The organism is Saccharibacillus endophyticus (genome assembly GCF_013185185.1).
GTDB lineage: Bacteria > Bacillota > Bacilli > Paenibacillales > Paenibacillaceae > Saccharibacillus > Saccharibacillus endophyticus.
On the sequence record NZ_JAAZWE010000007.1, the window covers coordinates 1 to 115343 of the forward strand.

Annotated in this window: 82 protein-coding genes, 2 CRISPR repeat arrays and 1 riboswitch (1 of these 85 running past the window's edge); of the genes, 68 read left to right on the top strand and 14 right to left on the bottom strand. The window is 55.3% G+C overall.

Annotation, left to right across the window (positions count from 1 at the left end):
• Positions 1–1596: 1596 nt before the first annotated feature.
• Entirely contained in the window at positions 1597–1839 is a 243-nt protein-coding gene (locus tag HRQ63_RS21900) for a hypothetical protein (protein ID WP_172247297.1), read from the bottom strand.
• A gap of 20 nt (positions 1840–1859) precedes the next feature.
• Between HRQ63_RS21900 and HRQ63_RS21905 the strand changes: the two genes are divergently transcribed.
• From HRQ63_RS21905 to purD, 19 genes are all read left to right on the top strand, one after another.
• Complete coding sequence (locus tag HRQ63_RS21905; protein ID WP_172247515.1) at positions 1860–2870, top strand: right-handed parallel beta-helix repeat-containing protein; 1011 nt, start codon at positions 1860–1862, stop codon at positions 2868–2870.
• Positions 2871–3190: 320 nt separating this feature from the next.
• A complete protein-coding gene (locus tag HRQ63_RS21910; protein WP_172247298.1) occupies positions 3191–3952 on the top strand; it encodes an RNA polymerase sigma factor in 762 nt (253 codons plus the stop codon).
• Between the two features lie 120 nt (positions 3953–4072).
• Positions 4073–4666 carry an ATP-dependent Clp endopeptidase proteolytic subunit ClpP gene (clpP, locus tag HRQ63_RS21915; RefSeq protein WP_172247299.1) on the top strand — a complete coding sequence of 198 codons (594 nt, stop codon included), beginning with the start codon at positions 4073–4075 and terminating at the stop codon, positions 4664–4666.
• A 214-nt stretch (positions 4667–4880) separates the two neighbouring features.
• Positions 4881–6062 (top strand): GNAT family N-acetyltransferase, encoded by a 1182-nt coding sequence (locus HRQ63_RS21920; RefSeq protein ID WP_172247300.1) that lies wholly within the window; start codon positions 4881–4883, stop codon positions 6060–6062.
• A 210-nt stretch (positions 6063–6272) separates the two neighbouring features.
• Positions 6273–6569 (top strand): DUF1294 domain-containing protein, encoded by a 297-nt coding sequence (locus HRQ63_RS21925; protein ID WP_172247301.1) that lies wholly within the window; start codon positions 6273–6275, stop codon positions 6567–6569.
• Between the two features lie 146 nt (positions 6570–6715).
• The gene (locus HRQ63_RS21930; RefSeq protein WP_037284827.1) at positions 6716–7150 is read left to right on the top strand and encodes a universal stress protein; all 435 of its coding nucleotides are present in this window, start codon (positions 6716–6718) and stop codon (positions 7148–7150) included.
• Between the two features lie 374 nt (positions 7151–7524).
• Positions 7525–7626: riboswitch (purine riboswitch) on the top strand.
• Positions 7627–7916: 290 nt separating this feature from the next.
• Positions 7917–8399 carry a 5-(carboxyamino)imidazole ribonucleotide mutase gene (gene purE / locus HRQ63_RS21935; protein ID WP_172247302.1) on the top strand — a complete coding sequence of 161 codons (483 nt, stop codon included), beginning with the start codon at positions 7917–7919 and terminating at the stop codon, positions 8397–8399.
• The gene (gene purK / locus HRQ63_RS21940; RefSeq protein ID WP_172247303.1) at positions 8396–9604 is read left to right on the top strand and encodes a 5-(carboxyamino)imidazole ribonucleotide synthase; all 1209 of its coding nucleotides are present in this window, start codon (positions 8396–8398) and stop codon (positions 9602–9604) included. Before purE ends, purK begins: the two co-directional genes overlap by 4 nt.
• 136 nt (positions 9605–9740) lie before the next feature.
• Positions 9741–11039 carry an adenylosuccinate lyase gene (gene purB / locus HRQ63_RS21945; RefSeq protein ID WP_172247304.1) on the top strand — a complete coding sequence of 433 codons (1299 nt, stop codon included), beginning with the start codon at positions 9741–9743 and terminating at the stop codon, positions 11037–11039.
• Between the two features lie 39 nt (positions 11040–11078).
• The gene (locus HRQ63_RS21950; protein ID WP_172247305.1) at positions 11079–11984 is read left to right on the top strand and encodes a phosphoribosylaminoimidazolesuccinocarboxamide synthase; all 906 of its coding nucleotides are present in this window, start codon (positions 11079–11081) and stop codon (positions 11982–11984) included.
• Between the two features lie 148 nt (positions 11985–12132).
• Positions 12133–12375 (top strand): phosphoribosylformylglycinamidine synthase subunit PurS, encoded by a 243-nt coding sequence (gene purS, locus HRQ63_RS21955; RefSeq protein WP_037284817.1) that lies wholly within the window; start codon positions 12133–12135, stop codon positions 12373–12375.
• Positions 12376–12380: 5 nt separating this feature from the next.
• The gene (gene purQ / locus HRQ63_RS21960; protein ID WP_037284816.1) at positions 12381–13070 is read left to right on the top strand and encodes a phosphoribosylformylglycinamidine synthase subunit PurQ; all 690 of its coding nucleotides are present in this window, start codon (positions 12381–12383) and stop codon (positions 13068–13070) included.
• Positions 13048–15309: a phosphoribosylformylglycinamidine synthase subunit PurL gene (purL, locus tag HRQ63_RS21965; protein ID WP_280529332.1), complete on the top strand. Its 2262-nt coding sequence runs from the start codon at positions 13048–13050 to the stop codon at positions 15307–15309. The genes purQ and purL overlap by 23 nt, the downstream gene beginning before the upstream one ends.
• Positions 15294–16769, top strand: coding sequence for an amidophosphoribosyltransferase (gene purF, locus HRQ63_RS21970; protein WP_172247306.1), 1476 nt, complete (start codon positions 15294–15296; stop codon positions 16767–16769). The genes purL and purF overlap by 16 nt, the downstream gene beginning before the upstream one ends.
• Before the next feature lie 594 nt (positions 16770–17363).
• The gene (purM, locus tag HRQ63_RS21975) at positions 17364–18404 is read left to right on the top strand and encodes a phosphoribosylformylglycinamidine cyclo-ligase (RefSeq protein WP_172247307.1); all 1041 of its coding nucleotides are present in this window, start codon (positions 17364–17366) and stop codon (positions 18402–18404) included.
• 473 nt (positions 18405–18877) lie between these two features.
• Positions 18878–19429 carry a phosphoribosylglycinamide formyltransferase gene (gene purN / locus HRQ63_RS26390; protein WP_229714164.1) on the top strand — a complete coding sequence of 184 codons (552 nt, stop codon included), beginning with the start codon at positions 18878–18880 and terminating at the stop codon, positions 19427–19429.
• Positions 19429–19827: an NUDIX domain-containing protein gene (locus HRQ63_RS21985; RefSeq protein WP_172247308.1), complete on the top strand. Its 399-nt coding sequence runs from the start codon at positions 19429–19431 to the stop codon at positions 19825–19827. The genes purN and HRQ63_RS21985 overlap by 1 nt, the downstream gene beginning before the upstream one ends.
• A 40-nt stretch (positions 19828–19867) precedes the next feature.
• Complete coding sequence (purH, locus tag HRQ63_RS21990) at positions 19868–21415, top strand: bifunctional phosphoribosylaminoimidazolecarboxamide formyltransferase/IMP cyclohydrolase (RefSeq protein ID WP_172247309.1); 1548 nt, start codon at positions 19868–19870, stop codon at positions 21413–21415.
• A 151-nt stretch (positions 21416–21566) separates the two neighbouring features.
• The gene (gene purD / locus HRQ63_RS21995) at positions 21567–22847 is read left to right on the top strand and encodes a phosphoribosylamine--glycine ligase (RefSeq protein WP_172247310.1); all 1281 of its coding nucleotides are present in this window, start codon (positions 21567–21569) and stop codon (positions 22845–22847) included.
• 244 nt (positions 22848–23091) lie between these two features.
• On the opposite strand, the gene HRQ63_RS22000 is transcribed toward purD, so the two are convergent.
• The gene (locus HRQ63_RS22000; protein WP_172247311.1) at positions 23092–23988 is read right to left on the bottom strand and encodes an AraC family transcriptional regulator; all 897 of its coding nucleotides are present in this window, start codon (positions 23986–23988) and stop codon (positions 23092–23094) included.
• Between the two features lie 268 nt (positions 23989–24256).
• Here HRQ63_RS22000 and ilvA point away from each other — a divergent pair, with 268 nt between their 5' ends.
• The 3 genes from ilvA to HRQ63_RS22015 all read left to right on the top strand — a co-directional run bounded on the left by ilvA (position 24257) and on the right by HRQ63_RS22015 (position 28897).
• Positions 24257–25546, top strand: a complete 1290-nt coding sequence (ilvA, locus tag HRQ63_RS22005) for a threonine ammonia-lyase IlvA (protein ID WP_172247312.1) — start codon at positions 24257–24259, stop codon at positions 25544–25546.
• Positions 25547–25718: 172 nt separating this feature from the next.
• A complete protein-coding gene (locus tag HRQ63_RS22010) occupies positions 25719–26759 on the top strand; it encodes a S66 family peptidase (protein ID WP_172247518.1) in 1041 nt (346 codons plus the stop codon).
• Between the two features lie 140 nt (positions 26760–26899).
• Positions 26900–28897: an S-layer homology domain-containing protein gene (locus HRQ63_RS22015; protein ID WP_172247313.1), complete on the top strand. Its 1998-nt coding sequence runs from the start codon at positions 26900–26902 to the stop codon at positions 28895–28897.
• 181 nt (positions 28898–29078) lie between these two features.
• On the opposite strand, the gene HRQ63_RS22020 is transcribed toward HRQ63_RS22015, so the two are convergent.
• From HRQ63_RS22020 to HRQ63_RS22030, 3 genes are all read right to left on the bottom strand, one after another.
• Positions 29079–30494: an ABC transporter substrate-binding protein gene (locus tag HRQ63_RS22020; protein ID WP_172247314.1), complete on the bottom strand. Its 1416-nt coding sequence runs from the start codon at positions 30492–30494 to the stop codon at positions 29079–29081.
• A 426-nt stretch (positions 30495–30920) separates the two neighbouring features.
• The gene (locus HRQ63_RS22025; RefSeq protein ID WP_172247315.1) at positions 30921–31745 is read right to left on the bottom strand and encodes a carbohydrate ABC transporter permease; all 825 of its coding nucleotides are present in this window, start codon (positions 31743–31745) and stop codon (positions 30921–30923) included.
• On the bottom strand, positions 31742–32713 hold the full coding sequence (locus tag HRQ63_RS22030) for a carbohydrate ABC transporter permease (RefSeq protein ID WP_172247316.1): 972 nt from the start codon (positions 32711–32713) through the stop codon (positions 31742–31744). Before HRQ63_RS22030 ends, HRQ63_RS22025 begins: the two co-directional genes overlap by 4 nt.
• A gap of 248 nt (positions 32714–32961) precedes the next feature.
• Here HRQ63_RS22030 and HRQ63_RS22035 point away from each other — a divergent pair, with 248 nt between their 5' ends.
• Positions 32962–33777 (top strand): glycerophosphodiester phosphodiesterase, encoded by an 816-nt coding sequence (locus tag HRQ63_RS22035; protein ID WP_172247317.1) that lies wholly within the window; start codon positions 32962–32964, stop codon positions 33775–33777.
• Between the two features lie 185 nt (positions 33778–33962).
• Positions 33963–35534: a Ppx/GppA phosphatase family protein gene (locus HRQ63_RS22040; protein WP_172247318.1), complete on the top strand. Its 1572-nt coding sequence runs from the start codon at positions 33963–33965 to the stop codon at positions 35532–35534.
• 403 nt (positions 35535–35937) lie between these two features.
• Here the strand turns inward: HRQ63_RS22040 and ppk1 are convergent, their stop codons facing one another.
• Positions 35938–38046, bottom strand: coding sequence for a polyphosphate kinase 1 (gene ppk1 / locus HRQ63_RS22045; RefSeq protein WP_172247319.1), 2109 nt, complete (start codon positions 38044–38046; stop codon positions 35938–35940).
• 541 nt (positions 38047–38587) lie between these two features.
• On the opposite strand from ppk1, the gene HRQ63_RS22050 reads away from it, so the two are divergent.
• From HRQ63_RS22050 to HRQ63_RS22065, 4 genes are all read left to right on the top strand, one after another.
• Positions 38588–40651, top strand: coding sequence for a beta-galactosidase (locus HRQ63_RS22050; protein WP_172247320.1), 2064 nt, complete (start codon positions 38588–38590; stop codon positions 40649–40651).
• 179 nt (positions 40652–40830) lie between these two features.
• A complete protein-coding gene (locus HRQ63_RS22055) occupies positions 40831–42471 on the top strand; it encodes a helix-turn-helix domain-containing protein (RefSeq protein ID WP_172247321.1) in 1641 nt (546 codons plus the stop codon).
• A 118-nt stretch (positions 42472–42589) separates the two neighbouring features.
• Complete coding sequence (locus tag HRQ63_RS22060; RefSeq protein WP_172247322.1) at positions 42590–43585, top strand: ABC transporter substrate-binding protein; 996 nt, start codon at positions 42590–42592, stop codon at positions 43583–43585.
• A 322-nt stretch (positions 43586–43907) separates the two neighbouring features.
• On the top strand, positions 43908–44798 hold the full coding sequence (locus HRQ63_RS22065) for a hypothetical protein (protein WP_172247323.1): 891 nt from the start codon (positions 43908–43910) through the stop codon (positions 44796–44798).
• 286 nt (positions 44799–45084) lie between these two features.
• A CRISPR array of direct repeats spans positions 45085–47572; the repeat unit is 29 nt; unit sequence GTTTTATCTGAACGTAGTGGGATATGAAG.
• 279 nt (positions 47573–47851) lie between these two features.
• Here the strand turns inward: HRQ63_RS22065 and HRQ63_RS22070 are convergent.
• Positions 47852–48187 (bottom strand): hypothetical protein, encoded by a 336-nt coding sequence (locus HRQ63_RS22070; protein WP_229714144.1) that lies wholly within the window; start codon positions 48185–48187, stop codon positions 47852–47854.
• Positions 48188–48452: 265 nt separating this feature from the next.
• Between HRQ63_RS22070 and cas6 the strand changes: the two genes are divergently transcribed.
• From cas6 to HRQ63_RS22160, 18 genes are all read left to right on the top strand, one after another.
• The gene (cas6, locus tag HRQ63_RS22075; RefSeq protein WP_172247324.1) at positions 48453–49193 is read left to right on the top strand and encodes a CRISPR-associated endoribonuclease Cas6; all 741 of its coding nucleotides are present in this window, start codon (positions 48453–48455) and stop codon (positions 49191–49193) included.
• A 3-nt stretch (positions 49194–49196) separates the two neighbouring features.
• Positions 49197–51125 (top strand): type I-B CRISPR-associated protein Cas8b1/Cst1, encoded by a 1929-nt coding sequence (gene cas8a1, locus HRQ63_RS22080; RefSeq protein WP_172247325.1) that lies wholly within the window; start codon positions 49197–49199, stop codon positions 51123–51125.
• Positions 51118–52026, top strand: coding sequence for a type I-B CRISPR-associated protein Cas7/Cst2/DevR (gene cas7i / locus HRQ63_RS22085; protein WP_172247326.1), 909 nt, complete (start codon positions 51118–51120; stop codon positions 52024–52026). Before cas8a1 ends, cas7i begins: the two co-directional genes overlap by 8 nt.
• Positions 52023–52739, top strand: a complete 717-nt coding sequence (cas5b, locus tag HRQ63_RS22090; RefSeq protein WP_172247327.1) for a type I-B CRISPR-associated protein Cas5b — start codon at positions 52023–52025, stop codon at positions 52737–52739. The genes cas7i and cas5b overlap by 4 nt, the downstream gene beginning before the upstream one ends.
• 80 nt (positions 52740–52819) lie before the next feature.
• Entirely contained in the window at positions 52820–55180 is a 2361-nt protein-coding gene (cas3, locus tag HRQ63_RS22095; protein ID WP_172247328.1) for a CRISPR-associated helicase Cas3', read from the top strand.
• Between the two features lie 30 nt (positions 55181–55210).
• Positions 55211–55723, top strand: a complete 513-nt coding sequence (gene cas4 / locus HRQ63_RS22100) for a CRISPR-associated protein Cas4 (protein ID WP_229714143.1) — start codon at positions 55211–55213, stop codon at positions 55721–55723.
• On the top strand, positions 55720–56712 hold the full coding sequence (gene cas1b / locus HRQ63_RS22105) for a type I-B CRISPR-associated endonuclease Cas1b (RefSeq protein ID WP_172247330.1): 993 nt from the start codon (positions 55720–55722) through the stop codon (positions 56710–56712). Before cas4 ends, cas1b begins: the two co-directional genes overlap by 4 nt.
• Before the next feature lies 1 nt (position 56713).
• Positions 56714–56974, top strand: coding sequence for a CRISPR-associated endonuclease Cas2 (gene cas2, locus HRQ63_RS22110; protein ID WP_172247331.1), 261 nt, complete (start codon positions 56714–56716; stop codon positions 56972–56974).
• 193 nt (positions 56975–57167) lie between these two features.
• Positions 57168–60187: a CRISPR direct-repeat array (repeat unit 29 nt; unit sequence GTTTTATCTGAACGTAGTGGGATATGAAG).
• A gap of 265 nt (positions 60188–60452) precedes the next feature.
• Positions 60453–62090 (top strand): helix-turn-helix domain-containing protein, encoded by a 1638-nt coding sequence (locus tag HRQ63_RS22115; protein WP_172247332.1) that lies wholly within the window; start codon positions 60453–60455, stop codon positions 62088–62090.
• Positions 62091–62209: 119 nt separating this feature from the next.
• A complete protein-coding gene (locus tag HRQ63_RS22120; RefSeq protein WP_229714142.1) occupies positions 62210–63298 on the top strand; it encodes an ABC transporter substrate-binding protein in 1089 nt (362 codons plus the stop codon).
• On the top strand, positions 63299–64174 hold the full coding sequence (locus HRQ63_RS22125) for a (2Fe-2S)-binding protein (protein ID WP_172247333.1): 876 nt from the start codon (positions 63299–63301) through the stop codon (positions 64172–64174). It begins immediately after the preceding gene.
• Positions 64175–64516: 342 nt separating this feature from the next.
• On the top strand, positions 64517–64807 hold the full coding sequence (locus tag HRQ63_RS22130; RefSeq protein WP_172247334.1) for a putative quinol monooxygenase: 291 nt from the start codon (positions 64517–64519) through the stop codon (positions 64805–64807).
• A gap of 31 nt (positions 64808–64838) precedes the next feature.
• A complete protein-coding gene (locus HRQ63_RS22135) occupies positions 64839–65489 on the top strand; it encodes a histidine phosphatase family protein (RefSeq protein ID WP_172247335.1) in 651 nt (216 codons plus the stop codon).
• Between the two features lie 163 nt (positions 65490–65652).
• Positions 65653–67998 (top strand): helix-turn-helix domain-containing protein, encoded by a 2346-nt coding sequence (locus HRQ63_RS22140; RefSeq protein WP_172247336.1) that lies wholly within the window; start codon positions 65653–65655, stop codon positions 67996–67998.
• A gap of 136 nt (positions 67999–68134) precedes the next feature.
• The gene (locus HRQ63_RS22145; protein WP_172247337.1) at positions 68135–69784 is read left to right on the top strand and encodes a type 2 periplasmic-binding domain-containing protein; all 1650 of its coding nucleotides are present in this window, start codon (positions 68135–68137) and stop codon (positions 69782–69784) included.
• 44 nt (positions 69785–69828) lie between these two features.
• A complete protein-coding gene (locus tag HRQ63_RS22150; protein ID WP_172247338.1) occupies positions 69829–70776 on the top strand; it encodes an ABC transporter permease in 948 nt (315 codons plus the stop codon).
• Between the two features lie 43 nt (positions 70777–70819).
• Positions 70820–71764, top strand: coding sequence for a carbohydrate ABC transporter permease (locus HRQ63_RS22155; protein WP_172247339.1), 945 nt, complete (start codon positions 70820–70822; stop codon positions 71762–71764).
• A 5-nt stretch (positions 71765–71769) separates the two neighbouring features.
• Entirely contained in the window at positions 71770–73665 is a 1896-nt protein-coding gene (locus tag HRQ63_RS22160) for a hypothetical protein (protein ID WP_172247340.1), read from the top strand.
• A gap of 116 nt (positions 73666–73781) precedes the next feature.
• On the opposite strand, the gene fucU is transcribed toward HRQ63_RS22160, so the two are convergent.
• The 4 genes from fucU to HRQ63_RS22180 all read right to left on the bottom strand — a co-directional run bounded on the left by fucU (position 73782) and on the right by HRQ63_RS22180 (position 78525).
• Positions 73782–74204, bottom strand: a complete 423-nt coding sequence (gene fucU / locus HRQ63_RS22165; RefSeq protein WP_172247341.1) for an L-fucose mutarotase — start codon at positions 74202–74204, stop codon at positions 73782–73784.
• A gap of 18 nt (positions 74205–74222) precedes the next feature.
• Positions 74223–74900 carry a class II aldolase/adducin family protein gene (locus HRQ63_RS22170; RefSeq protein WP_172247342.1) on the bottom strand — a complete coding sequence of 226 codons (678 nt, stop codon included), beginning with the start codon at positions 74898–74900 and terminating at the stop codon, positions 74223–74225.
• 326 nt (positions 74901–75226) lie between these two features.
• Positions 75227–76723 (bottom strand): rhamnulokinase, encoded by a 1497-nt coding sequence (locus HRQ63_RS22175; RefSeq protein WP_172247343.1) that lies wholly within the window; start codon positions 76721–76723, stop codon positions 75227–75229.
• 23 nt (positions 76724–76746) lie between these two features.
• Positions 76747–78525: an L-fucose isomerase gene (locus tag HRQ63_RS22180; protein WP_172247344.1), complete on the bottom strand. Its 1779-nt coding sequence runs from the start codon at positions 78523–78525 to the stop codon at positions 76747–76749.
• Between the two features lie 319 nt (positions 78526–78844).
• Here HRQ63_RS22180 and HRQ63_RS22185 point away from each other — a divergent pair, with 319 nt between their 5' ends.
• The 12 genes from HRQ63_RS22185 (at position 78845) to HRQ63_RS22240 (ending at position 102464) form a co-directional block, all read left to right on the top strand.
• Positions 78845–79618, top strand: a complete 774-nt coding sequence (locus tag HRQ63_RS22185; RefSeq protein ID WP_172247345.1) for a DeoR/GlpR family DNA-binding transcription regulator — start codon at positions 78845–78847, stop codon at positions 79616–79618.
• A 243-nt stretch (positions 79619–79861) separates the two neighbouring features.
• Positions 79862–80983 (top strand): beta-galactosidase BglB, encoded by a 1122-nt coding sequence (bglB, locus tag HRQ63_RS22190; RefSeq protein ID WP_172247346.1) that lies wholly within the window; start codon positions 79862–79864, stop codon positions 80981–80983.
• A complete protein-coding gene (locus HRQ63_RS22195; protein WP_172247347.1) occupies positions 80976–82118 on the top strand; it encodes a GDSL-type esterase/lipase family protein in 1143 nt (380 codons plus the stop codon). Before bglB ends, HRQ63_RS22195 begins: the two co-directional genes overlap by 8 nt.
• A 209-nt stretch (positions 82119–82327) precedes the next feature.
• The gene (locus tag HRQ63_RS22200; RefSeq protein WP_172247348.1) at positions 82328–83293 is read left to right on the top strand and encodes an ABC transporter permease; all 966 of its coding nucleotides are present in this window, start codon (positions 82328–82330) and stop codon (positions 83291–83293) included.
• A gap of 28 nt (positions 83294–83321) precedes the next feature.
• The gene (locus tag HRQ63_RS22205; protein WP_172247349.1) at positions 83322–84197 is read left to right on the top strand and encodes a carbohydrate ABC transporter permease; all 876 of its coding nucleotides are present in this window, start codon (positions 83322–83324) and stop codon (positions 84195–84197) included.
• Between the two features lie 73 nt (positions 84198–84270).
• Positions 84271–85950: an extracellular solute-binding protein gene (locus HRQ63_RS22210; protein WP_172247350.1), complete on the top strand. Its 1680-nt coding sequence runs from the start codon at positions 84271–84273 to the stop codon at positions 85948–85950.
• Between the two features lie 24 nt (positions 85951–85974).
• The gene (locus tag HRQ63_RS22215) at positions 85975–87915 is read left to right on the top strand and encodes a hypothetical protein (RefSeq protein ID WP_172247351.1); all 1941 of its coding nucleotides are present in this window, start codon (positions 85975–85977) and stop codon (positions 87913–87915) included.
• Between the two features lie 98 nt (positions 87916–88013).
• Complete coding sequence (locus HRQ63_RS22220) at positions 88014–92375, top strand: Ig-like domain-containing protein (protein WP_172247352.1); 4362 nt, start codon at positions 88014–88016, stop codon at positions 92373–92375.
• 147 nt (positions 92376–92522) lie between these two features.
• Entirely contained in the window at positions 92523–94796 is a 2274-nt protein-coding gene (locus HRQ63_RS22225; RefSeq protein ID WP_172247353.1) for a helix-turn-helix transcriptional regulator, read from the top strand.
• A 12-nt stretch (positions 94797–94808) separates the two neighbouring features.
• Positions 94809–95495 (top strand): hypothetical protein, encoded by a 687-nt coding sequence (locus HRQ63_RS22230; protein ID WP_172247354.1) that lies wholly within the window; start codon positions 94809–94811, stop codon positions 95493–95495.
• A gap of 4 nt (positions 95496–95499) precedes the next feature.
• Positions 95500–99939, top strand: coding sequence for a glycoside hydrolase family 2 protein (locus HRQ63_RS22235; protein ID WP_229714141.1), 4440 nt, complete (start codon positions 95500–95502; stop codon positions 99937–99939).
• An 89-nt stretch (positions 99940–100028) separates the two neighbouring features.
• Complete coding sequence (locus HRQ63_RS22240; protein ID WP_172247355.1) at positions 100029–102464, top strand: GH36-type glycosyl hydrolase domain-containing protein; 2436 nt, start codon at positions 100029–100031, stop codon at positions 102462–102464.
• 90 nt (positions 102465–102554) lie between these two features.
• Here the strand turns inward: HRQ63_RS22240 and HRQ63_RS22245 are convergent, their stop codons facing one another.
• The gene (locus tag HRQ63_RS22245; protein ID WP_172247356.1) at positions 102555–103196 is read right to left on the bottom strand and encodes a DUF1129 family protein; all 642 of its coding nucleotides are present in this window, start codon (positions 103194–103196) and stop codon (positions 102555–102557) included.
• Between the two features lie 37 nt (positions 103197–103233).
• Complete coding sequence (locus tag HRQ63_RS22250) at positions 103234–103881, bottom strand: YukJ family protein (RefSeq protein ID WP_172247357.1); 648 nt, start codon at positions 103879–103881, stop codon at positions 103234–103236.
• Positions 103882–104089: 208 nt separating this feature from the next.
• Between HRQ63_RS22250 and HRQ63_RS22255 the strand changes: the two genes are divergently transcribed.
• From HRQ63_RS22255 to HRQ63_RS22280, 6 genes are all read left to right on the top strand, one after another.
• Entirely contained in the window at positions 104090–104905 is an 816-nt protein-coding gene (locus tag HRQ63_RS22255) for an alpha/beta hydrolase (protein WP_172247358.1), read from the top strand.
• A 493-nt stretch (positions 104906–105398) separates the two neighbouring features.
• Positions 105399–106013, top strand: coding sequence for a DUF47 domain-containing protein (locus HRQ63_RS22260; RefSeq protein ID WP_172247359.1), 615 nt, complete (start codon positions 105399–105401; stop codon positions 106011–106013).
• 175 nt (positions 106014–106188) lie between these two features.
• Positions 106189–107178 (top strand): inorganic phosphate transporter, encoded by a 990-nt coding sequence (locus HRQ63_RS22265; RefSeq protein WP_172247360.1) that lies wholly within the window; start codon positions 106189–106191, stop codon positions 107176–107178.
• Between the two features lie 201 nt (positions 107179–107379).
• Positions 107380–108303, top strand: coding sequence for a hypothetical protein (locus HRQ63_RS22270; RefSeq protein ID WP_172247361.1), 924 nt, complete (start codon positions 107380–107382; stop codon positions 108301–108303).
• Between the two features lie 89 nt (positions 108304–108392).
• Positions 108393–109319 carry a hypothetical protein gene (locus tag HRQ63_RS22275; RefSeq protein WP_172247362.1) on the top strand — a complete coding sequence of 309 codons (927 nt, stop codon included), beginning with the start codon at positions 108393–108395 and terminating at the stop codon, positions 109317–109319.
• A 213-nt stretch (positions 109320–109532) separates the two neighbouring features.
• On the top strand, positions 109533–110777 hold the full coding sequence (locus HRQ63_RS22280; protein WP_172247521.1) for an AGE family epimerase/isomerase: 1245 nt from the start codon (positions 109533–109535) through the stop codon (positions 110775–110777).
• Between the two features lie 398 nt (positions 110778–111175).
• Here the strand turns inward: HRQ63_RS22280 and HRQ63_RS22285 are convergent, their stop codons facing one another.
• Positions 111176–112261: a LacI family DNA-binding transcriptional regulator gene (locus HRQ63_RS22285; protein WP_172247363.1), complete on the bottom strand. Its 1086-nt coding sequence runs from the start codon at positions 112259–112261 to the stop codon at positions 111176–111178.
• Between the two features lie 235 nt (positions 112262–112496).
• On the opposite strand from HRQ63_RS22285, the gene corA reads away from it, so the two are divergent.
• The 4 genes from corA to HRQ63_RS22305 form a co-directional block, all read left to right on the top strand.
• Positions 112497–113453: a magnesium/cobalt transporter CorA gene (gene corA, locus HRQ63_RS22290; RefSeq protein ID WP_172247364.1), complete on the top strand. Its 957-nt coding sequence runs from the start codon at positions 112497–112499 to the stop codon at positions 113451–113453.
• Positions 113454–113755: 302 nt separating this feature from the next.
• Positions 113756–114046 carry a YerC/YecD family TrpR-related protein gene (locus HRQ63_RS22295; RefSeq protein ID WP_037284734.1) on the top strand — a complete coding sequence of 97 codons (291 nt, stop codon included), beginning with the start codon at positions 113756–113758 and terminating at the stop codon, positions 114044–114046.
• A gap of 6 nt (positions 114047–114052) precedes the next feature.
• Positions 114053–114835: a sirohydrochlorin chelatase gene (locus tag HRQ63_RS22300; RefSeq protein ID WP_172247365.1), complete on the top strand. Its 783-nt coding sequence runs from the start codon at positions 114053–114055 to the stop codon at positions 114833–114835.
• A 140-nt stretch (positions 114836–114975) separates the two neighbouring features.
• Positions 114976–115343 carry the start of a diacylglycerol kinase gene (locus HRQ63_RS22305; RefSeq protein WP_172247366.1) on the top strand. The gene runs 514 nt beyond the window's last position, so only the first 368 of its 882 coding nucleotides appear in the window; it begins with the start codon at positions 114976–114978; its stop codon lies off the right edge, out of view.

A 115343-nucleotide genomic window follows, 5' to 3' on the forward strand; every position in this document is an offset into this window, starting at 1 on the left:
AACACGACCGTTAAGCCCTCTAACGCCGATGGTACTTGGACCGCAGGGTCCCGGGAGAGTAGGAAGCTGCCAAGCCAGTGAGCAAGAGCCTTTACCGGCATATCCGGTAAAGGCTCTTTTTCTGTTCTTTTCTTAAAAGAATCCGATTTACCCTGGTAAAAAGTTATCCCCAAACTATACAGGTGTCCAATAAAACGTTAAAATTTCGAAAATGAAAACTGTTGAAATCTTCTTTTTGTTCACATCTTCTCCACAGTGGTGGTATAAACTCCTGCTTATCCTCAGGGTTCCTACTCTAATTGAAAAATCTTATTCACAATTTGACTATTAGTGTGGAAAAGTTCAATAGAAAGCCTCACCTGTTTCTCCTATAGATATCCACGGCTTGTCCCCAAACCGCGCAATCTTGAAAATACGCAGCTTCATTCGCATATATATACAATTGTGAACAGGAATAATGTCTCCTTTTCACCTGATTGTCTTCCTACTTTTTATATTCTCCAGGTCATTTTTCTGCTTCCAAAGACGTATTTGTGTTTTTCTTCACATCTCAAAAATTTCCAATTTGATTGTTTTAATTTTTACGAACAAACTTTCGTTGAATTTTGAACGAAAGTTTTTTAAGCAAGCAAAAGTATCCATTTTATTTATGATTATAGGCATATATGGAATTTATCTGGGTAGAATCGCAGGGGAGTACTATTTAAATCCCGGGATTTTCTGTGCATTCAGTTGGGGTTTTTTCCAGAAATGTGGGCCTTTCGATTCGTTAAATAACACTGCTGTAACTTCCTGAAAATTATCGTCGATATAAAGAACATAAGCACACCGCTTCAGGGCGAAACAGTCAAGCGAAAATGAATATACATGCATATTCATTTCGAAACGCCGCAGTTGAAGCAGTCACAACTATCTAATAATCGTTGTCGCACTTAAGCGATCATCATAGCAAAGACCGGTTTTGAGCCCAAGGGCGGAGGAGAAGCCGGATTGTCATCCTGTCACTGTTCACTTTTCAGTATTTAACATCATTGGAGGGATACATCTTGAAAAGAAACAAGATCATTATCGCGATTGCAGCACTTTCATTGGGACTGGGTAGCGGGTTCGGAGCCTTAGGACAAGCACATGCCGCTTCTTCGGAAACATACAAAGCTTCTCCGGACTTTAGCAAAACCGTACAAGGTCTGCAAGGCTGGTATTATCAACAAGCAGCAGGTACCGCATACTCGGATCTCGCCTATGATGGAAATCAAAAAGTATGGAGCACGGCATCGGGTTTCCCTTGGATAGCAGCCAGCTCTCAGTATCCGAGCGACGCAGCGGACGCGGTTCGCAAGTGGGTAGCTCCTGGCCCGGGAACAATCGAGATTACTGGAGTTGTAAAGAAGAGCGGCAATAAAGGAGACGGCATCGTTGCAAGCATCGTAAAAGACGATACAGTACTTTGGAGCGCATTGATCAAAACGAAGACCGGCGAAAAGCCGCAGAATGTCGGAGCGATTCCTGTACAAGCCGGAACGGCTATCTACTTCACGGTCAATAAGAACGGCACAACCGAAGATGACGAGACATTGTGGAACCCGAACATTTCCTTTACTCCCGGAGAAGTAGCACCGACAACACCAGCACCAACGACGCCAGAACCAACAACGCCAGCACCAACAACACCAGCGCCAACAACGCCAGCGCCAACAACACCAGCGCCAACAACGCCAGCACCAACAACACCAGCGCCAACAACGCCAGCGCCAACAACGCCAGCGCCAACAACGCCAGCGCCAACGACGCCAGCGCCAACAACGCCAACAACGCCAGCGCCAACGACGCCAGCACCAACGACACCAGCGCCTGCAGGCCTGTCAGTTACCGATTTCGGAGCAGTTGCTAATGACGGAAAAGACGATTATGCAGCGTTTGCAGCAGCAGCCAAGGCAGCTAAAGAACAAAAGAAAACATTATATGTACCTGCCGGCGAATTCACGTTGAGCAAAATCCTGACGATCGACAGCATCCGTCTTGAAGGCGCGGGCAAAGAGTCTACTGTACTGGTATCTACGAATCCAGACGGCGGTTCGATCGATCTGAAAGGTGACGGCGTACAACTTCGTAACCTCAAGCATGCCTACCAAACAACGATTCCAAGAGGTAACGGCGCGCATGACAAAAACAACATCACGGTTCGCAGCGCAACAAACTTCGTCATCGATAACGTATATGTAAGCAAATCCAGCACTGCAGGGATCATGATGGCCTACGGATCGAACAACGGCGTCGTATCCAATAACGTAGTCGAAAATACGGGCGCGGACGGCATTCACATGACGACGGAAAGCCATCATATTACGGTTGAAAACAACACGGTGACGGGTGTAGGAGATGACGGTATCGCGGTTGTCAGCTACGGAACAAGCCCGACGCCTGTCAATAACATCACGGTTCGCGGAAATAACATCGGTAACTTCTCGAAAGCTCGCGGGATTTCGGTTGTAGGCGGAGTAGACGTGCTGATCGAAAACAACAAAGTGGCAGACACGATGATGGCGGGGATCTACATCTCGGTCGAGGGTTCTTATAACACGCTGAACGTGGATCGCGTCAAAGTCGTCAACAATACCATTCACCACACCGGTATCCAAGAACCGCAAAATCATCCGAACGTTCTGGTTTACGGCGGCAAAGGTACAATAGACAACGTGGAATTCATCGGTAACACCATCACCGACGGCGCGCATCGCGGAATCGGCGTATGGGGCGACGGCACAATCAAGAAAGTGAAATTCGAGCGTAATACGCTGGTAAACAAAAACGGCGCAGCTACAACTTTCAAGAACGGGATTATCACGCTTGTTGATAACATCGGCTTCTAATATTTTTCAAATCCGCGTAATGCCGATCTGAGAAATACTACTGTTCCAAATCTTCTCTCACAAAGATTTGTTTTCGCAGGGACCAGCTGCAACTGGTTCCTGTTTTTTTATGCCGATTTTATCCCGTTATTCAAAGTTATAAACTGCACCGCTTGTCCGAAATGGGGTTTCGGATTGTTTAAAAACGTCTATGTAGAGTTATAACCATGATAAAGAAAGATGAAACACTTATCAAAAAAATTTAAAATAAAAAAAGAATCGGAGTATCGTTTCGATTCGTTGATTCGTTTAAGCTAATGAATCCTGACGGAGAGGAGGAGATGAACAGAATGGAACGCAGTCTGACAAAAGAAACAAAGCGACATGACGAATTTGCGGAACTGATTGCAGAGCATGACGACGCACTGGGAAGATACTGTCGATTTCTAACAGGTTCGGTAGCGGACGGGCAGGATCTTTTACAGGAGACATGGCTGAAAGCGTGGGCGGCATTTCGTGAACACGGGGGAGCAAGAAATCGAACCTATTTGCGCAGCATCGCGTACCGCGCCTGGATTGATCGCATGCGCAAAGGAAGAGATGAGGCTATATCCGATCCGATCAACGAGGAAGGCGCGGCCTGCGCGACGACTGATCCCCTGCGACTATGGCCGGCAGCAGAGCGTCTTGTTCGCGTGCTAACGCCGGATCAACGAACCGTGTATTTGCTAATGGAGTATTTACGCTTTACGGCGGCGGAAACGGCTGAGCTGCTCGGCACAACGGAAGGCGGAGTCAAAGCTTCCCTGCACCGGGCGAGAAAGAAGCTGGATAAGCGGCGTCAATACGAGCAGGAATGGACGGAGCCTTTGGCGGAAACGAAAGATTCGGACGAACAAGCGGTTTTTGCTTATATGCAGGCGATTCAACTTCAGGACGTTCGCGCGCTGATGGTGCTGTGGAACGGCGGCAGCGGAGAAGAAGCTTCACTAGCGGTTCGCTGCTCGATACCTGCGCGCGTTAACCGGGCTCGAATGGAAACAATGCAGCTGCGCAGAAAACCTACGGTCCGTTCTTCCGTTCGTCTCCAACTAGTAGCTTGACCAACCTTAATCATAGGTTTACGTTCGGCCGGGTGTAACCTTACTTCGTTAGCGGTCAACGTGCTAGTGGCTGCCCGACACGGATATCATCCTTTTTATAATCTGAAGGAGGCAAAGCCGGTGAGTACATTCATTCCTTACGTCGTGGAACAAACCAGCCGCGGCGAACGATCTTACGATATTTATTCCAGATTGCTGAAAGATCGGATTGTCTTTTTGGGTTCGGCGATCGATGATCAGGTAGCCAATAGTATTACTGCGCAATTGTTGTTGCTTGAAGCGGAAGATCCGGAGAAAGACGTCTATTTTTACATTAACAGCCCTGGAGGCGCGACTACGTCAGGGTTTGCCATTTACGATGCGATGCGGCATATTAAACCCGACGTGCATACGATTTGTACGGGGATGGCGGCGTCGTTTGCGGCGATTTTGCTGTTGTCCGGAGCTCCGGGAAAACGCGGAGCGCTGCCGAATAGCGAAATCATGATTCACCAGCCGCACGGAGGCGCGCAAGGTCAAGCCAGCGATATTGCAATCAGCGCCAAGCGAATTATCCGGACCCGCGAACGTCTGAACGAGATTGCAGCTCTGCATACCGGTCAGCCGCTCGAACGGATCGCGCGAGATATGGATCGGGATTACTTTATGTCGTCGGAAGAAGCTTTGGAGTACGGCGTCATTGATCGGATTATCGACCGCTCGCAGAACACGTAATACCATGACCGATCACAATGTTAGGTAACGCTCCTCCAAAACTCGCTTGAAGCATGCGTGTTTCCGATGGACGCAAACCTTAAATTGAATATCGATGATTCAGACCCTTCGCGAATCGCGATCGGGTCTTTTTTGATCTTTTCACGCAGGAACTTGCTTGTACGCGGAGAAAGAAGTAAGGCCGAGATTTTGAACCGAGAGGAGATTCACGAAGATGGAAATCAGACGCCTGACCGATCAGGATTTCGATGCAAATATCGCGTTGGCCGAATATGCGTTTTTGTATACATTGAGCGAGCAGCAGAAGGAAGAACGCCGTAAGCGATTCGGAGACGAAGCCGTGTGGGGTGCCTTTGACGGGCCAGAGCTGTGCGCGAAGCTGGCTCTTATGCCGCTTGAAGTCTATGTCCATGGCAAAAAGATCAAAATGGGCGGCATCGGAGGCGTTGCGACGTGGCCGGAAAAGCGTCGACAAGGCATGGTGTCCCAACTGCTGCGCCGCTCGCTGGAAGAAATGAAAAAAGAGGGTCAACTTTTATCGTATCTGCATCCGTTCTCCGTGGCCTTTTACCGGAAATATGGTTGGGAGTTGTTCACCGATAATAAAAATTACACGATTCCTGTTGAAAAGCTGCCTGTACGCAAAAGCGTGCCGGGACGCGTGGTACGTGAAGTGCGGGATATCGATACGTTGAAGTCGGTGTATGACCGTGCCGTTATTCGTTACAACGGACCTGTGGTGCGCACTCTCAAATGGTGGGAGCAGCGGGTAATGAACGGCATTCCGTATACGGCAGTCTATTATAACGAAGCAGATGAGCCGGAAGCGTATGTTTTATATGCGATAGAAGAGCGGAAATGGATCACGGAAGAGATTTTTTGGATCAACGATACGGCTAGGCAGGGGTTATGGAATTTTATTATCAACCATGATTCCAAGCTGAAAGAAGTTCAAATGAAGCTGCCTGTGGATGATCCGTTGTCGCTGTTGCTGCCTGACCCGATGGTTAAGCAGGAGATCGAACCGTTCTTTATGGCGAGAATCGTGGATGCGGTTAAGTTTGTTGAAGCGTACCCATTTGCCGAGTCTGCCCTAGACCATCGCTTTGTTCTTCATATCGAGGATCAGGATGCGCCGTGGAACGAAGGGGATCGGGAATGGAAAATTTCAGGATCGGGAGTAGGCGGATTGGAAAAGGTCAATTCTGCTGAAGGATTGCGTGCGGACGCGGCGAACATTCGCATCTCGATCGGAATCCTGACGGCGATGCTGCTCGGCTATCGCCGTCCGTCGGAGCTTCAGCGTATCGGCTTGCTGGAGGCTTCCGAGGAAACCGCGCATCTTTTGGATACATCGATTCCGGCACGGATTCCCTACATGGCGGATTACTTCTGAACAGATTGCGCACAGACGCAGTCCTAATGAATTGTCCACATGTGGATAAATCGAAAAGTCTTCAAGTCTAACAGACGGGAAATCGACCTGAAGCTTACGTTATAATAAAAAGACCGATAGATGCGCCGGGTGGCTGCGAATCGGAATGAAGGCCGTGTTTGATTGAAGACGATAATGTCTCGAACCGGATTGGAGAAATGGGGAAAAGAAATGACATTGACGATCCCGGTGGGCGTTCTTGTGCTGGCAGGCTGGTTGCTCGTGCTAAACATCATCGCGTATGCGGTCATGGCCTCCGACAAGCGCCGGGCCAAACGGAGCAAGCGCAGAGTGCCGGAACGAACGTTGTTTACATGGGCGGCTGTCGGCGGAGCGCTCGGGATTTGGATTGCGATGAGGTCGAAGCGGCACAAAACCCAACACAATTCGTTTCGTTTCGGCGTGCCTGCGTTGCTTTTGTTGAATATCGCGGTGTACGGGGCACTGTTCTATGCATTCCTGCGTTAGAGCCTGGGCGAAAAAGGAAAAGCAAGCAAGGTGTTTGATTCTCCTTTTCCAAAGGGTAATAATGAATATGAACGGACAACGGGTTCTTGCCAGGCAAAGAGTCGGTTGGAGTCCGAATTCGAAAGGAAAGAAAGAGGTGCTTGAATATGCTGTTCTCTAAAGTTCTGGTGGCCTATGACGGCTCGAAAGCTTCTAATAAAGCGCTCGATCGTGCGGCTGCGCTAGTCAAAGCTTCGCCGGACGCCGTATTGGAAGTGCTGCATATTTACGATTATCCGCGCTTTTTCGTCGGAGACGGTATTGCACCGGTTCCGGGCAGCGTGAATAAAGAGTTTTTCGATCTGGCGGAGCAAACGGTTGAAGAAGCGCGTCGTCGCCTTCAAGAAGCCGGCGTGGACGCTCGGATCGAGATGCGCCAAGGAGCACCGGCCGTACTGATTCTTGAATATGCCAAAGAGTTGAATGCCGATCTGATCGTCATCGGCAGCCGCGGCTTGGGCGCGATTCGCGAGTTCGTGCTCGGCAGCGTCAGCCATAACGTGGTTCAGCAGGCGCAAATTCCGGTACTGGTCGTCAAATAAGCGGATGCTCGTACCATGACCGCGTAAGAGGTTAGGTTACGTCCATCGAAAACCTGAAATGGAATGCGGTCAAGCTGCTATGCAGGAACGTTCGATAAAAAGAGCGGTTTGAAGGTTTTGGATCATGCAAATGAATTGAAGGTTCGGAAGCGCGCTGCGCTTTCGGACCTTTTTTATATCCGCAATTTTTACAATTCGAGCGGTATTTAGTGAAGGAATCGCAGGATCAGCGGATATTTCGCTTGCTGCTTGTGTAAAAACGAACATTCGGATTTTACGATTTTAAAATGTTCGGTTTTTAATTTGACACGGCATGTACGGAATTGTTAAACTGGAACTGAAGTCGGGCGTGTGGCAACCGCGCTTTCGACATATAACCGAATTGAACATCGTACCGTATAAAGCTGGGGATAAGGCCCGGCAGTATCTACCCGGGAACCGTAAATACCCGGACTACGGAAGCAACGAAGGGTCCGACGGCTGTAGCTTGTCCGTTTAAGCTGGGGTTACGATCGGATTCGGCGCAGGTCTGACCTGCCGCCGATCCCGCACGCTCTGTCTCGGACGAGAATCCGTCTTTCCGCCATAGGTTCTTTCATTTGGAAGCCCGACGGTTGGCGACGCGTGTTTTCGTCTTTGCGCGCCCGTGCCTGATAACCCGCCGTTTCTTTCCGAGTCCGGATTCCCGAGAGATCATTGAGATTTTGCGGCGATTCCGGATTTTTTTGATTTTTTACCGAAAAACGATGGATATGGAGCGTGAATTATGTCTTTGCAGGTAGCAGTCATTATGGGCAGTACGTCTGATTGGGAAACGATGCAGCATGCTTGTCGGATTCTCGAAGAGCTTCAGGTTCCTTACGAAAAAAAGGTCGTCTCGGCTCACCGTACGCCGGACTTGATGTTCGAATATGCGGAGCAAGCGCGCGAACGCGGCTTTAAGGCTATTATTGCGGGAGCAGGTGGCGCGGCGCATTTGCCGGGTATGGTTGCGGCGAAAACGCCGCTTCCCGTGATCGGGGTGCCGGTTCAATCGGCTGCGCTGAACGGGCTGGATTCGCTGCTGTCGATCGTGCAGATGCCGGGCGGCATTCCGGTGGCGACGGTCGCTATCGGTAAGGCAGGCGCAATCAACGCGGGATTGCTGGCGGCGCAAATCGTAGGAACCGCTGACGACGCGGTGCTGGATCGCGTCGCGGCCCGTCGAGCGAGAATCGAGCGCGAAGTGCTGGAAGCGGAGCTGCCATGACGGAAGGAACGAACGGCATGGGACAAAACGCAAGCAGCGGCAAGCGCGAAACGCGCGTGATCGAGCCGGGCAAGACGATCGGCGTGCTCGGCGGCGGGCAATTGGGCCGCATGATGGCGCTGGCGGGAGCGCCGCTGGGGTATCGCTTCGTGGCGCTGGACCCGGTAGCGGACGGGCCTTGCGGCCAGGTGTCGGCGCAGATCGTCGCCGCGTACTCGGACAAGGAAGCGGCGGCTGAACTGGCCGCGCGGACGGACGTGATCACGTACGAGTTCGAGAACGTGGATGCGGAAGTGGCTGCTCTGCTGGAAGAGCGGTCGTACGTGCCGCAAGGCAGCCGGCTGCTGTACACGACCCAGCACCGCCTGCGCGAGAAGGCGGCGCTGGAAGCGGCGGGCGCGACGGTTGCGCCTTACGCGGCTGTGTCAAGCGAAGCGGACTTGGACGCGGCGGTCGAGCGTCTGGGCACGCCGTGCGTGCTGAAGACGGCGACCGGAGGCTATGACGGCAAAGGGCAGTTCGTTATTCGCGACCGCAGCGAGGTCGCAGCGGCTTACGCGGAGCTTGCGGCGTCGGGAGCGGAGCTGGTGTTGGAGCAATTTATCGCGTTTCAATGCGAGATTTCGGTGATCGCGGCGCGCAGCTCGGCGGGCGAAACGAGTACGTTCCCTCCCGCGGAAAACATTCATCGCGGCGGCATCCTGCATGCTTCGATCGTTCCGGCACGCGTTCCGGCACGTATTCTGGCCGAAGCCGAGCAATTGGCGGCACAGATCGTCGAGTCGTTCGATGCGGTCGGGCTGCTGGCCGTCGAGATGTTTTACGGCAAGGACGGCAAGCTGTACGTGAACGAAGTCGCACCAAGGCCGCATAACTCGGGCCATTACACGATGGAAGCTTGCATCACTTCGCAGTTCGAGCAGCATGTGCGCGCGATCTGCGGATTGCCGCTCGGCAGTCCCGACCTGCGCACGCCCGTGGTGATGGTCAACGTGCTGGGCGAGCATTTGGACGGGGTGAACAAGCTGATCCTGTCGCCGGAGAGCGTCGGAACGGACCTCGTGCGGCCGAAGTTCCATCTGTACGGCAAAGCCGAAGGAAAGACCGGGCGGAAGATGGGGCATATCAACTTGCTTTGCGGCGATACTGCCGATGCGCTGGCCTGGATCGACAACGCCGGCATCTGGCCGGTTGAGGGCGCTTGAGTCCAATCCGCTACCCCGTCTCCCTGTGACACCTTATATAATGAAAGAAGGCGCGTCGAACCTGCCGTTTGCGATCCATGATCCATCGGCATGTCGGCGCGAACCTCAAATTTACTTTTTGGAGGCTATACCCCTTATGATCGAACGTTACAGCAGACCGGAAATGCGCAGTATCTGGAGCGAGGAAAACAAATTCAAAGCATGGCTGGAAGTCGAAATTTGCGCTTGCGAAGCGTGGGTGGAACTGGGCGTGATTCCGGCGGAAGACGTGCAAAAAATCCGCGATAACGCGACTTTCGATATCGACCGCATTTACGAGATCGAGCAGGAAACGCGCCACGACGTGATCGCGTTCACACGCGCGGTATCCGAAAGCCTCGGCGAAGAGCGCAAATGGGTCCATTACGGCCTGACTTCGACAGACGTAGTGGATACGGCAATGGGCTATCTGCTGCTGCAAGCCAATACGATTCTGGAGCGGGACATCTTGAATTTCATCGAAATTCTGAAGGACAAGGCGATCGCTTACAAGAGCACGCCGATGATGGGCCGTACTCACGGCGTACACGCGGAGCCGACGACGTTCGGTCTGAAAATGGCGCTGTGGCACGAAGAGATGAAGCGTAACCTGGAGCGTTTCCGTCATGCGGCGGACGGCGTGCAATACGGCAAAATGTCCGGCGCTGTCGGCACTTACGCCAATATCGATCCGCGCGTCGAAGAAATCGTCTGCGGCAAGCTCGGCACGAAAGCCGCTCCGATCTCGACGCAGACGCTGCAGCGCGACCGTCACGCGGAATACATGGCTTCGCTCGCGCTGATCGCGACGTCGCTCGACAAGTTCGCAACCGAAGTTCGCGCCCTGCAAAAGAGCGAATTCCGCGAAGTCGAAGAAGCCTTCGCGAAAGGTCAAAAAGGTTCGTCGGCGATGCCGCACAAACGCAACCCGATCGGCAGCGAAAACATTTCCGGCCTGTCCCGCGTCATTCGCGGTCACATGCTGACGGCATACGAGAACGTCGGACTGTGGCACGAACGCGACATCTCGCACTCCTCGGCGGAACGCGTCATCCTGCCGGACGCGACGATGCTGCTCAACTACATGCTGAACCGCTTCGGCAACATCGTGAAAAACCTGACGGTGTTCCCGGAAAACATGAAGCGCAACATGGAGCGTACTTACGGCGTGCCGTTCTCCGGCCGCATCCTGACCAAGCTGATCGACTCCGGCATGAGCCGCGAAACGGCGTACGACACCGTGCAGCCGCGCGCGATGCAAGCTTGGGAAGAACAACGCAGCTTCAAGGATATCGTATTGGCAAGCCCTGCGATTACGGACGTGCTGAGCGCGGAAGAGATCGAAGACGCGTTCAACCCGGCATGGCACTTGAAGCATGTCGATACGATCTTCGCGAAACTGGGCTTGAACGAGTAGACAGGATCAAGCTTTTCATCGTTAAGGAGGATAACAACCATGTTCGTATCTTCGCAGGCTCTCTCCACCGCCGAACATCTGGTGGACGCGCCGCTGCTGTATAAAGGAAAAGTACGCGAGCTTTACGATCTCGGCGAGTATTACCTGATCGTCGTGACCGACCGAATCTCCGCGTTCGACTACGTGCTCGATCCTGCTATCCCGTATAAAGGCGACGTGCTGAACCGTCTGAGCGCGTACTGGTTTCAGCAAACGGCCGATCTGCTGCAAAACCATGTCGTTCATACGGACGTGCTGAAGCTCGGCGCGGTCGCCAAAGATCCGCTGGCGCTGAAAAACCGCATCATGGTCACCCGCAAAGCGGAACGCATCGATATCGAATGCGTCGTACGCGGTTATATCACGGGCGGCGGCTGGCGGCAGTATCAAACGGGCGGCAGCATCAACGGCATCGAACTTCCGGAAGGCCTCCGCAAAAACGAAGCATTCCCGGAACCGATCTTCACGCCCGCCGCGAAAAACGACGTGGGCCACGACGAAGATATCCCGTTCGAAAAAATGGAAGAACTCGTCGGAGCCGGACTGGCTGCGGAATTGCGGGATAAAAGCCTCGCCTTGTACGAATTCGCCCGCAAAGCTTGTGCCGAAAAAGGCATCATCCTCGCCGACTGCAAATTCGAGTTCGGCCTGGTCGACGGTCAAGTCATACTGATCGACGAGATTTTCACGCCGGACTCTTCCCGCTTCTGGGCGGAAGACAAGTACGCGCTCGACGTCGAGATCGACAGCATGGACAAAGAACCCGTGCGCGCGTACCTGTCCGGAACGGATTGGGACAAAAACAGCGCGCCCGACCCGCTTCCGGCGGAAGTCGTGGAAGAAACGACGAAGCGTTACCTCGGCATCTACGAGCGATTGACCGGCAAAAGCCTGCTCGGCCTGTAAATTTTCGCACCGCCGTCCAAGCGTGTCCCGTCAGGGACGAAAGCGGCCTGCCGCACAACCAACCACTATCAAACAGCCGACTTCCCGATTCTGCCTTCTTTTCAAACAGGCGAAAAGATTCGGGAAGGGCTTATCCAGGAGGACATTCATGAAAGCCAAAGTCTATGTGACCATCAAGCAAAGCGTACTCGATCCGCAGGGCGTTGCCGTTCAAGGCGCGCTGCACTCCCTCGGCTTCAACGAAGTGGAAAGCCTGCGCGTCGGCAAATACATGGAGCTCGAACTCGGCGACGTGAGCAAGGAAGCTGCCGGAGACCGCGTGAAGGAAATGTGCGAAAAGCTGCTGGCCAACACGGTCGTCGAAGACTACCGCTACGAACTGGAGGGTTAAACACCATGAAATTTGCAGTCCTCGTATTTCCCGGTTCCAACTGCGATATCGACTGTTACAAAGCGGTAGAAAATGTTCTGGGCGAGCCGGTCGATTACGTCTGGCACACCGCGACCGACCTCTCCGCCTATGATTGCATCCTCGTGCCGGGCGGTTTCTCGTACGGCGACTATCTGCGCTGCGGCGCGATCTCGCGTTTCGCTCCGGTCATGAACGAAGTGGCGAAGGCTGCCGAAGAAGGCAAGTTCGTGCTCGGCATCTGCAACGGTTTCCAGATCCTGACCGAAGCCGGACTGCTCCCTGGTGCACTCCGCCGCAATATGTCGATGAAATTCGCATGTCGCGACACGGTGCTGAAAGTGGAAAACAATGCAACCCCGTTTACCCGAGATTACGCGGCCGGCGAAGAGATCGTGATTCCGATCGCGCACGGCGAAGGCAACTACTACTGCGACGAAGAGACGTTGGAGGAACTGCGCGCCAACAATCAGATCGCTTTCCGGTATAAAAGCAATCCGAACGGTTCGGTGGACGATATCGCGGGCATCACGAACAAAGCCGGCAACGTGCTCGGCATGATGCCTCACCCGGAACGCGCGGTCAACGAAATTCTCGGCACGACAGACGGCAAGAAGATGTTCACATCGATTATTAACGCTTGGAGGGAACAACATGACGCAGCAAATGTCCGTTAAGGAACCGACGGCGGAGCAAATCGCGGATCAGCAAATTTACAAACAGATGGGTGTATCGGACAGCGAGTTCGAGCTCATCTGCGGTTTTCTCGGCCGTAAGCCAAACTACACGGAAATCGGCGTTTTCAGCGTAATGTGGTCCGAGCACTGCGCCTACAAAAATTCGAAGCCGCTGCTGCGCAAATTCCCGGTCACGGGTCCCCGCGTCCTGATGGGACCGGGCGAAGGCGCGGGCATCGTCGATATCGGCGATAACCAGGCGGTCGTGTTCAAGATCGAAAGCCATAACCACCCTTCGGCGGTCGAGCCTTTCCAAGGCGCGGCAACGGGCGTGGGCGGCATCATCCGCGATATTTTCTCGATGGGCGCTCGCCCGATCGCGTCGCTGAACTCGCTGCGTTTCGGACGGCTTGAAAGCGACCGTGTCAAATACCTGTTCGAACATGTCGTCAGCGGCATCGCGGGATACGGCAACTGTATCGGGATCCCGACGGTCGGCGGCGAAGTCGTGTTCGACGAAAGCTACGAAGGCAACCCGCTCGTCAACGCGATGTGCGTCGGCCTGATCGATCACGACAAGATCCAGCGCGGCGTGGCGAAAGGCATCGGCAACCCGGTCTTCTACGTCGGTCCTCCGACGGGACGAGACGGCATCCACGGCGCGACGTTCGCATCCGAAGAACTGACGGAAGAATCGCAAGAGCGTAAGACAGCGGTTCAGGTCGGCGATCCGTTTATGGAAAAGCTGGTTATGGAATCTTGCCTGGAACTGATCGACAGCGGCATCGTGGTCGGCATTCAGGATATGGGCGCAGCGGGTCTGACGTGCTCCAGTTCGGAAATGGCGAGCAAAGCGGGCAACGGCCTGGAACTGTACCTCGACCAAGTGCCGCAGCGCGAAGAAGGCATGACGGCATACGAAATGATGCTGTCCGAGTCCCAAGAGCGCATGCTGTTCGTCGTCGAACCGAAAGACGAAGCGCAGGCGATGGAAATCTTCGAGCGTTGGGGCGTCATTTGCGCGAAGGTGGGTAAAGTAACGGACGACGGACGTTTGAAATTGCTGCATCACGGCGAAGTTGTCGGCGACATGCCGGTGCACGCGCTGGTCGACGAATGCCCGATCTACGACAAGCCTTCGAGCGAACCGGCTTACTACGCGCAGAACGCGACCGTCGACACGACGGCTTACAACGAAGTAACGGATCTGGGCGGCGCTTTGAAAAAAGTGCTGGGTTCGCCGAGCGTGGCGAGCAAAGCCTGGGTGTACGAGCAGTACGACTACATGGTACGCACGAACACGGCGGTACGTCCGGGCTCGGACGCGGCGGTCGTGACGATCGACGGCACGCGCAAAGCGTTGGCGATGACGACGGACTGCAGCGGACGTTTCGTGTATCTGGACCCTGAAGTGGGCGGACGCATCGCAGTCAGCGAAGCGGCGCGCAACATCGTCTGCTCCGGCGCGGAGCCGCTGGCGATCACGGACAACCTGAACTTCGGCAGCCCGGAAAAGCCGGAAATCTTCTGGCAGATGGAAAAAGCGGTCGACGGCATGGCCGAAGCTTGCCGCGAGTTGGATACGCCGGTTATCGGCGGCAATGTCAGCTTGTACAACGAAAACGCCAAAGGCTCGATCTACCCGACTCCGGTCGTGGGCATGGTCGGTCTGGTGCACGACGTGGATCATATCACGACGCAGCATTTCAAAGGCGAAGGCGATATCCTGATCCTGACCGGCGTTACGCGTGCGGAGCTTGGCGGAACCGAATTCCAGCAGGTGGTTCACGGCGTAACGGAAGGACGTCCTCCGCAGCTCGATCTGGCAGTCGAAAAGAAACTGCTGGGCGGCGTGCTGGAAGCGATCCAAAGCGGTCTTGTGCGTTCGGCGCACGACTTGTCGGACGGCGGTCTTGCGGTTGCCGTAGCGGAAAGCTGCATCGGCGGCGGTCTGGGCGCTCAGGTCAGCATCCATACGGAAGAGATCGGCGAAGCCGGCCTTCGTCCCGATTTCGCTTTGTTCAGCGAAAGCCAATCGCGAATCCTGCTGTCGGCAACGCCGGAAAACGCGGATGCGCTGTTGAGCGGACTTGCGGCGCACGGCGTTCCGGCCGCGAAGATCGGACGCGTATCGGGACTGCAGCTCCATATCACGGTAGACGGAAAAGAAGTGCTCAGCGAAGAGATTCATACACTCAAACAGGTCTGGGAGGATGCGATTCCATGTCTGATGAAGTAAAGCAGCCGTTGTGGACGGGGGACTACTACAACGAGGGAATGGATCAGATCGATCCGTTCGACACCCTGCGCGAAGAATGCGGCGTGTTCGGGGTCTACGGACATCCGGACGCCGCGTCCCTGTCCTATTACGGTTTGCATGCACTTCAGCACCGGGGAGAGGAAAGCGCGGGGATTTGCGTCAGCGACGAAGATCACTTCAATTATCATCGCGGTTTGGGTCTGGTCAAAGAGGTTTTTGACAAAGACACGCTCGCCGGACTTCAAGGAAAGCACTCGATCGGCCACGTCCGTTATTCGACAAGCGGCGGCGGAGGGTTGACCAACGCCCAACCGCTGGTGTTCAAATACAAAGGCGGCGACCTCGCGGTCGCCACCAACGGCAATATCGTCAACGCGCCGCAAATTCGGCGCGAGCTGGAAGAAAGCGGTTCGATTTTCCAGACGACGAGCGACACGGAAGTCGTGGCTCACTTGATCGCCCGTTCGCCGAAAGACTTCGTCGAAGCGGCGAAAGACGCCATGAACCGGATCGTCGGCGGCTATGCGTTCATGCTGCTCACGCACGACAAGCTGCTCGTCACCTGCGACCCGAACGGACTGCGCCCGCTCACGATGGGCCGTCTCGGCGACGCGTACATCTTCACGTCGGAGACCTGCGCGCTCGAAGTCATCGGCGCGGAAAGTATCCGCGACGTCCGTCCGGGCGAAATGCTGGTGCTCGACCGCGAAGGCCTGCACGAAGAGCGCTTCACCGAAGGACAGCGCAAAGCGCTGTGCGCGATGGAGTACATCTACTTCGCGCGTCCCGACAGCGACATGAACGGCTCGAACCTGCACTCCGCCCGCAAACGGATGGGCAGCGTGCTGGCGCGGGAAAAATTCGTCGACGCCGATCTGGTAACCGGCGTGCCGGACTCCAGCATCTCCGCCGCGATCGGCTACGCCGAGCAGACGGGCATCCCGTACGAACTCGGCCTGATCAAAAACAAATACACCGGCCGGACCTTTATCCAGCCGAGCCAGGAACTGCGCGAGCAAGGCGTCAAAATGAAACTGAGCGCCGTGCGCCGCGTCGTCGAAGGCAAACGCGTCGTCATGATCGACGACTCGATCGTGCGCGGCACCACGTCCCGCCGCATCGTGAACCTGCTTCGCGAAGCAGGCGCGACCGAGGTCCATGTCTGCATCACCTCGCCGCCGTTCAAAAACCCGTGCTTCTACGGCATCGACACCCCGGACAGCCGCGAACTGATCGCGTCTTCCCGCACCGTCGAAGAGATCCGCGAAGAAATCGGCGCGGATTCGCTCGCTTTCCTGAGCTACGAAGGCTTGATCGAAGCCGTGGACGGCGAGGACCGGGAAGCTTATAAAGGCGGTTTGTGCATGGCCTGCTTCGACAACGATTATCCGACCCAGGTGGATTTCGGGGGAGAAGAAAAACTCGGATGCGGATGTTGAAAAGGGAAGGGTGAGGTGGGGGAGGCGCTGCGGGTGGAGGGGCCTTCCGATCGCTGTTTCAATCCGATTCCTTCATTAGATAACTTATTTAGAGGTAGGAATCGTATTTCAAAGGCGACCACTTCGTTTCTTCAGGCTCCCTCCACCCTCCGCTGACTCCGACGCGCACGCATCCCTTTTTTGTGGGTAGGGTAGAGGGCAGTGCTGCTTTTTCTTTTGGGAGAAAAAGCGCTTGGGGTAAATGTATATAATTTCTTAGAAGAGCGTTCGAAGTTCGAGCGAGTCCAACGGCAAAGCAGGATATAAATCATAAAGCTTTCCTTTTCGAATGTAATCGAAAAGATCTTTAACCTAACTTAATTTCCAGATACAAGCGACGCTTGCATCTGGAAATTAAAATGCATGTTCGGAAGCTGTTAAGCGGAGGGAGAAATTCAGTGAAAGGCGCCTTTGAGCCCGGAGATTTAAGCTTGAAATGTACATTTCAAGCTTAAATCTCCGGGCGAGACAGCGCCTTGAACGAATTTCTCCCGCAGCGCCCTTCAGCTTCCCCACGAACAGGAATTTAATTTGAAGATAAAGGATGTGTCGGTTGTGTCTGAAGCCTACAAAAATGCCGGAGTCGACATCGCGGCGGGCAACGAAGCGGTCGAACGGATGAAAAAGCACGTCAAAAAAACGTTCCGTCCGGAAGTCATGACGGATTTGGGCGGGTTCGGCGCGTTGTTCGGCCTGAACAAAGACGCTTATGAAGAGCCGGTGCTCGTCTCCGGAACGGACGGCGTCGGCACGAAGCTGAAAATCGCGTTCGCGATGGACAAGCACGACACGATCGGCATCGACGCCGTCGCCATGTGCGTGAACGATATTATCGTGCAGGGCGCGGAGCCGCTCTTTTTCCTCGACTATCTGGCGACGGGCAAAGTCGTGCCGGAGAAAATCGAAGACATCGTCGCGGGCATCGCGGACGGCTGCCTGCAATCCGGCTGCGCGCTGATCGGCGGCGAAACGGCGGAAATGCCGGACATGTACACCGAAGGCGAGTACGATATCGCGGGCTTCACGGTCGGTATCGTCGATAAAAAGAAAATCATCAACGGCCAGTCGATCTCGGCGGGCGACGCGGTAATCGGACTGGCTTCGAGCGGCGTGCACAGCAACGGCTTTTCGCTCGTGCGCAAACTGCTGCTCGAGCAGCACGGCTACCAACTCACGGACGAAGTGGCTGAACTCGGCGGCACGCTCGGCGCGACGCTGCTGGAACCGACCAAAATTTACGTGAAACCGGTACTGCGGCTGCTGAAAAGCATCGAAGTCAAAGGCATGGCGCATATCACGGGCGGCGGCTTTATCGAGAATATCCCGCGGATGCTGCCGGAAGGCGTGAACGTCGAGATCCAGCACGGCACGTGGCCGGTACTGCCGATCTTCAAGCTGATGCAGGAAAAAGGCGGCATCACGGACAGCGATATGTACACGACGTTCAATATGGGCATCGGATTGGTTCTGATCGTGGCCGAGGCGGACAAGGAAGAAGCGCTTCGCCAATTGAAAGAAGCGGGCGAAGAGGCTTACCTGATCGGCAGCGTGACGGCAGGCGAGAAAGTCGTGACGTTCCAAGGTAACGCGCAATGAGTGGGATCGAAGGCAAAGACATTCGGGAGGAGAACACTCGGCTGAGCGAGGAAGAAGTGCCGCTCAAGCCGGGCCCGATGCCCGGACTGCCGAACGAGCCGGACCCGGCCGTTCCGACGACTCCGGACGCGCCCGATCCGTCCCGCGAGCCTGCGATTCCCGTGCCGATTCCTGCCGTTCCGAGCACGCCGGAGCCTTCTACTGTTCCGACAACGCCTGTCCCGCAGCCGGTCACTCCCGACGGCGAACCGGTTCCGCAGCCTGCGACGCCCGGAGCCGAACCTAAGCCGCTGACCATGCCGGGAATTCCGGCCGTCGCGGACCCGGACGAAGCCGACGATTTTGCCGAAAACGAAGGCGATCCCGCTGCGCAGCTTCGCGAGCTGGAACAAGCGCTGCCCGACGGCGAAGGTCCGAATAAGCCTTACCGCATCGCGGTATTCGCGTCCGGCTCCGGAAGCAACTTCCAGGCTATGCTCGATACGGCCCGCGCGGGACAACTCGGCGCGCAGATTGCGCTGCTCGTTTCCGACAAGCCGCAGTCGAAAGCCGTTGAACGCGCCCGCGCAGCGGGCGTTCCGGTATTCGTGTTTACGCCGAAAGAGTACGAATCGCGCGAAGCGTACGAGCGTATCATTTTGGAAGAATTGGCGAAAGCCAAGATCGACCTGATCGCGCTCGCCGGATACATGCGTCTTTTGACGAGCGTTCTGGTCGAACCGTACATGGGGCGGATGATCAATATCCACCCGTCGCTGCTGCCGTCGTTCCCCGGCAAAGACGCCGCGGGACAAGCGGTTTCGCACGGCGTAAGAGTCAGCGGCGCAACCGTGCATTTCGTCGACGGAGGGATGGACACGGGGCCGATCATCGCCCAGCGCGCCGTTGAAGTGCTGCCTGAGGATTCGGCGGTCGAGCTTCAGCTTCGTATTCAGGAGCAGGAGCGTTTGCTGTATCCCGAAGTGGTATCGTGGTTCGCGGCGGGCCGGGTCAAGCTGGACGGTCGCCAAGTTCGGTTGTTCTGATGGCAATCATAGTCGGAACCGGAGCGGTCATTCAAAACGACGAAGGCCAGGTATTGCTGGTGCTTCGCAAGAAAGACCCCGAGATTCATAAATGGAGCATTCCCGGCGGAAAGGTCGATCCTTTCGAAACGTTGGAGCATACGATCGTGCGGGAAGTCGAGGAAGAAACGGGCCTGGTCGTCGAGGTCGAACGTCTTCTGTGCACGGACGAGACCATTCAACCGGAACAGGATCGCCATCTGCTGTCGCTGATCTACAAAGTCCGTTACACCGGCGGCGAACCGCAAAACCGCGAGCCGCAGAAACATGCGGAGCTTCGCTGGTTTTCGTTGAACGAGCTGCCGCCGGAGACGGACATCGCAACGTTTTCCCGAGAAGCATTGAGATTGATCCAATAAGCCTATCCCAATCCCGTAACCCCAAGGAGGACTTTTCATCGTGAGTATCAAAAGAGCGCTGGTCAGCGTATCGGACAAAACAGGCATCGTCGAATTCTGCCGCGAGCTGTCGCAGCTCGGCGTCGAAATCATCTCCACCGGAGGCACGAAAAACCTGCTGGCGCAGGAAGGCGTTCCGGTCATCGGAATCTCCGACGTCACGGGCTTCCCGGAAATCATGGACGGCCGCGTCAAAACGCTGCATCCTGCCGTACATAGCGGACTTCTCGCCGTGCGCGACAACGAGGAGCACACGCGTCAAATGAAGGAACTGGGCCTGGATTACATCGACCTCGTGGTCGTCAACCTGTACCCGTTCCAAGAGACGATCGCCAAGCCGGACGTGGCTTACGAAGACGCGATCGAAAACATCGATATCGGTGGTCCGACGATGCTGCGTTCCGCGGCGAAAAATCATGCGTTCGTCAGTGTGGTCGTGGACAGCGCGGATTACGGCAAAGTGATCGAAGAAGTGCGCGCCGAAGGCGACACGACGCTCGATACCCGTAAAAAACTCGCTGCGAAAGTGTTCCGTCATACCGCCTCCTACGACGCTCTGATCGCCGACTACCTCGCGAAGCAAACGGGCGACCCGCTTCCGGAGCGCTACACAGTGACTTACGAGAAGATTCAAGACCTCCGTTACGGGGAAAACCCTCACCAAGCGGCTGCTTTTTACCGCGCGCCGTTGGCGCCGGCAGGCACGCTGACGACTGCCGAACAGCTGCACGGCAAAGAATTGTCCTACAACAACATTAACGACGCTAACGCGGCGCTCCAGATTGTCAAAGAATTCAGCGAGCCTGCTGTTGTAGCCGTTAAGCATATGAATCCTTGCGGCGTAGGCGTAGGATCGACGATCGCGGAAGCTTACAGCAAAGCGTACAGCGCCGATCCCGTGTCCATCTTCGGCGGAATCGTGGCGGCTAACCGTACGATTGACGCCGAGACGGCGCAGCCTTTGAGCGAGATTTTCCTGGAGATCGTGCTGGCTCCGGACTTCACCCCGGAAGCGCTCGAAATCCTCACGAAAAAGAAAAACATCCGTCTCCTCAAAATGGGCGAACTGACTTCGGCGGAAGGACGCGCATCCGTGCATGTCGTGACTTCAATCGAAGGCGGCATGGTCGTGCAGGAAAGCGACGTTCACTCGCTGAGCGACGCCGACCTCAAAGTCGTGACCAAGCGTCAACCTACGGAAGACGAGCTGAAGCAGCTGCTGTTCGGTTGGAAAGTCGTGAAGCACGTCAAGTCGAACGCGATCGTGCTGGCGGCTGATAACATGACGATCGGCGTCGGCGCGGGTCAGATGAACCGTGTCGGTTCGGCCAAGATCGCGCTGGAGCAAGCCGGAGACAAAACGCAGGGCGCGATTCTCGCTTCCGACGCGTTCTTCCCGATGGGCGATACCGTTGAACTCGCAGCCAAACACGGCATAAAAGCGATCATTCAGCCGGGCGGCTCGATCAAGGACGAAGAATCGATCCAAGCAGCCGACGAAGCCGGAATCGCGATGATCTTCACGGGCGTTCGCCACTTCAAGCACTAAGATCAAGTTCAAAGCCTTCACATCGACGCGCGTCGCGCCGGCGGATCGGGTCTGCGTCAGGCGGACGGGTCCACGGACGACGCGCGTTTTTTTATAAGGAATAACCGTTATGGGAAAAGGAACACACGATGAAGCGAGAGGGGACGTTGGAATGGATATTTTGGTTGTAGGAGGCGGCGGTCGCGAACACGCGATCTGCCGATCGCTGTCGCAGTCGCAGCGAGCCGGGAAGATTTACTGCGCGCCGGGGAATGCGGGAATCGCGAATGTTGCGGAATGCGTGGATATCGGCGTATTCGATTTCGAAGCATTGACGGCATTCGCGCTGGAGAAGAAAGTCGGCCTCGTCGTGGTCGGCCCGGACGATCCGCTTGCGGCAGGCATCGTGGATGCTTTTGAAGAGAAAAATATTCCGGTCTTCGGACCTCGCCGGAACGCGGCCGAGATCGAAGGAAGCAAAGCCTTCATGAAGGATCTGCTCAAAAAGTATGCGATTCCGACAGCCGCTTACGAGACGTTCGACGACTACGAGACGGCTCTGGCTTATCTGCGTTCGCAGCAAGCGCCGATCGTCGTCAAAACCGACGGTCTGGCCGCGGGCAAGGGCGTAACGGTAGCGCAAACGATCGAAGAAGCCGAGAAGGCTCTGCATGATGCCATGGTCGGCGGTTCGTTCGGAGCGGCGGGCAGCAAAGTCGTGATCGAAGAATTCATGGCGGGCGAAGAAATGTCGATCTTGGCTTTCGTGGACGGCGAGACCGTTCGCGCGATGCCCGCTGCACAGGATCATAAGCCTGTTTTTGACGGCGATAAAGGTCCGAATACCGGAGGCATGGGCACGTACTCGCCTCTGCCGCATATCGATCCCGCGATCATCGAGCGCTCGATCGAAGAAATCATCAAGCCGACGGCTAAAGCGCTGGTCAGCGAAGGACGTCCGTTTACCGGCGTGTTGTTCGCTGGCTTGATGATCGAAGCAGACGGTACGCCGCGTACGGTGGAATTCAACGCGCGCTTCGGCGATCCGGAGACGCAGGTGGTACTGCCTCGTCTGAAAAGCGATCTGCTGGACATCTTCCTGGCGGCTGTCAACGGAACGCTGGCCGATATCGAGATCCAATGGAGCGAAGACGCGGCAGTGTGCGTCGTGCTGGCCTCGGAAGGCTATCCGGCTTCGTATCCGAAGGGTCGCGTCATTACGGGCATTGAAGCGGCCGAAGCAGGCGGAGGATTGGTCTTCCATGCAGGTACGGCTCGTAATGAATCCGGTGAACTTGTTACGGCAGGCGGCCGCGTGCTGGGCGTAGTCGGACTTGGGACGGGCATCGCCGAAGCCCGCGAGGCTGCTTATGCGGCGACGGAACGCGTTGCATTCGACGGCGCGCATAAGCGCAGCGACATTGCGGCGAAGGCGTTGACGCCGCGCGCGTAAGCATCAAAATCGGGAAGTGTAGAAAACGAAACGTAATTTCCGAAGCGGCCCATTTTGGGGCCGCTTCGTTTTTTACGGGAGATTGTGGGCTAACGGGTAACGGGCAAAAGTCGCGACGTGACCCTTATCAATCGTAACGCGCAGCGCATAGACGCAAAGAAGCCCGAACCGTGAAAGGCTCGGACTTCTTGCCAAGATTGAATGCTTTTTCGCGAGTATAGTTCGCTTTCATGCTGTTCCTAGCCTACTCTTGTTTCTCTACCGGAACATACAGATCCATCTGCAAGTCCTTATCCCCGCTGCTGCGCTCGTCGTACAGTTCGAAGTCTACGCCGTTCTTGGCATACGCATAACCCGAGCTCGGGAACCACTCGTTGTAGACGTAAGTGGTCATTCCCTGGATCGCGTCGGTGAAGGCTCCGTTCGCGCGATCCGCTTTTGGTGAAGTGAACACGGCATAGGTCGAAGCCGGGATCACCGCTTGATGCGTGCCTTCCGGAGCGTTATCGAAGTTCTCCACTTCAAAGCCGATCACGTACAAGAAGTGTTCCGGTTTGTCGGGAAGCATAATGCAGGCACCGTATTCGGCATCTTTGACGGGTTTGATCTGTTGATACAGCTTATGACCCCACTGTTCTTCGATGTACCGGTTCCAAAAGGCCGGAATCTCCGTGAAGTTCTCGCCGTTCATTCGGGTCTCCAGGGCATAACCTACCAGCTTAATTTCGGGCTTGCTTACGATCTTCGGTCTCATCATCATTCCTCCGCTCATGTTATAATCGGCCAGCTTCGCAAGGTCCACCCGCTCGGGAACGCGGCCGGTGGCGTGGATGCGATACTGTTCCGGGGTGAGTCCGTATGTTTTGCGAAAAGCTTTGGTGAAGCCTGCGTGCGTCTCGAAGCCGTAATCGAGGGCGATCTCCAGCAGGTTGCGGCGTCCGGCCATGTCCGCTGCGGCATGGGCCAGTCGTCGGCGCCTAATATAGTCCATGATCGGCAGACCCGTTCTCGAATGAAACACTTTATAGAAGTGATACTGCGAGAATCCGGCTTGCCGAGCCAGGTCTTCGGCGCTCAGCCGTTCCTTGAGATGATCCTCGATGTAGTCCAGCGTGCGCTGGATACATGCGGTATGATCCATATTTTTCGTTCCCTCCCGATCGGTACATTCATCTTAACAGAAGGATGATGCGAACGTTTGTCCGTTTTTGCGATCTTGATCTTCTTTTGGAAACGGACGATATATGAAGGTAAACCGTCGCTATCCCGCCTTGTACCGATTCGACGCCGAAGGCATGGATTCCCATGCGAAGCTTGAATTTTTCGCGAAATCGCGTTACCTTTAAATTTAATTCGATGATATGACGGATGGTACACATGGAAACAATATCAGGAGCGAGGAGAACAACATGAAAACCGAACCTACTGTGGAAGTTGACGATACAAAAAACGACGATCTGGTCACGATGGAAGACATCGTCCGGGCGCATCACAGGCTGCGCGAAGCGATCGTGCGCACGCCGCTGCATCGCGATGCGACATTGTCGGCCAAATACGAATGCGACGTTTACTTGAAACGCGAAGACCAGCAGGTGGTGCGTTCGTTCAAGATCCGCGGCTCTTACAACAAAATCCGCAGCCTCAGCGAAGAGGAACGCGAACGCGGCATCGTTTGCGCGAGCGCGGGCAACCATGCGCAGGGCGTCGCTTTTTCCTGCCACGCATTGGGCATTCACGGAAAAATCTATATGCCGAGCACGACGCCGAACCAAAAGGTGAAAATGGTACGCAAATTCGGCGGACAAAGCGTCGAAGTCATTTTGACCGGCGATACGTTCGACGATGCGTATGCGGAAGCGATGAAAGCGTGCACGGAGCTGGAATTGACCTTTATCCATCCGTTCGACGACCCGATGATCATCGCGGGCAACGGCACGGTCGGCATGGAGATCATGGAGAGCCTGGAACAACCGGCCGACTATGTGTTCCTGACGATCGGCGGGGGCGGCTTGGCTGCGGGAGTGTCCCAATATATCAAGACGATGAGCCCGTCCACGCGCATGATCGGGGTCGAACCGCTGGGTGCGGCTTCGATGAGCGAAGCGATGGCGCGCGGACAAGTCGTGACGCTCGACGAGATCGACAAATTCGTCGACGGCGCGGCCGTGAAAAGAGTCGGACAGCATACCTACGACATCTGCAAGCGGATGCTCGACGAGGTCGTGAAGGTACCGGAAGGAAAGGTCTGCACGACGATCCTCGACCTGTACAACGAGAATGCGATCGTGGCCGAGCCTGCAGGAGCGATTCCGGTAGCAGCACTGGACCTGTACCGCGACGAGATCAAAGGCAAAACGATCGTCTGCGTCATCAGCGGCGGCAACAACGATATCGACCGCATGCAGGAGATCAAGGAGCGTTCGCTCATTTTCGAAGGGCTGAAGCATTATTTCCTGATCAACTTCCCCCAAAGAGCAGGCGCGCTCCGCGAGTTTCTGGAAAAAGCGCTCGGTCCGAACGACGATATCGCGCGCTTTGAATATACGAAGAAGAATGACAAAGAAAACGGTCCGGCCCTGGTAGGCATCGAGCTGACGGCGCGCGAAGACTACGAACCGCTGATCGCCCGAATGGACGAGCAGGGCATCAACTACACCGAACTGAATCGCGATCCGAGCCTGTTCAGTCTGTTGATCTGAGGGTTAGATCGCATTTGCATCGATTCTTTTCCATTCCTGAAAATAAGCCTGTCCCAACCCGGAATTCCGGAGCTTGGACAGGCTTTTGACTTTGGCGGCTTGAAATATTTTGTCAGAGGGCATAGATTTGGATAACATGAAATGGATACCGATCAACAAAGGAGAGAACCCCATGATTCGTTACCCGTTATTGAAAGAAGGCGCGACGGTCGGCGTCACGGCTCCGTCCTCGGGGGTTGAGCCCTCCATGCATGACCTTTTGAAGCAGGCGATCCGACGGATGGAAAAGGAAGGCTTCGCGGTATCGGGCGGCGATACGATCTGGACGCAGCACAAAGCCAAATCCGCTCCCGCCCGCCTTCGTGCAGACGAGTTGAACCGGATGCTGAAGGATGATCGAATCGGTCTTGTACTGCCGCCCTGGGGCGGGGAACTGCTGGTTGAAGTATTGGAGTACATCGACTACGAGCAGATCGGCGAAAAGTGGCTGCTGGGCTACTCGGATATCAGCCTGCTGCTGCTTGCGGTCACGCTGAATACGGGCCTTGCCACCGCGCACGGCACCAATTTGGTCGATCTGCGCGGAAGCATCGACGACGAGACGACCGCCAAGTGGCGCGAAGCGCTGACGACACCTGCAGGCGGATCGTTCGAGCAGCGTTCTTCCGAGCGATATCAGGTCGAATGGAAGCACCGGGCAGAAAATGCCGAACAGGACAGCTCGGACGACAGCGTGTTCAACCTGACCGAACCGACCGTCTGGCGCAGCATTTCCGGCAGCGACGTCGGTCTGAAGGGACGTCTGCTCGGAGGCTGTATCGACGTAATCCGCCATCTGATCGGTACGCCTTACGGCGACGTGCGAGCTTTCCGCGAGAAGCATATGCCCGGCGAGCCTGTACTCTGGTATTTGGAAAACTGCGAAATGAACACCGCCGACCTGCGCCGCTCGCTGGTCCAGATGAAGTTGGCGGGATGGTTCGAGAACTGTTCCGGCCTGATGTTCGGACGCAGCCCCGCCAACACGCCGGTCGGCGGTTACACGGCCGAAGACGTCTACCGCGACCTGTCCGAGGAACTGGGAGTACCTGTGCTGTACGATATCGACTGCGGCCATATGCCGCCGCAGCTGACGCTGATCAACGGCGCGATGGCCCAGGTCGAGTTCTCCGAAGAAAAAGGTACGGCGAGCGTGTTGCAGATTTTCAAGTAAGTTCGGGGTGCATGGCATTTTGAGCAGCGACAATTTTGGGTACAATTTTATTTTCTTCAAGCTCTAAACTTTTCCCTCGGTTTCCCGATATAATTCGAGTGATTTTATACATCTAAGAGAAACCTGAGGGGGAAATTTTTTTGATCGCTACAAAGAAAGTATTGGCATCTTTATTGGTTGCGGCAAGTATGATGGGTTCCTTTGCAGCTCAAGCTGAAAGCGTTCCAGCATTCAAAGACTTGAATCAAGCTTCTTCTTGGGCCCGCGATTCTATCACCCAAGCGCAACTTCTCAATCTTTTCTCAGGAGATGCCAACGGTAATTTCCGCCCGAACGGTCAGATTACCCGCGAAGAAATGGCGAAAGTTATCGTCGAACTGCTTAAGCTTCCGTTAGATTCCGAAGCGGCGACGACGTTCAAAGACGTTCCCGAAAATCAATGGAGCGTTCCTTATATCGAAGCCGTTAAAAAAGCGGGAATTATGCTGGGCGGCGGAAATGGCACTTTCAGTCCCAAACAAACGCTGACTCGCGAGCAATTGGCGATTGTGATCGTCAAAGCTCTTAATCTTCCTATTGAATCGGACGCCAGCGCCTTGTCTCAATTCCAAGATGCTGATTCTATTCATGACTGGGCTTCCCGTTATGTGGCAAGTGCGGTCAAATCCGGCTTGATGAACGGCAGCGGCGGCAAATTCAATCCCACTGCCGTCAGTAATCGACAAGAAGCCGCGATGGTAGCCGTTCGGACGTATAAGGTCAAAGAACAAGCTGCCGTGCCTGCGCCGATCCCGTCGCCTGTACCCCCAATGCCGATCCCGGCACCGCAACCGATTCCCGCACCTGCGCCGATCCCGGTTGCGCCGCCCGCGCCGACACCTATTCAGACGACGCCTTCTCCGACTCCGTCACCGGCTAATCAGGCGCCTTCGGTTTCGAAAGTTCAAATCATCGGCAGTGCAATGGCGGGAGAGACTTTGACCGGCAGCTATGAGTACTACGATGCGGATGGTGACGCCGAGAAGAATACAACGATGAATTGGCATCTGGTGAACGAAGACGGCTCGTACATTCCGATTCCTCAAGCTACGGGGAATACGTATACGATCACTTCCGAAGATATCGGCAAAAAACTCGTCTTCGCCGTGATTCCGCGAGATGCTCGAGGAACATCGGGCATAGCGACCTATTCGAAGCCGACTGCAATCGTCCTTCGAGGTGCCGATCATAAACCGGAAGCCGTCGACGTTACGGTCATCGGAACTCCGGAAGTCGGCAAGCAACTTTCGGGAAGCTATTTTTTCAAAGATATCGACGGCGACACAGAAGAAGGATCGACTTACGAGTGGTACCGCTTAGCGGAAAATCACTCGCCCGAACTCATCGAAGGAGCGAACGCTCCCGTATATACGCTGACGAATCGCGATATCGACTATACAATCGTCTTCATCGTCACTCCCAAAGATTCAAGCGGCAAAATTGGCAATGCCGGCATGTCGGCGCCGACTGCTCCGGTCAAAGCGGTTAATCAAGCCCCGACCGTTTCCGAAGTCAAGATTATTGGAACTCCGGAGGTCGGCAAGGAGTTGACGGGAAGTTATGTATTCTCTGATGCCGACGGAGATAGCGAAGCGGGTACGACGTATGCATGGTCGCGTACAGGAGACGATGAAACAACGCAACCGATCGTCGGAGCGAACGGAATATCCTATACGCCGACGTCTGACGATATCGGTAAGATCTTGATATTCCGAGTAACGCCCAAAGACTCGAAAGGCCAGACGGGTATCCAGCAGATGGGGCTTTCTTCCGTCGTTAAAGCTGCCAATCAAGCTCCGACTGCTTCTAACGTTAAGATCGAGAGCAATAGCGGCTTTTTCGAAATCGGCGAGACCTTAGGCGGCAGCTACGACTTCAGCGATCCGGACGGAAATACTGAAGGCGAATCGACGTACCAGTGGTACCGTCTTGAAAGCGATAATTCGATGGTGCCGATCGATGGCGCCACTAGTAAGACGTATAAGCTGACAAGCAGCGATGCAAACCATAGAGTTTATTTTGAAGTCATCACGAAAGATCAGTACGGATTGGCCGGAACGCCTAAATTATCGAAGGTCAGTCCTCCGATACTGAATTGACATCATTAAAAGATCTGCTTGAATATAGGTTCGAAAAACTGGTACGATCCGATGCATGGAAGAACAAAAGAAAAAGCGAATAAAAAGAACGGCCTGGTAGGATTAAAAACCGGGCCGTTCTTTTTATTTCCTTATAAATAAGCGAAAAGCGAATTTCTCCCGCAGCGCACCGAGCTTATTCTCACTGAGCTACCGTACTGTTATACTCCTGAATCTTCTGCGTAATCTCAGCCGAAGCGCGATCCAGCGCGTCCTGAGGCGATGCCGCGCCCGTGAGCGCTTCTTCGATCGCCGTTTCCGTCAACTGGCGGGCTTCCGGGAATACGCCCATGACGGCGCCTTGAGTAGCTGGCGTCAGTTCCGTATTGTGCAGTTGGTCAATGGCTGTCTGGAATTGAGGATACTTTTCCAGGTTTTCTTTGACCAGATCTTCGTTGTACGCTTCTTTGGTAATCGGGAAGTAGCCCGTGTTTACGTGCCAGTAAGCTTGCGTAGCCGGTTCGGCCAGGAACTTGATGAACTGCCAAGCCGCTTGCTGCTCTTCTTCCGGGCGGTCGTTCAGCATCCAGAGGCTTGCGCCGCCGACGATCACGCCGCCTTTGCCCGCATCGGCTTCGGTCGGTTTCGGCAGGGCGGCCGTTCCGACTTCGAACTTGCCTTCGGCAGCCTGCACGATGCCGCGCAGGGAAGCCGTGCTGTCGAGGGTCATCGCGATTTGTCCGGCTGCGAAAGCTTTCTTGGTATCGTCCGTTTTGCGGCCGAGGTTCAGCATGGAGCCTTCGTCGACCATCTTTTTCCACCATTCGAGCGTGCTGACGGCGGCAGGAGCACCCAGTTGTGCTTGATCGGCCATTCCTTCGCGACCATTGCTGTTGTTGAGCAGTTCCGCGCCCTGATTGGCAAGCAATTGCTCCATGAACCAGCCGTAGATCGCGAACGATCCGCCCGTCATGCCGTCTTTGGTCAGCGTTTTGGCCGCTTCTTCGACTTCCGCGTACGTCTTCGGCGGGTTCTCCGGGTCGAGTCCGGCTGCTTTGAACGCGTCTTTGTTATAGTAGAGAATCGGGTTCGACGTGTTGAACGGCATCGAGTAGAGGCGGTCGTCGAACGTGTAGTAGCCGAGAATGTTTTCTTCCAGATGCGACACGTCATAGCTTTCCTTGTCGATAAACTGCTGCATCGGCGTGATCGCGCCGGAATCGATCATAAAACGGCTGCCGATCTCATAGGTCTGAATCATAGTCGGTCCCGTGCCGGAGCCCATCGCGGTCTTCAGCTTGTTCAGGCTCTCGTCGTATGTACCCTGGAACACGGCTTCGACTTGCACGTCGTCCTGGGATTCGTTGAACTGCTTCACCAACTCGTCAACGACCGTACCCAGTTCACCGCTCATTGCGTGCCACCAGACGACTTTAACCGGATCGCCGCCGCTTTCCGTCGTATCCGTGCTGCCCGAGGTACTTCCCGAAGCATTGCTTGAAGCGGCCTCGGCCGTTCCCGTTCCGGTTGCAGTCTGATTACCGCCGCCTCCGCATGCAGTCAGAACCACCATCAACATGCATAGGCAGGCAAACATCCACTTTCGGCTGCTTTTCATCGAAAATTCCCACTCCCTCTTCTTTGTAGTCGTTGCATGAAGCGTACGTATTGCCTATAAAGAGTTGCATTGATGCCCGTAAAAAAGGACCCGGAGGAAGGCGGAGTCGCAGAGCTGTCCGCGTGTCCGTCCGGGCTATATGGAGATCCGGGGCACTCCGCACAAGGTAGGGGGAGGCAGAGGCGGTGCCGGACTCCACGAGAACCGCGCTTCGCCGATGGCACGGCGCGGACCGTTTCGGTTGCACCGCAGCGAGCGGTGCGTTCAAGTCTGAGAGGGACCCGGCGGGGGCCGGGTCGGGATTCGGACGGCTATGCGCCGTCTCCGCTTTTGTCGCGAATGTTTGCGTATTCGTGAGAAAAGCGGAAACGGCGATCCGAAAGAACGAACCCTATATTCGTTGAGCATGGTATTCTTCGGCAATCGTTATCCTTTCAAAGCACCCGCCGTCAGTCCGCCGACCAATCGGCCGAGGCCGAGCGCCAGCATGATCAACGACGGCAGCAGGACCAGCACCAGTCCTGCCATAACCAGGTTCCAAGCGGTCATTTCCGAGAATTGCAGCATGCTGACCCCGATCTGCACGGTGCGCATCTTTTCGCTGCTCGTCACCAAAAGAGGCCAGAGATACATATTCCAATGATTCAGGAACGAATACACGCCGAGCGTGGCGAGTCCGGGCATCGACAATGGAACGGCCAAGCGCAGGAAGATGCGAATATGTCCGCAGCCGTCGATCCGCGCAGCCTCCATCAGTTCTTTCGGAAGCTGGAGGAAGAACTGCCGCATCAGGAACACGCCGAACGCGGTCGCAAGAAACGGAACCGTCAATCCCGCGTAGCTGTCGAGCCAGCCCCAACTGCGTACGGTCAAGTAGTTCGGAATCACCGCGACTTCCCACGGAATCATCATCGTGGACAGGAACAGCGCGAAGATGATTTTTTTGCCGGGAAAACGCAGAAAAGCGAACGCGTAAGCGGCCATGCACGACGTTACCAGACAGCCGATCGTAATCACGCTGCTCACGATAAAACTGTTCAAAATAAACCGCACGATCGGAATCGAAGCCAACACGCCGGAGAAATTGTCCAGATGAAGCCCGGTCGGCCACAGCTTCGGCGGATAGGCAGCCGATTCGGCTTCAGTCATAAAAGCATTGGATAGCGTAATCCAAAACGGAAACAGGATGAATACCGCCGCGACGGCCGATAGCAGGTAAGCCAGTGTACGGGACACCGAGAGTCGTTTCACTGGTAATGCACCTTCCTTTCGGCGAACACGAATTGAATAACGGTAATGAGCAGCACGATTGCGAACAGCACAAGCGCTTGAGCGCTGCCGACTCCGAAGCGGAAGTTGACGAACGCATCTTCATAGAGACTGAAGACAAGCACGTCGGTACTGTTGACGGGGCCGCCTTTGGTCAGAATGTTGATCTGTCCGAAGGCTTGGAACGCCCCGATGACCGATGTAACAGAGGCGAAGAACAAGGTCGGCGAGACGAGCGGCAGCGTCAGCGTCCAGAAGGTGCGCATCGGGCCGGAGCCGTCGATCCTGGCGCTCTCGTAGATTTCTTCCGGAATTCCCTGCATCCCGCCGAGCAGCAGGATGAACAGGAAACCGACATTCATCCAGACGGTCATGAGGGAGATCGACAGCAGCGCCATATTGGGATCGGTCAGCCACTGGACGGGAGCGAGCCCCATTTTGCCGAGAAAATAATTCAGGCTTCCGAGCGTGGGATGAAAAAGAACCATCCACATGATCGAGCCCGTGCTGACGGATACGGCGATCGGCAACGCGAACACGAAGCGGAAGATGCGCATGCCCCGAATCTTGCTGCGGCAGACGGCGGCGAAGGCGAGCGCAAGCGCCAAGCTGGCCGGAACCGTGAACAAAATGAATTTCAACGTTACGACGAGGCTGTTCGGAAATCCCGACGAAGCGAAAAGATTACGGAAATTGGTCAAGCCTACGAAGTTTGCGACCTGTCCGCGAGGATTCGTCGAGTGCAGGCTCAGGTAGACGGATTGAATCAAGGGATAGAACAGAAAAATGCCGAATAGCAGTAAGGCCGGAGCAATGAACAGCGCGGCCAGCGCGGCTTCGCGGAATCGGCCGAGATTGGCGGCGCGCGAAGGATCGCCGCTGACGCTTGCGCCTGCTGCTTTGCGTTTTTTATCGAGCGAAACCGAAGCGGTCTTGTCCATGTTTTCCATGCGCGGGGCCAAGCCTCCTTATGTATGCCTGAAATGCCGAGTGTCGGGTAAACCCTGGCTCTCCCGACCAAGCACGTTAAGCCTACCAATACTTTGTTAAATAAAACCCCCCTGTTGTGTAAAAAATCCATTTTACGGTAAATTCGTTCTTTTAACATGGGATTTACGTAGAATGGGTATACTAAGGGGAAAGAGGAACAGACTATATAAGAGCGGCCGAAGGCCGATCGGGAGAAGAGGCGATAGTTATGAATGAATGGATTCGAAGTACGGATACCCTTCAAACCAAGCAACGTTCGGCGGCAGGCAAGCCCGGTGCGCCGATCATTTTTGCGCATCGAGGGGCTTCGGGGACGCGGCCCGAAAACACGATGGCAGCTTTTCGACGGGCGGTAGAGCTTGGAGCAACGGGAATCGAGACGGATGTGCAGCTTAGCGCCGACGGAGAACCGGTGCTGATTCACGATGAGACGCTGTCCCGCACGGCCGGAGCATCGGGCTGGGTAGGCGATAAGACATACGCGGAGCTTCGCAGTCTCGACGCCGGAAGCTGGTACCATCCCGAGTTTATGGGCGAGCCGATTCCGCATTTGACCGAGTTGTTACAATTGGGGAAGGATACGGGAATCGTTTTGAATATTGAGCTTAAAAATACGATTCGCGCTTATTCGGGCCTGGAAGAGAAAGTGGTTCGGGCGGTTCGGGAGTACGGATTGGAGAGTCGCACGATCCTTTCGAGCTTCAACCATTATTCGCTCGCTTTATGTAAAAAGTTGGCGCCGGAGATCCGTACGGGCGTGTTATATATGGAAGGGTTATATCGGCCGTGGGATTACGCAAAGACGCTTGGCGCCGATGCGCTGCATGCGTACGACCCTGCGGTTACGGCGGAGCGGGTGCGGGAAGCGCTGGAAGCCGGCGGCGTTGATTATCATCCGTTTACCGTCAATGACGAAGCGCGTTTGAATGCCTTGATCGAGATGGGGACGGCGGGGATTATTACCGACCACCCGGACCGGGCGTTACGGTTATTGATGCAGCGTCGGATGGATTCAGGGCTTTAAAGGCCGATTTTGAGGCAGGCGCGGCAAAGAAAAGTAAAATCAATGTAAAAAACAAGGGCAGCGCGCATTGCGCCGCCCTGTTTGGTTTGCTAAGGTTAAGTCTAATGAAAAGGTAAACAAACCGGCATTAATTATTGTCCGGCAGTCCGCGTGCGGACGCCGGGGACAAGGAGCTATCCAACGCTATGACTACCCTACCTGAAACGACCCGCCCCGAGGCGGAGCAAACCAGCCTTCGGGCCGGCATTATCGATATCGGTTCCAACTCGATCCGGCTCGTCGTGTACGAGAGCGAGAGCGGCGGCTCATACCGCGTCTTGACAGAGTCGCGCGAAGCGGCCCGGCTCAGCGCGTTGGTTACTGCGGACGGTATCATGCCGTCGCCCGCCATCCATTCCGTCGTGCCCGTGCTGCGACAGTTCATCGAGATCTGCAAAGCCTACGGGGCCGCGAAAATCCGCGCGGTCGCTACGGCAGCGATCCGAAACGCTTCCAATTCCGATCAGATCATCGAGATTCTGAATCGCGAGACCGGGTTGGACATCGAGCTGCTGCCCGGCGAAATGGAAGGCCATTACGGATTTATCGGCGTCGTCAACAAGATCGATATCGCCGAAGGCTTCATTATCGATATCGGCGGCGGCAGTACCGAGATCACGTTATTCCAGGAGCGTCGGCGCGTGTCGAGCTTCTCGTTCCCGTTCGGCGCGGTCAACATGAACGTGCGTTTCGGCGGAAGCGGAAGCTGGACGGAAGAACGCGTCGGCGAATTGGAAGATTTCGTGCTGGCCGAAGCCCGCAAGCATCCGTGGATGTCGGAACATCCCGGACTCGACCTCGTCGGTCTGGGCGGTACCATCCGCGGACTCGGCAAAATGGATCAGCGCCGGCGCAATTACTCGCTGCCGCATACGCATAATTACGCGATGCAGGGCGAAGACGTCGATTATTTCTACCATTCGCTTCCGGGCATGGACAACAACCGCCGCAAACGCGTGCCGGGTTTGTCGAAGAACCGGATCGATATCATCGTGCCGGGCATGATTATTTTGCGTACCCTGTTCCGTCATATGAAAGCTGCCCGTTATGTCGTCAGCGCGACAGGCCTGCGCGAAGGGCTGTTTTTCGAGCTGCTGCGTCCCGAACAGGCCGTGCACGAGAACGTCCTCGAATTCGAGCTTCGCGCGCTGCTCGCGAATGCGCCGAAGCCGCGTCAGCTTCACCTTCGCCAAACGGAGCGCTTCGCGCGCATCCTGTACGAAGCACTGAGCGAAGGCGGCGAAGACGAATGGAACCGCAAGCTGCTTCGCGTGGCGGCCTGGACGTATCAGACCGGAACGGAGATCGGCTATATCGATTATGAAGAGCATACGCAGTATCTGTTGACCAAGCGGCCGCTGGCCGGACTGACGCATCGGGAAATCATCCTGACCGCGCTGATCGCCGGGCTCGCCGCGAAGTTCAAATGGCGCAAAAGCGCTACGGCGCAGACGTATAAAGACATTCTGCTTCCGAAAGACGAAGAACGCACCCGCCGCCTGGGAGCCGTACTTCAAATGGCGGCCGCGCTGGACTCCAGCGAGACGCAGGCCGTAACGGATCTGAAAGCGAAACGAAGCGGCGATCACTTCGAAATGGAGCTGACCTGCCGCACGGAAGCTTTTATGGAGATCCGTGACCTGAAGCTGGCTTCGAAGGAATTCGAAAAGGAATGGAACGTGCGGATCGAATTGAAGATCCGTTCGGCGAGCAAATAAAATAGGTTCGTCAGTTAAAATTTCGGCGTAGGTATTTCCTCAAAGCAGAAACAGAGCGTTATCATGGCGCAGCAATCGAGCAATCTGGTCAAAAAGCTAGGTGTTGGCGAAATTGAGCGCACTTTGCCCGAATGTTGACGTTTTGCATACATTTTAAAATGATTCTGCTTGACGATCGGCCATTAATCCACAAAACAAAACACGCAAACCAAAAACCGGTTGCCCGTCGTCAATGACGGGCAGCCGGTTTTTTTAATCAACATTTGTACAGTAAAGCTCGTGATTGAATTCATAATCAAACCCGCTGCAAACTTTCGCACGATTCGCACGATTCGCACGATTCGCACGATTCGCATTATCGTCGAACGGCGCAAAAGGTTAATCTCGGCCCATTGCCATTTGTCTAAACCAGCGTGGACTTCCATGTCCGAATATCTTCGGCGCGGAATTGGCTGCGGAAGTCTTCTTCGCCGTTTTCGAACGGTTCGTAGCTGCCTCTTGAAGTCAAAATGCGAGCCTTCACATTATCCTTCAGGTACAGCTTGACGATGTTAAGCAGCGTATCTTTGCAACCGGCATCGCGGATCGGGCACATCAGCTCGACGCGGCGCGTCAAGTTGCGGGTCATCCAGTCTGCGCTGGCCAGGAAGATTTCGGAATCTTCGCCGCCGCCGTTTTCGAAGTAGAAGATCCGGGAATGTTCCAGATAACGGTCGACGATGCTGCGCACCGTAATATTTTCGCTCAATCCTTCGACGCCCGGGCGCAAGCAGCAGACGCCGCGCACGATCAGGTCGATCTTGACGCCGGCCTTCGAAGCTTCGTACAGTTCGTCGATGATCTGCTGATTGGAGAGCGAGTTGAACTTGGCGATGATGCGGGAAGGACGGCCAGCCTTCGCATGATCGGCTTCGCGGCGAATATTGGTCACGAACGTGCCCATCATCGTATCCGGCGCGACCGAAATCTCTTGCCAATCCGGGTGGCGCGAGTAACCGGTGATATGGTTGAACAGCTCCGACGCGTCTTCGCCGATCGAAGCGTTGGAAGTCATCAGACCGACGTCCGTATACAGGCGCGCGGTCGTATCGTTGTAGTTGCCCGTGCCGACATGGACGTAGCGGCGCAAGCCGTCTTCCTCGCGCCGAACGACGAGGATCGCTTTGGCGTGCGTCTTTAACCCGACCAGACCGTATACGACGTGGCATCCGGCTTTTTCCAGTTCGCGAGCCCAAGTGATGTTACGTTCTTCGTCGAAGCGGGCTTTCAGTTCGACGACGACAGTGACCTGTTTGCCTGCTTCGGCCGCTTCGGCGAGCGAGCGAATGATCGGCGATTTGCTGCTGACCCGGTATAACGTCATCTTGATCGCCATCACGCCAGGATCTTCGGCGGCCTGCTCGACAAAGTCGCTTACGGCGTCGAACGATTCGAACGGATGGTGCAAGAGCACGTCGCGTTCTTTCAATGTTGCGAAGAAATCGGTGTCCTCGCCGTCCGCGAATTCCGGCGGGTAAACGGAGCGTGCCGTCGGATAACGCAGGTGATCCCGGTTTTTGATCGAGCCCGCGAACGACGTCATGAAGCCGAGGTCGATCGGACCGTCGATTTCGTAGACGGCATCGTTGATTTCGAATTCTTCCAGCAGCAGTTGCAGGGCGTAGGGATGGAAGTCTTTCTCTACTTCGAGACGTACAGGCGCGCCGCGGCGGCGTTTGCGCAGCTTGTTCTCGATCTCTTCGAGCAGGTCTTCCGCTTCTTCTTCGTTGATCTCCAGATCCGCGTCCCGAGACAGGCGGAACGCATGCACGGCTACCGGCTTGTAGCCGCTGAAGAGCGTCTGGATATGATTGCAGATCAGTTCGTCGATCAGGACGTAGACTTGCTTTTTGCTATGGCTGCGGCTTGCGACGGGAATAAGGCGCGGCAGAATCGAAGGGATCTGCACGATCGCGAAGTAATAACGTTCGTCGTCAGGCAGATCGGCTGTCGCGTTTTCGCGTTCGAGCACGGCGGCCAGATAGACGTTCTGACTATGCACAAGCGGGAACGGGCGGCTGAGATCGACCGCCATCGGCGTCAGGATCGGGAAGATGACGTCATGGAAGTAGTCGTCGGCGGACTTTTGTTGGGTTGCGGTCAAATCATTGTAATGGCTGAGCACGAGATTATCTTTCGCGAGCAAGCGAATCAGGTCGCGATATGTACGATACTCGGCAGTGACCATTTTTTCGACGCGTTTCGAGAGCCGCTTGTAGAGAACCTGCGGCGTATAGCCGGAAAAGTCTTTTTTGACGATACCGGCTTTGAGTTGATTGCGGATGCCCGCCACTCGGACGCTCATGAATTCGTCCAGGTTGCGCGAGACGATGCCCAGAAACTTGGCGCGTTCCAGAAGTGGCGTATCCGGGTGCTGCGCTTCTTCAAGTACGCGATAATTGAATTCGATCCAACTGAGGTCACGGTTGATGTAGTACGGGGAAGAACCCCGGTGAGCGGCTTGGTTATCCATAATTCCTCCAAAATTACGGCGCGTATGCGCCACAGATTGTTTGTGCCCCGACAGCAGCGCAAACGTTGTTTGCACAAGCATTGATTCGTTTACGAAAGCAATCGACCGCAGGTTGCGCGGATGAATCTAACTCCTTTAAGTATAACGCCCATTTGTTAAGCGGATGTAAAGAAGTGCTTTTTCCAATTAGATTCCATATTCGGCGTTCGGAAAAATAATCCTCCGAATTTTGAACAAAACGTGTCGGTTTAAACGTTTTATGACCCGAATGCGAAAAAAGATTCTACAGAGAAATAAACAAAGATCAACATTTTGTAAAACTTCGCGACATGAAATTTTTTTCATGCGTGACGTATTGTCGAAAATCCTTCAGTTGTCGGGAAAGGAAACGAGCGTCTGCGAAGAAAGTGAAGCGTTTGCAGGGAATGAGGCGCTTTACCTCGAAAAGAGTACGGATAGGCACCGGGCGGCGCCGCGTCGAGCGAACGGCATTCCGGCCCGCCAGCCTTCAGTCCGCAAGAAGAAAGGACGGATAACGCTTATGGGACGCTTGCATTACGGAGTCGCTTATTACGATGAATACATGCCCTACGAGCGGCTGGACAAAGACATCGAAATGATGAAAGCGGCGGGCATCACAGTCGTCCGCATCGCGGAATCGACCTGGAGCACGCATGAACCGCAAAACGGCGTGTTCGACTTCAAATCGGTGGATCGGGTACTGGACGCCATGCACAAAGCAGGCATTGACGTGATTATCGGTACGCCGACGTACGCGATTCCGCCTTGGATGGTACGCGAGCATCCGGAAGTATTGGCGGTCACGAAAGACGGTCCCGGCAAGTACGGCGCCCGTCAGATCATGGATATTACAAGTCCGGCGTACCTGTTCTACGCGGAACGCATCATTCGCAAGCTGATCAGCCGCACCTGCGCGCATCCGGCGGTAATCGGCTACCAGCTCGATAACGAGACGAAGCATTACGGTACGGCGGGGCCGAACGTGCAGCTTCAATTCGTGAAGGCGATGCGGGAAAAATTCGGCAACGATCTGAACGAGTTGAACCGGCGCTTCGGACTGACTTACTGGAGCAACCGGATCGAAGCGTGGGAAGATTTCCCCTCGGCGCTGGGCACGATCAACGGCAGCCTGGGTGCGGAATTCGCCCGTTTCCAGCGGCAGCTCGTGACCGATTTTCTGGCGTGGCAGGCGGGCATCGTCAACGAGTACAAAAAGCCGGGGCAGTTCGTCACGCATAACTTCGACTTCGAATGGCGCGGCCATTCGTACGGCGTGCAGCGGGACGTGGATCATTTTAAAGCGGCCGAATGCCTGGATATCGCCGGCGTGGACATTTACCATCCGTCGCAAGGCGAGCTGACGGGTGCGGAAATCTCGTTCGGCGGGGACATGACGCGTTCGCTCAAGCAGTCCAACTATTTGGTTTTGGAGACGCAGGCGCAGGCTTTCCCGCATTGGACGCCGTATCCGGGGCAGCTTCGATTGCTCGCGTTCAGCCATCTGGCGTCGGGAGCGAGCATGGTCGCATATTGGCACTGGCATTCGATCCACAATTCGTTCGAGACGTATTGGAAAGGACTGCTGAGCCACGATCTGCAGCCGAACCCGATCTATAATGAAGCGAAAACGATCGGAGCCGACTTTGCGCGCCTGAGCGAATCGTTGTCCGGCGTACGCAAAATCAACCGCGTCGCGATGCTGGTCAGCAACGAAGCGCTCAGTTCGATCGACTGGTTCCCTTTGCCGGGCGGAGTGAATTACAACGATGTCGTTCGCCGCTGCTACGATGCGCTGTACAAGCTGAATGTCGGCTGCGACTTCATTCATCCCGAGACGGACGCGAAGGTGCTTGCGGAATACGACCTGATCGTCGTGCCAGCTCTGTATAGCGCGCCGGATCAACTGTTGGAGAAGCTGAATGACTATACGGAAAAAGGCGGACATATCTTTTATACGTTCAAAAGCGGATTTACGAACGACGACGTGCAGGTGCGAACAAGCGCGCAGCCCGGACTTATCGAGCGCGCTTGCGGCGTGAATTATCAGCTGTTTATCGAGCCGAAAGACGTCCGTATTCAGGTAACCAACGACTTCTCCGCGATAAGCGAAGAAGCGGGCAGCGTGGAGACGTGGATGGAACTGCTCACGCCGACGACGGCGGAGGTGCTGGCGCGCTACGATCATCCGCAATGGAACGAGTATGCCGCGATTACGCGCAATGTCTTTGGCAAAGGAACAGCGACGTATATCGGGTTTATGCCGGAGGAGAAGCTGCTGCTCGGCTTGTTCGAACAAGTGCTGCGCGAAGCCGGACTATGGGGACAAGACCAGAAGCTGGCTTTCCCGCTGATCGTCAAATCCGGGATCAACCGCGCAGGCTGCCGGGTCCGTTATTTCCTGAATTATTCGGACGAGTCCGTATCGTTCGACTACGGTTATCGCGACGGACGCGAGCTGCTGTCGGGCGACGATATCCGGCATGGCCAACTGCTGCGCCTGCCCGGCTGGGGCTTCGCGATCGTGGAAGACCGGGAGAGTGCGGCCTGCTCGTCGGCGATCGAAGACGGAGTAGCCAAGGATTAACGATGAGGATGTCGATCCGCTTAACTATGCGGACAGCCTATCCGATTAAGCGGCGATAAGTGGGTTTCAGAAGCCAAAAGCTTTGTTCAAGCTACGGGATGCGCCGGGCTTGAACAGGGCTTTTTTGCATGTATACTGGGGTAAAGCAAGCAAAGGGTCGTAAGGCAGGGAGGCGGAGCATGGAAAAGAAAGCGAAGGAGCAAGAAGTGAACGTGGATAAGCTGGCGTTCTTGCTCGTAGAGGCGACATCTTCGAACCAACGCGCCACGTGGGAACTGCCGCTGCATTTTCTCGATGACTATCTGCTGTTCTTCATGGCTGGCGGAGAAGGACGGATCACGGTGGACGGACGATTCAAGGAACTTCGCACGGGAGGCTTGTACTTGCGGCGTCCCGGCGAACTCGTCGGGGCGAAAGCTTGGAATCTGGACGGCCGGGGGTTGTACGCGATTCGGTTCCGGGCATTGGCATGGGACGCGGCGGCAGCGGAGACGGGGAGCTATATCGGACGGGCAAAAGGAAGCGGCGGGGAACTTTTTTTACCCGCCGTGAACGAGTTGATTCTGCGTGCTTCCTTATCGGCGGACGGATTGTGCGAGAGTATCGTTCGATCTGTCAATCATGAAGATGCTTTGGAGCGGTTGGGAGCTCGGATTCAGTTGCAGGAATTGATTCGAATGATGCTGCTCGAAGCGCGGGAGGTACGGGAGGACGATTATGAGACCCGACTGGAGCAGGTTAGAACCTATATGGAAAAGCATCATGCGCGCAAGCTGTCGCTGGATGAACTGGCGGAGGTGGCGCGGCTGAGCGTTAGGCATTTTATGCGTTTGTTCAAGCAGAGGTACGGGCGGAGCGCGATGGACGAGCTAACCGTATACCGAATTGCGCAGGCGCAAAATCTGATGCGGGCGGAAGGTCGGCATTCTATTAAAGATATTGCGCAGCATGTGGGATTCCGGGACGAGGCTTATTTTCGGCGCATATTCAAAAAGGTCGCGGGCGTGCCTCCGGCAGCGTTTATCCGCAATGCCAGGCAAAAGATCGTCGCTTATCACCCGGAAGCCATCGGTGTGTTGTTGGCCTTGTACATCGTTCCGTCTGCGGCTCCGATCAGCCATCCCTGGACCGAATACTACCGACGCAAATATGCGACCGATAACGTGCTGCCGTTAAGCGACGATCCCCTGCAAAAGTTGGAGCAGCTTCGAGAAGGATCGCCGGACTTTATTATCGTGTGCGAAGGGGAACTGGATACCGGGGAAAAGGATCAATTGCTAGCGATTGCCCCGCTCGGCACAATGCGTGCCGCCGTGGATTGGCGAACGCGCCTGCGTCTGATTGCGGAAGACCTGGGCCGGGACGGCGCGGCCGAAGCATGGTTGGAGCGGTATGAACGCAAGGCCGATTTTGTTCGGAAACAACTGGCGGAGCGGTTAGGGAATATTCGTTTGTTGGTTCTGAAACTTGCGGGTACGCGCTTAATGCTGCCCAAGCGTTACAGCGTGGCTTCGGTATTCTATGACGACCTTCGTCTGGAACCGCCGCATGAGCTTGTTCGGACCGAAGAAGACTTGGAGATTGAACCGGAACGGCTATCGAATTGGCAATTCGATCGGATGTTGATGATTGTGCAGCAGGACGAAGAGTCTCAGCAAACCTGGCATTCCCTGAATCGGCATAAGGCATGGAAACAGATCGAAGCCGTCCGTTTGCAGCGCGTAGAGCTATTCCCGGCGAATCTGCTCAGCGAGTATACGGCATTCACGCATGATTTGATTTTGGATGAAGTGTTAAACATCTGGCGGGATCCTGCATGAAATAAAGTCTTTATTGTCGATATTGCACATGAAAAGTTTGCCGTATACTATCCCTTAATGACAATGGTTCTCAATTAAGAGGACGTTGTCGCAGACGATGGAGTCAAGGGGGATCATAATGAAAAGACAGAAATGGGTTATGACGATCGGGATGTTGGCGCTGCTGCTTATTATCGCGGCATGCGGAGGAAGCGCGCAGCCCGCGAAGGTGGCGGAAGCGGATCAGGCGGCTACAACGCAGTCCGCGCCTGTTGCAGAAACCGAAAGCGAAGCAGCTCCGCAGACTCGAACCGTAAGCACGGCCAAAGGCGATATCGACATTCCGGCTGACCCGCAGCGTGTCATCGGCTTATCGGTCGTTTACCCGGACTTTTTGTACGCGCTTGATATCATACCGGTTGCCGTGCAGAATTACCACGAAGAACTGCCGACCTATTTGCGCGATCCTTTGAAAGACACGATCAAAATGGGCATCTCGCGCACGCCGGATTTCGAAGCGATTCTGGCGGCTCAGCCCGATCTGATTCTTGCGCCGACCTGGTGGTCGGAAGCGGATTACGATCAACTATCCAAGATCGCGCCGACCGTACTGCTGCCCGAGCGCGATAATTGGCAGGACGAACTGCGCGACATCGCCGAAGTATTCGACCGTGCAGACAAAGCCGAGCAAGTGATTAGCGATCTCGATGCCAAAAAAGAGCAAGCCGCCAAAGAACTGGACGAATTGGCAGGCGATCAAACAGTGATGTATATGCGCGTCATGGCCAAAGAAATCGTCATCAGCGGAGAAAACATCGACAGAGGCAACCTGATTCACAAACAACTCGGCCTGAATCCGGTCCCGGATTTCCCGCAGACCGAATCTACCATGTCGATCTCGTTGGAAAAACTTCCGGATTACGACGCCGACCATATCATCGTCCAACTCGACAACGACGGTCCGGAAGTGAAAGAACGCTTCGACGAAATCCTGAGCAGTTCTCTCTGGCAAGGCATGACCGCCGTCAAAAACGATCATATCCACACCGTCAACGACCGGGAATGGTTCAACGTCGGCATGTCGCCTCTGGCCGATTCCAACGCAATCGACGACGTGCTGGGATTTTTTAAATAACATCAAACCTCATTCATCGAAAAAGCTCCTACTGGACGGACTTGTTCCAAGTATCCGTCCAGTATCTTATCAACGCTATAAGTAAGGTTATGCCCGCCTAAAACCCACCTAAAGCGTGTGGGTTTCAGACGAACCTAATCCTATGATTAAGAGTTGATAAGGTACTAGTAGGGGCTTTTTGTTGAATCAACTCGACGTGGCAAGCAAGGCGCCCCAGAAGCTTGTGGCATCTACCTTTTTTCCCCGTGTCGCGTTATGATGATGGAACGAAATCGGCTTCGAAGCAGATAAGAGCCGAATAGGAAAAGGGAGGTTTTCAACAATGGAAACGAATGAGTATATCTTAAACGGCGACGAATTGACGGTTACGATCCGCGTGCCCGAAACCTGCGCCGGAACCCGATTCGACCGTACAGGCTGGATCACTCAGGTTCGTTTGGACAGTGCGGGCGTCGATTTTTGCGTACCGGAGAGCCTCATCGCCGGACAAGGCACGGGCGGCGAAGGACTGTCGGGCGAATTCGGCATCGACAAAGCGATCGGCTACGACGATGCAGTTCCCGGCGACACCTTCGTCAAACTGGGCATCGGCGCGCTGACGAAGATCGATGAAGAGAACTACAACTTCGCCCGGACGTATCCGGTCGAAGCTTACGAGATCCGGACCGAAGTCGGGCGCAGCGAGATTCGTTTTACGGTGGACGTTCCCGAACATAACGGTTACGCTGCGAAGCTGGTCAAAACGATCACCGTCGACGGCCGCACCCTGCATGTCCGCTACAAGCTGGAAAACGTCGGATCGAAGAAGATTTCGACCAACGAATACGTACATAACTTTGTCAGCGTAGGCGGTCATGCGATCGGGCCGGATTATGTGTTGAAGCTTCCGTACGCGCCAGAGCTTAAGCTGCTGGGCGACGGCGGCGTGGAAGAGAAGCTGGAGCTGTCGCCGGGGCAACTGACCTGGAATGCAGAGGCGGGCGGCGAATATTATGCGTTGTACGAAGGGTTCGCGAAAGGCGAGAAGCCTTACTGGGAGCTGCTGCACGTGCCGAGCGGAGCCGGTATGAGCGAAAGCGGAGACTTCGGCGCTGCCAAGCTGGGATTGTGGGGATCGGGACATGTGGTGTCGCCGGAGGTGTTTGTTGATTTGGAATTGGAAGCGGGAGAGAGTAAAGCGTGGACGCGGACGTATCGGTTTTGGGCTGCGTAAGGAAGGCATGGCTTTTCTGTTTATTTGGTTGTGAACGGGTAGAGGATATCGTGTATCGTTTGCCGAATAAAAATTCTATGATTGTCGACTTTGTTTAAGACCGATTTTGCATTTTGCATCGAACCGGATTTGTGGGCAAATGGAGGTAAACCCTTGTCTGGTAAGGGTTTGAGACTCTATTTGTTAGGTTTACGATTACGTCATTGGCGGTTCGATGCAAAAGCAAGGAAGAGGGGAGGGGAGAAAGCCTTGTGTGGTAAGGGTTTTGAGCGGTTTTTTGGCGGGGGTTTTATCTGAACGTAGTGGGATATGAAGGCTCGTCCTGGGCGTTATCTTCTCGCCAGTCCTGTAGTTTTATCTGAACGTAGTGGGATATGAAGGTGTTCCGGTTTTGCCGGAGGATCCGCGGAACAGTGTTTTATCTGAACGTAGTGGGATATGAAGCCTGATACGAGGAAGGTTGAGATTTGGAAGGATGGTGTTTTATCTGAACGTAGTGGGATATGAAGAGCGAAGCGCCGGGGGCGCGCGGAGCGCGGTTACCTGTTTTATCTGAACGTAGTGGGATATGAAGTTCGGCGCCTTAGCCGGCATTATGGCTACGTACGTGTTTTATCTGAACGTAGTGGGATATGAAGAGTTTCGGATACACGACTTCAAGCGCCTTATACGGGTTTTATCTGAACGTAGTGGGATATGAAGAAAAATTCATCGAATGGATCTCGAACGAACTCAAATGTTTTATCTGAACGTAGTGGGATATGAAGGGTGGCCGGAATCGTCGTTCACCAAACGCCAACGAGGTTTTATCTGAACGTAGTGGGATATGAAGCAAATTGGTCGTCTCGCTGTCGAACACGATCGACGGTTTTATCTGAACGTAGTGGGATATGAAGTTCGATGCGGCCTTGTCGATCCAAGCGAGTTTTTGTGTTTTATCTGAACGTAGTGGGATATGAAGCGATCCTGGACCGTGGATTCGCGGATACGGCGTACGGTTTTATCTGAACGTAGTGGGATATGAAGGCTCATGCAGGCGAGCGTTATCAACGACTACGGCGTCGTTTTATCTGAACGTAGTGGGATATGAAGATTAACGCCAGGCATGGCCGAGAACGTTTCCCGGTGTTTTATCTGAACGTAGTGGGATATGAAGATTCATAAGCCGGCCCGACGCCCTCACGTCACCGGAGTTTTATCTGAACGTAGTGGGATATGAAGCAGATCCGATGCCGGACTACAATTCCGGTACCGAGTTTTATCTGAACGTAGTGGGATATGAAGACAGATGAAGAGTATGATGTTTCAGAAGAAGTGTTTTATCTGAACGTAGTGGGATATGAAGTCGCGTCGCGGTGATTTTCGGGATATCCGATCCGTGTTTTATCTGAACGTAGTGGGATATGAAGCGCGTTCTTCATGTTGTATAAGTGCGGTTTCGGTTGGTTTTATCTGAACGTAGTGGGATATGAAGACTAATGCGGACGAAGAAGATAAAGAGTCTACAGCGTTTTATCTGAACGTAGTGGGATATGAAGTATTACATTTGTTTCTGCCGGAGCATTTGATGACATGTTTTATCTGAACGTAGTGGGATATGAAGCAAGCCAACGACGCACTGTAACGAAAATCGGGATCGGTTTTATCTGAACGTAGTGGGATATGAAGCAGCGTCACCGACGATCGGCGCGCCCTGGTCGCCCAGTTTTATCTGAACGTAGTGGGATATGAAGATTTTTGAGTCATCGCGTTTACAGTCATTTCATTCTGTTTTATCTGAACGTAGTGGGATATGAAGTGATGTATCCATCGTCAGCTAATACCAGGCATTCTTGTTTTATCTGAACGTAGTGGGATGTGAAGCAGGCTGACTACGAAGGCGTGATCAGCGTCAAAAACGTTTTATCTGAACGTAGTGGGATATGAAGGATTTTCCACTCTCTCACGATGGGCGAAATTCTGATCGTTTTATCTGAACGTAGTGGGGTATGAAGATCTTTGTTGCCCGCCAGGATCTCCGAGCCCGCCAGTTTTATCTGAACGTAGTGGGATATGAAGAGAAAAATCGCGTAGTGGGCAATAATAGTAGGAAACGTTTTATCTGAACGTAGTGGGATATGAAGCCGGAACACCCGCAGCGTCGACAATCGAAACACCCGGTTTTATCTGAACGTAGTGGGATATGAAGTCATTTCGAAATGAGGAAGCGAATATGTTCATGTATGTTTTATCTGAACGTAGTGGGATATGAAGGATTTTCCACTCTCTCACGATGGGCGAAATTCTGATCGTTTTATCTGAACGTAGTGGGATATGAAGCAGACAGATAAGGTGACGGTGGCCGCTCCGGATCCGGTTTTATCTGAACGTAGTGGGATATGAAGATTGCAGGATCGTAGCAGCCGTGAATTGCAGCGATGTTTTATCTGAACGTAGTGGGATATGAAGTGTAGAGCCGCTTTGCCACTTCGAAAACCGTCCACTGTTTTATCTGAACGTAGTGGGATATGAAGTTTTTACTGCGTCACCCCACATGTCGATTCCTCCTTGTTTTATCTGAACGTAGTGGGATATGAAGCGATATCTGCGTCCTGTTCGATCGCTCCGGATTCTCGTTTTATCTGAACGTAGTGGGATATGAAGTCTTCTTCATCCCCTTCTATAATCATTCCCGCTCCCGTTTTATCTGAACGTAGTGGGATATGAAGTACAAATTGGTTATCAAGCAGATCAAGGAAGAGTTTAGTTTTATCTGAACGTAGTAGGATATGAAATTGCTACGCCCCGGTCCAGCCGTGCTCGTTCCTGCTTTTTTATACGAACGTAGTGGGATAAGGTCATGACATTGAATGGAAAAGAGGCACCCATAAAAAATTGAAGATGCCTCTTTCTGAAATGTTGGTTTTTCTAAATGAAGCAATACGCAAAAGCCTGTACAACACCAGTTTAATTGATCCTATTCATCTAGCCTGTTACTTTAGAAACTGTGGTTATTCGAATAGTATCATTTTTCTCTTCAGCAAACGCTTCTCATCCTTCCAACATGATATAGGTCAAGTTTTCAACGACATTGCGATCGTCTCAATATCATCATTTAGAAGTATGCTAAGCGCGAACGGCGCATGGTTTTTAATGTTGAAGGCATTGGAGTATGTAGAATAATCGGCAATGTATTCATTTGCGTAATCGAGTAATTGATAAGCTAATTCTAAACGCAATTTTTCAATAGAAGCACCGTCTGCGACGATGAATTCAATCTCTTTGATGTTTCCCGCGTAACGTCCATCTTCATCTATCTCGTATCCAAAGATGAGCTCGCACGCATTAAGCAGGAAAAGCATGTCTTTTTGCGAAGTGGCTACAATGATATCGCGATTTCGACGAATCACCTAAGGTTTCTCCCGAACCACACGATCTATAAAATTGATCATTTTTGCGCGGACTTGGGTAGCTTTTAAAGCTTCCATTTGTGTACGGGATGAATTTTTGAAAATTATAAACTTATTTAAGGAACTTGTTTCTTTCATTTATTTGAACATTGTGGGGTTTTTCAAGCAATCGACTAGGCAACGTATGTTCTGCTTGTTATAATTGGATGCAGAATCCTTTTCAGTCATGTAACGACAGCTATCTTGAAAAAAAGGAGGTGTGATATTGCGTTTAGCCGTAACTTACGACGTAGAATCGTTACCCGTAGACTATCGGATGCCTATGCTTTCGTTGGTTAAAGAATCTTTACGTCGAGCTAATCCGAAGTATTTCGAGAAGTTATATGTAGCTGGCGAGGGAAAAATGAAGCCTTTCTCGACTGCCGTTTATCTGCATCGCTTTGCGTACGAGAATGACCGAATCAAGTTGGATGCTTTTACCCTGACGATTTCGAGTCCGGATATGGAGTTTATGCTGCATCTGTTCAATGGGCTTCAGCAGATTGCGGAATATAGAACGGACGGGACGATTTGGAAAAGAACGCAGATCCGAATGGTGCAAGAAACCGATATTGTAGGCGACCGGGTCTGGTTCCGCACGTTGTCCCCTGTTCTGATCGAAGACCGAAACGGGAAACCGCTCGGACCGGAACAGCCTCATTATGTCGAAGAGTTTGGCTACTTTGCGGAGATGAGAATACGGGAGTTGACCGGACGCGAACCGTATCGTCCGATCGTGATGCAGCCGGGAAACATGCGCAAACAGATAGTCAAAGAACGCAATTCGGTGTTTCGTCAGCAGTTTGGCAATGAACAAGGACAGCGTTGGCTTTACTACACGGCGTATCAAGGAACGTTGAAGCTGGAAGGACACCCGGAAGACTTGAAGCTGCTGTATCAAGCGGGAGTCGGCAAAAGAGCATCGCAAAGCTTTGGATTGTTGGATTATGTGCGGGAGGAGGGTTAGCGCTTGGGAGCTTCGATCAAGTTGCAAATGGAAGATTGGATGTGGACGGCGGGACTGATCGGGTTACGACGTTTATACGAAAGCGATCTGTCCGAGTACGGCTTGGATCGCGCAAAGTTTAAAGTCGAAGGTACGCGCATAACGTTGACGGAAGAGCATCTGGAATCTTTTGCGAAACGGTATATCCGATACATGATCGAGGAATTTAACATCGTGACTCGAGACGTCAAACGGATGGAGTTCTGGAGCAAGCGCTCCGACAATGTTCCGGATCGCTTGAAGCCGGCAGAGAAAGATGCCCAGATCAAAGAAGCCGCCAAGCAAGTTCGTGCGCAGATCAACGATCAGTTCAAGAAAGTCGATAAATACTTTGCGGGAAGCCCCGAGCACGAGCTGTTGCAGCAGATCATGGAAACGCTTAAAAATTGCTCGGGTTACGATCAGCGCGATGTGGTCAAGCAGGCTGTCGAAGAGTACGAGAAGACGATGTCTACGCAAGCGATCAAAGAAAAGCTGACGCTGAATTATATGAAGGCCATGATCATGAATCCGTTTTTTGGCCAGACTTCGATTTTGCAGCCGACCTTCAACGCCAAATCGACGGACGAGCATATCGCGCAGATCGAGAAAGACTTTGCACAGCCTGCGCTGCATGAGTTGAGATGGTACGACGTGGTGAGAAATGGATTGGAAAAAGAACGGTTGCTGCCTTTTTTGGAGCTTTGGGCGGACGATTATAAGCCTTTTCACGATTGGCGCAAAGCGCTCAAGAAGATGAAAGCAGACCATGAGGTAGCCGAGTATTTTCAAAGTCAGATTCTGCCTTGTTCTTTTATCGACGGGATGCATGCGACGCAATCGTATGAGGAAATGGTATTTTCTCCGTTGGCCCTGTCGAAAAGCAAAGCGTTTAACTTCAGTTGGGACTTTAATCGCAACCTCCCGATCCCGATCAGTGCGCTCGCGCGGCTTGTTTTCCTGTGCGTACCGATCGGCATGGCTACATACAACCGACGTTTAGGAACCGAAGAGTTCAATGAGAACAAACGCTTTTTCGGTATGCTGTTAACCGGGCGCAGTTTCGATACGGAATATATGGAAAACGAGAGCTACCGCTCCAGACGCAAGCAGGACGCGACTTTCGGCGAAGCCATTATTGGGTTGTTCCGTGAACACGAGCAGAAGTCAGAACATATTCAAAAGCAATATACATTTGTTGAAGTCCATTCTGAATATTCGGCCAAAAAGACATTACTTGACTATTATCATATGCCGCTTTACATGGCTGATTATTTGCATCATTACGGAAAATGGATCGAACGAATCAAGCATCGGGAGCAGCGAGATGCTTTTTTGCGTCAGATTTTGCAAGGACATGATCCGAAGTTGACTATTTTCGAGATCTTGCGGCTGGCGATCGTCGAGAGCAACAAAGGCGGCGATCCGAAATGGTTGGCGTATTACGCGCTTGAAGCCACGAGAGCAAGAGTGCAGTGGTTGCTTGCGAAAAAGGGAGAGAAGCGTATGCAGGATAAGAATCTGGACAGTACCGTTTGGCACGTATACAAGCAGGGAGCCATGATCCGGCAGCGCATGGTCAAAGGACGGCAGGGCGGAGAAAACGAAGAAAACTATCGAGCGCCCGGTTCCAAAAAGCTGGAAGGCCTGGCTTACCGATTGTTGAATGCGGCGAAGTCCGGCGATCGTCAGGAATTTATGGACAGCGTTTTTCGGGTTTATCTGTCCGCAAGCCGTTCGGATGCCATTCTTCCCGTATCCAATGCTTTTTTGAATATTTTCACGCAAGAGGGCTTGGATTTCGAAACGATCTCCAGTGCGTTTGTTGCCGGATTGCTGGGACAGGATCGGAAAGACGCCGAAGAAAAAGCCGATCAGGAATTGAAACCAGAGGGGGAAGCGGTTCATGAGTAAAGCCTTGACACTTTCGTTGATCTTCAAAGCCAATTCGTTGAACTACGGAGAAGGCATTGCCAATATTTCCGAGTTGAAAAAAATCCATCGGGGCAACGGCGATGTGTTGACTTTCGCTTCCCGCCAAAGCTTGCGTTACGATATTGTGCGTCTGGGAAACGAGTGGTTCGATTGGAATCTCGATGTGGTGGATAAATCCAAAGGAACTTTGCAATTCCAGGAAGCGTTGACCATCGCCGATTCGGTCGAGATGGATTTGTTCGGCTATCTCAAAACGAATAAAAATTCAATGAAGCGGCCTGCCGTAGCTCGTCTGTCCCACGCGATTTCGCTTGAGCCTTATCGCAGCGACATCGAGTTCTTGAATAATATGGGCTTGGCCGAGCGGATCGGCGAGACGCCGAACCTGGCCAATATCGAGCAGCATGAGAGTTTCTACGCTTATACGATTACGTTGGATTTGAAGCGTGTAGGTATCGATCCCGCAGACAAAAAAAATCCGGTGTCGCTTCCTGTGGAAACGCGCAAAGAACGCCTCGGTCAGTTTTTGGATATTGTGAAGCTGCTCAATCGAAACATCCGGGGACGTCAAGAATCGCTGGCTCCGCTGTTTGTAATCGGCGGCGTTTATCCGGCGGCGAATCCGTTTTTCCTGGGGCGTCTGATGCTGGAGCCGCAGGTGAAAGCCTGGAAGCTGAATACAGAGGCACTCAAAGAAGCAGCGCAGACGACTTTTGGTGGTCAGGAGATCGCGAATTCGACGCATCTGGGTTACGTATCCGGCATTTTCCAAAACGAAGCAAACTTCAATGAGCTCGGCATTGCCGGCAGCGGAAGCATCGAATATTTCTTCCAAACCATTCAGGCCGAAGCCATGCGTGCGTTAGAGGAATTGGCATGAAGGTGCTGCGGCTGAAGCTGTATCAACAAACGGCCTGCTACAAAAAGCCTTTTGCCAGTAAGGTCGCCGAAACGTATCCGCTTCCTCCGCATTCGACCGTCAAAGGCATGCTGCACGCCGTACTGGAAGCCAACGAGTTGATTCCGATGCAGATCAGCGTGCAAGGCGGATACGATACGCTGATGACGGATTACCAGATTCATTACTTTTTCAAACAACACTCAACGCCGGAGTTTATTCTGACGACAGCCGGATTGGGCATGGATCGTCAGTTGGAAGAAATTACAACGATGCCGATCTATACGCATATGCTGTATGACGTCAATCTGGTGATTCACGTACAGGCAGAGCAGTCGGTGATGGAAGAGCTCGAACACCGGATCAAAGACTCTTCGACAACATTGAGTCTGGGTCGGTGGGAAGATTTGCTCCGTGTGGATGAGTGCGAGATCGTGGAGATTGAATCCGCGGAACGACCTGTCGTTATTCATGGAGGCGCATTTGTTCCCGAGCGGATATTGGATGAGACAGACGATGTGCCTTATTCTCCTTACCGTTTGAATTGGACGTATCGGATCGTGAACGGCGTACGCATCTGGGATAAGCTTCATATGGGCTACGTCCAAGACGGAGCTGCAATTTCCGATGAAGCCGATGTTTACGTAGATGATGAAGGGCAAGGCATTTATTTTTCAGAGCCCATGATTGGGTAAACTTATTTTTTTAATCACCTCAGAGGGAGAGCCGGATGACATGTCGGTTCTCCCTTTGTGGTTTGAAAGGAAGTGTTGATATGGAGTATTTAGCAAAATCAAAGCCGATCGAAACAATAGCTACGCATACACAAGAATTGATCAAGCGATTTCATATCCTTAAGGACGTACATGCCGATAAGCTCTCATTCCTTAGCGAAAAAGATTGGAAGCTGCTGGAGTGGGCGGTTTTATATCATGATGTGGGCAAGTATAACCCTGTGTTTCAACACAAGTTGCGAAAAGCGGTAGGAGAATCGGAATTGTCATTCGATTTGAGCGTTCTGTATGACCTACAGCATAATTTGCTATCGATCTTGGCATTTCCTCGAAAAGTGTTGAAATTGAATAAAGTCGAACGCGCGCTTCTTTTTCAAACCATCGGATTCCATCATGAACGTGAACGACTGGATGATGAAGAACAGTTGAGCCTGGTGTACGATACCTATTTTCCTGCGCTAAAAGAAACGGTAGCTGACGAATTGGGAATTGAGATTGCCGAATATGGTGATCGCTCTTCACTCGGAATCTTAAAACGTCGTTACACCGAAATCGAAAACGGCCCCGACTTTTATCGTTATGTGCTGCTCAAAGGTCTGCTGCATCGTCTGGATCATGCCGCGTCTGCCCATGTTCCGATCTCCATAGCGCCGGAAGCCAATCCGGGAGCACGAACGGAAGCGTTCATTCAACGCTCTTTTCCCGATACCGGACTTAATCCGTTGCAGCAGTTCTCCAAATTCAACCGCCAACATCATGTCATTGCCGTCGCGCAGACCGGTATGGGCAAGACCGAAGCGGGATTACTATGGATTGGAGACGACAAAGCTTTCTTCACGCTGCCGCTTCGGGTGAGTCTGAACAGCATGTATAAACGGCTAGTCAATCGCGAAGGGCTTAATTTGAACGGACGAGTCGGCAGCATCATGGATTCAGGCGAGTCGCCGTACACGGAAGAAGATTTTGAAGGCGAAGAGGTTGTGGGCCTGCTGCACTCGACGAGTCTAGATTATTTGGAGCAGATGCTGATGGAAGACCGGGAAAAGAACAGCTCACAACGTCGTCAGGCGCAGGTGGCAAAAGACGAAGAACGTCTGCCGCTTATCCATTCCGCGACCAAAGAGTATGCGAACCCGCTTATCGTATGCACTGTCGACCAAATTTTAAAATTCCCGCTGTATTACCTCGGCTTCGAAAAAGAATATGCAACGATGGCGTATTCCAAAGTCGTGATCGACGAACTTCAAGCGTATAGCCCGGAGATTGCGGCGATCCTTATCCGTGCTTTGGTAATGATCGACCGTATCGGTGGATCGTTTATGATCATGACGGCCACGATGCCGAAAATTTATAAGGAAGCGTTGGAACACGAATTGAGCGAAAGTCGCGGGGAACCGACGCATGAACTGGTGATATCGCCGCAACCTTTTATCGACGATACCAATCTGCGGCATCATATTGAGGTACATGAAGAAGATTTGGCGAAATCGTTTGTTTTGGAACGCATCTTGGAAGAGGGTAAGACTAAAAGCGTTCTGGTTATTTGCAATACGGTCAATCGTTCGAAGGAGATGTTTCAAGCGCTCCGAGCATCCGAGATGGCCGATTTGCATCAAATCGTCGTTCGGCTTTTGCATTCACGTTTTGTTCGCAGGCATCGAGCCAAGTTGGAAGAGCGGCTTTTAAAGTTCGAACAAAGCAAAAAAACGGGCATTTGGATTACTACGCAATTGGTCGAAGCCAGCCTGGATATCGACTTCGACCGTCTTTACACGGAAATGTCCGTATTGGACAGCCAATTTCAGCGTTATGGACGCTGTAATCGACGCGGCAAAAAAAATACGACCGAAGCGAATATCCATGTTTTTCTCGGCGATGCCAGCGGTGTAGGATCGGTCTATGACGAGAACTTGTACGATAAAAGCGTCAAATTGCTAAAACAGCATCATGGCACGGTACTTCGCGAATCGATTAAACAGCATATGATCAATGAATTGTACGATCGGAAAAACCTCAAAAACAGTATTTTTTTAGAGAAATTCGATAACGCGCTCCGAGAGATTCGAGACATGACTCCATATGATATGAATCGCAGTGAAGCGCAGAAAATCTTCCGGGACATTCAAGAGGTTCAAGCCGTGCCCAGATGTTTGATGCAAGCAGAAAAGATTCAGCGCGCGATGGCCGTATTTAACAGCAGCAAATCCTTGTGGCAACAAAAAAAGAAATCCAGAAAGGAAATCGAGCACTACCTAGTTGGCGTTAACTTATACAAAGCCAAAAAAAGCGGTCTTCTGAGTCCGTTTCCCGGGATTCCCGATCTTTATATCATAGACGCTCCGTACAATTCTAAAACAGGTCTGGAAGTCGATAAAGCCGCTTATTCCTCATTGTTCCTTTGAGTCATTTTTCAAATTGGGAGGCGCATGATCTTGGAAACGTTAGAGATTCGCGGTGTTGAAATGCATTATTATTCCGTCTGCAAACGCAAGCTTTGGTTGTTTCAACATGGACTCGGCATGGAGCAGCATAGCGAGCGAGTGGAAGAAGGAAAGGTTCTGCATGACTATGCTTACGGACGGTTGGACAAAGAAATCGAGATCGGCGGCGAAGCCGTTGTGGACGCGATCGACGAAGATTGGGTGCGCGAAGTCAAAATCAGCAGCCGCATGGAGCGGGCAGATCGATTGCAGATGCTGTACTACTTGTATCTGCTCAAACAAAACGGGATTGAGAAAAAAGGACTGCTCAGCTATCCCACAGAAAAACAAACGGTTGAAGTGGGGTTGGACGAAGCCGCGATTCAAGAAGTAGAGGCGGCGATGCAGGGCGTTCGTCAAATTGGAAGCGGCACTTTACCCAAGTATCGAAAACTGCCTTATTGCACCAAATGCGCGTATCGGGATTTTTGTCAATCGGGCGAAATCGGGGAGGAAGAAGCATGAGTTCGGGACGTGACGTATTTATTTTCTCGGCAGGAAAGCTGCATCGCAAAAACAATACGCTGTATTTTGTGAACGAAGAAGGAAAATCTCAGCCGCTGCCAGTCGAGCAAACGGAAAATATTCATCTGCTCGGCAATGTGGATTTCAACAGCTCGCTTCTGCACATTTTGACTCAGCATCAGGTACGTCTTCATGTCTACAATCATTACGGATATTACGACGGCACTTATTATCCTCGCAATAGCACAATTTCCGGTTACAATGTCGTGCAACAGAGTTCCCACTATCTGAATCCGGCAAAAAGATTGTTTTTGGCGAAAGCTTTTATCCAAAGCGGTGTGCATCACATGGTGCGAAATCTGCGCAAGCAGGGAGAAGCGACCAAGCCTTATGTGGATACGATGGTGTCACGCGTTGCTTTGCTGGATGCCGCTACCGGAATTCCTCAAGCCATGGGCGTCGAAGGTCAGTGCCGTCAAGTTTATTACGAAGCTTTTCCTTTTTTGCTGAAAAATACAGGCTTTGAATGGTCCGGTCGTAATAAGCGTCCGCCGAAGGACCCGCTCAATGCCATGATTTCGTTCGGCAATGGCGTGATGTATACGACAATTCTGTCAGAGGTATACAAAACGGCGCTTGATCCGGCGATCAGCTACCTTCACGAACCTTCAAGCAAACGTTTCTCGCTTTGTCTGGATATTGCTGAGATTTTCAAACCGTTATTGATTGATCCGCTGGTCTTTACGTTGGTCAATAATCGCAGAATACAGCCCAAGCATTTTCGCAACGAAGACGGCATGTATTTTTTGAGCGAAGAAGGGCGCAAGATTTTTTTGACGGATTTCGAAGCTAAAATGAAAGAAACGATCAAGCACCGCAAGCTGGGACGGCAGGTTTCGTATCGTTACTTAATTCGGTTAGAAGCTTATAAACTGATTAAGCATATGATCGGTGACGAAATTTATAAACCTTTTAAAGCGTGGTGGTAGCATGTTTGTAATTATTACGTACGACGTCGGTGAAAAAAGGGTAGGCAAAGTCTGCAAAAAACTGCGCGAATATCTGGATTGGACGCAAAACTCGGTATTCGAAGGCGAAATCACGAAAGGCACGTTGACGCGTTGTTTGGCCGAGTTGAAAACGATCATGGATGAAGAGGATTCCGTCTATTTGTATAAAGTAGAGAACCCGCGTAATTTGGTAAAAGAAGTGCTTGGAACCGATCGTTCTTTTTATACAATGTTCTTATGAGAAAGAAGTAGTGAAGTTCATTTGCATCGAACCGGAAAAAGAGCGAAAGTGGCTTGAACCCTTGATAGACAAGGGGGTGGGGGTTATTTCGTAGGGCTTACGTTTACACGATTGGCGGTTCGATGCAAATGTTGCCCTTGATGCCGTTACGAAATGGCTCAATGGTGCGGGTTTTGAACGGTTTTTGAGCGGGGTTTTATCTGAACGTAGTGGGATATGAAGATCCCGGAACCGATCCGGGAACCGGTGGTGGGAACGAGTTTTATCTGAACGTAGTGGGATATGAAGAAGTTTCACGGGGAGCTGTGCGAGATCCTGAACGTGTTTTATCTGAACGTAGTGGGATATGAAGCGCCTTGAAGCAGCTCGCGGTCCTTACCGCCTTCCAGTTTTATCTGAACGTAGTGGGATATGAAGGATCACCACGGGCAAGCGCCGGCGGCGCCGCAGCGTTTTATCTGAACGTAGTGGGATATGAAGGGAGCTGGAGCCGACGCTCTCAATGGACGAGCTGAAGTTTTATCTGAACGTAGTGGGATATGAAGGGATATCGAAGTCGACGGCCTGGGCGAGTATACCGTGTTTTATCTGAACGTAGTGGGATATGAAGACGAACGACAGCTGTACCGTCATGCCGTCAATGCGGTTTTATCTGAACGTAGTGGGATATGAAGATAGCTGTGCCTCAGCCTAATGATTTTGTCGCTTATGTTTTATCTGAACGTAGTGGGATATGAAGAGTTTCACAGGCGGCTAGGGCTTGGACCCCCTAAGCGTTTTATCTGAACGTAGTGGGATATGAAGGAGGGCTGATGCGTTTGTTGCTGCTATTCCGGTTGGGGTTTTATCTGAACGTAGTGGGATATGAAGACTAACGAGGAGCGAGTAAACGATGGAAGCCTTCAAGTTTTATCTGAACGTAGTGGGATATGAAGTAGGACATCGTGAAGCTGTTGACGCGTTGGCGCCGTGGTTTTATCTGAACGTAGTGGGATATGAAGACGGAAAATCCGCAATTGATCCCCGAGGCACAACCGTTTTATCTGAACGTAGTGGGATATGAAGAATGGAGTTGGACGCTTATTTGCGTATGCAGGCGGGTTTTATCTGAACGTAGTGGGATATGAAGTACATTCTCTCCTTCTCACCTTGAACCGCAGCAGCGTTTTATCTGAACGTAGTGGGATATGAAGTTCCATATGCGAGAATTCCGAATCTTCAACAAACCGGTTTTATCTGAACGTAGTGGGATATGAAGGTCGGTCTTCCGCTCTCAAATTAATCATGTTCAATCGTTTTATCTGAACGTAGTGGGATATGAAGATGAGTGGAAACCTGATCCCATCAAACCGAAAGTAGTTTTATCTGAACGTAGTGGGATATGAAGGTAGGAGCTACGACGACAATATCGGCAGCCGGATCGTTTTATCTGAACGTAGTGGGATATGAAGACTGGTCAGCATGCTGGAAGAGTGCCCGCTGGATGGTTTTATCTGAACGTAGTGGGATATGAAGTTGGCCGGGCAACCGCTCGATCAGCGGCGTACGGTAGTTTTATCTGAACGTAGTGGGATATGAAGTCCGGTGATCGAAGCGCTTGGGGCGTAAGTGTCAGTGTTTTATCTGAACGTAGTGGGATATGAAGCTGGATAATCCGACACTACTAAGTATTGAAAAAGAGTTTTATCTGAACGTAGTGGGATATGAAGTCCGGCAGCCGGGTACCGGTCCGGCGCGCTTCCGCGTTTTATCTGAACGTAGTGGGATATGAAGTACAAACCACACGCTTCGATCTGAGTCTGATCGCCCGTTTTATCTGAACGTAGTGGGATATGAAGCACGGACAATACCGTCAACGGATGCCGCGCGCTGCTCGTTTTATCTGAACGTAGTGGGATATGAAGCGATTTCGGATATCTGGACCGGCGTTTTAGGTTTCTGTTTTATCTGAACGTAGTGGGATATGAAGTTCCATGATAGAATCAAGAGTGGCCCGGACCTCGGGTTTTATCTGAACGTAGTGGGATATGAAGCTCTTTGCTCAAACTTATTTTCCAGACCCGCTTAACGTTTTATCTGAACGTAGTGGGATATGAAGACCGTTACAGCCACCGATCATAACGCGATCGTGACGGTTTTATCTGAACGTAGTGGGATATGAAGACGTACATCCGGATCGGCGTGTACTCGCTGAGGATGGTTTTATCTGAACGTAGTGGGATATGAAGTCTTCCTGAAGAGAAGAAAACGATGGGCAAAGAAAAGTTTTATCTGAACGTAGTGGGATATGAAGACGGAACTTGTGCGCCTTGTCGGCAACGCAGGAGCGGTTTTATCTGAACGTAGTGGGATATGAAGACAGGTGGTTCGGACATCGTCGAAAAATCGATCCGCGTTTTATCTGAACGTAGTGGGATATGAAGGGCTTGGACATAAAGATAACGTGGTTACTCTCGGTTTTATCTGAACTTAGTGGGATATGAAGCTAGATTGGGCGTCACAACCTACGACTTCGATCAATTGTTTTATCTGAACGTAGTGGGATATGAAGCTGTATAATCCGGTCAGCGCAATAACTCTCGGGGAGAGTTTTATCTGAAAGTAGTGGGATATGAAGTCTTAAACGCAAAAACGGCCCCGCTGGCGCGTGCCAGGTTTTATCTGAACGTAGTGGGAGTAGTGGGATATGAAGCAATGCCCGTATCAAGCGCGCTGCCGAGCTGCTTTGTTTTATCTGAACGTAGTGGGATATGAAGAATGGCGAATACAATCTTGATTTTCAAAGCAAGGAGGTTTTATCTGAACGTAGTGGGATATGAAGTTAAATGGTGGTGACAACTTGACTACATCCGTATTCGTTTTATCTTAAAGTAGTGGGATATGAAGGTCCGAGACGTTCCGCACCTTCTCTCGCTTGGCATCGTTTTATCTGAATGTAGTGGAATATGAAGGCCGGATCGGCAGCTTGGAAAAAGGGAAGGCTCCCAGTTTTATTTAAACGTAGCGGGATATGAAGCATGTCGTCCCAGATACGGCCAACGTCCTCGATCAAGTTTTATTTGAACGTAATGGGATATGAAGGACTTTGCAGCTGATCGGAGAACTCGAGTCTTTGCCGTTTTATTTGAACGTAGTGGGATATGAAGCATACTCCGCAAAGCATCGCCGCGCCTATCTCGGCAACGTTTTATTTGAACATAGAGGGTTATGAAGTTGCCTGGATGTGCCGGGCGGTTTGGTTTATCTCCAATTTTATCTGAACATAGTGAGATATGAAAAGCGATAAAATCTGCTAGACACTGTTCATCAAGTTGGTTGAGATATGAAGAAATCATTTTGATTCTTCAAATATTGTAATAGCTATAATAAGTGAGTACCTTGTCAACACTAAATGATGTTAGCTTTACATATTAGGTAGGCAAGTGGAGTGAATATAAATGGGTTGATATTGACCAGCTTGGAATCTGGGGTGAAAAAAATGAACCTTAACAAAAGCCGACCCGACCGCCTGATCTTCCCCTCCATCCGCTTATGCCAGCCGGAGTGGTATGGGGAGGGTTCATTCCAGCCGAAAGCTTGGGATCGCGCCGGATTGCTGGTTGTCGAAGGCGGCCAAATTACATTATCGCTTGACGGGCGTTTGCATCCAGCCGAGGCGGGCGATCGTTTCTGGATTGCGCCGGGTACGGAGGTGGGCGGACATTGGGGAGATGGATTCCGCTGCTCGCTGCTGCTTTTTTCTTGTCGGCGCATGGAGCGTTTTGGCGGACAGTGGTTGGCGGTAGAGGCGGAACTTCCTCCGGCCGGGCGCTTGAAGCAAGAGATCCAGCAGCAGGAGAGAATTCCGGGTATGGCAAGCGAACCGCCGCCGCGCGATCGCTTGGAGTTGAAGCATGCGCTGCATCGCTGGCTATCCGGTTATTTAACTCTGAACCAGCTTCGAAACGAAGCGAATGCAGAGCGAACCCACGAGCGGAATTCGGGAGCTTCCGGCACTCTGTCCGGAATCGGCCCGGTACTGGATTATATGTCCGAGCATTATGCGCGCGAACTCGGCGTTTCCGAACTGGCCGCTCTCGCGGGAATGAGCATGAACCATTTTATCCGCACGTTCAAGTCCAAAACAGGCCGAACACCCACGCAATATCTGCTGCGTCTGCGGATGTGGAAAGCGCGTCAGCTGCTTTTTTCAACCGATAAGATCAAGACGGTCGCGCGGAGCGTAGGCTACCGGGACGAGCATTATTTCAGTCGGGCTTTTAAAAAAGCAGAAGGAATCGCTCCGGCTTTCTATATGAAGCATCCCGATCGGCGCATCGCGGCAGCCTACTACGGGTTGGACGATTATTTGCGCACGCTTGGTTTGCAGCCGGTGGCGGCACTTGAGAAGACGAGCCGCCAAGACCGTTCGGCAGCAGTTTCGGAACGAACCATGCAAAAAAGTCCCGGTACGGTATGGCTGGACGGTTCGGATTTCAGCTATGCGTCTCTTCGCCGGGCCAAGCCTGATCTGATTCTCACCAGCAGCCGCGTGGAATCGGACATTAGACTGGACCGGATCGCGCCGACCGTTACCATCCCCTACACGCATGATCTCCCGCGCCAGCTTCGGCGAATGGCGGAGATCGTAGGCAAGGAGGAAGAAGCCGAGAACTGGATTCAGCGTTATACGGAAGCGGGGATGGTGCTGCGGCAGCAGTTGATTGCCAAACACGGACGGCCTCTGACGGCATACTATATCCGAGTCGGCGCGACTTTGTGCCGGGTATACGGGCGGCTGAACCAGACCGGCGATTTGCTGTACGACGATCTGGGCATGGAGCTTCCGACAAGCTTCCCCGACGGAGAATGGGCGCTGACCGTCAGTCAGGAGCAGTTGTCCCAATTCGACGCGGACTGCCTTTTTATCGCGATTGAGCCTACGCCGGAAGCCGCCGGAAGAATGCGCGTGATCGCGGCTTCGGAGGAATGGAAAGCTTTGAAAGCCGTACGGGAAGGCCGGATCTATGACGCTGACGATTTCCTGCTCAAAACGCTCGGACCTTCGGGCAGATTGGAAGTCATGCACGATGTTTTTGAAAAGCTCATGGGTTCTGCTGACGCCGGGAAACGTTGACTTTAAGAGAGTCGGGTGAATTTGTCCACGTGAACTCGGCGATAACGTCCATGGAGTAAGCGGCTTTTCTTCTCTAAGATAGTGATAATGATTATCAATGACTTAGGGGGAGCTTATACATGAGAGAGAAAGCTTGGGAAGAAAAAAGGAAGAATAATAATAGGAATACGCAATCGCCAACTCGCAAAATGCGACATATGCGCGCTGCATTGACCCTGATCGGTTTATTGGCAATGATGCTGTTTCTGGCGGCTTGCGGCGCGCAATCCCAATCCGCGGCAACGACCGAGGCACCTGCGACTACAGCGGCTGCCGAGACTGCGACGCCTGCCGCTTCGACAGAAAGTACGGATACCGGATTGCGTTCGATTACCCATTTAAAAGGCACAGCCGAGATCGCGATGCAGCCGCAGCGCGTCGTGGCTTTGTCCGCTGCTTACATCGACCATATGCTGACCATCGGCGAGAAGCCGGTCGGCGTCAACAACGAAGAACGTTACGGCGGCGACTATCTCCCTTATTTGGCGGACGAGCTGGAAGGCGTAGCGGTCGTCGGATCGGCGGATACCCCGAATCTGGAAGCCATCCTGCAATTGAATCCGGATGTCATCCTGGTCGAAAGCCGTACGGCCGAAACCAGCTACGAGCAGTTGAACAAGATCGCGCCGACGATTGTGCTGGGTAACGAGTGGAAAGACTACGACGAGGACCCGGATTTCTGGACCGAGGATCTGCTGAAGGTTGCGGAGATGTACGATAAGACGGAAGTCGCTCAAAGCAAAATCGACGAACTGAAGAAGAAAACGGCCGAAGTCAAAGCATTGGTCGAGAAGTCGGAAAACCGTAAACTGGCCTATGTGCGCGTACGCGAGAAACTGTTCCAAATCTATGGGCAAAACGGTCATCCGACGAACGCCTTATTGTACCGCGACCTTGGCTTCGAACCGTCTTCCATTACGCCCGTCGAGCATCGCGAGGACCTGTCGCTTGAAGGCGTAGCCGACCTGGATGCGAACCGTCTCATTCTCGAGGTCGATCCGAACGGCGGAGACTTCCTCGCGCAAGCTCAGGAAAGTTCGATCTGGAAAGACGTTCCGGCCGTGCAGCAGGAGCAGGTCTACGAAACGGACTCCTTCTGGCTGTTCAAAGGCTGGGGCGTGCTGGGCCGAACGGAGATCCTCGAGGACATACGGAAGCTGGTCGAATAGATGAACGTAAGACGAACGGGACAAAAGGACGGAGACTTCCTGCAAGAGCTTAAAAGGCTGCTGCGCCGGCACTTTGCGGTGGTGTGGATCGAGTCGGAAGAGGATTGGGATCGATTGAGCGAAAGCGGAGAGCTTCAGACGACAAACGCGACCTTAGCCGATTCCCGTACGCTTTTTCCTTATGCTGCCGTGGATCTGCTTGACCCGGTCATTCTTTACGAGGTCCTTGCTCTGCAATCGCGGCAGCTTGGCGACGTATCTTCGGACGTAACGGGAACCTTGTTTGCCAAACGCTATTCGGTGCTGATCGCAGGAATGTTCGCGGCCTACACGTTATACGATGTCCCGATATCGGCAGACTTAAGCGATACCCGCATCCGGCTTGAACAGGGCGGAACCATGGCCTACCTGGTCCGGCACGATTCGCAGTTTGCAAATCCGGCCGAACTTATGGATGCCGGGCGTAAAAGATTGCCTTCGTCCGAAGCGCGATCCGGTTTCTCCGTTTACGCCCGACGCATCGACGAACATTTCAGCACGATACTCGACGCGGTAAGCTCAATCACGCGTGCCCATAACAAAGTGCTCCGCTCGCTCGTCCTGCATCAGGTGCATATGCTGTACGCCGGACTGCAAGCCGAGGCGGCCCATCCGGACTTTCGACCGCGCGGCCGCGCAGCCCTCATTGCAGCGGATCGCGAAGCCTTGAGTCGCCCGGAAAATGCAGCCTTCCATGCAAACTTTCGCCGGGCCGAAGAAAGCCCGCCGAATCGCCCGCTGCTGATGCGCCGATACTGCTGCCAAGCTTATCGCACGTCACCCGGAGGGCATTCGCACGGCTACTGCGAGAGCTGTCCCAAGATCGGCAGCGGATAAAAGAGACGCATTAAACTTTAAAATGTTCCCTTTTGAAACGAAAAACCAGACATCCAACGCGCATCGGTATTCAATCGATGCGCGTTCTTGATTTTGTATGTGAAGAAGTAGATTTTTATAACCCCAAAAACGGTGAAGCATAAGCGAAGGGAGAAATTCAGTGAAAGACGCCTTTGAACTCGTAAAGCCGAAGGCTTTATGAGTGAGACAGCGCCTTGAACGAATTTTCCCCGCAGCCCCCGAGCTTCACCCCCCCACCCCATTCTGTGTTAAGCTAACCACATAGACCGGTTCGGAAAAATCTCGGCCCGGCAGCGCTTTATTCGCGAAGGAGGATGTTCGATGATTGTTATTCACGCCGATATGCAGATCAAGCCGGAGAAAAGGGAAGCTTTTCTTCAAACGGTTCAACCGCTCGTAGCCGGATCGCAAGCCGAAGAAGGTTGTCTGCGCTATACGCTGACCCAAGACGTGGCGAATCTCAACCGGTTCACGATGATCGAAGTCTGGGCGGACCAAGATGCGGTGGATCGCCATAATGCCTCGTCGCATTTTACCGGCTTCTTTAAAGTTTCGACCGACTTCTTTGCCCTGCCGCTGAAGGCCGAGAAATTCACTGCGGCGGACGTTTAGACCGAGAACTCATCATACAGGGGGCTAGATCATGGGGAAAAAGGTTAATTTGTATCTGATTCGGCACGGCGAGACGTATCTCAATCGCTATAAAAGAATGCAGGGATGGGCGGACAGTCCGCTGACGGAAGAAGGCAAGGTTGTGGCGGTCGCGACGGGGGAAAAGCTGGCGGATACCGTCTTCGCCCACGTTTACACGAGCGATTCGGGGAGAACGCTGGAGACGGCAGAAATTATTTTGAAGGAAAACAAGCATCCGGTTCCCTTGATCAAGCGGACCAAAGCTTTTCGCGAAACGTTTTTCGGCGGCTTCGAGGGCGAGTATTCCCAAGTGGCGCTGAAGCAGATCGCGGAAGTGGGCGGCATCGGAAGCTTCGACGAGCTGCGCCGACAATTCACGGTCAAGGAAGTCGCGGACCTGATCAAAAAGGCGGACCCTTACGGCCACGCGGAAAGCTTCGACGAACTATGGACGCGCATCCAAGGCGGGTTGGAAGAAGTCGTCGGTCTCGATTACGAGGACGATGCCAATATCCTGATCGTTTCGCACGGCAACACCATCCGCAATATCGTCAGCCAACTGTGCGAGGAAGTGGACGCTTCGGTCGAGATCCGCAACGCGAGCATCACGATCTTGCAGCATGTGGATCAAGAGTACGGAATGGTTTGTTTTAACCAATAATCGTTAAGGACGGCTGCGGCCGTCCTTTTTTTGTTGGCGTTCCGAGCGTTTTCCGACTCTCTGACAGTGCCGGAGAAATTGAAGGTTTAACTTCGGCGTCGTTTGCTTTACACTTTTTTGCAAACGATTACAAAAAAAGAACGGGCAAGAGGGGGCCGGACGGATGCAGCGCAACAAGACGAGTATCCTCTTTTTCAAACGGTTGATTAAGTACTTTCTGATCTTGGCTATACTCATTCTGATGATGGCTCCGTTGTATGTCAAATCGTATGATTTGGCCAAGCGGCTGACGATCGAAAAAAGTTCGGCTCGGTTGGAAGACGGAATCGGGGCGTTGGAACGGCAGGTGCTGCGAGCGCAAGAGATCGCGAATCTGCTCAGACAGGAAGAAAGTTTCAAACGGCTGTTCTTTTTGCAAGGCGAGCCTTCCAGTGCTTATTATTACGACTTCGAACGTCTGCAAACCAAGCTGAAAAGCTTGTCGCTGACGCAGGATCTGTTCTCGAATGCTTATATCGCGTTTCGCGACAATCCGGTTTTCGTATCCAATTCGCTGTCTTCGGATAACGCGGACGATGTTTACCGGCGTTATTACCGCTATCCGGGCATGACCGCACAGGAATGGAAAACGATGTTGTTCGGCAAAACGGACGTTTTTCGTATCCTGCCGTCCAAGGCGGTTCACTCCTCTTATTACAGCAGGCACGACTTTCAGGCAATGACGGTGCTGATCAACAATTCCTACTATAATGCGCTGGATGTCAAAAGCGTGCTGGCGATCGACATCAACACGGAAGATATCGCGAAGCTGCTGCTGTATGAGGAACAGCTTCGCGATCATCAGGTATACCTGACCGACCTGGACGGCAATCTGTTGTTGGCAAAAGGGAGCGAAGCGAGCGCGTCGCAAGCCGATACTCTACAAGAAGTTTTGACCAAACAAGCATCCACAGGCAGTCCGAAGGAAGGCGCGATCGAGCTGAACTCGCGGCAATACGTGACGCTGAGCGACGCAAGTACTCAGTTGGGCATTCGCGTCGTCGTCGCGATTCCTTCCAGCACATTCGAGACCAATATCGATGCGCTGATGGAACTGGTGGCGACGTATGCGGCTGCGGGCGCGGTCGTCGTCGTGCTGCTGGCCGTCCTGTTCTCCATGCGCGAAACGTTGACGCTCCGGAAGTTGGTGGAAGCGGCGGGAACGTTGAGCCAGGTGAATTTTACGACGCTGAACGAATACAAATACATGGATCGCGCATTCACGCGTATTCGTTCGATCAATGAAGAACAGCTGGGACGAATCGAAGCATTGAACCGTTCGATTCGCTATTCGGTACTGAAAAATCTGCTGGTGCTAGGCGTGCATACGCAGCGCGAGTTGGAAGAAGCGATCGATTGTTTCGGCGATACGTTCGAAAGGTTTTGCATAGCCAAGGCGAGGTGGAGCACGGAGGAGAACAGAGAAGAGCGAGATGAGGCGACCCCCGCTTCGTTGCGGCCTAATCCAGGTATCGAGTTGGAAAAAGTGCTGCGGACGCTGTCGGATTACGGCGTGCTGGCGCTTCACTTTCATGCAAACGAAGCGGTATTCGTGCTGTTCGGCAAATCGGAGGAAAAAGGCTCTGTTCAGGAGCTCGGAGACCGATTATCCGATATGCTGCGGACGTTGGGCCGCGATGTTCCATCGAGCTCGATCATCAATATCGGCTTGAGCGGGATGGGAAGCGGATTGAAGCAAGCCAGACCGGCGTATGAACAGGCGCAATGCGCGTTGTCGCTTCATGAGAACGGAATCTCCAGCGGCGTGCATGTTTTTGAGCGGTCGGGCAGCGGGGAAGGCGGGCCGGAATTCGACCATACGATCCCGCTCAAGCTGCATGATGCGTTGATTGCGGGAGAAGAGCGCGGCACGGAACAGATTTTTGCCGATGCGTCGACTCAGATGGCCGACCATGCGCGAACCGAACAAGAACGGCTGCAAATTTTCTTTACCGTCAGGCAAACCGTGTCCAATGCCCACAAAGTGATGCGTCTCGGCAACGGATATAAAGAAGAAACGAAGGTAGAGGCTCTCCCCGAATATGACCAAACGAAAGACGTATTCAAGCTTTTCGACCAACTGGAGCAAACCGCTCTGGAGCTATGCAGGTCGGTGATCGGTCGAAAAAAAAGCAACAACGACCGATTGAAAGCGGATATTTTGAATTACGTCGCAGAGAACTACGGGGACTCGTCGCTGTCTGCGGGAAAGATTGCCGGGGAATTGATGCTGTCGGAGAAATACGTGTTTTCATTCGTGAAAGAGCAGACCGGCAAAAGCTTGGGCAAATATATCGAGGAGCTTCGTCTGGACAAAGCCGAGCGTCTGCTGATGCAGACCGACGAGCCGAACAGCGCCATTTTGAAAAAATGCGGCTTCGGCAGCGAAAATACCTTTTACCGCGCTTTCTCCAAAAAACACGGCGTCACGCCGTCGAGCTGGAAAGAAACGCACCGCAAACTTACGTAATGACAGGTCGGAAAGAAATTGCCAGTGCCCGGATCGGACGATGCGACAGGGATGACAATAGTGCCGGTTCCTCAAAGCGGAAACATTGTCTACATTGAATTTGTAAGCGATTCCATTCAAAAGGGAGGAACACAAGTTGAGCATACGAACGAGATATGAGGCATGGCGAAAAGGAACGGCATCGGCTCTGGCTTTGATCTTGGCGGGAACGCTGCTGTCGGCCTGCGCTTCGGGCAGCGGGCAGGAAGCGGCGCCGGCCGTAGGCGAAGACGGGCGTCCGATTATTACGGTTGCGGTACAGGCTAATCCCAACGTCGAAGATTACGAGACCAACCATTACACCAAGCGGATCGAAGAAGCGATGAACGTGGACCTGCAATTCATGGAACTGCCGAGCCAGGCGGAGGAAGCGATCACCAAGCTGTCTTTGATGGTATCGTCCGGCTCGAAGCTTCCCGACGTGATCAATGTGTATCTGAACGAGTCGACGATCTATGATTACGCGGCCAAAGGCGTGTTCATCAAACAGGACGATTATCTGAATAACGCCGAGCTTGCGCCCAACTTCAACGCGATCCCGGACAAAGATTTCGTGTACAACGCGATGAAGCTGGCGGACGGAAGCGTCTATTCGCTGCCGCGCCACAACGTATACGAGTGGAACGAAGGCTCCAACCGGGCGTGGATCAATGCCGATTGGCTGGACAAGCTGAATCTGGAAACGCCGCGTACGACAGACGAACTGCATCGCGTATTGAAAGCGTTTGCCGAGCAGGACCCTAACGGCAACGGCAAAAAAGACGAAATCGGCATGGTCGGCTCCACGAACGGCTGGTCGCAGAACGTGCGCGTGTTCTTGATGAACGCGTTCTTGTATGCCGATCCGGCGAAAGGATATCTGAACGTGGAGGACGGCAAAATTTTCCCTTCGTTCACGCAGCCGGAATGGAAAGAAGGTCTGGAGTACATGAACCGGCTGGTCGCCGAAGGGCTGCTCTCCCCGTTGTCGTTCACCCAGGACGAGACGCAGATGAAGGCGCTCATCAACGTGCAGGGCGGCATGGCGGGCGTCGTTCCGGCCGGAAGCTACAGCGCGTTCGGAGCGGAGTTGGAGAACCATATGACGCTGCTTGCGCCGGTCAAAGGCCCTGCCGGATTCTCCGCAACGCCTTACAGCCCGTCGATGCCGACGCCGCTCTGGTTTATAACGAAAGATGCGGCCGACCCGGAACTGGCTTTCAAAGTCGGCGATTATTTGCTTGATCCGGAAATGTCCAAAGTCAGCCGTTACGGCGAAAAAGACGTGGACTGGAGCGACGATCCGTCGATCACGGCGCAGTATCTCGGTCCGTTCGAAGAAACGGAAGGCATTCCGACCCGGTTGGCGGATCTGAATCCGGGCATCTGGAACAATCCGCAAAACAAAAATTGGAACGACGCGAATCCGGCTTACCGCTCTTTGGAGACCAACAATTCGGCTTCCAACATGAAAAAGGACGCCGCCGCCGCGGCGCCCAACTGGCAGCCCGCCTACGCGGACGGATACGTAACGGCGTTTCCCGAAGAATCGATCTCCAAACTCAGCTACACGCCGGACGAGTTGAAGCAGGTCGCGGACAGCAAAACGGCGATCGACAACTATGTCAACGAGAGCGCCGTCGCGTTTATCACCGGCAACCGCCCGATGTCGCAATGGGACGCCTACATGGAAGAACTGAACAAGATGGGGCTGGACGTTTATCTGGAAGCGGCTCAAGCGGCGTATGACCGATCGCAAGCTCAATGACCGTGACCTAACAGGTCCACGGGGACCGGAACAGGAGGACACTTATGAGATCCCAACCTTTGCCGTCGGGCCGGGCGAAAAACGGTTCGAAAAAAAGCATCAGATCCGGTTGGCAGCTTTATCTGTTCCTGCTGCCCGCCGTCGTCTATATCGTCATATTCGCTTACGTTCCGATGGCCGGCGTGCAAATCGCGTTCAAGGAATACGACTTCACCAAAGGCATCTGGGGCAGCGAATGGGTCGGACTGGACAATTTCAGCCGTTTTTTCGAATCGTATCAATTCTGGACGATCATTCGCAATACGCTGCTGCTCTCGCTGTACAGCCTGGTCATTTCGTTTCCGCTGCCGATCTTGTTCGCGCTGGTGCTGAATTCGTTCATCGGGCAAAAATTCAAAAAGATCGTGCAGTCGGTCTCGTATATGCCGCACTTCATTTCCACCGTCGTGATCGTCGGAATGCTGGTGCAAATCTTTAACCCGAGAACGGGCGCTTTCGGTTCGCTGTATACCTTTTTTACCGGAAACGTGATGCCCGACGCGTTCGCGAATCCCGATCTGTTTCCGCATCTGTACGTATGGTCGGGGATCTGGCAAGGCATCGGCTGGAGCAGCATCATCTATATCGCCGCGCTGTCGTCGGTCGACGAGCATTTGCATGAAGCGGCTCAGATCGACGGGGCTTCCAGGCTTCAGCGGGTGCGGCATATCGACTTCCCGTCCATTTTGCCCACGGCCACGATCATGTTGATTTTGGCAGTCGGGAATCTGATGGATATCGGCTTCGAAAAAGTCTTTCTGATGCAAAACGATCTGAATCTTTCCAGCAGCGAAGTGATTTCGACGTACGTGTATAAGGTCGGATTGACCATCGGCGCAGGCGACTTTTCCTTCGCGACGGCGATCGGGTTGTTCAATTCCGTGATCAATTTCGTGCTGTTGATTATCGTCAATTTCGCCGCCAAACGGATGGGGAACGCAAGCTTGTGGTAAATGCCGCAGCCTTTTCCGGGCAAAGAAGCAAAGGAGGAACGGTATGGGCACAGCTCGGGCAAAACCAACGTCGAAAGCCGAAAGCGGAGCCAAAAAGGTCAAGTTTTCCACCCATCCGACTTCGGACAAAATCTATTACGTGTTTTCCGGCATCATTTTAACCAGCATCCTGATCGCCGTGGCTTATCCGTTAATTTACGTACTGTCGGCCTCGTTTTCGTCAGGCACGGCCGTCTCTTCGGGACAGGTGCTGCTATGGCCGGTCGATATCAGTTTGGAAGGCTACCAGGCCGTGTTCAAAAACAAAGACATTCTGCGTTCGTACGGCAACACGTTTTTGTATACGATACTCGGGACGTTCATCAATGTTACCGTCGTGATGACATGCGCGTACGCGCTGTCGAGACCGGGGCTTAGAGGCCGTAACTTTTTCATGATTTTGTTCACGTTCACCATGTTTTTCAGCGGCGGATTGATTCCTTTTTACATGCTGATGCGCAATTTGCACCTGATCGATACGATGTGGGCGATGGTGCTTCCGGGCGCTTTGTCCGTATACAACATGATTATCGCCCGGACGTTTATCCAATCTTCGATTCCCGGCGAGTTGGTCGAGGCGACGAGCATGGACGGATGCAGCGATATCCGCTTCTTTTTCTCCTTCGTGCTGCCGTTGTCCAAAGCGGTCATCGCGGTGATTACGCTGTTCTCGGCCGTCGGCCACTGGAACGCGTATTTCAATGCCCTGATGTATTTGAACGACCGTTCGCTTTATCCGCTGCAAGTCATTTTGCGGGAAATTCTGATCATGAATCAAGTAGACGTGAGCATGATCATGGACCCCGAGCTTCAGCAGGCGAACGTGCAGGCGGCGGCCGTGCTCAAGTACGCGTTGATCGTCGTGGCGACGCTGCCGATTCTGTGCGTGTATCCGTTCATTCAAAAATATTTCGTCAAAGGCGTCATGATCGGATCGTTGAAAGGATGAACCGGATGAACAAACGAATGCAAGGCACGTGTCCGGACGGTCTGCTGCGCAAGCTGAACCAGTTGGAGACGCCTGCGGATTTTGAACCGACCGGGACGGATCGAAGTATCTATCTCGACTTGATGGAGAGCGCGTTGGACGGTTGGCGGTTCGGGCAAAAGGCAGGCGCGGACGCGGAAAAAGACGGCCTTCAGGTCCGCTCCCGGGTCTTGTCGTGTCTGGGAGGTCTGATCGCCGCGGGACGAAGAGAGGAAGAACTGAGGGCGTGGGAAGACTTGATGGACCGGGCTTGCGACGATCTGCCGAAACGCGGCGACGCCGGACATGCCGGACCGGAAACCGATTTTGCCGTAAAAGAGCTGATGCTGGCGCTGCGTGCGATGCAACCAAGGGTGCCGCAAGAAAAATTTGCAGGCTGGAAAGACAAGCTTGGACAAATCGAGCCGGAGCGCCATTACGCGTCCGTACTCGGTCGCGTATCCGGCAAAGAAGCGCTGCACAATATCAATATTTATAATATGGCGGGCGAATATTTGCGCGAAGCGGAAGGACTGACCGATAGCCGCGATTATTTTGCCGAGCATTGGCCGGCGCAGCTGGAGCGTTTTGACGAAAACGGCATGTACCGGGACCCCGGCAGTCCGATGCTGTACGATCTGACGGTTCGGGCCCATATCGGCTTGATGCTCGGATCGGGTTACGGCGGGGAATTCCGCGAAGCGTTGGACCGGAATATCCGGCAGGGAGGGTTGATGTCGATCTTCATGCAGTCGGCTGCGGGGCAAGTTCCGTACGGCGGACGAAGCAGCCAGTTCAACTTTAACGAAGCGCTGCACGCGGCAGTTTGCGAATACGAAGCGTCGCGTTATGCCAAGCTGGGCAATTTCAAAGCAGCCGGAGCGTTCAAACGCAGCGCCAAGCTGGCGGTTCGATCCGTTTTGCGTTGGGTGCGTCCCGAAGCGGGCGGGCTTCCCCGGCATCTGAAAAACAAGTACGATCCGCTGTCGGAATACGGCGCGGAGCCGTACGGGCATTACGCCAAATATATGATCAGCCTGGGCAGTTTCGCCTACATGGCTTGGCTGGCTGCGGATGACGGGATTGAAGAAGCGATTTGCCCGGCGGAAGCAGGCGGATACGTTTTGGGAACCTCGGATTCTTTTCATGCCGTCTTCGCCAATGCGGCCGGGCGTTCGATCCAGATCGACCTTTGCGGCAGCGCCGGATACGACGCGACCGGGCTGGGACGTTACCATCGTTCAGGGCTGCCGACCGAGCTCGCGCTGTCGGCGCCTTTCGCTGCAAATGCCGCCTATCGGCTGCCCGGACAAGCAGATTCGTCGGATGCCTGCATCGGGCCGGGATGGAGGACGCCCGACGGCAAACTTGTTTTTTTGGCTGAACTGCGGGGCGACGGGCTGAAAAGCGAAGTCGAGGTCGACCGGGCGGAGACGTCGGAGGTGAGGCTGCGTATCGGGTATTCAGGGCCGGCTTTGACGCAAAAAGGGATCTTCGGGATCGAAGAGAAGTACACGCTCTCCGCTCGAGGGCTGGAGATTGCGTGCCGGATCGTGCCGACCAGTGGCGAGGAAAAGCCGGAAGCGTATTATCGGGTTCCGCTGTTGGTCGAGAACGGCGGGGATTATATCGTTTGCGAGGTCGCCGCGCCGCAGAAAAGAGAACGGGAACCGGAACGGGAGGAAGATCGTACTCCGGCGCGGCTTGCCGACGTCCGTCTCGGGACGACCGTCTATCGGGTAAGCACGACCGGGATTGCGGCCTTGGACTTCGAATGCGCCAACCGGAACGGCGTGTATCGGCTGGTCACGCTGCGAGCGGCCGGGACGGAGCAGAAGCTGAAGCTGGATATGGATACGTTTGGAGCGAAGCAGGCAGAATGAAGAGTGGAGGAACGTCGAATAAAAGCCAAACCTTGGGTCGTCTCCGGGACGACTTAGAGTTTGGCTTTTTCGTTGAAAAGAAAGGCTTCGCGCGAAAAACAAAACCGAAAATCTGTTCAGATCACGCCTTTTTTCAAAATAATATTTCCGTAGAGCGCTTCTTCGCCGGTCATCACGACGGCATAGGCACTTTTGGCGCGTTCGTAAAAGGCGAAGCGTTCTTCGAACGCCAGCGTGGCCGAGGCGTCATGGCGGGCGACGATCTCGCGATACGTGTCCCAGACGGTCGGTACGACCGGATCGCCGGGCACGACGCTCATGAGCGCGGCCTGATGTTCGGCGTACGGGTCGAGCGGCAGCAGTTCCAGGATCGCGTCCAGCAGAGGCGGGATACCGAGGCCGTCGCAGCGGATCACGTTCGGATGCAGCGAGTGGCCGGGGAAGTTGGCGTCTGCCAGAACGATCTCGTCGCCGTGACCCATTTTCATCAAGGCATGCACCAAGTCGGGAGACAGGATTTTGGGAATCTTTTTTAACATGTAGGCAACTCTCCTGTTCTAAAATCCATAAAATGAACGCAGCGCGACCAACTCGTCGATGCGATGCTTGGGCAGTTCGCGTTCGCCGTCGATCATGCGCGTCAGGAAAGTCAGTTTGGCGGTGTATTCGAGACGCTCCATGTTCATGTAGGCGTCCATCACGCTTTTGCCCCAAGTGAGCGCGCCGTGGCTTTCGAGCAGGACGGCCGTTTTTTTGCCGAGAAAAGGCATGATCGAATCCGGAATTTCTTCGGTGGACGGAGTGCCGTATACGGCCAGCGGAATATCGCCCATCGCGATGACGGATTCCGGCATCATCATTTTGTCGAGCGCTTCGCCTTTGATCGCGAAAGCGGTAGCGTAAGGCGGGTGGGCATGCACGACGCCTTTCATCTCGGGCAGTTCGCGGTAAACGCGCAGGTGCATTTTGACCTCGGTGGACGGGCGGTAGCCTTCGGATGCTTCGACGATCTCGCCGTCCAGATTGACCTTTACCAGCATATGCGGCTCCAGATAGCCTTTGCTGACGCCGGTCGGGGAAGCCAGAATTTCGCTGTCGGACAGGCGGGCGGAAATATTGCCGTCATTGGCGGCGATGAAGTCTTTATTGAACAGATTGCGGCCGATATCGCAAATTTGCAGGCGCAGCAGGCGCTCGCGTTCGGCGGGATCGACAACGGTGTAAGGATCGGTCATGGGTTGATTCTCCTTTTCGATTGGATCAGGTCGGGTCGAGCGGAAGTTGGAAATTTGCTTATTTCGTCAACAATTTATACAAAAAAAGACCGGAAGTCGCAAAAAGTAAGCGTTTGGTCAACAATTTCAGCAGAAAGCTCGCGTAAATGGATGAAACGAGCAAATTTGTTGAAAAAGCCATGATTTAAGCGAAAAGGTGTGCGTATGGGCAGCATTTGTTAAAGAGGCGTAGTTTGCTGCTTCAGGATATGATCCGAATTTGATGGTTAATGGTCTTAGGATTGCAACGACGCTAAAATTGTGGATTTTGATTTTAGCGCTCGTGTTCAGTTCGTACGTGAGTGCGGTTCGAAGCGTTCAAGCGTAAACGAACGCTCGATGATGTCCGCCCGGCGGGCGAAGTCCAGCTCGCCCAATGCGGCGAGTTGGATCAGCGCGCTGCCTGCCGCGCTGGCTTCTACAGGGCCGGAGATAACGCTGCGGCCGGTGCGCTGTGCCGTCAGGCGGCAGAGCAGCGCGTTGCGGCTGCCGCCTCCGACGAGATGGACCGCGGCGATGGCGCGGCCGGAGACGACTTCCAGTTCGTCGATCGACCGGCCGTAAGCATCGGCGAGGCTTTCCAGCACGAGGCGCGCGATTTCGCCGGGACTATCGGGAACCGGCTGCCCGGTATCCCGGCAGTACTGCCGGACTCTCTCCGGCATATCGCCCGGAGCGGAAAAGCGCGGATCGTTCGGATCGATCCACGAATCCGCAGGCCCTGCGGCTTCTGCCAGCGATACGAGGTCCGTGTGGCTGAAGTTCTCGCCTTCCGCGTTCCAATGCTTGCGGCATTCCTGAAGCAACCACAAGCCCGTTATATTTTTGAGCAGCCGATTGCCGCCGCCGTAACAAGCTTCATTGGTAAATCCGCGTTCGAAAGCCGCCTCGCTCACGACGGGGCGCGAAGTCTCGATACCCGCAATCGACCAGGTGCCGCAACTGATAAATGCGGCGCTCTCAGAATTTCGTTCCGATTCTGCAGAAAGACTAGCTTTGTACGGCACCGAGGCCACTGCCGAAGCGGTATCGTGCGATGCCCCGGCTATGACGCGCATCGGTCCGCAGCGCAGCTCGGCTTGCAGATCCGGTCGAAGCTCGCCGAGTACGGTTCCGGCCGGAACGATCGGGACGATCAGCTCCGATGGAATATCCAGTCTCGTCAACACGTCGGTATCAGCTCCGCTGCCGCCGGCCGTCAACAATCCGCTCGTGCTCCAAATCGTCCGTTCCGAAGCCTTGACCCCGGACAGCTCGTAATGGAACAAGTCCGGCATCATCAGGATGCTTGACGCACGTTCGCGCAGCTCCGGTGCTTCTTGCAGGTCGGAGAACAGTTGATACACGGTGTTGATGACGTCCGGTTGGTTACCCGTCAGCTTGAATTGCTCGACTCGCGGAAGAAGGCGTTCCAGCTCTGCGGCATGCTTGCCCATTCGGGCATCTCGATAATGGTGCGCCTTGCGGAGCAGCGCGCCGTCTTGCCCGATCCATCCGTAATCGACGCCCCAGGTATCGACGCCGATGCCGAGAATCGGTTGATCCTCGGCGGCGAGACGAATGCCGACTTTGATCTCTTTCAGCAGACCTTCGACATCCCAGTACAGGCTGCCGCGTTCCTCGATCGCCATATTGTCGAAACGGTGGATCTCGCGCAGCTCCAAGCGAATGCCGTCGAAGGCGGCGAGCATCACCCGACCCGAGCTTGCGCCCAGATCGACCGCAAGCACTCTTTTAATAGAAGGTTTCTCCGACTCCGCGTATGCACGTGTTTGTTCATCCATAAACGCTACCCTCGATCGGCGATTCAATACAACGGGCCGAAATTCCGGCACGCCGCATAATCCGCCGCTTCCGGGTTTTCCGTGCCGAACAGCGACCAGACGCGCGGACGGAAAACGTCTTTTTCCTCCACGTTGTGCATGCTGACCGGAATCCGCAGGATAGAGGCGAGCGTAATCAGGTCGGCGCCGATATGTCCGTAGCTGATCGCGCCGTGGTTGGCGCCCCAGTTGTTCATCACGTCGTAGACGCTGGCGAACGATCCTTTTCCGGTTAACTTCGGCGCGAACCAGGTCGTCGGCCAAGTCGGATCGGTGCGCTCGTCGAGCGTGCGGTGCACGTCTTCCGGCAGATCGACCGTGTACCCTTCCGCCAACTGAAGCACCGGGCCGAGGCCTTTGACCAGATTCAGGCGGGCCATCGTGACCGGCATGCCGCCGCGCGTCAGATAATCCGTCGAAAAGCCGCCGCCGCGGAAATATTCCTGCGAAGCCGGACGGAACAGCGTTTTTTCGAGCGTGCGCGATACTTCTTCGTCCGTCACGTCCCAGAACGGCTTGATCGCGGGCCGACCGTCGATCTGCTGCTCGCCGGTTCCGTCCAGCGCCGCCGAACCGGAGTTGATCAGATGCAGCAGGCCGCCTTCCGCCGCGCCGTCCAACTTATGTCCGGTCACGCGTTCGACCGCCGCCGGACTCCAGAACGTGCGCACGTCCGCGAAAATCTGCGCCGTGCCGGTCAGCAGATGGTTGAACAGCATGACGACGCCGTTCAGGCTGTCGTTCTCGGTCGCCACGATATAAGGAGCGCGGCGCCCGTTCCAGTCGAACGAGGAATTGAGGATCGTTTCCATGAAGTCGCCGTTCGGGAAATGGTCCGTCCACTGCCGCTGTCCCTGGAACCCGCCCGCGATCGCGAAGTGACCGTTTGCCTCTTCCTCGAAGCCCAGTTCTTTGAGCCGGGGATTGCCGACCATGAGGTCGCGCGCGATCAGCGTCATTTTGACGACGAATTCCCACTGCTTGCCTTGTTCCTCTTCGCCGATGATCAGATGTTCGGGATTGTTGTTGTCGCCGAGCTTGCAGTTTGCTTGGGTCCAGGCCAACGCTTTTGCATACTCGTCCTGGTCGTAAATGCCTTCCTCGATCCGGCGGATAAACTCCGACATGTCCACGTATTCGTTGCGCATGCCTAAGTAGTGCTGGAACAGCGTTTCGTCCACGATCGAGCCCGCGATGCCCATCGAGACGGAGCCCATGGACAGATACGCTTTGCCCCGGATGACGGCGGCGGCGAGAGCGGATTTGGCGAAACGCAGCAGCTTGGTCCGCACGTCCGCCGGAATCTCTTCGCTGCCCGAATCCTGCACGTCTTCGCCGTAGATGCCGAACGCCGGGATGCCTTTTTGCGCGTAAGCCGACAGCACCGCCGCCAGGTAGACCGCGCCCGGACGCTCCGTGCCGTTGAAGCCCCACACCGCGTGCGGAATCGAAGCGTCCATGTCCATCGTTTCCGAGCCGTAACACCAGCAAGGCGTGACCGTGATGGACACGCCGACGTTTTCTCGCTTGAATTTGGCCGCTGCCGCCGAAGCTTCCGCCACGCCGCCGATCGTGCTGTCCGCGATCACGCATTCCACGGGCGAGCCGTCGGGATAACGCAGGTTTTCCCGCAAAAATGCAGCGGTGCGCCGCGCCATGCCCATCGTCTGCTCCTCCAGCGACTCCCGTACTCCTCTGCGTCTTCCGTCGATGGTCGGGCGAATTCCGATCTTGGGATACTGCTTGATAACGGTGGATGACATAACGTTCCTCCTTGGGATTTGGATCAAAGGATAGTTTGATTCAGAGCTTTTCGTCATAAGTATACGCTTACAAAAAAGACGGGAATCACTGCGAAAAAACATCGCAACACAATAGTGCAGGCAGAAAAGCAAACGGCCGCTGTTTTTATTTTCCTCTTCATATTAAAAGCACTCAATATCAAAGTCAACAAATAAACCACATTTTATAGTGTTTTAATTGTGGTTTTGTTGATTTATTTCTTTTGAAACGTTAGATAATTGTGGTTTCTTGGTTTTCGTGATACGGTAAAACCAATTATTCCTTAGGAGCGGATGCAAAATGAGAGCGCAGCAGCGGCGGGAATCGATCATCAACGAGCTGTATCGGAACAAAAAGGTTCAGGTATCGGCGTTGGCGCAGGAGTTCGGCGTATCCGAAGAGACGGTGCGGCGCGATCTGGACAAGTTGGAAAAAGAAGGCGTGGCGCAGAAAAATTACGGCGGCGCGGTGCTGAGCGCTCCGACCAATCGCGACCCTTCCTACGCGAGCCGGCACGATCTCAATTTGGAAGCCAAACGGATCATCGCCGGCTACGCGCTCGATTTGATTCATGACGGGGACAGCATCATGGCCGATACGAGTTCGACGGCTTTCGAGACGCTGCGGATGTCGACCGAACGCCGCGAGAATCTGACGCTGATCACGAACTCCCTCGTTGCGTTGTCCGCATTCCAGCAATCCGGCCATCGTCTGATCGGTACGGGAGGGACGCTGGGGGCGTCGACCAGCTCGTTTGTCGGGCCGGACGCTTCGCGTACGATCGAGCGTTATAACGCCGATGTGGCGCTGCTCGGCTGCAAGGCGTTATCCATGCACGGAGGCATTTGCGATTCGAACGAAGCGGAGAGCGAACTCAAGCTGCTGATGCGCCGTCAGGCGAACAAAACGATATTGCTCGCCGACCATTCGAAGTTCGACCGGCTGGCTTTTATCCGGCTGTTCGACTTCGGCGAGATCGATTTCGTGGTGACGGACCGTCAGCCAGCGGAGGAGTGGGTAGGTTTTTTGCGCAGGCGCGGGGTGACGTTGGTATGCGGGGAAAACAACCTTTGAACATAAGTTCCGTTAAAGACATCAAACAAACGGTTTGTGCGCGTCGGGCGCCGATGTTCTCCGAAAGGGGAATCGGCGCCCGTTTTGCTGTGCCCGTATCGGCGAAAACGGGCGCAAAGCTCGGCGGTATGCGGGCCGCGGGAGACGTTTTCGCATAAGCAGGATTCTTGTCTATTTACGTTCTTCCTTCTTTCCGGCTACACTCGCAGGGAAAACCGCAAACCGAAAAGAAAGGAGCTTTCGATGATAACGCTTACTTATGCGCATTTGGAACAAACGATACGACGCGTCGTCGAGCAAATGAAACATATGCGGGGGTCGCTTGAAGAAACCGCTCCGATCGGCATCATCTCGATGGAAAACTGGGAATGGCCGCAGGGGGTGGGACTGTTCGCGCTGTACGGGCATTACCGGGAAACCGGCGATCCGGCGCTGCTGAACTTTTTGACGGATTGGTTCGACGCGAGAATACGGGAAGGGCTTCCGGCCAAAAACGTCAACACGATGTGTCCGATGCTGACGCTTGCGTACCTGGCGGAAGAAACGGGACGTCCGGATTATCGGGAATTGTGCCGGGAATGGCTGGATTACGCGCTGCAAGACATGCCGAGAACGCAAGAAGGCGGCATTCAGCACGAAGTGAGCGGCAGCGCCAACGAAGGCCAGCTCTGGGACGATACGCTCTACATGACCGTGCTGTTCGTGGCGAAAATGGGCGTGCTGCTTAACGACGAAAGCTGCATGCAGGAAAGCGTGCGTCAGTTTCTCGTGCATCTGAAGTATTTGACGGACCCGGCGACGGGGCTGTTTTTCCACGGCTGGACGTTTCTCGAAGGCGGTCATCATTTCGCGCGGGCGCTGTGGGCGCGCGGCAACTCTTGGTACACGGCGGGACTCGTCGATTACTTGGACATGGCCGAGCAGGCGGACGGCGTGCGTTTGTTCCTGCTTTCGTCGCTGCGCCGCCAGGCGGACAAGCTGCTGGAGCTGCAATCGCCGGAAGGCGCATGGCACACGCTGTTGGACGAAACCGATTCGTACCTTGAGACGTCCGCGACCGCCGCGTTCGCTTACGGCATGCTCAAAGCGTGCCGACGGGGATATTTGGACGCGAACCATCGCGATGCCGCGCTGCGGGCGCTGAATTACGTGCTGTCGCAAATCGACGAAGAGGGGATCGTGCAAGGGGTATCGTACGGAACCGGCATGGGGCGGAGCCTTCGGGAATATCGCGATATTCCGGTCTGCCCGATGCCGTACGGACAGTCGATGGCGCTGCTGCTGCTGGTCGAAGCCGTCAAGCACGGCGCGGAAGCGGAATATCCGAACGCGGGCCGCACGGAAGGAGAACGTACGGATGGATAATCAAGCGCAAGACCGGCCGAACGCGCGCGCCGGAGCGGGCGCGGCCGGCACGCCGCAGAATCCCGCGGGCTCCGAAAGCCGCCCCGATCCGCTCCCGCTTCCCTACGCGCTGGTGCGGGACGGCGCCGCTTTCCACGGCGCGGCCGAGCTGGAGCCCGCGCCCGCGGGCGGCCTCTACATCCGCCGCGTTCCCGCTTCGGTCCGCGCGCGGCTGGGAGCGCGCGGGCGCTTGATTGCGGCCGAGTCCACCGGCTGCGAGCTGCGTTTCGTCACGTCTTCGCCGAACGCGGACGTGACGCTGGCCCTGCCCGCGCAGGACGGCGACGTCGCCGTGTACCGCGGCGGAATGTTCCATTCCGAGCACCGGCTGAAGGCCGGGCACGTCGCCGTGCTGCGTCTGGCCGCGCCGCCCCGGCTGAACGGCGCCGACCCGGCCAGGCTGTCGGCGTCGGGGTTCGCGCCCGACGTCTGGCGCGTCCGCTTCGCCCGCGGCGAGGCCGTGTACTACGGCCTGAACGCTTTCGGCGAAGCGGTGCGGCCGCCGAAGCCGGGCGAGGTGCCGGCGGCGACGCTGCTCGCCTACGGCTCTTCGATCACGCACGGCGGCGAACAAAGCCGCTCGGCGTATATCGGGCAGGCGGCGCGGCGGCTGGGGCTGGACCTGCACAACCTCGGCATGAGCGGCTCGTGCCTGTGCGAGCGCGAGATGATCGACGAAATCGCGGCGCGCAGCGATTGGCACATCCTTTTTCTGGAGTTGGGCGTCAATATGAGAGACGGCACGGACGTCGGCGAATTCCGAAGCCGGGTTCGTTACGCGTTGGAGCGGATCGTCGACCGCCATCCCGACAAGCCTATTTTTCTGACGACGATCTATCCGAACTTCGCCGTGCTGGGCGGCGAGTCGCCGCAAGCGGGCGAGCAGGATCTGAGGTTCAACGAGATTTTGCGTCAGGAGACGCGGCGCATGGATCGCGGCGCGCTGCTGCATCTGTTCGAAGGCGATCGAATTTTGGACGATCCGGGCGGCTTGTCCTGCGATCTGGTGCATCCGTCCGACGACGGTCATTCGGTCATGGGCGCGAATCTGGCTAACTTGATGTGCGGGATTCTCGGTCCGAATTTCGTCCGATAGGAAGCTTCGGAATAGCACGAACCGCATAACGGCGCGGTTTTTGTCTGATAAACACGAAAAATGAATATTGCCGAAGGCGCCAGGGCGGGGTATCGTAGCAGGCATAAACAGTCTTGCGACGCTTCGTTCATGTCAAAATGATAACGCTTACTTCGAAGCGGGAAACACGTTTCGAATCTGTTTCGCCCACCGCAAAAGGAGGTCTCGATATGAAAGCCAATCCCGCGAAAAACGTCCGGCTGGGAGAGCGGACAGCGTCTTCGGGCGGAGAACGACGCTTCTGGCACACCCAACGCTTCAAAACCAATAGGCCGCTGTGGCTCATGTTTTTGCCGGTCGTCGCGTTTTATCTCGTTTTCAAGTACGCCCCTATGGCCGGGCTCGTGATCGCCTTCAAAAACTATACGTTTTACGAAGGCGTCTGGGGCAGCCAATGGGTCGGGTTCGACAATTTTCAAATGTTGTTCACCCAAGCGCAGTCGCTGCAAATCATCCGCAATACGCTGCTGCTGAGCGTGCTGAGCGTCGTGATCGGATTTCCTTTCCCGATCATGCTCGCGATCATGCTGAACGAAGTGCGGCGCAAATGGTTCCAAAAAACGGTGCAAACGCTCGTTTATCTGCCGCACTTTTTCTCCTGGGTCATCGTCGGCGGGCTCGTGGTCACGATCTTCGCCCAATCCGGCCTCGTCAACGCGATGCTGGAGCGGCTGACCGGGCAGCCGTTCGCTTTTTTGTTCAACGAAGGTTCGTGGGTCGCCATTTTCCTCGGATCGGGCATCTGGAAAGACGCCGGCTTCAGCGCGATCATCTATCTGGCCGCGCTCACTTCGATCGATCCGAGCCTGTACGAAGCGGCATCGATGGACGGAGCGGGAAAGTGGAAGCAGATCCGCCATATCACGCTTCCCGGTATCGCGCCGACGATCGTCATCATGCTGATTCTGGCGATGGGCCGGGTCATGGAGGTCGGATTCGACCAAGTGTACGTGCTTCAGAATTCGATCGTGTCCGGCATTTCCGAAGTCATCAGTACTTACATTTACGCGATCGGGCTGCAGGGCGGGCAGTTCAGCCTGACGGCGGCGCTCGGACTGTTCGAATCGCTGGTGGCGTTCGTGCTCGTGCTGCTGACCAACGCCGTCGCCCGCCGTTTCGGCAAAGGACTCTGGTGAAACGCCATCCCCGGAAGGAGAAATTCTTATGCGATCCACAAAAGGAGAACGCACGTTTTACCTGTTCAATTATGTGTTGTTGACGCTGGCCGGTATCTTGTGCCTGCTGCCGCTGCTGCATCTGGCGTCGCTGTCGCTGAGCGGCAAAAACGCCGTCCTGTCGGGCTTCGTCTCGTTATGGCCGCAGGAAATCACGTTCGAGTCGTACCAGTTGCTGTTCGAAGGAACGCCCATTTTGCGCTCGCTGGGCAACAGCATGCTGATTACCGTCGTCGGCGTGGCGCTGAGCATGATCGTGACGATCTGCGCTGCTTACCCGCTGGCCCGCCGCGAATTTTACGGACGCCGCTGGATCTCGCTCGCGATCGTGTTCACCATGCTGTTCACGGGCGGCCTGATCCCGACGTATCTCGTGGTCAGCTCGCTCGGGCTGGTCAACAATTACGGCTCGCTGTGGCTGCCCGCGCTCGTCAGTACTTACAACATGCTGATCATGCGCTCCTTTTTCGAAAATATCCCCGAGGAACTGGTCGAAGCCGCGCGCATCGACGGTTCCGGCGAATGGCGGCTTCTGCTGCGCATCGTGCTGCCGTTGTCGCTGCCGGTGCTCGCCACGATCGGACTTTTTTACGCGGTGTATTACTGGAACTCGTTTTTCAACGTGATGATCTATATCAACAGTCCCGAAAAGCTCAATCTCACCGTGCTGATCCAGCAGATGGTGCGCAGCCAGTCGGTGCTTCAAGAGATCAACGCGATGGATACCCAGCAGGTCAGCAATATCACTCCGGAAGGGATCAAAGCCGCGGGCATCATGGTCATGATCCTGCCGATGCTGGTCGTCTATCCGCTGCTGCAAAAATATTTCGTGAAAGGGGTGACGCTGGGCGCGATCAAAGGCTGACAAGCAGCAAAAGAAGCAAACCCGATCGTTTTCGATCTTACGCATATTCATATTCCGAAAGGGGTTATCCCGCATGACGAGAAAAAGACTGTCCGCCGCCGTTTCCGCACGCAAAGCCAAACAGGCCGTATACGCCGCCCTGACCGTGACGTTCGCCCTCGCCGCCGCTGGCTGCAGCGGGGGATCGACAAACGCCGAAGGCGAAGGCGGCGCGTCGGCCGACAAGCGCGGCTCGATCACCGTTTCGTTGTACGACCGCGGCACGGTGCCTTCGTCCGAAGGAACGATGGACAACAACCGGTGGACGAAGTGGGTGAACGAAAACGGACCCGTCGACGTGAAGTACGTCAGCGTGCCGCGCTTCGAATCGCTGCAAAAGTTCAACGTACTGTTCGCTTCGCGCCAAGCGCCCGACCTGATTTTCGAATACGATACCGCTTATCAGGGCCAGCTTTACAATCAAAAACAACTGATGCCGCTGGACGACCTGATCGCGCAACACAGCACCGAATACAAAGTGATGCTGGAGAAATATCCGGCGCTGCAAAAAGCGGGCATGATGGAAGACGGCAAAACGTATCTGGTCGGCCGCGCGATGGCGCTGACGCCGCATCATTATCTGCTAATTCGCAAAGATTGGCTGGACAAGCTGGGCCTGGACGTGCCGAAAACGCCGGAAGAGTTCCTCGCCGTCGCCGAAGCGTTCACTCAAAAAGACCCGGACGGCGACGGCCAAAACAATACGGAAGGCACGGGACTCAGCTTCGTGGCCGGCATCATTTTGAATAACATGTACGGCACGGGCTTCACGCTGTTCGGCGAAGACCAGATTCCGTGGGTTCTGGAGAACGGTCAGGTGGTGCACGATTGGGACCGGATCCGGGCTTCGATCGCGTTCCAGCAGAAGCTGTACGACGCGGGCGCGGTCGACAAAGATTTCGTGACCGACAAAAACGGAGAAAAGCAAAAGCAGATGTGGACCTCCGGCAAACTCGGCATCACCGGCAGCAACGGCGCGGACGTCGGTTCGTACGAAGCCCTCAAGCAAAACGTGCCGGACGCCGAAGTGATCGCGATGGCGCTTCCGACGACGGAATTCGGCAGCTACAGCCCGACGCTCAGCAGCCCCGTGCAGATGACGGGCATGGTGAACGCTTCGGCCAAAGACCCGGAATCGGTCATGAAAATGATCGACTTCATGGTCGGCGAGAAGTATACGGAAACGATCCAAAACGGCATCGAAGGCGTGCATTACGAAAAAACCGAAGACGGACGCGCCAAAGCGATCGATCCCGAGAAAAACAAAACGGAGCTCGAATACAACCGCGACATGAGCATGCTCACCCCGCTGCTGGGCAAAAATTACGGCCTCAAAAATAAAGTCGATCCGACGCCGGCCGAGCAGGATTACATCAAAATCTACGACGAAGCGGTGGAAGCGTACATGGACCCTTCCCGACCGATGGTCGGCATCACCCAGCGCGCGTACCTGCCGCTGCTGCCGCAAAACCTGACGACGATCAATACAAACGCGAACAAAACGATTCTCGACATGGCGATGCAGACCATCGTCGGCGGAGGCGGCGAAGCGGCGGTCGACAAGTTTATCGGGGACGCGAAAAACGTATGGGACAAAGCGGGCGGCGCCCAGGTCGACGAATTTTACGCGAAATGGTACGTCGAGAACAAAGACGACGCCATCTTAATGGAAGACATCTACGAGATGGGCAAGCAGATGAAGCAGGAGGAATAAGCGGCGCGAAAAGGAGGGAACGTGTTGAAAACCCGAACATGGACGACCGACGTCATGAGCCGGATGTACGCCGAGGCGTCGGAAGGCATCGTGATCGAGAACGGGCTGATCCGCTACGATCGGCCGGGCCATACGCGCCAAGTCGCGCATCTGAAGCATTGTCACGAAGGACGGGTATCGGCCGGTTATTACGCGCTGGGCCGGCTGCTAGATGTTTCCGAACCCGGCGAGGGGGCTCGGACGCTGCAAGCGCTGGCGGAGCTTCAGATCCGGAATTCGGCGGACGATCGGTACGGCGCGTTCCGCTGGTACGCGGAAGAACGCGAAGTGCAGGATTCGAATGCGGCCTTTTTTATCCTGATGCCGTTGGTGTCGCTTCGGCTCAAAGCGCCGGAAGCCGTTCCGGCCGAGCATGCCGCGATCATGGACGGGATGCTGCGCCGGGCGGCATTCTGGTTCGAGCGCGAATGCCGCGAACCGGAGTTGTTCTATCCCAACAAAACGATGAGCGACGGCGCGATGCTGCTCGCGATCTCGCATCTGCTCGGCGACGCCGAGCGCCTGGACAGCGCCGCTGATTATTTCGACCGCTGGGAATCGTACACGTCGCGCCGGGGGTGGGGCTGGGGGGAAAACCTGAGCCTGGTGTATCAAGGGGTCATGCTGAACGCTTTGGAGATCGCGGAGCCGCTGCTGCGCGGCGTTCGGCCGAAGCTGGCGGAGCGGCTGGCGCGGCAGCGGCGGTCGCTGCTCGACATCCTGCGGTTCCACGACGGCACGGAATTGGTGCCTACGATCCGCAGCTACAATTTCGGCGGCGAGTTGCGGCGGCCGAGCTTGGCCTGGATGATCGCGGGGGTGACGGGTACGAACCTTTCTTCGGAAGCTTCGTTTCACGTCAATGATCTGTCGACGCTGCTGCTGTTCGATTCGGCGTTCGAGGGCGAAGCGCGGAGTCCGCAAGGCAGGCATGACGGAGAGGACCGGAAAAACGGGCAAGCCGGACGCGCAATGTCCGCCGGCGTTCCCCGCATCCGCGAAGAACGTGTTTTCGACGACGCATTCGCTTACAGCTGGATCGGCCGCCGGACTCGGCTGGGCAGCCTGAATCGTTTTCCCGTCATTCCGGGAAGCTACCAGCACGAGGCATGGGGGCTCGGCTGGCAAAGCTTTCCGTTGTCGGCGGCCGCCGAAGGCGGGCAGGTATCGTACGCCCGCTGGTCGGTCGACGACGGGGAGACGGTCCGCACGCATCCGGCGGAAAGTTACAAAACGGCTTACCTGATGCCGGCGCTGTTCAGGGATTCCCCGTATCCCGGGGTGCGGACGTTCGCCGCGCAGAGGGAACATGCGCTGCTCGCGCTGAGGGTACTGGACAACGTGCGGCAGCCGGCGGCGGAGATCGCCGACGAATGGGTCGTGCCCGGCTTCGCGGGCGAAGCGGCGGAGCTGCCGGGCGTGGACGGTCGGCGATGGCATGTGCTGCGTTACGCCGGGGCGGCGATCGCGATATCGCCGCTGCAAAGCCTGACGTTCGGCTTAAGTCCGGAAGCCGCCGGAGCCTATCCGGACGCAAAGATGGACGAAGTCCGAAAGATCGGCACGCGCGGCGACGGGGAAAGCGGCGGGGTTTCGCTGAAGGAACTGAAGCATCGCCCCGGCGTGTTGATCGCCGAGCGCGACGAAGCGCGGCTGAAGCTGCGCCAGATCCTGCATGTCGGGGAACCGGGCCTGCTGCTAACCCCCCGGCTGCAAGCCGGCTGGGCCGTGATATGCCTGGACGATGCGAACGACGAAGGCGCGATCCGCGATCGGTTGTCGAGGATCGTCATCGAAGATGCCGTGCTGGACGACCGCGAAGTACCGCGGGAGCCGCACGAACGGATCCGGTGCGTTAGGCTGTTGGAAAACGGGCGCGAGCAGGTGCGTCTGGAGCTGGACCCGCACCGGCCGAAAGTTACTTAAACGACTGCCGGTTCATTCTTGTCCGACCGAATCAAGAACGAAGACGTTTGCCTCATTCTGCCATTCAATCCCGCCTGTGCGCGGCAAGGAGATGAATCATGGACGGAAAAGTCTGGAAACGGTTAAATGTATGCGTTATCATTGCGGTGTTAACGGCAGGAGCGACGTGGGGAGGAAGCGGAAACGCGAACGCGGCTGCGGGCGGCGCATCGTCGTCCGCCGATTCGGGCGTACCGGAGCAACAATCTCTTCCGGCTCCGTCTTCAACCGAAGACGTTTTGCCGGGCAATACGCCTTCGGTCCCGGCAAACGGGACGCCTTCCGAAGAACCGCTGCCGTCCGGTCAGAAGCCTGACGCTCCGGCTGCCGAAAACGAATCCCCGTCGCCGGACGAAGAAGCGGAGATCCCGGCCGACGCAGAGGCTTCCGGATCGATTGCGGAAAAGCCGTCCTCGCTTTCCGCTTTATCGTCGGCCGCCGTGGTCGCCGACGATTTCGAAGCCGGTACCGTCGGTTCGCCGCCTGCCGGTTGGACGATCGGCACGCCGCCCGCGGGCGTGACGGCCAAGATCGCGCAGTTGGCCGAACGCGGAGGCAAGGTGCTGCGGATTGAGCAGGCCGCTCCGGTCGCGAGCGGCCATAACTTCCGGCGCAGCGCGGCGATCTCGACGAGTCGAAGCTCGCTGTCTTACAGTTTCAGCGTCGATCAGACGAACGCCGTCGTGTATCTGCCGACGCCCGCCGCCGCGGGACAAGCCGGCTCGATGGTCCAATTCGCCGTTTACGGCGGGGAGATCAGCTACATGAAGCAGGGCGTTTCCGGCTGGACCAAGCTGATGCCGGTAACGGCCGGCACGTGGTACGACGTGCGGCTTGCCATGAACAGCACGGCGAACACGTTCGATCTGGAAGTCGACGGCCGCCGCCTACTGACCAAGGAGCCGATGAAGATCGCCGGTCCGATGGCGAGCTTTTACCTCGGGGTGTACCGCGAAAACGCAGGCTCGGTCAGCTTCGACGATTTCGAAGCGGCCGATTACGCGGCGGCCGAAGCCGCAGCTTTCGCCCAAAGCCAATACGATCTGGCGACGGGCCGGACGCTCGACCTGGCGCTGAATTTCTCGCCCGCCGGTACCACGGACCGCAACGCGACGTTTTCGACCGGCGACGCGTCGGTCGCGACGGTCGACGCCAACGGCCGGGTGACGGGTATCGCGCCCGGAACGACGGTCATTTCCGCGCAGCCGGACGAAGACGTCCCGGCTGCGCAAACGACGGTGGTCGTTGCCGATATTCCGGCGACCGGCATCGTGATCGAACCGCTTGACGGACCGGTTCCGGTCGGCTCCCGCGTACTGACGGCCGCGACGATCCAGCCGGAAGACACGACGGAAGCCGAGCTTTCCTGGACTTCGTCGAACGCAGCGGTCGCGACCGTCGACCGTTACGGCGAAGTGACGGGCGTGTCGCCCGGACAGGCGACGATCACGGCCGCTTCGGCGAACGGTACGGCCGAAGGAACGGTCTCCGTCACGGTGACCGCCCGCACGGTCATGACGTATCTGTTCGTCTCGCCGGAGGGCAGCGACGGCGGCGACGGCAGTCAGGCGTCGCCGTTCGCGACGATCGAACGCGCTCAGCAGGAAGTGCGGTCGCTCAACAACGGCATGACGGGCGATATCGTGGTCAATCTCGGGGCGGGCACGTATACGCTGGAAAACACGCTGAGCTTTACGCCGGAAGATTCCGGCAGCGGCGGGCATTTCGTGATATACCGCGGCGCGGGCGGCGAAGAAACCGTCATCAGCGGCGGCCGCGAAATTTCCGGCTGGACGGAAACGCAGCCGGGCAGCGGCATCTACCGCGCGGATACGGCCGCCGGATTGGAAACGCGCCAACTGTTCGTGAACGGCGTGCGGGCGGTTCGGGCGCGCAGCGAAGGCGTGGATCGTCCGAACAAGACGGATGCCGGTTATACGTCGCGAGATACGCAGATCGCGTCGTGGAGCGACGCGGACGAGCTGGAATTCGTGTTTGAAGACGTCTGGACCCATTCGCGGGTCCGGGTGCAGTCGGTCGCGCAGTCGAACGGCCTCGCTAACTTCACCCTGCGCGATCCCGGCTGGACGAACGTCAAAGACCGCGGTCAGACGTCGGCCACGCTTCCGGTCTACTACGAGAACGCGTTGGAACTGCTCGACCAACCGGGCGAGTGGTATCACGACCGCGAAGCGAACGCGATGTACTACATGCCGCGTCAGGGGGAAGACCTGAGTGCGGCGGAGGTGATCGCGCCGGAACTGGAACAGCTCGTGACGGTGAAGGGACAATCCGCCGACCTGCCGGTCCGCAACCTGAATTTCGAAAACGTGGCGTTCATGTATACGACCTGGATGCGTCCGAGCACCGACGCCGGACACTCCGACGCGCAAAATAACCATCTGCGTTACAAAGGCACGCCGGACGAGCTGACGCCGGCCGCGGTCGAGGTGGAGCTGGCGAACACGGTCAACTTCGCCGGATCCACGTTCGCCAAGCTCGGCATCACCGGGCTGCGGCTGCAAAACGGCGTGCAAAACAGCCTGATCGAAGGCAACCGCTTTTACGACCTGTCGGGCGGGGCAGTCAACGTCGGCCAGCCGAATTCGTCGGACCGCAGCGTGTTCAATCCCGACGATCATCGGCTGAGCATGAAAAACGACGATGTCCTCAACAATGTGATCCACGATATCGGCGTCGATTACAAATCGGCGGCGGCGGTGTCGGCCGGTTATCCGCTCGATATGGAGATCAGCCACAACGAAATGTACAATCTGCCTTACAGCGGCGTGCATATGGGATACGGCTGGGCCAAAGACTTCGATCCGGTCACGCAAAACGTCAAGATCGAAAGCAACCTGATCTACGACCTGATGGGCATGGGACTGCGCGACGGCGGCGCGATTTACACGCTGGGCACGACCGGAGCGACCACGGCCGACAAAAATCTGGTGCGCGGCAATTATATCCGCAACCAGCTCGACGCCAACGCCGCGCTGTATACCGACGAAGGCTCGGCGTACTGGAAATTCGACGGCAACGTGATCGACCTGAAAGACTCGCCGCCGTGGACGTCCCCGATGCGCTGGGCGATGGCGTACGTGCCGTCGATCCACGACGTGGACTACGTGAACAACTACACGACGACGAGCACGTACACCAACAACGGCACAGGCGTGGTGTTCCAGAACAATACGGTCGTTCCGGACGCGAACTGGCCGCAGGCCGCGCAGGCGATCATCGCCGAAGCGGGCTTGGAAAACGCTTACGCTTCGTTGAACGATCAAGAAATCGGACGTTGGAACGCCGACGCCCTAGAACTTGATCCGGGCGACAGCGCGACGTTGACGCCGATCAAGCGCGGCGGCAAAGGCGAGGCGCTAAGCGGCATCAACGCAGAAATCCGTTACCGCAGCCTCGATCCTTCGGTCGCGACCGTGGACGCGCAAGGCGAGGTGACGGGCATCGCGCAAGGCACGGCGACCGTCCGGATTCAAATCCTCGAAGGAAGCGTGCTAAGGCTGCTGGACGTCGAGGTCCAGGTAGGCGACGAGTGGGTCGGAATCGAGCTGAAAGGTCAGCCGGGTCGTATCGCGAACGTGCGCGACGGCTCGTCGCTTCAACTTGAACCGTACGGTTTGACCATGTTCGGCGACCGGGAAACGGCCGGTTCGGTGACGTACGACGGTTCGGACGATTCGATCTTCACCGTGGACGCTTCGGGCAAGCTGACCGCGCATGCCGTCGGAACGGCGACCCTCACGCTGACGGGCGACGACCCGGAAGGCAATCCGATCGCCGCCGATTACGAAATCCGCGTCTGGAACGCGCAAAGCGCCGATCCGGTATCGCTGCAATCGGCGATCGAAGATCCGGCAGGCTGGTACGTCAACACGCCGTCGAACGGATTGAGCGAGCTGGAAAACGGCGTTCTCGCGCTGCGCGCCCCGGCCGGATACATGGCATACGCGGAGCGCAAATTCCAGAACGAAAAGCTGCTGTTCGACCTGAAGATCGACGACGCGGCGGATTCGGCCAATTGGTACGCGATGATGCTGGGCAGCCAGGACATCTCGCAAAATTACAACCTCGGCACGATGTACCTGGCGATCATGAACCACGACAAGATCGAGCTGCACCGTTTCAATAAAGGCAAACGCACCATTCTGTACGGCACGGTCAGCCAAAATCCCGACGTTCCGGGTCCGGCGGGCTTCGGCGTTCCGAACACCATGCTGACGTTCGGACAGAAGCACGAGATCGAAACGGGGCTGTTCCGAGAAAGCGGCGGCGTCCGCATCATTCTCAAGTCGGACGGTCAGGAAGTGTTCAACTATCTGGATACGTCGACGGAAGCGATCGGCGACGCGGGGCATCTGGGCTTCATTTCCCGTCAGCGGATCACCGAATTGTCGCAATAAACTCAAAAGTCCGGCGAGCGGCGCAGCGGGATTTCCCTGCGCCGCTTCGTCGGCGAACGCGCAGGGAGCGGGGCGAGGAAAAGAAATCCGGATCAAACGGCGTCCGGCTTGAACCTGAACAAACGGCTTTTCGGAAGGAGGGAGAACATGCATAAAAAGTGGCTGTACCGGTTGATTTTGTCGTATCTGCCGATCCTGTTCGCGGTCGTATCGTGCTTGGTGATCGTGTTTTTTATGACGCTGGGCGAAACGGTGCGCAAACAGACGCTTCGGGCCAACGAAATTTACGCGCAAAACGTGGTCCAGGTGGTGGACACGTCGCTGCGCGGCATCGAAACGCCGACGATCAAAGGATTGCTGCTGAACGATCGGGTCGGCGCTTTTTTCCAGGAATCCGAATCGTCCACGCCTTACCGCGATTACGGAGTCACCGAAGCGCTGCTCGATTTCATGTCTCCCCTGCCCATGATCGACTCCGTTTACGTGTACCGCCGAGCCGACGGCAAAGTGCTGATGCAGTCGTTCTCATCGTCGCTGCCGTCGTTCGGAGACCAGGCTTTTATCGAAAAAAGCTTGGCCGAACCGACGGCTCCGGCGTGGAGCGGGCTGCGGCAGATGCGGTTGTTCCCGGGCGACCGCGATCCGAGAGCCGTCGTGTCGCTCAGCAAGCAGGTCCCTTACTTTTCCGGGGAGCAGGGACTGATCGTCGTCAACGTGCGCAAAGAATCGATCCAGTCGATGATCGGGGAGATGAGCCGCGAAAACGCCGACGTTTGCATCAAAGACGAAGCCGGCGGCATCATCGGAGGTTCGCGGCAAAGCTGTTCGGACGAAGGCGGTCGCGAAAAAATCTCGCTCGTTTCTCCGTATACCGGCTGGAACGTGGAGATCCGGTTGGCGGGAGTCGGGGCGTTTTCGCTGCTGTCGGCGTTCTCCGGTCTATGGACGCTGCTCGGCTTCGCCGCGATCGTCGGAGGCATCGCCGCCATGACGTATATCAGCCACCGCCATTACCGGCCGCTCGGCCAGGTCATGAACCGGATCGCCGCCTTGGCGGAGCAGCATCGGGAGCGCGGCATCTCGACGCCGGGGCGCAGCGACGACGAGTTCGCGTTCATCGAACGGTCGTTGGAAAAGCTGATCGAGCAGGCCAACGATTATGAACGGCAGCAGGCGGAAGGACTGCCTTACCGCCGCGCGTACGTGTTCAAGGAATTGCTGGAAGGCAGCCGCGAACGGCCGCCGGAAGAATGGGACCGCGAAGCGTCGAGTCTCGGGATGGCCGGCGAATTCGAGGGCAGCCTGGTCGGCGTCGCCGAGATCGACGCTTACGCTTCGCTGTCGGCGGAGCATACGCCGCGCGATCTGGCGCTGTTCAAATTCATGCTGCGCAGCGTCATTCAGGAGATCGCAGACGAATGCGGCGAGCCGCTGTGGACGGAATGGATCGGGCCGGACAGATTGGGACTGCTTTACCGCGGGCGTCCCGGCGCGGAGCGTTACGCCGATCCGACGCGCTTTGCGGCGATGGCGCGGCAGGCGGGCGGCTGGTTGAAGCAGAACGCCAAATTCACCGCGACGTTCGGCTTCGGCGGCATGTCGGAGGATTTGACGGGCATTTCCGCTTCGTACCGCAAAGCTTTGGCCGCGCTGGACCGCAAAGTGGCGGAAGGACCGGGTGCGGCGTACGTGTTCGGCCGCGCGGGAGAAGGAACGGCCGGAGGAGGCATGGACGAGCTCGTGCAGACGGTGCGCGAAGCGGCGCTGGCGTTCCGGCTCGGCAGCGGCGAATGGGAAGGACTGGTCGAGCGTTTTTTCGCGCTGATGTCGGCGGACGCTTGTTCCAAAGAAGACGTGGTGCGCCTGCTTCGCCTGCTGCAAGCGCAATTCGGGCGGGAAATGCAGGAGCTGCCGCAGCCGATGCAGGAGATTTGGACGACCTGCGGTCTGCGCGGCATTCCGTCTTCGACGGCGGATTTCGAATGGATTGGCGAATTGAAGGGCCCGCTGTTAGACTCGCTGCGCGAAGCGGAAGGGCGTCTAAAAGAAAACCGGATGAACCGCGAGCATTACGGCCTGGCGAACCGGATGCGGGAATACGTGGCGGAGCATTACGGCGATCCCGATTTTTCGCTGACGCAGATCAGCGAAGCATTCGACGGGAACGCCAAAACGATCAGCCGGATTTTCAAGGAAGAGCTCGGCGAAAAGTTCGTCGATTACCTCGCCCGGCTGCGGATGGAAGAAGCCAAACGTCTGTTGGTCGAGAGTGACGAATCGGTGCAAGATATCGCGGAAAAAATCGGCTATCTGTATCCGATGTCGTTCATCCGCGTGTTCAAAAAGCTCGAAGGCGCAACGCCGGGCGAATACCGCAAAGAACGGCAAACCGAAAGCGCGGCACGCAAACGCGAAGGTTGAAAGGGGCCTGACATGAAGCGATGGATGTATCGGGGGTGGAGCGATGACGCCGCAAAGGCGCAAGCTTTTTTTCGGGCGTTCGGCCAAGGCGAAAAAAGCCGCGAAACGAAACGGAAGATGGCAGGCACGGGCGTCGCGCGTATCAGCTTGTTCGAAGGAAGCGGACATTGGTTTTTGTACGCGGAAACGGAGATTGCGAACGAACGGGCAGGCATTCCGTTCGAAGCGTTTTTTCCCGGCCTGCCGTCCGTGCTTGCGGGGTGGCCGGGCGAACGGGAGAGCAGAACGTGCGTGCCGATGAGCGATATTTTCCACTATCGTCGCGATGCGGACAGCCGTTCGTGGCGAAGAACGCGGCAGACGGAAAGTTACGGGCGTCTCGCGCGGCTCAGACCGGACAAGATATCGAGCTACGTGTTTTACCATTATCAATATCAGGAAGAAAAACCGGGGGACGGGGACAAATACGGCATCATCGGACTGCATGAACAATGGCTGTTTTTTTACGCCGAGCGGCCCGCGACCCTCGAAGCGGCGCCGTACGAAGGAACGCTGAACACGCGCCGCACGCCGGAAGATTGGGGAACCGTCATGCGGCCGCACTTTATTCCGTGGACGGAAGCTGAGGAAAACGAAGACGTTTGGCTGAATCTCGAGCGGGTGCTGGAGATCGGGGCTGCTCAGGAAGAAGGGGAGTGAACGGATGACGCGGAAAACGGAACGCGCGATGCAGGAATATGCAGCCGTGCCGGGAAAAAGCGCGGAAAAGAAAGGATTTCGAAGCAAGCTGTGCCTGAACGGGCTGTGGGATTTCATGCCGCTCTACGATCGGTCGCAGGAGTTGTCGCTGCCGGAATCGGTCGCGTACGAAAAACGAAAAGTGAGCGTGCCGTCGAGCTGGCGGGGCGCGTACGAGTCGCGTCCCGGCTATGCGTTCGGACGGATCGAGGCGTACGGCTACGAATTGTTCGCTCCGTACGGTTATCCGAAGGAGTGGGACCGGGCGGAAGCGGGACTGCTGCGCCGCAGCTTCGTCGTGCCGGCGGACTGGACGGACCGGCGCATCCTGCTGAGACTGGACGGGGTGATGCAGCAGGCGGCGGTCTACGTGAACGGGGAGCAAATCGCGGTATGGCGCGACGGCTACCTGCCGCTTCGGCTCGATCTGACCGCCCGCCTGCGTCCCGGGGAGACATGCGAACTTCAGGTAGTATGCGCGAATTTCGATCAAACGGCGATTCCGTCCGGCGCCGTCAAAGTGACCGGGCTGACCGGATCGTGGTTCGGCTATCTGGCGCGGGGCTTATGGCAGGACGTCTGGCTGGAAAGCGTTCCGCATACCGCGCTGGAATCGGTGTCGGTGCGGACTTCCGTCCGCGAAAGCCGATTGGAAATCGAGGCCTTGATCGGCGCAAGCGCGCAACGGACCCCGAGCGGCGATTGGTCCGTCAGGCTGAACGTGCGCCGGGCGGATCGGCCGGGCGAAGCGCCGGTGCTGACCGCGGAAGTCCGACCGGGATCGCTGGAGGAAGCGGAAAAAGTCACGGAACCGGGAAAAGAGCCGGCGCGACGTTCGTCGGACGATCGCGGCATCGGCCCCCACGACCCTTCGCTGGCCGCCGGAGGAAGCGGCGGCGAAGGTAAGAGCGGTCTGCGTTTATGCGAAAACGAAACGCGTCCGCCGCTCGGCACTGCGCGGTTCCGGTCGGAATGGACGGACGCGGAGCTGTGGAGTCCGGATTCTCCGGTGTTGTACGAAGCGGAATTGGAGCTGTTGGACGGCGGGATCGCGGTCGATGCGATTACGGAACGGTTCGGGTTTCGCGAATTTTGGACCGACGGTCCGGAATTCGTGCTGAACGGCATTCCGATCCGTCTGCGCGGGGATTCGTGGCATTTTCAAGGGGCGACGCAGCAAACGGAAGATTACGTGCGGACTTGGTACGCGATGTGCCGCGAAGCCGGCGTGAACTGCATCCGTCTCCATGCGGAGCCGTACCCGGACTATTTTTTGCGGATCGCGGACGAAACGGGCATGCTGCTTGTCGGCGAAACGGCGATTTACGGCTCCGGCAAGTCGATGGCCGCCGATCATCCGGATTATATTCGCGGCGCGTACGAGCATGTGCGGCGTCTGGTTCGGCGCGACCGCAACCATCCTTCGGTCGTGCTGTGGAGCGTCGAAAACGAAATGCGCTGGGTCGACGGACGAGACGTGTTCAAAACGCATATTCCGGCTTTAATGGAGGAAATGCGCAGGCTCGATCCGACCCGGCCGATCGTCGCGGAAGGCGATAACCGGCTGCTCCCGAAAGCGCTGACCGAAGCGGAAAGCCGGCATTACAATATCGACGGCACGATCGCCCAATGGGACCGGAACGTTCCGCTGACGTTCGGCGAGCACGGGAGCTGGTGGTACATCTGTCCGCAGAACGCCAGCGTGTACGCGGGATTGAGCGCGTATCGGCATACGGACGAAGCGGTCAAAGGTCTGGCCGAAAAAGAGCGGCTGTTCATCGAATACGCGCGGCGTCAAGGCGTATCGGGCATCTCGACGTTCAACTTCGCACATTATTTCATGCGCGCCATGCCGGAGCGGGACATACGGCTGGAATGGGACGATCCCGCGACGCCGGGCGTCAAACCGGCTTACGTCCCGGCCTATTCGCTGACGCTGAACAACGGGCTTTTGCCGCCGGAATATCCGGCGTACAAGCCGAACCCCGCATTCGCCGTCATGCGCGAAGCGTTCCGTCCGGCGGCGCTGATCGCGGCCGAGTACGACCGCTGCTTTTTCGACGACGCGCCGATCGCGCGCAGCTTCGACGCGCATAACGACACGCAATTCGCCCGCGACGTGACCGTGGAGTTCGTCGTCGCGCAGGGCGGGCGCGAGCTGAAGCGGGAGAAGACGGAGTTCCGGCAGAGGCCGGCCGAAAACAAGTCCGTGGCGTTCCGCTGGCAGCCGGAGCCGGTTAGGGCGGATTTTGCGAAAACGAACGCCGCAAAAAGCAGGTTCGGACAAGATGCGCCGAGACCGTCGGGCGAAAACGCCGCGCGGCTGCCCGAAGAAACGGCAGATCTGACGGCGGTGCTTTATCACGACGGGCTCAAGGTGCATGAAATCCGCAAAACGTACCGTTTGTTTTCCGGCGAACTCAAAAGCGCGCCGCTGCGTTTGCGGAGTTCCTGCGTTTATGTCGGCAAAGAACGCGATTACGCTCTTTTGCAGCGGCTGCTTCCCGACTGTCGCCGGATCGCTGCGCGCGGGATCGGCAAACAAGACGCCGCGTCGCTGCTTATCGTCGGAAGCTTGATCCGGGACGAAGACGGGGGAATCGAGCGCGGGATCAAAACGTTCGCCGCGAAAGGAGGACGCGTGCTGCTGCTGGAGCAGGATTCGTTTTCGATCGGCCGTTTGGCGCTGAGCCGCCGCGATTTCATCCGCGCCCATGCCGCGAGTTACGATCATCCGATTCTGGACGGATTCGGCGACGAAGATTTTATGTTCTGGGAGCCGGAGCTTCGCGAGGAGGGACCGTTGCCGATCGCCGCCGCCGCTTACGAGAAGCCGGCGGCGGGCGATTGCCTCCTGCTGCTGGAATGCAGCGCCGGCGACTTCGGCGACGGCGGCGATTTGTGGACGCCGCTGCTGGAGTATCGCGGAGGCGGCGGGTACCTGCTCGCGAACCAGCTCGGGATGATGAGCCGGTTCGAGCGCGTACCTCAGGCATGCGTGCTGCTGCGCCGGCTTTTGGAGCACGCGGACCGCGCGGCCGCCGCCATGCCCGCGGCTCCGCGGCCGCATGGCGGAGCCGCAGGCAGCGCCGCTGCGGTGCGCTTCTCGGGCGCGCCGGACGGCGTCGGCGCGCGTCTGCTTGCGGCGCTGCGACTACCGTATCGACCGTCGCGCGTCAACGGGGAGGCGGCGAACGCGTCGTCGGCATCCGCGCAGCCTGCGGCCGAAGATCGTTCCGGCGCGACTGCCGCCGACCCCGTATTTTCCGCTTCGCCCGAAGCATCGCCTGCGCCTTCTGACGTTTCCGCTTTATCCGGCATGCTGCTGATCGAGCCGGACGGGCTGCTGCGATCCGGCGCTTCGGAAGCCGCCCGCGCCTTCGCCGAAGCCGGCGGCACGGTATTCGTGCTGCCGTGCTTGCCGAAGCACGGCGAAGCGCTGGCGCGTTTGCTCGGCTGCCGCATCCGGATCGCGGCCCACGAAGCGTACCAGCTTGCAGCGGATTACGCCGATCCGCTTGCTTCAGGCTTAAGCCCGGCCGACCTGTTCGGTCTGGACAAAGTGCATCATTCGCCGCGCGACGTCGAAAATCTGCCGCTCGGGCTGCACCGGATCGAGGCCGCCGGCGGTCGTCCGATCTGCGTCAGCGTCGAAGGCACGGCCTGGAAAGACTATTTCGTGCACAAGCACACGGCCGAGTACAGCCGTCTGGCGTTGGTCGAGCTGAACCGCGAACGCGCCCGGCCGCCGGGAGCGTTCGTCGTCGAGGTTCCGGTCGGAAAGGGTCGGATCGTTTGCTCGCAGATCGTGCTTCGTCCCGAGCTGGACAAAAACGTTCGCGTTTACGCACGCCTGCTCGCCAATGTGGGCGCGACGTTCGACGACGGTCTGTGGAGAAGCGTCAAAAGCGACGCCCAACATGCGATCGAAGCCATGATGGCGCTACCGTGCGAGCCGTATCAGGACGAACAGGCGATGCGCGCTTATTATACCGATCCCGACTTTTCGCTCAATAATCTGGGCGAAGGGCTATACGGCTGGATGAAGAAAAAAGAACGAAGCGCCGAAGACGGAACGATGCGGATCGCGGATTCGGCCGGCGGATTATGGTTTTTAAGCGTTTTTATCGAGATTCCGATGCATGGGAGCGGCGGTTCCGCGGCGCGCCCGGTCCGTTTCCGCGTGTCCGGCAGCGCCGTATCGGTGCAGCTGTGGCTGAACGGCAAGCCGCTGGAAGATCCGCTTTTCGCTTCGAGGCTTAAGCCCGGTCTGAATCGCCTGATCGCGATCGCGCGCGGCGGTCGCGAAGACATCCGGCTCGGCGTGTTCGCCGAGCATGCGGACGGCAGGCCGATGAACGATCTGCGCTTCCGGATGACCATCGACGAAGTAACGCCGAAATAAGCGAACGACGACGATCGAAAAATAACGAATAACGAACCGGCTGTCTGCTATGCACGCAAGTGCCGCCGCGCAAAGGAGCGAAACTTATCATGAATTCCTATTCCGGCCCGCAAGACTCGGGCCTTCTGCCGGGCACGGCTTCAGAGCCGGGTTCCGACGGCGCTTATGCCTTTCTCGACGAGGCAAGGGAGGTCGAGTTTTACCGACGCGACCTGCCGACGCCGTGGATGAATTACCTGTCCAACGGCACGTTCCACACGATGCTGTCGCATGCCGGAGGCGGCGTCGCTTTTTACAAATCGCCGCAGATCTGGCGCATCACGCGTTACCGCTTTTTCCATTTGCCGACCGACCGTTCCGGGCCTTACCTCTATATTCAGGATACCGATCCGAACGCCGACCCGGACGGGTACTGGTGCCCGACGAACGAGCCGTCGCTGACGCGCCCCGAGACATGGAAAAGCGCGCACGGAATGGGTTATACCCGGTTCGAAGCTTCGCGGCAAGGCGTGTCCGCGCGTACCGTTTATTTCGTCGGACCGTACGAAAACTCGCTGATTTGGAATTTGACGCTGACCAACGCAGGTCCGGAAACCAAAAAGCTGAACGTCTACGCTTACGCCGAGTTCGGCATGATGGAGTTCATGCGCGAACTGCAATGGCAGTGCTATAACAAGCACCAGGTGTCGGTGACGCATGCCCAAGGCGACGTGCTGCTGTACCGGTACGGCGTCGAAAATCAGCCTAAACCGGAGGAGACGCCGCTGGTCTATTTCGCGTCGGACACGCCGCTGACCGGCTACGACGGCGACCGCGACGCGTTTATCGGCAGCTACCGCAGCGAGTCGAATCCGCAGGCGATCGAGCGCGGCGGCTGCACCGGCTCCGCGCTGCTCGGCGGCGATCCGTGCGGCGCGCTTCAAATGACGGTGACGCTGGCGCCGGGCGAGACGCGCGAGATCAACGTGTTTCTCGGAACGGCCTCCGACGAAGCGGAAGCGCTTCTCGCCGTGGAACGTTCCCGGCAGCCGGGCTTCGTCGAACGCTCTTTCGCGGGATTGGGCCGGTATTGGGACGATTATCTGGGGGCTTGGAACTGCGAGCTGCCGGACGCCGAAGCGCAGCGGATGCTGAATGTCTGGAATCCGTATCAATCGCAGCGCAATTTTTTGTTTTCCCGGAATATTTCGTTTTACGCGACGGGCACGTTCCGGGGCGTCGGCTTTCGCGATACGGCGCAGGATGTTTTGGCCGTCGCGCCGCATGATCCCGAAGCCGCGGCGGACAAGCTGCGTTTGCTGCTTGGGCAGCAGTATCGGGACGGGCACGTGAACCATTATTTTTTCCCGCACGAAGGTTGGGACCCGGTCACCAGTATCCATTCGGACGACCATCTATGGACGGCGCTCGCGGTATGGGCGTTGATCGCGGAAAACGGAAACGCCGGCTTTTTGCATGAGAAGCTTCCGTATTACGACGGCGGCGAAGGCAGCGTGTACGAGCATCTTCGGCGGGCGATCGATTATACCGAAAACCATCTGGGGAGAAACGGCTTCCCGCTGATGCTGCGTTCCGATTGGAACGACCAGTTGTTCCGCGTCTGCCGCGAAGGCAAAGGCGAAAGCATTTGGACGGCGATGCAGTTCGGGACGGCGCTACTCAAAATGGCCGATTTGGCGATGCTCGCCGGCAGCGGCGAAGACGTCGAACGTTACCGCAAGCTGTACGACGATCAGAAAAAGCGGGTGAACGGGGCGGGATGGGACGGCAGATGGTTCCGGCGCGCGGTCATGGACGACGGGCGTTTTCTGGGAACGGACGAGCACGATCAGGCCAAATTATGGCTGAACGCGCAGACGTGGGCGGTATTGTCGGGCATGGCGGACGAGAAAAAAGGCCTTTCGGCGATGAACAGCGTGCGCGATATGCTGGATACGGAGCTGGGCATCAAAAAGCTGCATCCGCCGATTACCGATTTTCCCAATCCCGCCGATCCGCTGACCGATTACAATCCGGGCACGGGCGAAAACGGAGCCGTATTCTGCCACGCCAACACTTGGGCGATCATCGCGGAGTGCATGCTGGGCCGGGGCGATCTGGCGTACAAATATTACCGCCAACTGATCCCGAGCGTCGCGATGGACCGGGCCGGCATCGAACGCTATCGGGCCGAACCGTACGTGTACGCGTCGAATTTGTTCGGTCCCGATTCCGATAAATTCGGTCTGGCGAACGTGTCGTGGCTGACCGGCACCGCCGCCTGGATGTATGTCGCCGCCACGCAGCATATTTTGGGCGTGCGCGCGACGTTGGAAGGACTGCTGATCGATCCGTGCGTTCCGAAGGAATGGGAAAGATTTACCGTATCTCGAACGTTCCGGGACTGCCGCTACGAGATCCGGGTAAGCAATGAAAGCGGCGAAGGGCGGGGTGTCAAAGAAGTGCGCGTGAACGGGGAAAAGATCGAAGGAAGCGTGCTGCCGATATGCAAAGAACGCGCCGCGGTCGTCGAAGTGCGGCTGTAGTTCCGTTCATCCCCAAAAACGATCAAAAAAGCGCCGCGCGGATGCGGCGCTTTTCGGCGTTTTGATCGACCGACGAAATGCGCGGAACGGTTATCTTCTGCGCAACAACACGAACTGCCCGACAAACCCGACCGCCGCAATCGCGAGGCTTAACCAATACGGAACCGTGACTACCGGCAGTACACGCTGAAGCAGCAGTCCCGCAATGCCGATCGCGATCAGCACCGCAAGCGAAGCCCCGATGCCGCGCAGGTTGAATTTCGGCGGGGCCGGAACGCCTTCTTCCGGATCGCGCCGGGTAAGCCGCATCAACACTTCAACCAAAGCGATAGCGCCCAGTACCACGATCAGCAGCATGCCCAGGCTCACGGTCTCGGCATCCTTCATGAACAAAGCGAACAGGCCGAGGATCAAAAACGTCCAGCTCAACGCGACCCAGGGAGCCAGCAGATAGAGGCGGACGGTTTGCGAGGCTTTGCGCTGCGGCAATCCTTCGATCGCGGTGTCCGCAAAAGCGATCGGGTTCTCGCCGAACAGCTTGACCGCCGTTTGCCCGCGCTGCTGCGCCGTCAGCAGTTGCTGTCCGCGCGCAAGCAGCCACTCTTCGCCGCTTTCCTCCCGAACACGGCTCGACCGGACGCGAACAATGACTTCATCGAAGTAGTTGGCGTTCTTTTTGCTCAATTGATCGCGGATCTTGTTGATCTCGCGGATTTTTTTTCTGACACTCAAACTCAACATCCCCTTATTTCCGTCAAAATAAAAAAACTCAATCCGCCGCGTGTCCCGACTCGTCCGTCTCCCACGATTGCGATTGGAAAGCGAGAAACAGTCCGATCCAACGATCGTCTTCGGCAAAATGGATCAGAACGGCTCCGTCCCGAAATATGCCGTTGTCGCCGTGAAAAGGACGGGCATTGCCCTGATTCATATGAATATTATGCAAGCCGCGACCCGGACGGAATCCGAAATAATAGTCCGGCGTCTCGGCCTCCGGTCCCCAAGCGTCCCCGAATACATAGAAGTCGCTCTCGGCAAGAACGGCAGCATCGACGAGCGCCACGATTTTTTCGTTCAGATCGTTGTCCGGTCCGGGAAGGCTTGCAGGCAAAGGAACCAGATCTTCTTTGCGGAACAGCGGACGACGGATAAAATCCAGCCCGCGTACCGGAAGCTCATGCTCGATCGGAGTGAATCCTCCGGGCAGTGCTTTCAACGCTTCGTTCCCTTCGGGCGCGCAAGGTCCGATCCGGTAGAGCAGCTCGGACGGGTAAGACTTGGACTTGATATTGATCGACGCCCGGTAAGGGGTTCCGCGATCGTCTTGCAGGCAGATGTGAAAATGCGGCTGGCTGCCGAACCCGTGAATATAACGGATCGCCCGGGCTTTCAGCACGCCGTAACGATAATGGCTCAATGGCTTTTCCTCCCGAGCATTCGTGCTTTTCGCGTACACCCTTTAGCATATCGCAATCCCGAAAGGCGGTCTACGGGGGGACGGAGCATCCGGATTTCTTTCTAAAACCATGCAATGAACTCGGAATTGACAAAGTAGTCTCGCCGACGTAAGATAAGAGTAATTCATACTAATTAACTAGGGATTAAAAACCAGGGAGGCTGCTGCCATGGAACGCCAGATTCTGATCCGCCACGACAAGCACGATTTGACCGCTACGATTCACTATCCGACATCGGGAGACTGTGAAGGGCGTCTTCCGCTGACGGTTATTTGCCACGGGTTCGTGGGCAGTCGGGTCGGCGTGGATCGGCTCTTCGTGACGACGGCTCGCGAGCTGGCTGCCGACGGTCAACTGGTTGTCCGTTTCGATTATATAGGCTGCGGGGAAAGCGACGGCGTCTACGGCGAAGAAGGCATCGAGTCGATGATCCTTCAGACGCGGACCGTGCTCGATTACGCGATGACCTGCGCGGACATCGATCCGAGCCGCGTGACGCTGATCGGACACAGCCTCGGCGGAGCGGTCGCGCTGTTGACCGCCGTCCGCGATCGCCGGGTGAAAAGCCTGGCGCTGTGGTCGGCGGTCGGGTATCCGTTCAACGATATCGTGAAAATTACGGGGCGCGAGCGCTACGACGAATCGGTTCGGACAGGCAGCGCCGATTTTCTGGGTTATTCGTTCACGCCGGGATTCTTCGAATCGCTCGGCGCGTTCCAACCGTTCCAGGAAGCCGGGAAGTTTTACGGGGATGTGCTGGTCGTGCACGGAACGTCGGATGACGTCATTCCGGTCGATTACGCTTTCCTGTACCAGAAGCTGTTCTGGACGCGCGAAGATTCCCGCTGCGACAAGGAGATCATTTTCCAGGCGAACCATACGTATTCGTCCGGTCCGCACCGCCGCCAACTGCTCGATATCACGAAGCGCTGGCTTCAAGATCGTCATAAGAACGAGATCGATTGGCAACACTGGACGATTTAATATATCGTGCAGCATTGCCAAGGCTATTGGCAACACTGGACGATAAATTTGCGGAAAACAAATGGATATCCGCAATTATTTTTGCCGACGACTAATAAAGGTGCTCCGCATTCTCGCGTTTCCTCGCACGTCGGCTCTACACGGTTGAACCTTCGCGCCCCGCCGTCTGCCCTTGCTAACCCGGCTGCTTGCAAAGCTTCCGGGTTTTTTGCTTTTTTCTGTTCGATCCGCGCTCTATTTAAGGTTCATTTCATGAACGGACTGTAAAGTGAAATCAGGGCTTAAAGAGTTCCGGAACTCGAAAATAAGACCGAACAGCAGCATAAACGCGATTTTTGTTAAAAATAGTCGATATTCATGTAAAAACAGTGTGAAAATCGGCATAAGTTTTCTTTAATCCCTTACATCGTTGTGATAAAATGATGGAGGTCGTAGAAGCGACTTCAAAGCCTTGCCCATTTTTGGTTTTGAAAATTTGAAAAGGGGTTTTAAAATGCGTGCAAAAAAGAAGGATATTTTCTTTCAAACACTCGAAGACATGGCGGACACGATCGTACAAGCCGCGGACTACTTTTCCAAGCATGTAGCGGATCTGAAGGACGTTAATGTCTTTGTCAAAGATATGAAAGATTACGAATCCAAATGTGACGGATTTACGCATACCATCATTACCGAGCTTAATAAGACGTTCATCACCCCGCTGGAGCGAGACGACATCCTGAAGCTGGCAACCACGCTTGACGATGTATTGGACGGACTGGAAGCTACGGCTTCGCGTTTTTACATGTACAACCTGGGCCAGCCGGACCAATATATGATTCAGTTCGGCGAAATTCTGCGCGAGTCGGCTTATGAGATTCAGAAAGCGATCCATCTGTTGTCTCAAAAGAAATTGCTGGCGATCCGCGAGTACACGATCCGCCTGAACGATCTGGAGAATCAAGGCGATCAGCTGCTGCGTACTTCTATCACGGAACTGTTTGCGACGGTAAGCGACCCGATCGAATTGATCAAACGCAAAGAAATTTACGAGCGTCTCGAGACGACGACCGACAACTGCGAAGATGTTGCCGATATTCTGGAAACCATCATTATGAGCAACTCCTAAGCGGAGCCTGCCATTTTAGGGCTAAAGGAGGTCAGGACCGCTTTTTCCGGAATAGGGCTTTCGCGCGGGGGCATTGTCCATCGATCGGCGGCGATTTCGTAAAAAGACAGCGGCACGGCATTCGCAAAGACTGCGGATGCAGCGAGGCCGTCTTTCTTCGTGCGGTCAAAATACTATGGAAACAACTTTTATCGTCCTTGCGGTGGTCGTTTTTCTTGCACTCGCATTCGACTTCATTAACGGATTTCACGATACGGCCAACGCGATTGCGATGTCCGTATCCACTCGCGCACTGAAGCCTCGTACCGCCATCTTGCTTGCGGCAGGCATGAACTTCCTCGGCGCGATCACGTTTACGGGCGTTGCCAAGACGATCGGGGGAAGCATCGCGGACCCCACCAAGCTGGATAACGGGATCGAGATCGTCATCGCTACATTGATCGCGGCCATTATCTGGAACTTGGCGACCTGGTGGTTCGGCATTCCGTCTTCTTCTTCACACGCCATGATCGGTGCGCTTGCAGGTGCCGTCTTCGTCGGCGCAGGCGCGGACAGCGTGAATTGGGAAGGGTTCCTCGAAATCGTCGAAGCCTTGATATTCTCGCCGTTGATCGCGTTCGTCGTCGGTTACATCATTATGATGGTTCTCAAATGGACACTCGGAAGGCGCAGCCCGCATACGGTGAACAAAGGCTTCCGCTCGATGCAGATTTTGACGGCGGCGCTTCAATCGTTCGCCCACGGTACCAACGATGCGCAAAAAGCGATGGGCATCATGACGTTCGCGCTGATCTCGGCCGACCAGTGGAGCTCGCTCGAGCCTCCGCTGTGGGTCAAACTCGCCGCCGCTACGGCGATGGCGCTCGGGACTTCGGTAGGCGGATGGAAAATCATCAAGACGCTCGGCACGAAGATTTTCAAAATCGAGCCGATGAATGGTTTCGCGGCCGACGTATCTTCCGCTTCCGTTATCTTCACGGCAACCTTGCTGCATCTGCCGATCAGTACGACGCACGCCGCGACATCCTCGATCCTCGGCGTAGGCGCGGCCAAGCGCTTCCGTGCCGTGAAATGGGGAATGGCCGGCCGAATCGTCGTAGCTTGGTTCATTACCATTCCGATCGTTGCGGTGATGTCGGGATTGATCTTCAAGCTTCTTTTTTAGCACATATCTGCCCTTGCATAAATCGATAAAATCCAAGTCTGCCGGATGTTCCGGCGGGCTTTTTTTGGTTTGTCGCGGGACGCGAAGGGTAAGGAGCAGCAATCGGACCGACGGCTTAAGGTTCGCGATGCGTCGGCGGATTTTCGCGAAAGTGTAACATCTGCAAGCCGCAGTCCGTCTAAAAAGTTGGAGGTGCTAAACATGAACAAACCCGCTAAAATAACGAGTTTGGCCTCCGCGCTGCTGTTGACGTTCGCATTGACAGCCTGCGGAGGACTGGATGCTCCGGCTCCCGGATCCGAGTCCGAAGATTATCAAGAGCTGCCTACGGCGCCGACGCCGAACGAAAATGCCCAGCCCGGCAGCGAAGAATCGATTTCGGAAACGGGCGAGTACAACGGGCAAGCCGATCCGCATACGATCGAAGTCGACGTGAACGGAACCCCGACTTCTTTTCAGCTGGCGGAAGGCGTGTCTTCGCAGCTTGAAGGCCTTAACGAAGGAGACACGATCTTTTTCGAATATGTGCAGCGCACGATCGAAGGCAACGAGGTTCCGCAGTTGGAGATTCTGTCTTTGAAAAAAGCAGAGACGGCAGGGGCTGACGGAGGCGGGAACTCCGAAGAAGAAACGGCTGCCGAACGTCCCGCTACCGAAACGTTCGAGATGACGAGCGAAGGGATGCCGGACCGGCGAACCGCCGAACTTCAACAGGGAGACGGGTACTCGCTTTACGTTTTCGAAGCCTATACGTTCGATGCGGCGGAGAACAAGCTGTATCTGACCGCTTATCCCGACTATTACGCGGAGATCGAAAAGCTGCCTTCGGATTTCAACTTGGACGAATTGAGAATCGAAGGACAGAAAGAGCTTGAAGAGTATGGAGAAGTGCGCGAATACGCGGACGATCAGTTAGCCGAAGGCCCGATGTACGGAGCGCGCATGCTGCTTCAAGTGTCGGGCGAGAACGGATTGCACGATTATGTCGTATGGGAACCCGAAGGAGAAAACGGCTATATCTTCCGTCTGCATGCCCCGAGCGGCGAAGCTTCAGAGACATTCCCGACGCCGGCGCTCACATCGTTGGCTTCGATCCAAGCGGATTCCGCCGCAACCGGGAATTAAATCGGATCGGCAAGCGCCGCGCAAACGATAGGCTTCAAGGAAGAAACGCATAACGGGTTACATTTTGATCAATCATGGAGGTGCCAAACATGAACAGACCCATTAAAATGATGAGCCTGGCGTCCGCCCTGCTGTTGACGATCGCGCTGACAGCCTGCGGACAAGCCAACGCGCCCGCTCCCGAACCGGGAGAGACGGCCACGACGCAGGAACCGCCTGAGGAGCCGGCACCGTCCGAGACGACGGAACCTGCCGAACCGGACATGCCGGATGAAGAGGTTGTTTCGGCAACCGGCGAATACAACGGACAAGGCGACCCGCATACGATCGAAGTCAATCTGGACGGGACCCCCACTTCTTTCCAATTGGCCGAAGGCGTGTCCTCCGAGCTTGAGGGTCTGAATGAAGGGGATACGATCTCGTTTGAATACGTGGAACGCGCGATCGAAGGAAGCGATGTGCCGCAGCTTGAGATTCGGTCATTGGAAAAGGCAGCGGCATCGGGAGCGGACGGAGGTACATCCGGTGATGGAGATACAGCTTCCTCGGATCGCCCGGCCACGGAAACCTTCGTGGTCGGCGACGGGGTATCTCAGACATTGACCGGAGAGCTGCAGACCGGAGACGGCTATTCCTTGTACGTGCTTGACGGATACGCTCTGGATGCCGCCACCGGCCGTCTGACGTTAACCGAAAATCCGGATTATTATGCGGAGATCGAGAAACTTCCTGCCGGCTTCAACCTGGATGAACTCCGCACCGAAGGAACGGCTAAGCTTGAGCAGGCCGGCGGAACCGTGGAAGAATACGGCAGCGATACGCTGGTCGAAAGCCCGATGATGAACGCTTCGCTGTTCCTGCAAGGCAGCAGCGCGGAGGAAGTTCGGGATTATATCGTGTGGGAAGCGCAAGACGGCAGTGCCTATACCTTCCACCTGGTGATTCCCGAAAATGAAGAAGGATCGTCGTTCTATATGGAAGCGACGTCTTCGTTGGCGACCATTTTGAGCGAATAGAGCGTCAATGTCGCAAAACAAACCTGTAAGCCAAGCGCCGATCTCTGTCTGGACGATAGAGATCGGCTTTTTATCGAGCTAAAGCATGTACGCAAACTTCGAAGGCAGCATTTATCCTTGAATCGTTTTACGAAAAAGGTTATAACAATATCATATTATTTATTATATTTTACTAACTAAAAACTAACAAAATTTGAACGGAGGATTTGGATGATGGATGCTCGAACGGATCAAGAGTGGAAGGTACAGCTGGAAGAAGAACTGCGCGACAACATCTTGGCCTTTTGGCTAAAAAACGCGCCTTCGCCCGAAGATAACGGATTTGTCGGCGAGATCGGGGCAGACCTGAGCGTGCATGCGGAAGCGGATCGCAGTCTGGTGCTGAACGCGCGTATTTTGTGGACATTTGCCGCAGCGTATCGCAGGTACGAAACGGACGCGTATCTGGATATGGCGGCGCGTGCTTATCGGTATTTGCGGTCGAACTTCGAGGACCTTGAGCACGGCGGTTATTATTGGATGCTGTCGGCGGACGGGAAACCGTCGGAAGAGAAAAAGCAGGTGTACGGTCAGTCTTTCGTCATCTATGCGCTTAGCGAATATGCGATGGCTTTGGAAGCGGCGGGCGAACCGGAAGACGGACTGCGCGCGGAGCTGTTGGAGGAATGTCGTCATATTTTCGGTTTGTTGGAAAAATACAGCCGCGATCCGCAGTATGGCGGTTATATCGAAGCGCATGCGCGAGATTGGTCGGAAACGGGCGATTTGAGCCTGAGCGGCAAAGATCTGAACGAGAAAAAGTCCATGAACACGCATCTGCATGTACTGGAAGGGTATACGAATCTGTACCGGATCTGGCCCTCGGGAGAGCTGAAAGCCGCGCTGCGCGATCTGCTCGAAGTCACGTTGAAGCATATCGTCGATTCGGAAACCGGACATTTCCTGCTGTTCTTTGACGACGCTTGGGACAGCAAATCGGAGCATGTCTCGTACGGGCATGATATCGAAGGAAGTTGGCTGCTGTACGAAGCGGCCGAGGTGTTGGGCGACGAAGAGTTGACGAAGCGCGTGCACGGCGTGGCTTTGCAGATGGCGCATGCGGTGCTGGAGCGCGGCGTCGATCAGGACGGCGGGCTGTGGAACGAAGCGGAAGGCGGGGCGCTGGTCGACGACGCGAAAGATTGGTGGCCGCAGGCGGAGGCGATGGTGGGGTTCTATAACGCTTACCAGTTGAGCGGGGAAGAGAAATATCGCGAAGCGGCGGGACGTTCGTGGGACTTTATCCGCAACCATATCGTCGATCGGGAAAACGGGGAATGGTACTGGAGCGTGTCGAACGATCGGGTGCCGAACGTGGAGAATCCGAAGCTCGGGGCTTGGAAGTGTCCGTATCATAATAGTCGGGCTTGTTTGGAGATGTTGGCGAGGTTGGGAAAAGGAGAAAACCCTGTTCGGTAGGAAGCGACGGGGCGCTCCTGGCTGCGTGGAAAATTCGCTCAAGACGCTGTCTCACTCGGAAAGATCGATTAAAATTTTATAAGGTATATTTCCGAGTTCAAAGGCGTATTTCGCTGAATTTTCCCCTCCGCCCTCCGCTTAACGCTTCGCGTTAACGGGTTTTCTTTGGGAGAGGAAGGAAGAGAAAGGGCAAGAACAGAAAAGGCTGTCCCAAAGTGATTGTTGGGACAGCCTTTTTGAATGGATAGGGTTGCTTATGAAAGGGCGGCTAAAGGATATGCATTCCGTTAAAGTCTCGCTTCTCGTTTCTGTTGAGGTTTGAAGACACGTACGGTTCAAGCGGGTTTTCGAGGGGCGTGATTTAACATTTTAAGCGGTCATGGTACTGCGTTAAGATTTTATTTTTCTGTTATCGTTTCGGTTTCCGTCCGCAATTCGGCTACCGATGCTCGCATCACCAGTTCGGAAGAGATCAGGATTTTTTCCAAAGGAGCTTTGGGGTCCTGGGTTCGTTCCAGCAGGCGGAGCGTGGCGCGGCGGCCCATGGCTTCTTTGGGGACGTGGACGGTGGTCAGCTCCGGAGACGTTCCGCCGCCGGATTCGTGGATGTTGTCGAAGCCGACCAAGGATACGTCTTCGGGGACGCGGACGCCGAGAGGTTCCAAGTTGCGCAGGGCGACCAGGGCGACGTCATCGTTGGCGCAGACGAGCGCGGTCGGGAGCGTGCCTTGTTTTTTGCGTTTGGCCAGCCATTGACGCAGTTCGGGTTCGTAGACAGCTCCGTCGATTCCTTCGAGACGGTTCATGGGGTCGCCCACGTCTTGTACGGGCAGACCGTGTTCTTCCATCGCGGTCCGGTAGCCGATCCAGCGGTCGCGGAAGCTGCGGGAGAAGCCGGTATTGCCGAGAAAATAAAGGTTGCGGTGGCCGCTTCCGATGAGGTGGCCGGTCAGGCGGACGCTGGCGTCCACGTTGCCTGCAAATACGGTGTCGGCCGGAATCAACGGGTCTTCGTGGTCGATGAGCACCATAGGCAGGCCGATTCGATGAACTTCCAACAACAGCGGCGTCGAGATCTGTCCGATGCCGATCAGGCCGAGAAAACCGTCCGGGTTCAGAATGCTCGTTACGGCGTCGACCCGCTGCTCGGAGATGATGACGACGCCGAGACCGAAGCTTTCCAGCGCCTCGGTGACCCCGTTCAGAATCCGTCCCCAATAGAGCGAGCCTGCCGTTTGGAAACGCACATTCGGCATCAACACCAATACGGACTGCCTGCTCGAAGCTTCGGGATTCGCAGGCTGTTTGCGGTTTTGTCCGTAGCCGCGAGGCTGCGTGAAATAGCCCAACTGCGAAGCGGCCTGAATGACTCGTTCGCGGGTAGCGTCGCTTACGCCGTCTTTGCCCGAAAGGGCTTTGGAGACGACGAATTTGGATACGCCGAGTTGGTCGGCAATTTGCTGCATCGTTACTTTTTTCGCCATAAAGGGTGTCCTCCGCTCAATTGAGTTGCATGAATAACAAAAGTATAACAAAATCGCTTTTTTGCCGTCTATAGAAGGTTTTGTTAGGGGAAGTCCGACTATAGGCAGATTGCAAGCGTCTTGGCGAAGGATTAAGATAGAGAAGCTTTGCGCGGCGAGATTTTGGGCGTCACCGTATAGGGAACGTTTCATCGTCGGCACGCGCAGTTCGATATTGAAAAAGGAGGCGTCTGCCGTGATTCGGACGTTGGCAGTAACGCATGACCATAAGGTACAACTGGATATTCCGCTGACGGAGCTGGACCCGACGAAATTCCGCTGGTTTTGGGCAGACTTCATGGCACCCACGGCGAAGGAAACCGAGCTGCTCAGCGATTATTTTCATTTTCACCCGCTGGAGATCGAAGATTGCTTGAACGACGTGCAGCGCCCGAAAATGGACCCGCATGAGAAATACGTATTCCTGATCACCCATGCGCTCGAGCAAGGCGGCAAGGAAGCGGGCGAAGTCGATATGTTCATCGGCCGCACGTTTTTCGTGACGTTCCATTTTGACCGGATGAAGGAAGTGGACGAAGCCTGGGATCGGATTTGTTCGCGTGCGGAAGATCCGACGAAAAAGACCAATCCCGTGGCGGCCGCCTATCTGGTGTTGGATGCGCTCGTTGACGAATATTTTCCATGCGTGTTCGGCATCGAAGACGAGCTGGCGGATCTGGAGGAAAAAGGACGCAGGGAGTCGGTCGACAAGCTGCTCGCGCAGGTGTTCGATCTGAGATCGCGGCTGCTCAAGCTGCATCATACGATCGTGCCGATGCGCGACTTGCTCTACCGGATCATCAACTCGCAGCATGTGGACGATTCGAACGAATACCGGGTTTATTTTACCGACGTCTACGATCATTTGCTGAAACTGTCGGAGATGCTGGAGTCCAATCGCGAAATGACGGCCGATCTGCGCGACAGTTACATCTCGCTCAACTCGAACCGGATGAACGGAATCATGAAGACGCTGACGGTGATTACGACGGTATTCATGCCTTTGACGTTGATCGCGGGCATCTACGGAATGAACTTCGACAATATGCCGGAGCTTCATTTCAAATACGGTTACTTCATTATACTGGGTGCGATGGTGTTCCTGGCGGGAGGCATGATCGGGTGGTTTTGGCGCAGGGGCTGGTTTAAGTAACAGGAAGTTTGCCCATAAAACGGAAGCTGAAAGTATGCGTGCGGCGGACACTGCGCGAGGGCGATGCGAGAAGATCAAGGGGTCGTGCTTGCTTCTGTCCGTTCGGCCTGCATCGCGTGAAACCGTTAACGCTTGAAAAACGTAACTTGTACCGCTACAATGGTAAAGTAGTGAAAATATCGGGTCTTCGGACGCGAATCGCAGTACCGAAAGCGTTTTGTCGCACGGGAAAATCCGGCGCTTGACCGCTTTGCTTTTATACACGGCAGCATAACCAGTACACATTAGGGGATGATCTTTCAGTGCAACTGAAAAAGTTAAACGATAAAACGGTCGATCAATTGTTCGAGGCCATTCTGACGCTCAAAGATCTGGAGGAATGTTACGTATTTTTCGACGATCTGTGCACGGTCAACGAAATCCAATCGCTTTCGCAGCGTCTGGAAGTCGCGCGCATGCTCGGCAAAGGCAGCACGTACAATCAGATCGAAGCGGAAACGGGAGCCAGCACGGCAACCATTTCGCGCGTGAAACGCTGCCTCAACTACGGCAACGACGGCTATAAAATGTCGCTCGAACGCCTGGGACGTTAAGCGCCTATGAAAAAAGCGGGCGCGCTGATTATCAGCCATGGTTCGCCGCAGCCGGAATGGGTGCAGGCGGTCGAGGAAGCGGCCGGCGAAGTACGAATCAAGGAGCATATGCCGGTCGCGGTATCGTTTCTGGGCAATGTGGAGGACGCGTCGATCCAGCACGGCATCGACGCGCTCGAAGCGGAGGGAGTCACGGATATTTTGGCCGTGATGCTGTTCGTGTCGGAAGGAAGCACGCATATCGACGAGATCGAATATGCGCTGGGCATCAAGGATGCGCCGGATAAGGAAACGGATCTTGAGCCGTTTCGGATCGCCGCGCGCATGCACGTCGGGCGACCGATGGGCGATGATCCGGACGTGGCGCGCATGGTCTGGGACAAAGTGTCTCCGGCCTCCGTCGATCCCGAGCATGAAGTGATTTTGCTCGTCGGACACGGAAGTATCCACGACGGGTTCCGGCAGCGTTGGGAGTCGGGAGCGGCGGCGCTTGCCAAGCGCGTCGGCGAAACCAGCGGCTTGGTTTGCGATTATGCGCTGCTCAATCCCGACAACGTGCGGGTCAAAGCGCAGGATTGGCTGGAAAAAGGACGCCGGGTGCTGATTGCTCCGTTGTTCTTGAGTACGGGCTATTTTCTGCAAACGGTGATTCCTCGCAAACTTGAGGGGTTAACGTATGGATATACGGGCGAGGCGCTGCTGCCTCACCCGCTGCTTCCGGTCTGGATCGAGCGGCAGGTCGAAGAGCTGTCGGCTTCGGTCGAAGCCAAGCGGGAAACGGACAATTAAGGATAGGCAACGATGAAGCGAAGGTCCCTTCCGGGCGACCTTCGCTTCAAGGTGTATCGGCGGCCGTCACTTCTCGCGCTTTTTTGGCGGTTCGGGATGGAAGCGGCAAGAACTTATAAGGAACAGGTGGAGTTTGACAGATGAGAAGAGCGAGGTTGATCTATAATCCGACGTCCGGGCGCGAGGAAATGCGGCGGCGATTGCCGGATATTTTGCAGCGCCTCGACGAAGGCGGAATCGAGACGACGGTGCACGCCACGACCGGCGAAGGCGACGCGACGCGCGCGGCCATTGATGCGGCTCAGCGCGGCTACGATATCGTCATCGCCGCGGGCGGCGACGGCACGATCTATGAAGTCGTGAACGGTCTGGCGGACCAGGAGCATCGCCCGGAGCTGGGCATATTCCCGCTGGGCACGACGAACGATCTGTCGCGGGCGCTCGGCATTTCCCGTCAATGGGAGGACTATTGCGACCTCGTCCTGCGCGGCGAGTCGCGTCCGATCGA

Excerpts from the sequence above, each read along its gene's own strand:
- HRQ63_RS22160 (WP_172247340.1), top strand. The coding sequence starts at position 71,770 with ATGAACAAACGAATGCAAGGCACGTGTCCGGACGGTCTGCTGCGCAAG.
- HRQ63_RS22130 (WP_172247334.1), top strand. The coding sequence starts at position 64,517 with ATGATTGTTATTCACGCCGATATGCAGATCAAGCCGGAGAAAAGGGAA.
- HRQ63_RS22135 (WP_172247335.1), top strand. The coding sequence starts at position 64,839 with ATGGGGAAAAAGGTTAATTTGTATCTGATTCGGCACGGCGAGACGTAT.
- HRQ63_RS22180 (WP_172247344.1), bottom strand. The coding sequence starts at position 78,525 with ATGTCATCCACCGTTATCAAGCAGTATCCCAAGATCGGAATTCGCCCG.
- HRQ63_RS22040 (WP_172247318.1), top strand. The coding sequence starts at position 33,963 with ATGACTACCCTACCTGAAACGACCCGCCCCGAGGCGGAGCAAACCAGC.
- HRQ63_RS22210 (WP_172247350.1), top strand. The coding sequence starts at position 84,271 with ATGACGAGAAAAAGACTGTCCGCCGCCGTTTCCGCACGCAAAGCCAAA.
- HRQ63_RS21920 (WP_172247300.1), top strand. The coding sequence starts at position 4,881 with ATGGAAATCAGACGCCTGACCGATCAGGATTTCGATGCAAATATCGCG.
- HRQ63_RS22265 (WP_172247360.1), top strand. The coding sequence starts at position 106,189 with ATGGAAACAACTTTTATCGTCCTTGCGGTGGTCGTTTTTCTTGCACTC.
- HRQ63_RS22270 (WP_172247361.1), top strand. The coding sequence starts at position 107,380 with ATGAACAAACCCGCTAAAATAACGAGTTTGGCCTCCGCGCTGCTGTTG.
- purS (WP_037284817.1), top strand. The coding sequence starts at position 12,133 with ATGAAAGCCAAAGTCTATGTGACCATCAAGCAAAGCGTACTCGATCCG.
- HRQ63_RS22060 (WP_172247322.1), top strand. The coding sequence starts at position 42,590 with ATGAAAAGACAGAAATGGGTTATGACGATCGGGATGTTGGCGCTGCTG.
- HRQ63_RS22285 (WP_172247363.1), bottom strand. The coding sequence starts at position 112,261 with ATGGCGAAAAAAGTAACGATGCAGCAAATTGCCGACCAACTCGGCGTA.
- HRQ63_RS22205 (WP_172247349.1), top strand. The coding sequence starts at position 83,322 with ATGCGATCCACAAAAGGAGAACGCACGTTTTACCTGTTCAATTATGTG.
- HRQ63_RS22000 (WP_172247311.1), bottom strand. The coding sequence starts at position 23,988 with ATGGATCATACCGCATGTATCCAGCGCACGCTGGACTACATCGAGGAT.
- cas2 (WP_172247331.1), top strand. The coding sequence starts at position 56,714 with ATGTTTGTAATTATTACGTACGACGTCGGTGAAAAAAGGGTAGGCAAA.
- ilvA (WP_172247312.1), top strand. The coding sequence starts at position 24,257 with ATGAAAACCGAACCTACTGTGGAAGTTGACGATACAAAAAACGACGAT.
- purD (WP_172247310.1), top strand. The coding sequence starts at position 21,567 with ATGGATATTTTGGTTGTAGGAGGCGGCGGTCGCGAACACGCGATCTGC.
- HRQ63_RS22125 (WP_172247333.1), top strand. The coding sequence starts at position 63,299 with ATGAACGTAAGACGAACGGGACAAAAGGACGGAGACTTCCTGCAAGAG.
- HRQ63_RS21985 (WP_172247308.1), top strand. The coding sequence starts at position 19,429 with ATGGCAATCATAGTCGGAACCGGAGCGGTCATTCAAAACGACGAAGGC.
- HRQ63_RS22185 (WP_172247345.1), top strand. The coding sequence starts at position 78,845 with ATGAGAGCGCAGCAGCGGCGGGAATCGATCATCAACGAGCTGTATCGG.
- purF (WP_172247306.1), top strand. The coding sequence starts at position 15,294 with ATGTCTGATGAAGTAAAGCAGCCGTTGTGGACGGGGGACTACTACAAC.
- HRQ63_RS22065 (WP_172247323.1), top strand. The coding sequence starts at position 43,908 with ATGGAAACGAATGAGTATATCTTAAACGGCGACGAATTGACGGTTACG.
- purQ (WP_037284816.1), top strand. The coding sequence starts at position 12,381 with ATGAAATTTGCAGTCCTCGTATTTCCCGGTTCCAACTGCGATATCGAC.
- fucU (WP_172247341.1), bottom strand. The coding sequence starts at position 74,204 with ATGTTAAAAAAGATTCCCAAAATCCTGTCTCCCGACTTGGTGCATGCC.
- cas5b (WP_172247327.1), top strand. The coding sequence starts at position 52,023 with ATGAAGGTGCTGCGGCTGAAGCTGTATCAACAAACGGCCTGCTACAAA.
- HRQ63_RS21925 (WP_172247301.1), top strand. The coding sequence starts at position 6,273 with ATGACATTGACGATCCCGGTGGGCGTTCTTGTGCTGGCAGGCTGGTTG.
- purK (WP_172247303.1), top strand. The coding sequence starts at position 8,396 with ATGACGGAAGGAACGAACGGCATGGGACAAAACGCAAGCAGCGGCAAG.
- bglB (WP_172247346.1), top strand. The coding sequence starts at position 79,862 with ATGATAACGCTTACTTATGCGCATTTGGAACAAACGATACGACGCGTC.
- HRQ63_RS22225 (WP_172247353.1), top strand. The coding sequence starts at position 92,523 with ATGCATAAAAAGTGGCTGTACCGGTTGATTTTGTCGTATCTGCCGATC.
- purB (WP_172247304.1), top strand. The coding sequence starts at position 9,741 with ATGATCGAACGTTACAGCAGACCGGAAATGCGCAGTATCTGGAGCGAG.
- purE (WP_172247302.1), top strand. The coding sequence starts at position 7,917 with ATGTCTTTGCAGGTAGCAGTCATTATGGGCAGTACGTCTGATTGGGAA.
- HRQ63_RS22235 (WP_229714141.1), top strand. The coding sequence starts at position 95,500 with ATGACGCGGAAAACGGAACGCGCGATGCAGGAATATGCAGCCGTGCCG.
- cas7i (WP_172247326.1), top strand. The coding sequence starts at position 51,118 with ATGAGTAAAGCCTTGACACTTTCGTTGATCTTCAAAGCCAATTCGTTG.
- HRQ63_RS22175 (WP_172247343.1), bottom strand. The coding sequence starts at position 76,723 with ATGGATGAACAAACACGTGCATACGCGGAGTCGGAGAAACCTTCTATT.
- HRQ63_RS21930 (WP_037284827.1), top strand. The coding sequence starts at position 6,716 with ATGCTGTTCTCTAAAGTTCTGGTGGCCTATGACGGCTCGAAAGCTTCT.
- HRQ63_RS22120 (WP_229714142.1), top strand. The coding sequence starts at position 62,210 with ATGAGAGAGAAAGCTTGGGAAGAAAAAAGGAAGAATAATAATAGGAAT.
- HRQ63_RS22220 (WP_172247352.1), top strand. The coding sequence starts at position 88,014 with ATGGACGGAAAAGTCTGGAAACGGTTAAATGTATGCGTTATCATTGCG.
- purL (WP_280529332.1), top strand. The coding sequence starts at position 13,048 with ATGACGCAGCAAATGTCCGTTAAGGAACCGACGGCGGAGCAAATCGCG.
- HRQ63_RS22050 (WP_172247320.1), top strand. The coding sequence starts at position 38,588 with ATGGGACGCTTGCATTACGGAGTCGCTTATTACGATGAATACATGCCC.
- HRQ63_RS22010 (WP_172247518.1), top strand. The coding sequence starts at position 25,719 with ATGATTCGTTACCCGTTATTGAAAGAAGGCGCGACGGTCGGCGTCACG.
- HRQ63_RS22255 (WP_172247358.1), top strand. The coding sequence starts at position 104,090 with ATGGAACGCCAGATTCTGATCCGCCACGACAAGCACGATTTGACCGCT.
- HRQ63_RS22275 (WP_172247362.1), top strand. The coding sequence starts at position 108,393 with ATGAACAGACCCATTAAAATGATGAGCCTGGCGTCCGCCCTGCTGTTG.
- HRQ63_RS22140 (WP_172247336.1), top strand. The coding sequence starts at position 65,653 with ATGCAGCGCAACAAGACGAGTATCCTCTTTTTCAAACGGTTGATTAAG.
- HRQ63_RS22170 (WP_172247342.1), bottom strand. The coding sequence starts at position 74,900 with ATGACCGATCCTTACACCGTTGTCGATCCCGCCGAACGCGAGCGCCTG.
- HRQ63_RS22150 (WP_172247338.1), top strand. The coding sequence starts at position 69,829 with ATGAGATCCCAACCTTTGCCGTCGGGCCGGGCGAAAAACGGTTCGAAA.
- HRQ63_RS22115 (WP_172247332.1), top strand. The coding sequence starts at position 60,453 with ATGAACCTTAACAAAAGCCGACCCGACCGCCTGATCTTCCCCTCCATC.
- HRQ63_RS21950 (WP_172247305.1), top strand. The coding sequence starts at position 11,079 with ATGTTCGTATCTTCGCAGGCTCTCTCCACCGCCGAACATCTGGTGGAC.
- HRQ63_RS22260 (WP_172247359.1), top strand. The coding sequence starts at position 105,399 with ATGCGTGCAAAAAAGAAGGATATTTTCTTTCAAACACTCGAAGACATG.
- purN (WP_229714164.1), top strand. The coding sequence starts at position 18,878 with ATGCTCGATACGGCCCGCGCGGGACAACTCGGCGCGCAGATTGCGCTG.
- HRQ63_RS22030 (WP_172247316.1), bottom strand. The coding sequence starts at position 32,713 with ATGGAAAACATGGACAAGACCGCTTCGGTTTCGCTCGATAAAAAACGC.
- HRQ63_RS22055 (WP_172247321.1), top strand. The coding sequence starts at position 40,831 with ATGGAAAAGAAAGCGAAGGAGCAAGAAGTGAACGTGGATAAGCTGGCG.
- HRQ63_RS22300 (WP_172247365.1), top strand. The coding sequence starts at position 114,053 with ATGAAAAAAGCGGGCGCGCTGATTATCAGCCATGGTTCGCCGCAGCCG.
- ppk1 (WP_172247319.1), bottom strand. The coding sequence starts at position 38,046 with ATGGATAACCAAGCCGCTCACCGGGGTTCTTCCCCGTACTACATCAAC.
- HRQ63_RS22230 (WP_172247354.1), top strand. The coding sequence starts at position 94,809 with ATGAAGCGATGGATGTATCGGGGGTGGAGCGATGACGCCGCAAAGGCG.
- HRQ63_RS22240 (WP_172247355.1), top strand. The coding sequence starts at position 100,029 with ATGAATTCCTATTCCGGCCCGCAAGACTCGGGCCTTCTGCCGGGCACG.
- HRQ63_RS22280 (WP_172247521.1), top strand. The coding sequence starts at position 109,533 with ATGGATGCTCGAACGGATCAAGAGTGGAAGGTACAGCTGGAAGAAGAA.
- HRQ63_RS22155 (WP_172247339.1), top strand. The coding sequence starts at position 70,820 with ATGGGCACAGCTCGGGCAAAACCAACGTCGAAAGCCGAAAGCGGAGCC.
- HRQ63_RS21910 (WP_172247298.1), top strand. The coding sequence starts at position 3,191 with ATGAACAGAATGGAACGCAGTCTGACAAAAGAAACAAAGCGACATGAC.
- HRQ63_RS22020 (WP_172247314.1), bottom strand. The coding sequence starts at position 30,494 with ATGAAAAGCAGCCGAAAGTGGATGTTTGCCTGCCTATGCATGTTGATG.
- cas3 (WP_172247328.1), top strand. The coding sequence starts at position 52,820 with ATGGAGTATTTAGCAAAATCAAAGCCGATCGAAACAATAGCTACGCAT.
- cas1b (WP_172247330.1), top strand. The coding sequence starts at position 55,720 with ATGAGTTCGGGACGTGACGTATTTATTTTCTCGGCAGGAAAGCTGCAT.
- HRQ63_RS22035 (WP_172247317.1), top strand. The coding sequence starts at position 32,962 with ATGAATGAATGGATTCGAAGTACGGATACCCTTCAAACCAAGCAACGT.
- HRQ63_RS22195 (WP_172247347.1), top strand. The coding sequence starts at position 80,976 with ATGGATAATCAAGCGCAAGACCGGCCGAACGCGCGCGCCGGAGCGGGC.
- HRQ63_RS22200 (WP_172247348.1), top strand. The coding sequence starts at position 82,328 with ATGAAAGCCAATCCCGCGAAAAACGTCCGGCTGGGAGAGCGGACAGCG.